This is a genomic window from Candidatus Paceibacterota bacterium, from assembly GCA_041666915.1.
Taxonomy (GTDB): Bacteria; Patescibacteriota; Minisyncoccia; order Phycocordibacterales; family PALSA-1337; genus C7867-002.
In genome coordinates this window covers 57,672-172,070 of sequence record JBAYFZ010000001.1, presented here as the reverse complement: position 1 = coordinate 172,070, position 114,399 = coordinate 57,672, and the positions used below count along the sequence as shown (strand labels likewise).

Annotated in this window: 125 protein-coding genes, 11 tRNA genes and 1 other RNA gene (2 of these 137 running past the window's edge); 50 read left to right on the top strand and 87 right to left on the bottom strand. The window is 38.9% G+C overall.

The genetic code is table 11. The features are described from left to right. The 11 genes from WCS89_00970 to WCS89_00920 form a co-directional block, all read left to right on the top strand. A protein-coding gene (locus WCS89_00970) for a nucleotidyl transferase AbiEii/AbiGii toxin family protein (protein MFA6554058.1) crosses the window boundary here: on the top strand, window positions 1–227 show its 3' portion. It extends 367 nt beyond the left edge of the window; the window shows 227 of its 594 coding nt (coding positions 368–594); its start codon lies beyond the left edge, outside the window; it ends in the stop codon at window positions 225–227. A gap of 25 nt (window positions 228–252) precedes the next feature. After that, window positions 253–729 (top strand): RpiB/LacA/LacB family sugar-phosphate isomerase, encoded by a 477-nt coding sequence (locus WCS89_00965; GenBank protein ID MFA6554057.1) that lies wholly within the window; start codon window positions 253–255, stop codon window positions 727–729. An 81-nt stretch (window positions 730–810) separates the two neighbouring features. Then, the gene (locus WCS89_00960) at window positions 811–1,089 is read left to right on the top strand and encodes a type II toxin-antitoxin system RelB/DinJ family antitoxin (GenBank protein MFA6554056.1); all 279 of its coding nucleotides are present in this window, start codon (window positions 811–813) and stop codon (window positions 1,087–1,089) included. Window positions 1,090–1,368: 279 nt separating this feature from the next. Then, window positions 1,369–2,049 (top strand): hypothetical protein, encoded by a 681-nt coding sequence (locus WCS89_00955; GenBank protein MFA6554055.1) that lies wholly within the window; start codon window positions 1,369–1,371, stop codon window positions 2,047–2,049. An 8-nt stretch (window positions 2,050–2,057) separates the two neighbouring features. Continuing rightward, window positions 2,058–2,921, top strand: a complete 864-nt coding sequence (locus tag WCS89_00950) for a transketolase (protein MFA6554054.1) — start codon at window positions 2,058–2,060, stop codon at window positions 2,919–2,921. A 73-nt stretch (window positions 2,922–2,994) separates the two neighbouring features. Next, window positions 2,995–3,969, top strand: a complete 975-nt coding sequence (locus WCS89_00945) for a transketolase C-terminal domain-containing protein (protein ID MFA6554053.1) — start codon at window positions 2,995–2,997, stop codon at window positions 3,967–3,969. Window positions 3,970–4,008: 39 nt separating this feature from the next. Further along, the gene (gene murG, locus WCS89_00940) at window positions 4,009–5,139 is read left to right on the top strand and encodes an undecaprenyldiphospho-muramoylpentapeptide beta-N-acetylglucosaminyltransferase (protein MFA6554052.1); all 1,131 of its coding nucleotides are present in this window, start codon (window positions 4,009–4,011) and stop codon (window positions 5,137–5,139) included. Window positions 5,140–5,204: 65 nt separating this feature from the next. Then, the gene (locus WCS89_00935; GenBank protein MFA6554051.1) at window positions 5,205–5,711 is read left to right on the top strand and encodes a hypothetical protein; all 507 of its coding nucleotides are present in this window, start codon (window positions 5,205–5,207) and stop codon (window positions 5,709–5,711) included. A gap of 237 nt (window positions 5,712–5,948) precedes the next feature. Continuing rightward, complete coding sequence (gene gltX / locus WCS89_00930) at window positions 5,949–7,298, top strand: glutamate--tRNA ligase (protein MFA6554050.1); 1,350 nt, start codon at window positions 5,949–5,951, stop codon at window positions 7,296–7,298. A gap of 58 nt (window positions 7,299–7,356) precedes the next feature. Then, a complete protein-coding gene (locus tag WCS89_00925; protein ID MFA6554049.1) occupies window positions 7,357–8,649 on the top strand; it encodes a peptidoglycan DD-metalloendopeptidase family protein in 1,293 nt (430 codons plus the stop codon). A gap of 58 nt (window positions 8,650–8,707) precedes the next feature. Continuing rightward, window positions 8,708–8,977 (top strand): hypothetical protein, encoded by a 270-nt coding sequence (locus tag WCS89_00920; GenBank protein ID MFA6554048.1) that lies wholly within the window; start codon window positions 8,708–8,710, stop codon window positions 8,975–8,977. A gap of 330 nt (window positions 8,978–9,307) precedes the next feature. Here the strand turns inward: WCS89_00920 and WCS89_00915 are convergent, their stop codons facing one another. Both WCS89_00915 and WCS89_00910 read right to left on the bottom strand, forming a co-directional pair. Continuing rightward, on the bottom strand, window positions 9,308–9,682 hold the full coding sequence (locus WCS89_00915; protein MFA6554047.1) for a nucleoside 2-deoxyribosyltransferase: 375 nt from the start codon (window positions 9,680–9,682) through the stop codon (window positions 9,308–9,310). 82 nt (window positions 9,683–9,764) lie between these two features. Beyond that, complete coding sequence (locus WCS89_00910; GenBank protein MFA6554046.1) at window positions 9,765–10,247, bottom strand: hypothetical protein; 483 nt, start codon at window positions 10,245–10,247, stop codon at window positions 9,765–9,767. 326 nt (window positions 10,248–10,573) lie between these two features. Here WCS89_00910 and rpmA point away from each other — a divergent pair, with 326 nt between their 5' ends. After that, window positions 10,574–10,846 carry a 50S ribosomal protein L27 gene (gene rpmA / locus WCS89_00905; protein ID MFA6554045.1) on the top strand — a complete coding sequence of 91 codons (273 nt, stop codon included), beginning with the start codon at window positions 10,574–10,576 and terminating at the stop codon, window positions 10,844–10,846. Between the two features lie 79 nt (window positions 10,847–10,925). Here the strand turns inward: rpmA and rplI are convergent, their stop codons facing one another. Beyond that, entirely contained in the window at window positions 10,926–11,363 is a 438-nt protein-coding gene (gene rplI / locus WCS89_00900; GenBank protein MFA6554044.1) for a 50S ribosomal protein L9, read from the bottom strand. 10 nt (window positions 11,364–11,373) lie between these two features. Further along, on the bottom strand, window positions 11,374–12,588 hold the full coding sequence (locus tag WCS89_00895) for a S41 family peptidase (protein MFA6554043.1): 1,215 nt from the start codon (window positions 12,586–12,588) through the stop codon (window positions 11,374–11,376). A gap of 103 nt (window positions 12,589–12,691) precedes the next feature. Between WCS89_00895 and WCS89_00890 the strand changes: the two genes are divergently transcribed. The 5 genes from WCS89_00890 to WCS89_00870 are packed head-to-tail and all read left to right on the top strand — an operon-like array spanning window position 12,692 to window position 17,559. Next, window positions 12,692–13,348 carry a phosphatase PAP2-related protein gene (locus tag WCS89_00890; GenBank protein MFA6554042.1) on the top strand — a complete coding sequence of 219 codons (657 nt, stop codon included), beginning with the start codon at window positions 12,692–12,694 and terminating at the stop codon, window positions 13,346–13,348. Window positions 13,349–13,403: 55 nt separating this feature from the next. Next, window positions 13,404–13,760, top strand: coding sequence for a phosphomannose isomerase type II C-terminal cupin domain (locus WCS89_00885; protein ID MFA6554041.1), 357 nt, complete (start codon window positions 13,404–13,406; stop codon window positions 13,758–13,760). Between the two features lie 23 nt (window positions 13,761–13,783). Next, window positions 13,784–14,896, top strand: coding sequence for a hypothetical protein (locus WCS89_00880; protein ID MFA6554040.1), 1,113 nt, complete (start codon window positions 13,784–13,786; stop codon window positions 14,894–14,896). A 26-nt stretch (window positions 14,897–14,922) separates the two neighbouring features. Continuing rightward, window positions 14,923–16,806 carry a hypothetical protein gene (locus WCS89_00875; GenBank protein ID MFA6554039.1) on the top strand — a complete coding sequence of 628 codons (1,884 nt, stop codon included), beginning with the start codon at window positions 14,923–14,925 and terminating at the stop codon, window positions 16,804–16,806. A 3-nt stretch (window positions 16,807–16,809) separates the two neighbouring features. Then, a complete protein-coding gene (locus WCS89_00870; protein MFA6554038.1) occupies window positions 16,810–17,559 on the top strand; it encodes an HAD-IIB family hydrolase in 750 nt (249 codons plus the stop codon). A 320-nt stretch (window positions 17,560–17,879) separates the two neighbouring features. Here the strand turns inward: WCS89_00870 and WCS89_00865 are convergent, their stop codons facing one another. After that, window positions 17,880–18,818, bottom strand: coding sequence for a serine hydrolase (locus tag WCS89_00865; protein ID MFA6554037.1), 939 nt, complete (start codon window positions 18,816–18,818; stop codon window positions 17,880–17,882). 25 nt (window positions 18,819–18,843) lie between these two features. After that, window positions 18,844–19,368: a type II secretion system protein gene (locus tag WCS89_00860; GenBank protein ID MFA6554036.1), complete on the bottom strand. Its 525-nt coding sequence runs from the start codon at window positions 19,366–19,368 to the stop codon at window positions 18,844–18,846. A 142-nt stretch (window positions 19,369–19,510) separates the two neighbouring features. Between WCS89_00860 and WCS89_00855 the strand changes: the two genes are divergently transcribed. From WCS89_00855 to WCS89_00840, 4 genes are all read left to right on the top strand, one after another. After that, window positions 19,511–19,957, top strand: coding sequence for an FMN-binding protein (locus WCS89_00855; protein MFA6554035.1), 447 nt, complete (start codon window positions 19,511–19,513; stop codon window positions 19,955–19,957). A gap of 1 nt (window position 19,958) precedes the next feature. Then, window positions 19,959–20,762, top strand: coding sequence for an FAD:protein FMN transferase (locus WCS89_00850; protein ID MFA6554034.1), 804 nt, complete (start codon window positions 19,959–19,961; stop codon window positions 20,760–20,762). Continuing rightward, entirely contained in the window at window positions 20,755–22,281 is a 1,527-nt protein-coding gene (locus WCS89_00845; GenBank protein ID MFA6554033.1) for an RnfABCDGE type electron transport complex subunit D, read from the top strand. The genes WCS89_00850 and WCS89_00845 overlap by 8 nt, the downstream gene beginning before the upstream one ends. A 68-nt stretch (window positions 22,282–22,349) precedes the next feature. Then, complete coding sequence (locus tag WCS89_00840; GenBank protein ID MFA6554032.1) at window positions 22,350–22,619, top strand: hypothetical protein; 270 nt, start codon at window positions 22,350–22,352, stop codon at window positions 22,617–22,619. A gap of 60 nt (window positions 22,620–22,679) precedes the next feature. On the opposite strand, the gene WCS89_00835 is transcribed toward WCS89_00840, so the two are convergent. The 4 genes from WCS89_00835 to WCS89_00820 form a co-directional block, all read right to left on the bottom strand. Further along, the gene (locus WCS89_00835; GenBank protein ID MFA6554031.1) at window positions 22,680–23,438 is read right to left on the bottom strand and encodes a hypothetical protein; all 759 of its coding nucleotides are present in this window, start codon (window positions 23,436–23,438) and stop codon (window positions 22,680–22,682) included. 147 nt (window positions 23,439–23,585) lie between these two features. Next, a tRNA-Ser gene (locus WCS89_00830) sits at window positions 23,586–23,672 on the bottom strand. A gap of 197 nt (window positions 23,673–23,869) precedes the next feature. Then, window positions 23,870–23,956, bottom strand: a tRNA-Ser gene (locus WCS89_00825). A 12-nt stretch (window positions 23,957–23,968) separates the two neighbouring features. Beyond that, complete coding sequence (locus WCS89_00820; protein ID MFA6554030.1) at window positions 23,969–24,382, bottom strand: NUDIX hydrolase; 414 nt, start codon at window positions 24,380–24,382, stop codon at window positions 23,969–23,971. A 56-nt stretch (window positions 24,383–24,438) separates the two neighbouring features. On the opposite strand from WCS89_00820, the gene WCS89_00815 reads away from it, so the two are divergent. Beyond that, a tRNA-Glu gene (locus WCS89_00815) sits at window positions 24,439–24,510 on the top strand. Window positions 24,511–24,919: 409 nt separating this feature from the next. On the opposite strand, the gene WCS89_00810 is transcribed toward WCS89_00815, so the two are convergent. Continuing rightward, window positions 24,920–25,261: a hypothetical protein gene (locus WCS89_00810; protein ID MFA6554029.1), complete on the bottom strand. Its 342-nt coding sequence runs from the start codon at window positions 25,259–25,261 to the stop codon at window positions 24,920–24,922. A gap of 123 nt (window positions 25,262–25,384) precedes the next feature. Between WCS89_00810 and WCS89_00805 the strand changes: the two genes are divergently transcribed. The 5 genes from WCS89_00805 to tsaD all read left to right on the top strand — a co-directional run bounded on the left by WCS89_00805 (window position 25,385) and on the right by tsaD (window position 28,680). Further along, complete coding sequence (locus WCS89_00805) at window positions 25,385–26,485, top strand: CapA family protein (GenBank protein ID MFA6554028.1); 1,101 nt, start codon at window positions 25,385–25,387, stop codon at window positions 26,483–26,485. A 35-nt stretch (window positions 26,486–26,520) separates the two neighbouring features. Next, window positions 26,521–26,593 (top strand) — tRNA-Val (locus WCS89_00800). Between the two features lie 230 nt (window positions 26,594–26,823). Beyond that, window positions 26,824–27,024, top strand: coding sequence for a DUF5678 domain-containing protein (locus tag WCS89_00795; GenBank protein MFA6554027.1), 201 nt, complete (start codon window positions 26,824–26,826; stop codon window positions 27,022–27,024). Further along, window positions 27,021–27,419: a retropepsin-like aspartic protease gene (locus tag WCS89_00790; GenBank protein MFA6554026.1), complete on the top strand. Its 399-nt coding sequence runs from the start codon at window positions 27,021–27,023 to the stop codon at window positions 27,417–27,419. The genes WCS89_00795 and WCS89_00790 overlap by 4 nt, the downstream gene beginning before the upstream one ends. A gap of 55 nt (window positions 27,420–27,474) precedes the next feature. Continuing rightward, a complete protein-coding gene (tsaD, locus tag WCS89_00785) occupies window positions 27,475–28,680 on the top strand; it encodes a tRNA (adenosine(37)-N6)-threonylcarbamoyltransferase complex transferase subunit TsaD (GenBank protein MFA6554025.1) in 1,206 nt (401 codons plus the stop codon). A 48-nt stretch (window positions 28,681–28,728) separates the two neighbouring features. Here tsaD and WCS89_00780 read toward each other — a convergent pair whose 3' ends face one another. Further along, window positions 28,729–29,571 (bottom strand): peptidoglycan-binding domain-containing protein, encoded by an 843-nt coding sequence (locus WCS89_00780; protein MFA6554024.1) that lies wholly within the window; start codon window positions 29,569–29,571, stop codon window positions 28,729–28,731. Between the two features lie 220 nt (window positions 29,572–29,791). After that, complete coding sequence (locus WCS89_00775) at window positions 29,792–30,826, bottom strand: hypothetical protein (GenBank protein ID MFA6554023.1); 1,035 nt, start codon at window positions 30,824–30,826, stop codon at window positions 29,792–29,794. 270 nt (window positions 30,827–31,096) lie between these two features. Here WCS89_00775 and WCS89_00770 point away from each other — a divergent pair, with 270 nt between their 5' ends. Continuing rightward, complete coding sequence (locus WCS89_00770; GenBank protein ID MFA6554022.1) at window positions 31,097–31,783, top strand: PrsW family glutamic-type intramembrane protease; 687 nt, start codon at window positions 31,097–31,099, stop codon at window positions 31,781–31,783. A gap of 40 nt (window positions 31,784–31,823) precedes the next feature. Beyond that, entirely contained in the window at window positions 31,824–32,297 is a 474-nt protein-coding gene (locus tag WCS89_00765; protein ID MFA6554021.1) for an Hsp20/alpha crystallin family protein, read from the top strand. Between the two features lie 51 nt (window positions 32,298–32,348). Here the strand turns inward: WCS89_00765 and WCS89_00760 are convergent, their stop codons facing one another. The 13 genes from WCS89_00760 to rpsB form a co-directional block, all read right to left on the bottom strand. Further along, window positions 32,349–32,741, bottom strand: a complete 393-nt coding sequence (locus WCS89_00760) for a hypothetical protein (protein MFA6554020.1) — start codon at window positions 32,739–32,741, stop codon at window positions 32,349–32,351. Window positions 32,742–32,825: 84 nt separating this feature from the next. Continuing rightward, window positions 32,826–35,000 carry a DNA topoisomerase subunit B gene (locus WCS89_00755; GenBank protein MFA6554019.1) on the bottom strand — a complete coding sequence of 725 codons (2,175 nt, stop codon included), beginning with the start codon at window positions 34,998–35,000 and terminating at the stop codon, window positions 32,826–32,828. A gap of 218 nt (window positions 35,001–35,218) precedes the next feature. After that, window positions 35,219–35,749 (bottom strand): ORF6N domain-containing protein, encoded by a 531-nt coding sequence (locus WCS89_00750; GenBank protein ID MFA6554018.1) that lies wholly within the window; start codon window positions 35,747–35,749, stop codon window positions 35,219–35,221. Window positions 35,750–36,273: 524 nt separating this feature from the next. Then, on the bottom strand, window positions 36,274–36,516 hold the full coding sequence (locus tag WCS89_00745) for a GIY-YIG nuclease family protein (GenBank protein MFA6554017.1): 243 nt from the start codon (window positions 36,514–36,516) through the stop codon (window positions 36,274–36,276). 92 nt (window positions 36,517–36,608) lie between these two features. Further along, entirely contained in the window at window positions 36,609–37,190 is a 582-nt protein-coding gene (locus tag WCS89_00740) for a hypothetical protein (protein MFA6554016.1), read from the bottom strand. Window positions 37,191–37,374: 184 nt separating this feature from the next. Continuing rightward, complete coding sequence (locus WCS89_00735; GenBank protein ID MFA6554015.1) at window positions 37,375–39,477, bottom strand: phenylalanine--tRNA ligase subunit beta; 2,103 nt, start codon at window positions 39,475–39,477, stop codon at window positions 37,375–37,377. 1 nt (window position 39,478) lies between these two features. Further along, entirely contained in the window at window positions 39,479–39,691 is a 213-nt protein-coding gene (locus tag WCS89_00730) for a DUF1653 domain-containing protein (GenBank protein ID MFA6554014.1), read from the bottom strand. A 4-nt stretch (window positions 39,692–39,695) separates the two neighbouring features. Then, the gene (gene pheS, locus WCS89_00725) at window positions 39,696–40,403 is read right to left on the bottom strand and encodes a phenylalanine--tRNA ligase subunit alpha (GenBank protein ID MFA6554013.1); all 708 of its coding nucleotides are present in this window, start codon (window positions 40,401–40,403) and stop codon (window positions 39,696–39,698) included. Window positions 40,404–40,418: 15 nt separating this feature from the next. Next, window positions 40,419–40,853 (bottom strand): HNH endonuclease signature motif containing protein, encoded by a 435-nt coding sequence (locus WCS89_00720; GenBank protein MFA6554012.1) that lies wholly within the window; start codon window positions 40,851–40,853, stop codon window positions 40,419–40,421. Window positions 40,854–40,902: 49 nt separating this feature from the next. After that, a tRNA-Thr gene (locus WCS89_00715) sits at window positions 40,903–40,975 on the bottom strand. 179 nt (window positions 40,976–41,154) lie between these two features. After that, window positions 41,155–41,529, bottom strand: a complete 375-nt coding sequence (locus tag WCS89_00710; GenBank protein ID MFA6554011.1) for a hypothetical protein — start codon at window positions 41,527–41,529, stop codon at window positions 41,155–41,157. Window positions 41,530–41,551: 22 nt separating this feature from the next. After that, on the bottom strand, window positions 41,552–42,283 hold the full coding sequence (gene tsf / locus WCS89_00705; protein MFA6554010.1) for an elongation factor Ts: 732 nt from the start codon (window positions 42,281–42,283) through the stop codon (window positions 41,552–41,554). 39 nt (window positions 42,284–42,322) lie between these two features. Next, window positions 42,323–43,015: a 30S ribosomal protein S2 gene (rpsB, locus tag WCS89_00700; protein ID MFA6554009.1), complete on the bottom strand. Its 693-nt coding sequence runs from the start codon at window positions 43,013–43,015 to the stop codon at window positions 42,323–42,325. Between the two features lie 118 nt (window positions 43,016–43,133). Here rpsB and WCS89_00695 point away from each other — a divergent pair, with 118 nt between their 5' ends. Next, window positions 43,134–43,898 carry a response regulator transcription factor gene (locus tag WCS89_00695; protein MFA6554008.1) on the top strand — a complete coding sequence of 255 codons (765 nt, stop codon included), beginning with the start codon at window positions 43,134–43,136 and terminating at the stop codon, window positions 43,896–43,898. Between the two features lie 257 nt (window positions 43,899–44,155). Next, entirely contained in the window at window positions 44,156–44,371 is a 216-nt protein-coding gene (locus WCS89_00690; GenBank protein ID MFA6554007.1) for a hypothetical protein, read from the top strand. An 81-nt stretch (window positions 44,372–44,452) separates the two neighbouring features. Here the strand turns inward: WCS89_00690 and WCS89_00685 are convergent, their stop codons facing one another. From WCS89_00685 to WCS89_00675, 3 genes are all read right to left on the bottom strand, one after another. Further along, window positions 44,453–44,641 carry a hypothetical protein gene (locus tag WCS89_00685; GenBank protein ID MFA6554006.1) on the bottom strand — a complete coding sequence of 63 codons (189 nt, stop codon included), beginning with the start codon at window positions 44,639–44,641 and terminating at the stop codon, window positions 44,453–44,455. Window positions 44,642–44,775: 134 nt separating this feature from the next. Continuing rightward, window positions 44,776–44,848, bottom strand: a tRNA-Phe gene (locus WCS89_00680). Window positions 44,849–44,882: 34 nt separating this feature from the next. Further along, window positions 44,883–45,176 (bottom strand): hypothetical protein, encoded by a 294-nt coding sequence (locus WCS89_00675; GenBank protein MFA6554005.1) that lies wholly within the window; start codon window positions 45,174–45,176, stop codon window positions 44,883–44,885. Between the two features lie 71 nt (window positions 45,177–45,247). Here WCS89_00675 and WCS89_00670 point away from each other — a divergent pair, with 71 nt between their 5' ends. The 3 genes from WCS89_00670 (at window position 45,248) to WCS89_00660 (ending at window position 46,638) form a co-directional block, all read left to right on the top strand. Further along, the gene (locus WCS89_00670; protein MFA6554004.1) at window positions 45,248–45,901 is read left to right on the top strand and encodes a hypothetical protein; all 654 of its coding nucleotides are present in this window, start codon (window positions 45,248–45,250) and stop codon (window positions 45,899–45,901) included. Beyond that, a tRNA-Arg gene (locus tag WCS89_00665) sits at window positions 45,875–45,949 on the top strand. The genes WCS89_00670 and WCS89_00665 overlap by 27 nt, the downstream gene beginning before the upstream one ends. 230 nt (window positions 45,950–46,179) lie before the next feature. Beyond that, window positions 46,180–46,638: a hypothetical protein gene (locus tag WCS89_00660; GenBank protein ID MFA6554003.1), complete on the top strand. Its 459-nt coding sequence runs from the start codon at window positions 46,180–46,182 to the stop codon at window positions 46,636–46,638. Window positions 46,639–46,740: 102 nt separating this feature from the next. Here WCS89_00660 and WCS89_00655 read toward each other — a convergent pair whose 3' ends face one another. Then, on the bottom strand, window positions 46,741–47,718 hold the full coding sequence (locus WCS89_00655; protein MFA6554002.1) for a PCRF domain-containing protein: 978 nt from the start codon (window positions 47,716–47,718) through the stop codon (window positions 46,741–46,743). Between the two features lie 42 nt (window positions 47,719–47,760). Beyond that, window positions 47,761–48,024 carry a type B 50S ribosomal protein L31 gene (locus WCS89_00650; protein ID MFA6554001.1) on the bottom strand — a complete coding sequence of 88 codons (264 nt, stop codon included), beginning with the start codon at window positions 48,022–48,024 and terminating at the stop codon, window positions 47,761–47,763. A gap of 83 nt (window positions 48,025–48,107) precedes the next feature. Here WCS89_00650 and WCS89_00645 point away from each other — a divergent pair, with 83 nt between their 5' ends. Then, window positions 48,108–49,277, top strand: coding sequence for an MFS transporter (locus tag WCS89_00645; protein MFA6554000.1), 1,170 nt, complete (start codon window positions 48,108–48,110; stop codon window positions 49,275–49,277). Between the two features lie 223 nt (window positions 49,278–49,500). Next, on the top strand, window positions 49,501–50,787 hold the full coding sequence (eno, locus tag WCS89_00640; GenBank protein ID MFA6553999.1) for a phosphopyruvate hydratase: 1,287 nt from the start codon (window positions 49,501–49,503) through the stop codon (window positions 50,785–50,787). 76 nt (window positions 50,788–50,863) lie between these two features. On the opposite strand, the gene WCS89_00635 is transcribed toward eno, so the two are convergent. The 3 genes from WCS89_00635 to WCS89_00625 form a co-directional block, all read right to left on the bottom strand. Further along, window positions 50,864–51,241, bottom strand: coding sequence for a hypothetical protein (locus WCS89_00635; protein ID MFA6553998.1), 378 nt, complete (start codon window positions 51,239–51,241; stop codon window positions 50,864–50,866). Window positions 51,242–52,258: 1,017 nt separating this feature from the next. Beyond that, a complete protein-coding gene (gene gpmA, locus WCS89_00630; GenBank protein MFA6553997.1) occupies window positions 52,259–53,011 on the bottom strand; it encodes a 2,3-diphosphoglycerate-dependent phosphoglycerate mutase in 753 nt (250 codons plus the stop codon). Window positions 53,012–53,184: 173 nt separating this feature from the next. Next, window positions 53,185–54,453, bottom strand: a complete 1,269-nt coding sequence (locus tag WCS89_00625; protein ID MFA6553996.1) for a bifunctional DedA family/phosphatase PAP2 family protein — start codon at window positions 54,451–54,453, stop codon at window positions 53,185–53,187. Window positions 54,454–54,562: 109 nt separating this feature from the next. Here WCS89_00625 and WCS89_00620 point away from each other — a divergent pair, with 109 nt between their 5' ends. Continuing rightward, on the top strand, window positions 54,563–54,799 hold the full coding sequence (locus WCS89_00620; GenBank protein MFA6553995.1) for a glutaredoxin family protein: 237 nt from the start codon (window positions 54,563–54,565) through the stop codon (window positions 54,797–54,799). 177 nt (window positions 54,800–54,976) lie between these two features. Here WCS89_00620 and WCS89_00615 read toward each other — a convergent pair whose 3' ends face one another. From WCS89_00615 to WCS89_00555, 13 genes are all read right to left on the bottom strand, one after another. Continuing rightward, the gene (locus WCS89_00615; GenBank protein ID MFA6553994.1) at window positions 54,977–55,195 is read right to left on the bottom strand and encodes a hypothetical protein; all 219 of its coding nucleotides are present in this window, start codon (window positions 55,193–55,195) and stop codon (window positions 54,977–54,979) included. Window positions 55,196–55,483: 288 nt separating this feature from the next. Beyond that, entirely contained in the window at window positions 55,484–55,879 is a 396-nt protein-coding gene (locus tag WCS89_00610; protein ID MFA6553993.1) for a type II toxin-antitoxin system PemK/MazF family toxin, read from the bottom strand. Between the two features lie 65 nt (window positions 55,880–55,944). Continuing rightward, window positions 55,945–56,015: transfer RNA gene (locus WCS89_00605), tRNA-Gly, on the bottom strand. 6 nt (window positions 56,016–56,021) lie between these two features. Continuing rightward, the gene (locus WCS89_00600; protein MFA6553992.1) at window positions 56,022–56,426 is read right to left on the bottom strand and encodes a hypothetical protein; all 405 of its coding nucleotides are present in this window, start codon (window positions 56,424–56,426) and stop codon (window positions 56,022–56,024) included. Window positions 56,427–57,103: 677 nt separating this feature from the next. Continuing rightward, window positions 57,104–58,933, bottom strand: coding sequence for a translation elongation factor 4 (gene lepA / locus WCS89_00595; GenBank protein MFA6553991.1), 1,830 nt, complete (start codon window positions 58,931–58,933; stop codon window positions 57,104–57,106). A gap of 41 nt (window positions 58,934–58,974) precedes the next feature. Beyond that, window positions 58,975–60,654 carry a lipid II flippase MurJ gene (locus tag WCS89_00590; GenBank protein ID MFA6553990.1) on the bottom strand — a complete coding sequence of 560 codons (1,680 nt, stop codon included), beginning with the start codon at window positions 60,652–60,654 and terminating at the stop codon, window positions 58,975–58,977. Between the two features lie 28 nt (window positions 60,655–60,682). Beyond that, on the bottom strand, window positions 60,683–63,064 hold the full coding sequence (locus WCS89_00585) for a tetratricopeptide repeat protein (protein MFA6553989.1): 2,382 nt from the start codon (window positions 63,062–63,064) through the stop codon (window positions 60,683–60,685). A 145-nt stretch (window positions 63,065–63,209) separates the two neighbouring features. Beyond that, window positions 63,210–63,585, bottom strand: an RNA gene (gene rnpB / locus WCS89_00580) — RNase P RNA component class A. Window positions 63,586–63,759: 174 nt separating this feature from the next. After that, complete coding sequence (locus tag WCS89_00575) at window positions 63,760–64,482, bottom strand: hypothetical protein (GenBank protein MFA6553988.1); 723 nt, start codon at window positions 64,480–64,482, stop codon at window positions 63,760–63,762. A gap of 153 nt (window positions 64,483–64,635) precedes the next feature. Beyond that, on the bottom strand, window positions 64,636–65,259 hold the full coding sequence (locus tag WCS89_00570) for a hypothetical protein (GenBank protein MFA6553987.1): 624 nt from the start codon (window positions 65,257–65,259) through the stop codon (window positions 64,636–64,638). Between the two features lie 82 nt (window positions 65,260–65,341). Next, a complete protein-coding gene (locus WCS89_00565; protein ID MFA6553986.1) occupies window positions 65,342–65,821 on the bottom strand; it encodes an adenylyltransferase/cytidyltransferase family protein in 480 nt (159 codons plus the stop codon). 171 nt (window positions 65,822–65,992) lie between these two features. Beyond that, entirely contained in the window at window positions 65,993–68,317 is a 2,325-nt protein-coding gene (locus WCS89_00560; GenBank protein MFA6553985.1) for an ATP cone domain-containing protein, read from the bottom strand. A gap of 221 nt (window positions 68,318–68,538) precedes the next feature. Further along, on the bottom strand, window positions 68,539–69,042 hold the full coding sequence (locus tag WCS89_00555) for a DUF192 domain-containing protein (protein ID MFA6553984.1): 504 nt from the start codon (window positions 69,040–69,042) through the stop codon (window positions 68,539–68,541). 59 nt (window positions 69,043–69,101) lie between these two features. On the opposite strand from WCS89_00555, the gene WCS89_00550 reads away from it, so the two are divergent. Then, window positions 69,102–69,506, top strand: a complete 405-nt coding sequence (locus tag WCS89_00550; GenBank protein ID MFA6553983.1) for a DUF1761 domain-containing protein — start codon at window positions 69,102–69,104, stop codon at window positions 69,504–69,506. Between the two features lie 470 nt (window positions 69,507–69,976). Here WCS89_00550 and WCS89_00545 read toward each other — a convergent pair whose 3' ends face one another. From WCS89_00545 to WCS89_00535, 3 genes are all read right to left on the bottom strand, one after another. Then, a complete protein-coding gene (locus tag WCS89_00545) occupies window positions 69,977–70,642 on the bottom strand; it encodes a DUF6498-containing protein (protein MFA6553982.1) in 666 nt (221 codons plus the stop codon). Between the two features lie 173 nt (window positions 70,643–70,815). After that, window positions 70,816–71,259, bottom strand: coding sequence for a 23S rRNA (pseudouridine(1915)-N(3))-methyltransferase RlmH (locus WCS89_00540; protein ID MFA6553981.1), 444 nt, complete (start codon window positions 71,257–71,259; stop codon window positions 70,816–70,818). Between the two features lie 9 nt (window positions 71,260–71,268). After that, a complete protein-coding gene (locus tag WCS89_00535; protein MFA6553980.1) occupies window positions 71,269–71,718 on the bottom strand; it encodes a pyridoxamine 5'-phosphate oxidase family protein in 450 nt (149 codons plus the stop codon). A 91-nt stretch (window positions 71,719–71,809) separates the two neighbouring features. Between WCS89_00535 and WCS89_00530 the strand changes: the two genes are divergently transcribed. Beyond that, window positions 71,810–72,058 (top strand): hypothetical protein, encoded by a 249-nt coding sequence (locus tag WCS89_00530; GenBank protein ID MFA6553979.1) that lies wholly within the window; start codon window positions 71,810–71,812, stop codon window positions 72,056–72,058. 136 nt (window positions 72,059–72,194) lie between these two features. Here the strand turns inward: WCS89_00530 and WCS89_00525 are convergent, their stop codons facing one another. From WCS89_00525 to WCS89_00505, 5 genes are all read right to left on the bottom strand, one after another. Next, the gene (locus WCS89_00525; GenBank protein ID MFA6553978.1) at window positions 72,195–72,572 is read right to left on the bottom strand and encodes a hypothetical protein; all 378 of its coding nucleotides are present in this window, start codon (window positions 72,570–72,572) and stop codon (window positions 72,195–72,197) included. A 45-nt stretch (window positions 72,573–72,617) separates the two neighbouring features. Continuing rightward, window positions 72,618–73,829, bottom strand: a complete 1,212-nt coding sequence (locus WCS89_00520) for a hypothetical protein (protein MFA6553977.1) — start codon at window positions 73,827–73,829, stop codon at window positions 72,618–72,620. A gap of 194 nt (window positions 73,830–74,023) precedes the next feature. Beyond that, window positions 74,024–74,293, bottom strand: a complete 270-nt coding sequence (locus WCS89_00515) for a hypothetical protein (GenBank protein MFA6553976.1) — start codon at window positions 74,291–74,293, stop codon at window positions 74,024–74,026. 70 nt (window positions 74,294–74,363) lie between these two features. After that, the gene (locus tag WCS89_00510; protein ID MFA6553975.1) at window positions 74,364–75,773 is read right to left on the bottom strand and encodes a M64 family metallopeptidase; all 1,410 of its coding nucleotides are present in this window, start codon (window positions 75,771–75,773) and stop codon (window positions 74,364–74,366) included. A 95-nt stretch (window positions 75,774–75,868) separates the two neighbouring features. Continuing rightward, a tRNA-Glu gene (locus WCS89_00505) sits at window positions 75,869–75,940 on the bottom strand. Window positions 75,941–76,685: 745 nt separating this feature from the next. Between WCS89_00505 and WCS89_00500 the strand changes: the two genes are divergently transcribed. Together WCS89_00500 and WCS89_00495 are read left to right on the top strand one after the other, a co-directional pair. Further along, window positions 76,686–77,030 carry a hypothetical protein gene (locus WCS89_00500; GenBank protein MFA6553974.1) on the top strand — a complete coding sequence of 115 codons (345 nt, stop codon included), beginning with the start codon at window positions 76,686–76,688 and terminating at the stop codon, window positions 77,028–77,030. 12 nt (window positions 77,031–77,042) lie between these two features. Further along, window positions 77,043–77,993 (top strand): hypothetical protein, encoded by a 951-nt coding sequence (locus WCS89_00495; GenBank protein ID MFA6553973.1) that lies wholly within the window; start codon window positions 77,043–77,045, stop codon window positions 77,991–77,993. Window positions 77,994–78,079: 86 nt separating this feature from the next. On the opposite strand, the gene WCS89_00490 is transcribed toward WCS89_00495, so the two are convergent. Both WCS89_00490 and WCS89_00485 read right to left on the bottom strand, forming a co-directional pair. Further along, the gene (locus tag WCS89_00490; GenBank protein ID MFA6553972.1) at window positions 78,080–78,262 is read right to left on the bottom strand and encodes a hypothetical protein; all 183 of its coding nucleotides are present in this window, start codon (window positions 78,260–78,262) and stop codon (window positions 78,080–78,082) included. Between the two features lie 89 nt (window positions 78,263–78,351). Further along, entirely contained in the window at window positions 78,352–81,105 is a 2,754-nt protein-coding gene (locus WCS89_00485) for a type IV secretory system conjugative DNA transfer family protein (protein MFA6553971.1), read from the bottom strand. Between the two features lie 130 nt (window positions 81,106–81,235). On the opposite strand from WCS89_00485, the gene WCS89_00480 reads away from it, so the two are divergent. Beyond that, window positions 81,236–82,129 (top strand): hypothetical protein, encoded by an 894-nt coding sequence (locus WCS89_00480; GenBank protein MFA6553970.1) that lies wholly within the window; start codon window positions 81,236–81,238, stop codon window positions 82,127–82,129. A 2-nt stretch (window positions 82,130–82,131) separates the two neighbouring features. On the opposite strand, the gene murF is transcribed toward WCS89_00480, so the two are convergent. From murF to WCS89_00450, 6 genes are all read right to left on the bottom strand, one after another. Continuing rightward, on the bottom strand, window positions 82,132–83,454 hold the full coding sequence (gene murF, locus WCS89_00475) for a UDP-N-acetylmuramoyl-tripeptide--D-alanyl-D-alanine ligase (GenBank protein ID MFA6553969.1): 1,323 nt from the start codon (window positions 83,452–83,454) through the stop codon (window positions 82,132–82,134). 130 nt (window positions 83,455–83,584) lie between these two features. Beyond that, the gene (locus WCS89_00470; protein ID MFA6553968.1) at window positions 83,585–85,300 is read right to left on the bottom strand and encodes a penicillin-binding protein 2; all 1,716 of its coding nucleotides are present in this window, start codon (window positions 85,298–85,300) and stop codon (window positions 83,585–83,587) included. Beyond that, window positions 85,290–85,646, bottom strand: coding sequence for a hypothetical protein (locus WCS89_00465; GenBank protein ID MFA6553967.1), 357 nt, complete (start codon window positions 85,644–85,646; stop codon window positions 85,290–85,292). The genes WCS89_00470 and WCS89_00465 overlap by 11 nt, the downstream gene beginning before the upstream one ends. Beyond that, window positions 85,643–86,617, bottom strand: coding sequence for a 16S rRNA (cytosine(1402)-N(4))-methyltransferase RsmH (gene rsmH, locus WCS89_00460; protein ID MFA6553966.1), 975 nt, complete (start codon window positions 86,615–86,617; stop codon window positions 85,643–85,645). Before rsmH ends, WCS89_00465 begins: the two co-directional genes overlap by 4 nt. A gap of 5 nt (window positions 86,618–86,622) precedes the next feature. After that, the gene (gene mraZ, locus WCS89_00455) at window positions 86,623–87,063 is read right to left on the bottom strand and encodes a division/cell wall cluster transcriptional repressor MraZ (GenBank protein ID MFA6553965.1); all 441 of its coding nucleotides are present in this window, start codon (window positions 87,061–87,063) and stop codon (window positions 86,623–86,625) included. 294 nt (window positions 87,064–87,357) lie between these two features. Continuing rightward, complete coding sequence (locus WCS89_00450; protein MFA6553964.1) at window positions 87,358–87,711, bottom strand: hypothetical protein; 354 nt, start codon at window positions 87,709–87,711, stop codon at window positions 87,358–87,360. Window positions 87,712–87,914: 203 nt separating this feature from the next. On the opposite strand from WCS89_00450, the gene WCS89_00445 reads away from it, so the two are divergent. Beyond that, window positions 87,915–88,511 (top strand): hypothetical protein, encoded by a 597-nt coding sequence (locus WCS89_00445; protein MFA6553963.1) that lies wholly within the window; start codon window positions 87,915–87,917, stop codon window positions 88,509–88,511. Window positions 88,512–88,619: 108 nt separating this feature from the next. Here WCS89_00445 and WCS89_00440 read toward each other — a convergent pair whose 3' ends face one another. The 13 genes from WCS89_00440 to rpmF all read right to left on the bottom strand — a co-directional run bounded on the left by WCS89_00440 (window position 88,620) and on the right by rpmF (window position 100,897). Continuing rightward, on the bottom strand, window positions 88,620–90,077 hold the full coding sequence (locus WCS89_00440) for a lysine--tRNA ligase (GenBank protein ID MFA6553962.1): 1,458 nt from the start codon (window positions 90,075–90,077) through the stop codon (window positions 88,620–88,622). Between the two features lie 3 nt (window positions 90,078–90,080). Next, window positions 90,081–90,548 (bottom strand): transcription elongation factor GreA, encoded by a 468-nt coding sequence (gene greA / locus WCS89_00435; protein ID MFA6553961.1) that lies wholly within the window; start codon window positions 90,546–90,548, stop codon window positions 90,081–90,083. 82 nt (window positions 90,549–90,630) lie between these two features. Then, complete coding sequence (locus tag WCS89_00430; GenBank protein ID MFA6553960.1) at window positions 90,631–92,352, bottom strand: penicillin-binding transpeptidase domain-containing protein; 1,722 nt, start codon at window positions 92,350–92,352, stop codon at window positions 90,631–90,633. A 7-nt stretch (window positions 92,353–92,359) separates the two neighbouring features. Continuing rightward, window positions 92,360–92,584 (bottom strand): hypothetical protein, encoded by a 225-nt coding sequence (locus WCS89_00425; GenBank protein MFA6553959.1) that lies wholly within the window; start codon window positions 92,582–92,584, stop codon window positions 92,360–92,362. 101 nt (window positions 92,585–92,685) lie between these two features. Further along, complete coding sequence (locus WCS89_00420; protein MFA6553958.1) at window positions 92,686–92,976, bottom strand: GIY-YIG nuclease family protein; 291 nt, start codon at window positions 92,974–92,976, stop codon at window positions 92,686–92,688. A gap of 59 nt (window positions 92,977–93,035) precedes the next feature. Further along, a complete protein-coding gene (gene mreC / locus WCS89_00415) occupies window positions 93,036–93,821 on the bottom strand; it encodes a rod shape-determining protein MreC (protein ID MFA6553957.1) in 786 nt (261 codons plus the stop codon). Further along, window positions 93,802–94,866 carry a rod shape-determining protein gene (locus WCS89_00410; protein ID MFA6553956.1) on the bottom strand — a complete coding sequence of 355 codons (1,065 nt, stop codon included), beginning with the start codon at window positions 94,864–94,866 and terminating at the stop codon, window positions 93,802–93,804. The genes mreC and WCS89_00410 overlap by 20 nt, the downstream gene beginning before the upstream one ends. A gap of 121 nt (window positions 94,867–94,987) precedes the next feature. Continuing rightward, window positions 94,988–96,046, bottom strand: coding sequence for a virulence RhuM family protein (locus WCS89_00405; protein MFA6553955.1), 1,059 nt, complete (start codon window positions 96,044–96,046; stop codon window positions 94,988–94,990). Between the two features lie 126 nt (window positions 96,047–96,172). Continuing rightward, window positions 96,173–98,446: an AAA family ATPase gene (locus WCS89_00400; protein ID MFA6553954.1), complete on the bottom strand. Its 2,274-nt coding sequence runs from the start codon at window positions 98,444–98,446 to the stop codon at window positions 96,173–96,175. Window positions 98,447–98,542: 96 nt separating this feature from the next. Next, on the bottom strand, window positions 98,543–98,785 hold the full coding sequence (locus WCS89_00395) for a hypothetical protein (GenBank protein MFA6553953.1): 243 nt from the start codon (window positions 98,783–98,785) through the stop codon (window positions 98,543–98,545). A gap of 48 nt (window positions 98,786–98,833) precedes the next feature. After that, a complete protein-coding gene (rnc, locus tag WCS89_00390; protein MFA6553952.1) occupies window positions 98,834–99,532 on the bottom strand; it encodes a ribonuclease III in 699 nt (232 codons plus the stop codon). A 42-nt stretch (window positions 99,533–99,574) separates the two neighbouring features. Beyond that, entirely contained in the window at window positions 99,575–100,498 is a 924-nt protein-coding gene (nusB, locus tag WCS89_00385; protein MFA6553951.1) for a transcription antitermination factor NusB, read from the bottom strand. A gap of 141 nt (window positions 100,499–100,639) precedes the next feature. Continuing rightward, a complete protein-coding gene (gene rpmF, locus WCS89_00380; GenBank protein ID MFA6553950.1) occupies window positions 100,640–100,897 on the bottom strand; it encodes a 50S ribosomal protein L32 in 258 nt (85 codons plus the stop codon). Window positions 100,898–101,046: 149 nt separating this feature from the next. Here rpmF and WCS89_00375 point away from each other — a divergent pair. From WCS89_00375 to WCS89_00355, 5 genes are all read left to right on the top strand, one after another. Further along, window positions 101,047–101,120: transfer RNA gene (locus WCS89_00375), tRNA-Lys, on the top strand. 131 nt (window positions 101,121–101,251) lie between these two features. Further along, window positions 101,252–101,333, top strand: a tRNA-Leu gene (locus WCS89_00370). Between the two features lie 253 nt (window positions 101,334–101,586). Beyond that, entirely contained in the window at window positions 101,587–102,774 is a 1,188-nt protein-coding gene (locus tag WCS89_00365; GenBank protein ID MFA6553949.1) for a hypothetical protein, read from the top strand. 205 nt (window positions 102,775–102,979) lie between these two features. Continuing rightward, window positions 102,980–103,936, top strand: coding sequence for an SPFH domain-containing protein (locus WCS89_00360; GenBank protein MFA6553948.1), 957 nt, complete (start codon window positions 102,980–102,982; stop codon window positions 103,934–103,936). Window positions 103,937–103,952: 16 nt separating this feature from the next. Beyond that, window positions 103,953–104,390 carry a hypothetical protein gene (locus WCS89_00355; protein ID MFA6553947.1) on the top strand — a complete coding sequence of 146 codons (438 nt, stop codon included), beginning with the start codon at window positions 103,953–103,955 and terminating at the stop codon, window positions 104,388–104,390. Window positions 104,391–104,444: 54 nt separating this feature from the next. Here WCS89_00355 and WCS89_00350 read toward each other — a convergent pair whose 3' ends face one another. The 8 genes from WCS89_00350 to WCS89_00315 form a co-directional block, all read right to left on the bottom strand. Continuing rightward, window positions 104,445–104,738, bottom strand: a complete 294-nt coding sequence (locus WCS89_00350; GenBank protein MFA6553946.1) for a hypothetical protein — start codon at window positions 104,736–104,738, stop codon at window positions 104,445–104,447. Between the two features lie 14 nt (window positions 104,739–104,752). After that, window positions 104,753–105,145, bottom strand: a complete 393-nt coding sequence (locus tag WCS89_00345; GenBank protein ID MFA6553945.1) for a hypothetical protein — start codon at window positions 105,143–105,145, stop codon at window positions 104,753–104,755. 85 nt (window positions 105,146–105,230) lie between these two features. Continuing rightward, a complete protein-coding gene (locus WCS89_00340; protein MFA6553944.1) occupies window positions 105,231–105,536 on the bottom strand; it encodes a pilin in 306 nt (101 codons plus the stop codon). A gap of 8 nt (window positions 105,537–105,544) precedes the next feature. Continuing rightward, a complete protein-coding gene (locus WCS89_00335; GenBank protein ID MFA6553943.1) occupies window positions 105,545–105,904 on the bottom strand; it encodes a hypothetical protein in 360 nt (119 codons plus the stop codon). A 15-nt stretch (window positions 105,905–105,919) separates the two neighbouring features. Next, window positions 105,920–106,396: a hypothetical protein gene (locus WCS89_00330; protein MFA6553942.1), complete on the bottom strand. Its 477-nt coding sequence runs from the start codon at window positions 106,394–106,396 to the stop codon at window positions 105,920–105,922. A 4-nt stretch (window positions 106,397–106,400) separates the two neighbouring features. Next, window positions 106,401–106,877 (bottom strand): hypothetical protein, encoded by a 477-nt coding sequence (locus tag WCS89_00325; GenBank protein ID MFA6553941.1) that lies wholly within the window; start codon window positions 106,875–106,877, stop codon window positions 106,401–106,403. Window positions 106,878–106,908: 31 nt separating this feature from the next. Then, entirely contained in the window at window positions 106,909–108,222 is a 1,314-nt protein-coding gene (locus tag WCS89_00320; GenBank protein ID MFA6553940.1) for an ABC transporter substrate-binding protein, read from the bottom strand. A 9-nt stretch (window positions 108,223–108,231) separates the two neighbouring features. Beyond that, window positions 108,232–108,750, bottom strand: coding sequence for a methyltransferase domain-containing protein (locus tag WCS89_00315; GenBank protein MFA6553939.1), 519 nt, complete (start codon window positions 108,748–108,750; stop codon window positions 108,232–108,234). Window positions 108,751–108,874: 124 nt separating this feature from the next. Here WCS89_00315 and WCS89_00310 point away from each other — a divergent pair, with 124 nt between their 5' ends. Beyond that, window positions 108,875–109,321, top strand: a complete 447-nt coding sequence (locus WCS89_00310; GenBank protein ID MFA6553938.1) for a hypothetical protein — start codon at window positions 108,875–108,877, stop codon at window positions 109,319–109,321. 124 nt (window positions 109,322–109,445) lie between these two features. On the opposite strand, the gene gyrA is transcribed toward WCS89_00310, so the two are convergent. From gyrA to WCS89_00295, 3 genes are all read right to left on the bottom strand, one after another. Further along, on the bottom strand, window positions 109,446–111,929 hold the full coding sequence (gene gyrA / locus WCS89_00305; GenBank protein MFA6553937.1) for a DNA gyrase subunit A: 2,484 nt from the start codon (window positions 111,927–111,929) through the stop codon (window positions 109,446–109,448). Between the two features lie 74 nt (window positions 111,930–112,003). Further along, the gene (locus tag WCS89_00300; protein MFA6553936.1) at window positions 112,004–112,297 is read right to left on the bottom strand and encodes a hypothetical protein; all 294 of its coding nucleotides are present in this window, start codon (window positions 112,295–112,297) and stop codon (window positions 112,004–112,006) included. A gap of 71 nt (window positions 112,298–112,368) precedes the next feature. Then, the gene (locus WCS89_00295; protein ID MFA6553935.1) at window positions 112,369–112,989 is read right to left on the bottom strand and encodes an MBL fold metallo-hydrolase; all 621 of its coding nucleotides are present in this window, start codon (window positions 112,987–112,989) and stop codon (window positions 112,369–112,371) included. A 182-nt stretch (window positions 112,990–113,171) separates the two neighbouring features. Between WCS89_00295 and WCS89_00290 the strand changes: the two genes are divergently transcribed. Next, window positions 113,172–114,399, top strand: the 5' portion of a protein-coding gene (locus tag WCS89_00290; GenBank protein MFA6553934.1) for a S1 RNA-binding domain-containing protein. The gene runs 62 nt beyond the window's last position; only the first 1,228 of its 1,290 coding nucleotides appear in the window; its start codon is at window positions 113,172–113,174; its stop codon lies beyond the right edge, outside the window.

Sequence of the window (114,399 nt, the reverse complement as noted above, 5' to 3'; positions counted from 1 at the left end):
GGTTAAGTCAGAATATTTTACCCATTGAGGAGAGTATAAGGCGAGTTGATCAACAATACACCGTAAAACAAAATGTCAGTCATATTTTGAAAAGTCTTGTCTATTTTGAAGATGCTGAAAATGATCCAGATCCAGAGACCAATTTCAAAGCCAGTTGGAAGGAAGTAAAAGCTTTTTTTACGAATCAGATCCCTAGAGTAACAAGGGATCTAGTTAATTTGAATTAAGATTACTATTAATTAACTAACCTCCATGCCCACCACCCCCCAAATAATCCTCGCATCAGATCACGCTGGTTTTGCGCTCAAAGAGTCGGTCAAATCATTCCTAGAAAGTAAGGGGTATTCAATATTGGATGTAGGGGCACACGAACTCATTCCTGAGGATGATTTTCCTATTTACATGACAGCCGCTGCGATGAAAGTAGCAGAGGACTTGAAAGGTAATACAAAAGCCATCATCTTTGGTGGTTCAGGACAAGGAGAGGCTATGGTCGCCAACAGATTCCCAGGAGTGCGAGCAGTCGTCTGGTATGGTGACACATCAAGACCTAGCTTTGATGTCATCAAACTTTCTCGCGAACATAACGATGCCAACGTCCTTTCTGTTGGCGCAAGATTCGTAACCGAAGAACAAACCAAAAATGCTGTTGAATTGTGGCTAAACACACCCTTTAGTGAAGAAGAAAAATACAAGCGAAGAAATGATCAGATTGATGCTATAGAATAATTTTTCAAAAGGTCAATACCTCTAGGACGGCTCAAAATAACCACTTGACGAGATACTATACCAAAGTATATACTTCAGTATATGACTACAAACACCAAAACACTCATAACGGTTAAGACCGATAAAGACCTCAAGTTGGCCGCACAAGAGACCGCCAAGGAGATTGGTATTTCTCTTGGGACACTCATAAACAGTTTTTTGAAACAGTTCGTGCGTAACAAGGAGGTTAATTTTTCTGTTTCTTATAAGCCCACTGCTTATTTGAAAGCTGCAATTGCTGAAGCAGAAAAAGAATATGCGGAAGGTAACTTTAAAACAGCACATTCTGTTGAAGAACTCATGGAAGAATTGCGTTCTTAATTTATGCTTGGTAAGCTTTACGAATGATTGATTTAGATTTTTCACCAAAATTCAAAAAACAATTTGGGGTTTTATCAGAAAAGATAAAATCCAAGGTACATGAGCGCCTAAAAATATTCACACTAAATGAATCCGATCCCATCCTCAATAATCACCAATTGCACGGTGAATATGCTGGATGCAGAAGTATAAATATAACTGGTGATATTCGAATAATATATAAAAAATCTAACGAAAATCATTACCGATTACTTGTAATAGGCACCCATTCCCAATTATATGAATAAAAAACTAGAAATCATCCCTGCAATATTACCTCGTGATTTCGCAGAACTTGAAGATAAAATCTCGCTCATACAAGGATTAGTCAAAACTGTACAGATAGATGTCTGTGACGGTCAATTTGTACCAAATGCCACTTGGCCATACAGGAAAGACGATGAGACTTTCAAAAAACTTTTGACTGAAGCAGAAGGTTTACCAGGTTGGAAAGAACTCAATTTTGAAATAGACCTCATGGCAAATAAAGCTGAAGAAATAGTAGATGAATGGGTCATCGCTGGCGCTTCTCGCATAATCCTCCACGTTGAAATGAAGGGGAATTTGGCAGAAGCGATAACAAAACTTCAAGATAGAGCCGAGATAGGTTTGGCTTTCAATGTTGAAACTCCTATAGATCTTATTGAAACTTTCAAGGATCAGATCCAATTTGTTCAATGTATGGGAATAGATCAGATAGGATTCCAAGGACAAAAGTTTGATCCAGAGGTTGTGACAAAGGTCAAAACTATTAGAGAAAAATATCTAGAGCTTCCAATATCAGTTGACGGAGGTGTCTCCATGGAAAGTGCTCCAATGCTCATAGAAGCTGGGGCAAATAGGCTTGTTGTAGGATCGGCTATATTTAATTCGGATAATGTTTTTGAGGCGATACAGAAATTTAAGAAAATTCTGGTATAATACTACCAATGTCCCTCACAGAAGCAAAAATTTCTCTGTTTGAAAAGAAAGCCAAGGAAATCCGCCGTTCAGTCATAGAAATGCTTATTGAAGCCAAGTCTGGTCATACCGCTGGCTCGCTAGATATGGCTGACATTTTCACTTATTTATATTTTTACGCTCTCAAGCACGATCCAAAAAAGCCCGATTGGCAATACCGAGACCGAGTCGTATTATCAAACGGTCACATCTGTCCTGTCTTATATGCAACTCTCGCGCATGCAAAATATTTTCCAATTTCTGAATTAAAAACTCTACGTAAACTCGGTTCAAAACTCCAAGGGCATCCTCATAGAGAATGGCTACCAATATTAGAAACATCTTCTGGCCCACTCGGTTCAGGGCTTGGTCAAACTATAGGCATGGCTTTGGCTGATAGGATAGACAATGGCAAAACTTCTGGAAAAAAATTCTATTGCCTCATGAGCGATGGGGAACTTGATGAAGGTAATTCTTGGGAAGCCATCATGCTCGCAAGCAAAGAAAAACTCCATAGTGTCATTGCTATAGTAGATCGTAATAACATTCAAATAAGCGGAACTACCGATGAAATCATGCCACTCAATCCTCTAGCAGAAAAATGGCGAAGTTTTGGTTGGCAAGTTATAGAGATAGATGGGCATGATTTTTTGCAGATTGATAGAGCTATAGAAACAGCCAAGATGAATTCTGGTAAACCGACCGTTATCATTGCAAAGACTATTCCATCAAAAGGAATTCCTGAATTTGAAGGGAAGTATGAATGGCATGGAAAAGTACCGACAACAAAAGAGGAAATTGAGATTGCACTGTGTCATTCCCGCGAAGGCGGGAATCCAGTGTCTAACCCGTGAATATATTGGTAATATCCTGGATTCCCGCCGAAGTTTATCCTCGGAGGGGACGGTAAATGACAAACAAAACATTATGCAAAATGACAATAAAAAACTAGCTTCTATGCGCGCAGGCTTCGGTGAAGGCCTAGTTATAGCTGGTGAAGCAAATGCCCAAGTAGTAGGTCTCTGTGCAGATCTAGCCGAATCAACCGGCATGTTACCTTTCAAACAAAAGTTTCCTGAAAGATACATAGAAGTTGGTGTAGCCGAACAAAATCTAGCAACTGTAGCTTCCGGCATGGCTAGCATGGGCAAGATCCCATTCATGGCATCATATGCAGTTTTTAGTCCCGGTAGAAATTGGGAACAGATCCGCACAACTATCTGTTACAACAATCTTCCAGTGAAGATCATCGGCACTCACGCTGGTTTGAATGTCGGTCCAGATGGTGGAAGTCATCAAGCTCTAGAAGACATAGCTCTCATGAGATCGCTTCCAAGAATGGTTGTTGTGAGCCCTTGCGATGCTATTGAAGCTAAGAAAACTATCATTGAAATTGCCAAAACTAATGATCCAACATATGTGAGATTGGTACGCGAAAAAAGTCCTGTCATTACAAATGAAGAAGCTATTTTCAAGATTGGTAAAGCACAGATTGTTTACGAAAAGAATGGTTCAAAATCCGGAAGCCTCGCTTCCGTCGGCATCATTGCCACTGGCCCGATCCTATACAAAGCCCTCATGACGGCAAAGAAACTAACCAATGAAGGTATAGACGTAACTGTCATGAATCTTTCTACTATCAAGCCGTTAGACGAACAAGCAATCATCAAACTGGCACACAAGACTGGGGCAATAGTTACCGTAGAGGAACATCAGATTCACGGAGGTATGGGTTCAGCTGTTGCGGAATGTCTTTCAACACATTTTCCAACTCCTATAGAATTCGTTGGCGTCAAAGATGTTTTTGGTCAATCAGGTCAATCAGAAGAACTTCTTGAACTTTACGGTTTAGGAGAAAAAGATATTTATAAAGCGATACACAAGGTAATACTGAAAAAATAGTACCTCGAGGGTAGACCTTGAATATGCTAGAATAATCCCATGAAAATCTTATTTACAGGAGGTGGCACTGGCGGACATTTTTATCCAATCATTGCCGTTGCCGAAGCTCTTCAGGAACAAGTACGATCAGGAAAGATACTGCAACCAGAATTCTATTACATGGCCCCAAATCCTTACAACGCTAGGACTCTTTTTGAGAATGGCATAGAATTTATTTCCGTACCAGCAGGGAAACTACGTCGTTATTTTTCTATATTAAATATAACCGACCTTTTTAAGACTGCTTACGGCTGTCTATGGGCATTTTTCAAAATTTACTCAATATATCCAGATGTAATATTTAGCAAAGGCGGTTATGGGGCTTTTCCAGCACTCTTGGCGGGAAAAATATTAAATATTCCTATAGTTATTCACGAATCAGACAGTAGGCCGGGTAGGGTCAATGCTTGGTCTGGAAAATTTGCCAAACGTATAGCTCTATCTTTCCCTGACGCTGAACAATACTTTATTCATAAAGATAGGGTCGCTCTTACAGGCAATCCGATCAGAAAAGAGATTATCCAACCCCTGAAAAATGGTGCTAGAGAATTCTTGGATCTTGAAGAGGGAACTCCTATGATTCTGATTCTTGGAGGTTCACAAGGTTCACAAAGTATCAACGAAGTAGTGTTAGACGCTCTGCCAGAACTCCTAAACAACTATCAGATTATTCATCAGACTGGTAGTGCCAATCTAGAAGAAACAAAATTAACCTCAACTGAAGTTTTGAGAGGTAATAAGTACGCATACCGTTATCATCCTTTTGATTATTTGAATGATTTGGCTATGCGCATGTCATCTGGTGTGGCCGACGTCGTTATCTCTAGAGCTGGGTCAACTATATTTGAAATCGCAGCATGGGGAGTACCTTCTATCATCATCCCTCTGCCTCATTCTATATCTCATGACCAGACCACCAACGCTTTTTCTTATGGAAAAACTGGTGCAGCCTCTATTATTGAAGAAAACAATCTGAGTTCTCATATACTCATAGAAGAGATAAACCGTATAATCACTTCACCTGAGATAAATCGTGCAATGCGTGAAAAAGCCCGTAACTTCGCCAGATTGGACAGTGCCAACGTGATAGCTGACGCTATACTAGATATAGCCTTGGAACACGAGAAATAGTATGCTAGGCTTATAGGGTAATAATAAAGTCGTAATTATAAGTTTTTAATTCTTAAACAAATAATATGGAACCTCAAAGTGGAATCAAGACATGGCAGTGGGTTGTAACCGTAATTGTCATTGTTTTACTTATTATCATAGGTATCAAAGTTTTCAGTGGTAAAGGAGGTGCAGAAGCTCCTGTAACAACAGATGAGACCCCTATCACTACAGATGACCAGATCGGTGCAATAAATCGCATCATCATGTCAGATCAGTTTCCTGGTAACATCGTCTACATCTCAACAGTTCAGGTTTCATCTCCTAGCTGGGTTGTGATCCAAGCCGATAATGCAGGTACTCCAGGCAAAGTCATTGGTTCAGCTCGTTTCGCTGCTGGTATCAATCCAGGCAAGATTACTTTGACCCAATCAATGGTTGACGGTAATACTTACTACGCTGTTATCTATACAGATAGTGGTGCCAAAGCTTTTGACGCTACAAAAGATCTACCTCTCAAAGATGCAAAGGGTAATGTTATCATGAGAGTATTCAAAGCTACATCTTCAGCAGATGCAGGACTTAAGGGATAATTAGATAGGGATTAGGGGTTAGTTATTAGAGACTAGTAAAAACCACTGGCGAAAGTCAGTGGTTTTTGTTTGTGCTGTCATTCCCGCGAAGGCGGGAATCCAGGATATTACCACAAAATCTATTTCCAAATAATTATAATAAACTATTATCTCGTAATAATCCTAGATTCCCGCCTTCGCGGGAATGACAACAAAAAAGCCTTCGCGGGAATGACAATGACATGTTAAAATCAACCTATGAAAATCATCACCCGTTTCGCCCCATCACCAACCGGATATTTACATGCCGGCAATTATAGAACTGCTCTTTTCTCTTACATTTACGCCCGCCAAAATGACGGCAAATTCATCCTACGCATAGAAGACACCGACAAGGAACGTTCAAAGAAAGAATATGAGGATAATATTATTGATAGTTTAAAGTGGCTAGGATTGGAATACGACGATTTTTGCAGACAATCTGATAGGACAGCCGTATATCAAAAATACATTCAAAAACTCATAGACTCCGGTAAAGCTTATATTTCCAAAGAAACCCCAAGAGAAGGTCTTTCTGCCGAAGAAGCCTCCAAAATGCGCAGTGAAGTTATCCGATTCCGAAATCCAAATAAGAAAGTTAAATTTGTGGATATGATACGTGGTCCAATAGAATTTGATACTACCGAGCTTGGCGATTTTATCATTGCAAGAAGTATGACCGAGCCAGTCTTTCATCTCGTGGTCGTCATAGATGATGCAGAATCTGGCATAACTCATATTGTCAGAGGTGAAGATCATATTTCCAATACACCTAGGCATATTCTTCTTTTTGAAGCTTTGGGTTTACCAATCCCTGAGTACGCTCATATTCCACTACTACTTTCACCAGACAGAACCAAACTTTCCAAACGCAAAGGTGCTTTACCTATTACCGAATATCGTTCCAGAGGATATCTACCAGAAGCAGTAGTCAATTATCTAGCCATGCTCGGTTGGCATCCAAATGATGACAAAGAGATTTTCAGTCGTGAAGAGATCCTCAAACAATTTTCTCTAGAAAGAGTCCAGAAGGCTGGAGCTATATTTGATATAGAAAAGCTCAACTGGTTCAACAAAGAATACATTACAAAATTATCCGATAAAGAATTCAATGAAATAGCCAAACCTTTCATACCAGAATGGCTTTCGGCTAAGTCGGATCTAGCCGGAAAGTTGCAACCAATCTTGCGTGAGAAAATCTCCGTTCTTGGCGAGATCAGTAAACTTTTTGAACTTGGAGGTGAATTAAATTTCATAAAAGAAATTTCTGATTACAAAACTGACATGCTTCTTTGGAAAAAGAATCCTAGCAGGGAAGAGGCGGGTAAACATTTGACCAAGGTTCGAGAATTAATTGACGAGGTCAAACCTAATAACTTCACGGTTGAAAACATCAAAAATGCCCTTTGGGGATATGCGGAAGAAAAAGGCAAAGGTGATGTTCTTTGGCCATTACGTGTAGCTTTGACAGGACAAGAAAAGTCACCAGATCCTTTTACCTCGGCATTTATTCTGGGTAAAGAGGAGACTTTGAAGAGGATTGATGGGGCGATAATGAAGTTGGGTTAGGGGGCAGAGAGGTAAGAGATAAGAGGTAAGAGTTAAGATTCACCCATCAGTAAAAAATATGATTAAATTCCATAAAACCTCTTTACTTCTTATTGTTATATTTCTTATCTCTTACCTCCTACCTCTTACCTCTACCATTTCTCTCCACGCCCAAACTGCCAGCGACATCCAAGCAAAGATTGACCAGAGAAATGCTGATATAGCTAACCTAGAAAAGGAGATTGCGAGCTATCAAAAACAGATTGATGCTCTTTCAACACAAACGGTTTCTCTTGTATCAACGATAAAGACCCTAGAATTAACCCGCAAAAAACTTGAAAAAAACATTTCTTTAACTCAAGATAAGATTGCTTCCAAAAATTATGAAATCCAAAGACTTGGTTCACAGATTACCGGCAAAGAAAGTAATATCAGTGACAATCAGCGCATCATAGCCAAAACTTTTTCTACTATAAATGAATCGGGGAGCCAGTCTTTACCAGAACTAATCTTGAGTAGTAGATCCGTCTCGCAGACTATAGATTCATTTGAGCAATTAAATATCTTGCAACAAGGCCTATATGATCGTATCAAAGAGCTCAGTCAAGACAAAGCCAATCTTGAGACAAATAAAAAGGCTAGCGAAAAAGCCAAGGCTGAATTAGTTAAACTTAACAATCAGCTCAGTGACCAGCGTGCTCTGGTCCTTTCTACATCCGCTGAACAGACGGCTCTATTGAAGGAAACCAGCCAATCAGAAGCCAATTACAAAAAGATTTTAGCTCAAAAAAAAGCACAAGAAGCAGCCTTTCAACAAGAGATAAATAGTTACGAATCGCAACTCAACCTCCTGATACACCCAAACCTTATCCCTCATACGGGTTCAGGTGTTCTTTCTTGGCCATTAGATAAAATCACTGTAACTCAATATTTTGGCAACACTCCTTTCGCAACAGCCAACCCCCAAGTTTACAATGGTCGCGGTCATACAGGAATAGATTTTCGTGCCTCAATAGGTACACCAGTCAAAGCCGCTCTTTCTGGAACAATAATCGGTGTAGGGGATACAGACATCGTCCGAAGTTGTTACTCTTACGGTAAATGGGTAATGATAAAACATGCCAACGGACTTTCCACTCTATACGCCCACCTTTCACTTCAAAATGTAATAAAAGGGCAGACAGTCAGTACCGGAGATATGCTAGGTTATAGTGGTAATACCGGTTACTCCACTGGACCACATTTACATTTCGGTGTCTATGCTACTGAAGGAGTCCAAATCAAACGTTTTGATAATAGTGTAAACTGCCGAGGAGTTGTCATTCCAACGGCTGATTATAAAGCCTACCTAAACCCACTTTCATATCTATAAAATTTTCCGGAAGCGAGGCTTCCGTAAGATAAAAATATGTTAAAATTATTTCAATATTATGACTTCCAAAAAAATTAAGACGAACGGGGGACTTATAAAAATGATTTTGCTCATCTTAGCTATACTCATCCTATTGGCTTACTTCGGCTTCAACATCCGCTCTATAGTCAGCTCTCCAACCTTCGTGGACAATTGGGCCTTCCTGAAGTCCTTTGTCATAGGTATCTGGGATCATTATCTAAGTGGACCAGTAATGTACGTCTGGAACACATTTTTTATTCCTTTTGTCTGGAATCCAATAATGAACAATTTGAGTAAGCAAGGTTAACAGGTGAGTGAAATTTATTTTCAAAAACTTTTACAGAAAAGATTACAATAAATATTTAAGCGACCAATCTATCGTCCGGTCGCTTTTTTTATTACCAGCAGGGGACTATTCAGCGCTTCAAGCCGTCTTTATTTTATATAGGTAGTGCGTAAAACATATATTGTGCGACATTGTTTCCTTAGGAGCGCGATTAGCGCGAGTTAGGAAACAACGAGTGCCCTCTCGTTTACAGAGAGGGCCGACATTCGTAACAACTCATAAGGTCTACCCTATTAACCAGATACAATAAAAAACTCCCAGACTTTTTAAGCTTGAGAGTTTTTTTATTAACTAAATTTTCAAGAAAAGTTCAAGACTTTCAACTGGAATAAATTTGATTACATAACAATCTAAACTTATATCATTAGTCGGCTCCGAAAAATAAATAGGCTTCCCTTTTGCTAGGGCATACCCGAGCTCAAGTTTACAGCTCGTCCCCATATAACCCTTAGGTGTAATAAAATAAACTACATCTGCATTATTTATAGCGTCATAATGTTCTGTGGCAAGCTTTTTATTTCCCTCAATAGTATTAGCATCATCTTTATTATCCGTACTGTAATCAATATTTGGAAAAATTGGTTCTAAACCAAGAGCTCCTAATTTTGAGATAGTATCTCGGACTAAATCTCGATATTTCATACTACACCCTAATACTATTTTCATATTCGTATTTTATCACATAATTTACCACCAAAAAATCCCCACCATAACGATGGGGATTTTTTGTATATAGAATTTCTAATTTTTACTTCAGAGCCACAGCATTCCCTACTGACCAACACTTCTTTGAAGCTGACCAAGGTTTCAAACCTTGTTCCTCATAAAGATGCTTGGCGTAAGCAATGTTACCTTGAATGGTATGAATATCCATTCCAAGTTTAACTGCAGTCTCGGCATGATATCTTTCGTTAATTTGCATAACTCCAATATCTGCCTTATCAACTATTCCACGAATGACATTACCGTCCTTATCAAACTGTCTGAAGTTAGACTCGCAACGGGCAATATCAACTAGGATAGGACTTAGAGCATATTCTTGGCGAAGATACTTTTCCATTTCCTTTGGATCTGTAGTTGTGAAGATCTGTCCTTCTGTTGAAGTAGTCATCACTGCTTCCTGTTCAGAATTAGCGTGGTCAGTAGCAATATTTGCTACGTGATTGTCTGCTTGTCCGGAACCATACAATGAAGACATAAGAAACAAAACACCCGTTGTAAGTTCAGTCATAAATTAAAAAGGGAGCTTTATAATCAATGATGACTACTAGGCTCTCTTGTACTACAAGTTTAGCACCTTCAGGTCTCAATGTCAAGACCTTTAATACCGTAATATGGCTCAACAGAGCCGTATTTTACATACAAAATACCCTTATTTAGAGCCGTTTAAGGGGAATAATCAATAATCAAGATCCAATAATCAAGTAAATACGGTCTTTTTGGTTATTGGTGTTTGGTTATTGATTATTTAAATCCCATCTTCCCTACTTTCCTTGCATTACAAGCCTTTTCTATGTTAGACTCACCGAGTTAAACAATTTCAAATAAAACACTAATATGGCACATAAGAAAGCAGCAGGTACAACCAAAAACGGTCGCGATTCAAATCCACAACATCTTGGGGTCAAGATTAACCATGGCCAACATATCACCACAGGACAGATCATTGTCCGCCAACGTGGTACTACAGTTCTTCCTGGTAGAAATGTAGGCATCGGCAAAGACGATACTCTCTTCGCTCTCAAAGAAGGTAAGGTTGAATTTGGTTCAAAGCGCAAGACTAGTTTCAACAACGATATCGATAGAAAAAAGATTGTCCACGTTATCTAATACATCAAAAATCTTATAAACAAAAAATGGAAGTCTATCTTCCATTTTTTGTTACTAAACTTATATTCACAATCCAAGACTAAGCGATGACGACTTTAAATGTAACGGACTTGCCTCCCCCATTAACTTTAATCATATGTTCACCAACAGTTTTCAACGGCTGATCTAATTCAATAAAAGAAGGGTCAATCTGAAGTTCTGTTTGCTTTTGTAATTCTGCAACAATAGCTTCTTTGTGAATACCTGCAAATAAGTGACCTTTTTCATTTGCCTTGCCAACAATAGTCAAGGTTACACCATCCAAATCTTTTATATTTTTAACCAATAAATCAGCATGTACTTTTCTCTCTCCTTCTGCCTTTGCCCGCTCTACATCATTCTTTTTGACCGCTTCAGGAGTAGCTACGATAGCTAAGCCCTGTGGAATGAGTAAATTCAAAGCGTGACCACTACTAACTTCTTTGGTATCAAACCTCCTTCCTAACTTGGCGACATCTTTCAGTAAAATGATTTTCATAATTTTATCTTTATGGTAATGCTTGTAATAATTGCACAGCTTTCTCCATCTGACTATCCTTCTTGGCGGCTGCGTCCTTTTCAGTGATTTCTACCTTATAATCTGGCTCCAAGCCATCATGTGATAGGTTGTGACCTTTTGGAGTGAGCCAACGGGCAATGGTGACCTTCAGCGATGTGTCTGAGGTAATATTTACCAATTCTTGTACTGAACCTTTACCGAAGGTTTTAACACCAACCAACTTGGCTACACCATGCTCCTTTAGGGCTCCAGCCAAGATCTCAGCGGCAGAAGCCGAGCCATTATCTACAAGTATCAACATTGAGAAATTCTTACCACCAAATACATTGTAACCCTTACTTCTAAAGACATTCGGCTGATTGTTACCTCCAAAATCTTCGGTTACTATAACCTTCCCTGCTGGAAGAAAATATGACGCCATATCCCAAGCTGCATCTAGATATCCACCTGGGTTACGTCTCAAATCCAAAATGAGTTTGTGATTGCCAGAAGCAATAAATTCCCTGAGCGCATTGCGGAATAAGTCTGGAGATTGAGCAGTAAAACTATAGAGCGAGATAACTGATATTCCACCCGGTTTTGTACTAGTATCTATAGTAGGAATTTTGATAGTATCGCGAACAATCTTTCTGGTAATTGGTTTTGAAGCACCAGTTGGTAAAAATGAAATGCTTACTTCTGTACCCTTTGGACCACGAATCAGTTTGACTGCTTGATCTGTACCCATACCAACCGTAGAAGTCCCGTTTATAGAAAGTATAAAATCACCAACCTTAACACCCGCTTTTTCTGCTGGACTATCTTTTATAGGAGAAACTACCAAAAGTTGTTTGTCTTTCAATCCAATCTCCATACCAACGCCACCAAAATCACCCTTTATATCATCTTTAAACATCTGTGACTCCACTGGTGGAAAAAAGACTGTATAAGGATCACCATAAGAGGATGCTAAACCTTGAATAGCTCCGTATATCTTTGTCTGAGGGGTAGTACTTCCGGCAGTGACATACTTTTCATCAAGAATTTTCCAGACTTTCCAAAACGAAGCGAATTCATTTGAACTAGCTATTTCGGCCATATCAGGATTTGAACCAGAAGGAAGAGAATTGCGACCTTCTCCGATATAGATACCTATAAAGAAAGCGAGGATAACTGCTGGCAAGCCAATAAGCACATAAATAAGTTTCTTATTTTCCATATTCATAGTGGTGCTATTATTGCACAAATGAGCAAAAGAGCAAAATTTTTACAGAAGCCTCGCTTCCGTAGTGACATTTTCTGACATCCGAGTTACAATAAACTTCAATATGGAAAAAAGAACTTTGGTTCAAGAATACCTGACACATTTCAGAGATAAGGAGTATGTCACTTCATTAATCATAGCTTTCTTATTACTATTTGGAAGTTTGATGATTAATATTTCTGCTGGGACTTTTGCAACAAATAAAGCTAGCAATTTCGTAAACGACATAATCCTATCAAACATTCCAGTAGTAAACGTAGACGAACTTTTTATCTACGCACCTATCATATTCTGGGTTATTCTTTGTATATACTGTGCTTTAAATCCCAAAAAACTACCTTTCTGGCTAAAAAGTATAGCTTTATTTACAGTAGTTAGATCTGTATTCATGTCACTGACACACATAGGGCCATTTCCAGATCGTATAGACATGGATTCTTTCAATCTTTTCAAAAACCTAGATTTTTACATATTTAGTTCTGGTGGAGACTTGTTTTTCTCTGGTCATACAGGTCTACCCTTCTTGAGCGCTCTCATTTTTTGGGATAATTTCCGTTTGAGGGTATTTTGCATAATCTCTTCCGTATTTTTTGGAATAATAGTTTTACTTGGTCATTTACATTACTCCATAGACGTACTTTCTGCCTTCTTCATCACCTACGCTATATATCATATTGCTTTACAACTTTTCCCAGCTGATAAAAAGAGATTTTCTTCATAGTTATACACAGTTTTTACATAAAATATGTTGATTTTATAGTATAATTCTCCTATCTATGCAAATAGGACCTCCTAAACCGTTCCAAGAAAAGAGACCATGGGGAGAAGAACTATGGATTACTAGGGATGGACCATCAATGGTTAAGATTATCACCGTCTTTCCTGGAGAATCTTTAAGTCTGCAGTATCATCACAACCGTGACGAATATTGGAGGATTGTGTCTGGAAATGGTAGTGCAGAGATAAACGGAGAAAAAATTGAACTCAAAGGCGGAATGGATTGTTTTGTTCCCAGAGAAATACAACACCGTTTACATGGTGGAACAGAAAATTTAGTGTTATTGGAATTAGCTTTTGGAGAATTTGACGAAAAAGATATTGTTCGTCTAGAGGATAAGTACGGCCGTAAATAATAAGTAAAATAGTACATTTAAGTATGATGCAACCTTCTTTAATTTTAGCCCTAATAGCCCTCCTCTTTGTTGCTTTAGCTTTGGCTATCGCACGTTTTGCAACTATTAGCTACAAGAAGTTAAAACCCCAATACAAACTAGACCGTCATCACGCAAACCCTATCCTTTCCCCTCAACTCGTACGTGAATGGGAACATGGTGGAACTTTCAACCCAGCTGCTATAAAAGATGATCGAGGTATCGTTCATCTTCTCTATCGAGCCATAGGTGCTGATGGTATATCACGTGTAGGTCACTCCTCAAGTGAAAACGGTAAAGATTTCAATGTCAGATCTTCATACCCTGTTTTTGAACCTCTTCCTGGATACGGAATGCCCGACGCCGAAAAAGTCACTGGACCAAAAAAATACTGCCCTGCTTTTTATACTTCTGGTGGTGGTTGGGGTGGTTCAGAAGATCCTCGTGCTGTCACCATAGACGGTCGTGTATACATGACTTATGTAGCTTTTGAAGGTTGGAGTTCAGTTAGAATAGGTCTAACCTCAATCTTATTGGAAGATCTCAAAAAAGGTAAGTGGAATTGGAGAAGACCATGTCTTATCTCTCCACCAAGACAGGTCAATAAAAACTGGCTTATTTTCCCTGAAAAAATCCATGGTAAGTTTGCAATACTACACGGTATCACTCCAAATATTTTAGTTGATTACGTAGACAGTCTAGATGCTCTCGGTGATACAAAATTCATCAAGAGTAGTGCTCCTCGAGGAGGTAGAAAAGGTTTTTGGGACAACTGGGTACGTGGCGCTGGTCCTCCACCTATCAAGACCGAGCTTGGTTGGTTACTCCTCTATCACGCCATGGACCGAGCTGACCCAAACAAATATAAAGTTGGTGCGATGATCTTAGATCTGAATGATCCGACAAAAGTACTGTATCGTTCACCTCATTCAATCCTTGAACCAGATGCTCACTATGAGAATGACGGCAAACCAGGAGTTGTATACGCATCAGGAGCAGTAGTTATAGGAGAAAATTTGATGATTTATTACGGTGGTGGCGATAAACATGTTTGTATTGCAGAGACACCGATGAAGAAATTATTAGAATGGTTGGTGAGTTATGGAAGAGTTAGTTAAGTCTTGGTTATTGATTATTTAAAAAAATGTTTACATTAACAAGGTCAGAACATAATCCTATCTTGTCACCAATAAAGGAACACCCATGGGAAGCTGCCGCCGCTTTCAACGGTTCTCCTATTGTAAAGGGTAAAAATACTATCTTGGTTTACAGAGCCATGTCTGAACCAGACTTGCTCCGCCAACCTCATGTACAAACTTCTGTTATTGGAAGAGGTATTTCCAAAGATGGACACCATTTTGAAGATCGCAAAATTCTCGTCTCACCAGATCGTGAATTTGATTTCTACGGTTGTGAAGATCCTCGCGTCACAAAACTTGGTGATACATACTACATATTCTATACCGCTTTAGGAGGTTACCCATTTTCAGCTGAAACTATCAAGGTTGCAGTTGCTCTTTCAAAAGATCTGGATACCATAACCGAAAAACATTTGGTCACACCATTCAATGCCAAAGCCATGGCATTATTCCCAGAAAAGATAAACGGCAAAATCGCAGCACTCCTAACCGTAAACACTGATCGTAAACCTTCCTTCATTTGCTACGCAGAATTTGATAAACCAGAAGATATGTGGTCACCAGAATACTGGAACGCTTGGTATGAAAATCTTGAGGCTCATAAACTCCACGTCTCCAGACTTCCAGATGACCATATAGAGCTAGGTGCCGCTCCTATAAAGACAGACAAAGGCTGGTTGGTTTTGTATTCACATATTCAGAGATACGGAAGATCCGATCAAGTCTTTGGTATTGAAGTCCTCCTTCTAGACAAAGACAATCCTCGTCATATTATCGGTAGGACAAAGGGCCCTTTCATGGCACCAGAGACATATTATGAAGAAGTTGGGCAAGTAGGACATGTCATATTCCCTTCTGGTTCACTTATCCGTGACAATCATTTTGAAATCTACTACGGTGGCGCCGATACACATTGTGCCATGGCAAAAATCCCTTTGGACAATCTCCTAAAGAGTATTACCGACAAAGACCGTGGTTCCAACATAACTCGTTTTCCAGGTAACCCTATCCTATCTCCACGACCAGAAATGCTTTGGGAAGCTAGAGGTACTCTCAACCCAGCGGCTATTGAATTAGACAATAAGACTCATATTCTTTATAGAGCTGTTTCAGCCAACAATATTTCTACAATTGGTTATGCTTGTTCATCCGATGGTTTTTCAATAGACGAAAGATCAGATAAACCCATATATTTCCCACGAGCCGGATTTGAAACATTGGGTTGTGAAGACCCTAGAATTGTAGAGATAGATAAACGCCTTTACATGACATATACCGGTTATGACGGCGTTACACCTAGAGTAGCTATCAGTTCAATATCTACTAATGATTTCCTGAAAAAGCGTTGGGCGGGATGGTCCAATCCAGAAGTTATCTCTCCACCTTCTATAGCCAACAAAGATTCCACTATTTTGCCAGAAAAAGTTAAAGGAGGTTACATGATATTTCATAGAGTCAACGAAAGTATATGCGCTGACTTCGTCTCTTCTTTAGATTTTACAAAAGAAAAAATAACCCAATGTATTGAGATTATTTCTCCACGTCGTGGCATGTGGGACGGTGGCAAAGTCGGTATTTCTACACCACCCATCAAAACAAAAGCTGGTTGGCTTCTCCTATACCATGGCGTATCTTGGAGTACGACATATCGCGTTGGTGCAGTCTTGCTGGATTTAGAAGACCCTACCATTGTCAAAGCCCGAACAGCTATTCCATTATTTGAGCCTGAAGCTGAATATGAACACAAAGGAATAGTCGCAAACGTAGTCTTCCCTTGCGGACTAACAGTCCGAGGAACAAATGCTTATATATATTACGGTGCAGCCGATTTGGTCACCGGTGTTGCCACAGTAAAAGTATCCGCTCTCTTACGAATGCTTGAAATCTAAAATATGTCAGACTTTTCCAAAAAACTAGTGATATTTGACCTTGATGGTACTTTAACAAAAAGTAAATCTCCTATTGAACCAGTTATGGCCGATCTTATAAGCAAACTTTTAGTCACGACAAAAGTTGCAATAATTTCCGGTGGTGGTTACCCTCAATTTCAAACACAGTTTATAAGCAAAATACCTAGTGCTTCAGAAAATTACGGTAATCTTTTGCTCTTACCGACTTCTGGTACAAAACTTTATGTCTGGAAAGGAGATTGGCAAGAACAATATGCGGAAAATTTAGAACAAAAAGAAAAAGCTAAGATTATGACTGCTTTGAACTTGATCTTAAATAGTTCTGCTTACGAAAAACCTGCCGTTGTCTACGGCGATCTCATAGAAGATCGTGGTTCACAAATCACTTTTTCTGCTCTTGGACAAAAAGCTCCCGTAGAACTGAAATATGCTTGGGATCCAACCAGAAAGAAGCGTGAATATATCGCTTCACTTTTGATGCCAAAGATTCCAGAATTTGATATTAGAGTCGGTGGTGCTACATCAGTAGATATAACTAGAAAAGGAGTGAATAAGGCTTACGGTATCCGCAAACTAGAGCAATATCTGAAACTATCCGTTGATGATATTTTATTTGTTGGTGATGCCCTATTCTATGGTGGTAACGATTATCCTGCCAAGACAACTGGTGTAGATTGTATTTCAGTAAAAGGTCCAGAAGAAACGGAGGCTTTGATAAGAAGTTGGATATGAAGAGAATTTCTAATTTTTAATTACTAATTTCTTGCGTTGTCATTCCCGCGAAGGCGGGAATCCATGGTTACCGCAAAATATGGACTATTGATTCGTAATAATCCTGGATTCCCGCCTTCGCGGGAATGACACAACAAAAATAATCAATAACCAAAATGCCACGATGGGCGGTTGGTTATTCCGGCTAGTGAGGATCGTGTGAATGTGTATTACATTCACAACGTCCGACGAATCAGTAGATTCGCCTACTGGGCCGACGACGGAACAAACTGGTTAGTTTATTGGTGTTTGTTTATTGGAGCTTTCTTAGAAATTAAAAATTAGTAATTAGAAATTCTCATTGCCTTAACCTGTCCTATGAGATACGCCGTATCCGCTTTTCTATTATCCGACGAAAGTACGATAACTGCTACAGGTTGATCTCCAATTTTAATAATGGTTAGCATCGTATCTTTAGCTTCATCTGTATGACCTGTTTTGCCACCAAGAAAGTTGGGATCTCTTACAAAAGGATGAATATTGAATAGACTATGATATCCATGGTCAGTTGTCGTGGCCAATATATAATCGGTTGTCTTGGTTATAGCGAGAATATCTGGACGCAACTTGTATAGATATCTTGCTAATGCAAAGAAATCGCTAGCTGATGACACATTATGCGGATCTATACCAGAAGGATCAGCGAAATAAGTTACAGGCATTCCAACTTCCCAAGCATAACTTGGCATGATGTCCAAAAATTTCTTTCTATCTGTAGAGGATGCTAGAGCTTCTGCAGCAACATTTGAAGAATTGAGCAATAATACATGGAGTAATTCCGAAACAGTGAATTTCTCTTCAGCTTTCAAATTGACTGAATCAGATAGTCCGAGCATACTTTCGGTAATAGTGATCTCTGTGGTTGAGGACATCGTATCCAAAGATTCTATAGATGTAATCAACTTTGACATGGAAGCTACTGGTAACACTAATTTGGAATTCTTCTCCATGTAAACCTTCCCAGTTTCAACATTTCCGACCAAATAAGCTCTAGCAGAAACTGGTGGTTTGACCGGAACAACCGCTTTCTTTTGTTTATCAATCTGTTCCTGAGAATAGAAAGAACTATCGGGGACAGCATCTATTTGCACTGGAATAGTATCTAAAACTTTTGATGTTTTATCTTGAAACAAAGAATCGGAAAATTTAACGAATAGAGCAAAAACTATAAGAATAAAACAAGATAACCAGAGAATTATAAATTTTCGATTAACTGTCATTACTCTATATAATAGTCTAATTTTTTCAACGTGTCACTGATATAGATGTGGTCAACTCACCTGTTGAACTAGCAGTAATGCGATTGTTTATATCCTTATAAATAACATATCCGGTATCATAATCTGTTGCGTCAGAAAAATGAGCGTTGGTCATTGAAGGATCAACTGGTAAAGAAGATAAATAGTCTGGCACCAAGCAAGAAGCTATGTCACCTTCATCTTCTGGTGAAGAAGAAGCTGTTTTGACTACCCTAGCAGTACTTGGTAAGACCCTTGTAACACCACCACAGACAAACATTCCACGATGTTCAGCCATATTTTGATGAATAGCATTCAATAAAGCATTTACATTACTAACTCTCTGAGAATCACGAGCCAACTTGAATTGTCTTGAAGGATTGACTGCTACCAAAACAACCGCCGCTAAGATAGCAATGATACCTATAACCACTAGAACTTCTATCAAAGTAAAACCTTTCTTTGGAACTTTGACCTTAGTTTTTTTGACCTTCTTGATCGTGCAACATATAAAATCTTTTTTTGCTTTCATAAAATTATTAAATGAATTATACTTATAATAACAAAGGATATCAGAGCTGGTTAAAATCCTGATTAAGAAAGATTAAAGAAATAATGAAGAAATTTTGCTTCACCTTTATTGGACATACCCTTAAATAAATATTAAATACATCATGAAAAAACTATACTTATCACTATCACTAATAATCGTCTTTGCATTTTATTCATTTTGGACCACTTCAAAAGTGAAAGAGGTTGCTTCTTCACCTACACCAGTAACATCAGAATTGAACGTGACCCCTACAAAACCAAAAATCTCAGCAAGTGCTTCAATTAAATACAAAAATGGTACATATACTGGACCAGTAGTAGATGTTTTCTATGGCAACGTAGAGGTACAAGCAACTATTGCTAATAGCAAATTGACTGACATCAAATTCTTACAATATCCCAATGATCAGGAGACTTCCCAAGAAAAAAGTGCCCACGCTATGCCGATTTTGAAGAGTGAAGCCATCAAAGTTCAGAGTGCAACCGTGGATATGGTCTCTGGAGCAACACAGACTAGTACTGGATTCATCAAATCTCTAACTCAAGCATTGGTTCAAGCCAAGATCTAATATGAAACAGACCCGTATTATTATGGGTATGCCTATCACAATAGAAGTAGTCTCACCAAAGACTAACGATTCTACTGTTTTTCCTCACGAATCTCTTGCTATCAACAAAGCTTTTGATTATTTCGTTTATGTTGATGAAAAATTTAGTACTTACAAAAAAGATAGTGAGATTATGAAGATAAATCGCGGTGAAATTTCAATTGAAAATTCAAGTAGAGATATGCGAGAGATCTTCCTTTTATCAGAACAAACAAAAAAAGAAACTGATGGTTATTTTGATATTGTAAATCGCAAAGGGATATACGACCCATCAGGCATAGTGAAAGGTTGGGCAATATATAACGCTTTAAAAATTATAGAAGAAAATGGTTTCAAAGATTACTATGTGGAAGCTGGCGGTGATATACAAGTCGGTGGCAACAATTCAAAAGGAGAGCTTTGGAAAGTCGGTATAGAAAACCCTTTCAAACAAGGTGAAATTATAAAAGTTGTTTATTTGCAAAATCAAGGAATCGCCACATCTGGTACTTATATTCGTGGTCAACATATTTACAATCCAAAAAACAAGGGTAAAGAAATTACTGACATCGTCAGTCTTTCTGTCATAGGACCGAATGTTTACGAAGCCGATCGCTTTGCTACAGCCGTTTTTGCTATGGGTAAAGCAGGTATTAACTTTATAGAGAAGCAGAAAGGTCTAGAAGGTTATATAATTGATAATGCAGGTATGGCGACCATGACTAGTGGTTTTGAAAGTTTCGCAATCCACCAACCAGCGGACAATCTCGTAAGAAAAGATGCTTAAATCCATAGATAACTTATTAAATAAAATAACGATGTACAGATTGGTACTGTACTGTCTCACTGCTTGGCTTCTTATCGCTTCCCTTTTGAGTGCATTTGGAAAGTTACCATTCACTCCGCAAGCTCTTCTTTACTCAACAGCAATATTGTTGATAGTTTCTTGGGTGACAAATAAAATCTTCACTCAAATATTCAATACTCCGGCCAATTCTGAATCAGTTTATATAACGGCACTTATTCTAGCTTTTCTGATCAGTCCTCCAACTACTGGACATTATCTTTCAGTAGTTCCATTCCTCATCTGGGCTGGTATCTGGGGTTCAGCGGGTAAATTTATTTTAGCTTTTGGTAAAAAACATATTTTCAATCCAGCAGGTTTCGCCGTAGCTTTGACAGCTCTTACTATTCATGAGTCCGCAACTTGGTGGATTGGTACAATCTGGATGTTACCATTCATTTTGATTGGTGGATTATTCATCACTCGCAAAATCAGAAGGTTTGATCTGGTAATAAGTTTCGTAGTAGTTGCATTTATCTCTATTACTATATCTACTTTTGGACATACAAGTCCTCTTGTACTACTTCGTCAAATATTCGTGGATTCCCCCATCATTTTCTTTGCTTTGGTAATGCTCACTGAACCTCTGACCACTCCTCCAACAAAGTCTGGTCGTGTCATTTATGGTGCCATAACGGGTGTCTTATTCATTCCTACTATACACATTGGTTGGCTCTATTCCACTCCAGAATTGGCTCTATGCGTAGGAAATATCTTCTCTTGGCTCATGAGTCCAAAATTAAAATATATCCTAACCTTCAAAGGTAGCACCAAAATAGCCAAAGATACTGGAGAATTCGCTTTCGTTCCTGATAGACGTATATCATTCAAACCCGGACAGTACATGGAATGGACTTTGGATCATAATAAGACGGATAGTCGTGGTAATAGACGTTACTTGACCATCGCTTCTTCTCCAACAGAAAAAGAGATTCTTCTCGGCATAAAATTTGACGCCAAAAAATCTAGTAGTTTCAAAAAAGCTTTAGCAGAATTGGAAGAAGGTAAGACTATATTAGCGGGACAACTTTCTGGAGAATTCACTTTACCAAAAAACAAAAATACCAAGCTTTGCTTCTTGGCTGGTGGTATCGGTATCACACCTTTCCGAAGTATGATTTCTTATATGATAGATAGAGATGAGAGACGTGATGTTACCTTGGTTTATTGTTGTAAAAGATTTGAGGAGATAGCCTACACCAACCTTGTTCATCGTGCACATGTTCAGATGGATCTAAAAACTGTCTGTACCCTATCGGATCTGGAACATTTACCAGAAGATTGGGCTGGCTACAAAGGTTTCGTGGATGTAAAAATGATTTTGAATGAAGTGCCCGACTATATGGAACGTCTCTTCTTTGTGTCCGGCCCACACGCCTTCGTGACTGCCTGTGAAAAAGTTCTTTTTGAAATAGGTGTACCCAAGAAAAACGTTAAGGTTGATTATTTTCCAGGGTTTTAGGTGAGGAAAAAGGGCTTGATTTTTGACTAGCCTAGTGCTAGCCTTTTTAATAAACAGCTCTATATATTATGAAAGATGAAATGCTAGTAAATTGTCTAGGTCTTAAGCCAGACGTTCTTAGGACGTTACTGTCCCCAGAAGCCTCAGGAGCGGATCTTGAGATTCACTTCGGTGGTGAAAGTGGAAGAATTGTTGGTTTTATTAAAGATTGGAAGAAAGACGTAACTGTATTGGCAACACCTCCAGTCTTCAAAACCGGCGAAGAAGCCGTCAATTATCTAAGGGCTCTACGAGACCTAATAAGACAGAATCCTAAAACTATCAAGTTCGATGATTGATCACGATTTAAAAAAACAAACCCTCACGTACACTTTGTACGCGAGGGTCTTTTGTTACCATTACACCGGCGGTTTCGCCCAGTCTGGTAAGTAAGGAACGTCGGGGCAATCCGAAGTTTTTTTAACTTTATCCTTCTCAAGTTCTTTTAAAGCTTGCTTGAAGATCTCTCCTTTATCAAAGATCAGACCGAAATCGTGCGTAGCTGTATCCCAAATCCGATTAAACATTCCTTCACAATGCTCAATCCAATTTCCAGCACGGATCACACTGTACCGATCTACGCTAGGTTTTACACGACACGATTCAAAGCTTGCTTGCGCATCCAAGACCCTATAAGCAGCCCGAACCAATCTCTCAGTGACTTGTGGCTCAGTAATGATATCCCAATGAGGATTACCAACACCGAGACAATTTAAGGAATCCACTGACTCCCCTAACCATGTGAAGACTTCTTCACATTCTGATACATCCCGCCGTGCAGTACTGCTCTTTTTATCAAGATACCATTGTCCATAAACACCGATAAAAAGAAACAAAATCGGAAAACCCTGTATCTCATTAACCCACGCCGGACAAACGATGTTACATACTGAAATGTACACCGTAGCCGCAACAGACGAGGCACAGAACAATAACATTAAACTTAGAATACGTTTAACCTTCTTGTCGTTAGACTCAATCAAGGCAAAAGCATCCTCCCTTTCTTTCTTTATTGTTAATAAGCTCTGACCATTGATCATTGCCTTCTCCCAACTTAGACGGAGACTTTCAGATACGACACGTAGTAGACGATCGATCTCTTCATTATTCATTTTCATTGTACTTATCTTTCGTGCCATTTTTCAGACCATGGGGTTGTAGCCCATTTTTATAGGCTTGTAACCTACAAAAATACTTCATGCAATCTAGAACAGTTGGCAACTATTCTATGTGGATTATAACATATATAATATAGAAGTCAAATGCGGAGAGAGTGGGATTCGAACCCACGGTTCCTGTAAGGGAACGGCGGTTTAGTAAACCGCTGCCTTAAACCACTCAGCCATCTCTCCATGGTTACCAAAACATCTTAGCATAAAGAGGGTATATTTTTCACTAGTTATGACAATCTCATCTTCTACGTAATCAAGCTTTTGAACTACTAAGGATTCCTTAGTAGTTGCAATATTCCTTTCTACCACCCCACCGCTCTCTTTTTGAATTATTCGGAATTTCCGAATAATTCAATCTCTCATCAGTTAGCTCGTTGCGGAGAGGGGGAGATTCGAACTCCCGAGGCTCTTGCGAGCCTGCCACTTTTCGAAAGTGGTGCATTCGACCACTCTGCCACCTCTCCATGGTAACGAATTTACGATAACACAGAACCAGCTCTCTTCCCAATATCTTCTATTATATCCCTATAGATCGGATGCAGATCTAAATTGAGAGCTTCCGGTAGACTGACCCATTTCATTTGTTCCCCTTCCCTTAAATAAAGTTTCTCTTTGCTATACTCATGAAAATAAACTGAGATATCCCCTCTTTCTCCCACATCATCCAAAATATATGGATACTCTTTGAAGAATTTGGGAGTAGTCAATTTCAAACCTAATTCCTCCATAATTTCCCTTTTCAAAGTAGCTTTTGGTGTCTCTTTTTTCTCTATACCTCCACCAAAAAGTCCCCAACGACAAGGAAATCTCTTGGCAGTCTTGGCACGTTTTTGTAATAGTATTTTACCTTTACTATAAAGTATGAGAACAGACACATTCCTCGTAGTCATCGTATCATCATAGCACTTTTGCCAAAATCATGAAAAAATAGTAGTATCTAGTCCATGGCCCTATCGTCTAACGGTTAGGACATCGCCTTTTCAAGGCGGTAATCGGGGTTCGATTCCCCGTAGGGCTACAAAAATTTACGAAGTAAAATTTTGTAGTGAAAAAGAGCAATGGGTATTGCTCTTTTTCAGAATCGAAAGACGGAGCTCGCGAAGGCGAGCGAGTCGGGGTCGCGCGATTTTTCAGCAGAAAAATACGCGTGACCGGTTCCCCTATAGTTGACACCTACACAAACTACGTGCTATGATAATAAAAGCAGTAGGTTCAAACAATCAACGAAAGACATGACTTGTGAAGAAAAATTTAAACATACTAGGTATAGTAGCGGGTGTATCTGCATACCTCTACATGATCATTGCAACAGCAAAAGGGACTGGCGAAGGTTTGTCATTAACAACTTTTGGACTCTGGTCCATGTTAGCTTGGATAACATGCTTTACGATGTTAAAACAAAAAGCGAATCCAGCGATTCCCATGGTCTACGGCACGGGTGCTTCAATTACGACAATCATTCTTCTCTTCAAAGGAAGATGTGCGTGGTCAGGGTTGGATAGCCTCATCGCCATCATGGTGATGTTATGCGTAATTCTTTGGCTCACAAATGGACCGAAACTGGCATTGATATTATCAATAACAGCATCGTCTATTGCCTTCATACCATTTATGGTAATGACTTGGAAATCACCAGAAAGTAGCCCCATCATTCCTAATTCAGGATTTCTTCTTTCCAACACTCTTGCATTTGTCTCCGCAAAAGCTTGGACACTTGAAGATAGACTATACTCTGGAGTAAATATTATCGGTTGTTCACTTCTAGTCATTCCGTGGCTACTAAAGTGAAATTGTATTCACAGACAGGTTTAGATGAAAATCTAGACCTGTTTTTTTATATTAAAAACCCTCCCCCACATGCTATAATTCACCTATCCGCATATTGAAAACTGATGGATAATGAAGAACCAAAATCAATAGATAAAGCCAAGATCTTCTACACAATACTAGTTGTTGTATTCGGTTGGGGTTCTTTGTGGGTGGGCTTGCAAGGTTTCAAAGCAAGCAATATGCCCGCTAGTGTCAGTGTCGCCATACAAAATATTACATCATCAAATCAGCAACCTATTTCCGTATCTTCCGAAATCCCAGATACTTCCAAACAATCAGAGTCAACTCCTATAACAACGAAAACTCCATCAACTTCTTCCCTTACAATAATGATCGGTGGCGACATCATGATGGACCGTGGTGTACGTAGGCTTGGTCAACAATACGGCTACGATTCCCTCTTTGCTTCTACTACTGTACAACTTTTCAAACAAGCTGATATTGTCGTAGCAAATCTAGAAGGACCTATCACTTCCAATCCATCAAAAACTCTTTTACCAAATGGAAAAATTTCCAAGGAACTTACTTTTACATTTGAACCAAAAGTCACTGAGACACTAACAAAAACAGGAATAACTCTACTCAGCTTAGCCAACAATCATACCGACAACTTCGGGCTTTCTGGACTAGAAGAAACAAAAAAATGGCTATCAAAATCCGGACTCCAATGGTTTGGCGATTCTCGTAATGCAAGCTCCACAGAAGCAGTTATAACTAAAAATGATATTACTGTTGCTTTCGTCGGTTACCACGCTTTTCAACCGGGTTTTGATAGGATACTAGATGATGTAAAAAGATTATCCGACCATGGTTACTTTGTCATCGTAATGCCACACTGGGGTACAGAATATTCAACCAGTTCTTCTCCTATGATGAGGTCGCAAGCCAGATCGTTGGTATCGGTCGGCGCAAGTGCAATAATCGGCGGTCACCCTCATGTAACTTTGGAACACTCTTTTATGGGTGACGTCCCTGTTTTCTATTCAATAGGCAACCTCCTTTTTGATCAATATTTTTCTCCAGAAGTTATGAAAGGTAATATTGTAGAATTACGCCTTACAAAAAAATTAGGAAAGTTTACTATTGAACAAATCAAGATTTACGAAACTTCCACCGCCTCACGTCGCAACGTAACCGTGAACTCGGGACCGATGGATTTTTAGGCAAAGTTTTGGTAGAGTTGAGCGGTAACAAAAATGCGCGGTTAGCTCAGTTGGTAGAGCATCCCCTTGACGTGGGGAGGGTCACAGGTTCGAATCCTGTATCGCGCACAAATAAGAAAATCGCATCGAGCGATTTTTTTATTTGTGCGCGATAACAAGTGCCCTACGGCACTTGTGGCAGGATTCGAAAAGTCTGAACATATTTTCGAGGACGAGCTTGTCGAGTCTGAGAAAATGTGAAGGCTATACCGTTCCCGTAGGGAAAGAATCCTGTATCGCGCACAAAATATTTTTATAGTCAATATTGACGAAGTTTTTGTGACTGATAAAATTGAATCATGTCAGCAATCAACTGGACTAAAATATACAAAAAATACAAGGGACTTTGGGTCGCTTTACTTGACGATGAAATAACTGTCGTCGGTCACGGCAAAACTTTGAAAGAAGCGAGTGATATGGCTCAAAAAAAGGGGTATGACCATCCCATCTTTACACGAATGCCACCTAGCCTATCAGCTTATGCTGGAGGCGCGTTATGAAGTTTAAGTATAAGGAATACGGAAACGCTTTGAGACCAGTCGTCCCTGTAACGTTAGAGCACTCTGGTAAGTGTGTCAGATACGAAGTGTTAATTGATTCTGGTTCTGATCATTGTTTCTTTGATACAGAGATTGGTGAAAAAATAGGTATTCGCACAGACAATAGTAAAACAAAAGAAGTTTTTGGTGTTGGTGGTAAAATTTCTCTATATTATGATCATGAGGTAACTTTGAAAATTGGTAACAAATCGTTTGAAACAGATGTCGGATTCATGCCAAATCTAGGTGGCAATATTGTTTCGTATGGTATTGTTGGACAAAAAGGATTTTTTGATAAATTCATCATCAAATTTGACTACGCCAAGGGAGAAGTTGAGATAAAAGAGAAAAAATAATTCCATTCCCACACCGTTCCCGTAAAGAAAGAATCCTGCTATAGTAATGTTCATTATGATCACCCTAGGTATAGAAACCAGTTGCGATGAGACAGCTTTGGCACTCATAGAAACACGCGCAAATGACGGCATATTTGAATGTCGCGTCATTTCTTCATTGGTACACTCACAGGCCGAATTACACCGTCCTTTTGGCGGGGTCTTTCCTTCCCTAGCAAAACGTGAACATGGTAAAAACTTGTTACCATTACTCAAAAAAATACTGGATGAATCCACGTCAGCAATTTACGATTCAAAAAATGAATTATTGAGCGATGAACAATTCTCTTTGAGAATGAATCAATTCCAATCAGATTTTTCTGCAAGAAATTCAGATCTGATGACAACATTTGCGAAGGTTGAATTCTTGAAAACAATTCCTCACATAGACCGTATAGCAGTTACCGAAGGACCCGGTCTTGAACCAGCATTATGGGTTGGTATCATTTTTGGGCAAATACTCTCTAGACTTTGGTCTATACCGATCGTCCCCGTAAACCACATGGAAGGTCATGTCGTAGGTTCATTATTAGAATCAGACAAACATCATGGTGAATGGCAGAAACTCAAACCTCTAGCATTCCCTGCGATAGCTTTACTCATAAGTGGTGGACACACTGAACTTGTAGAGATCAAAACCGACAAAAACTCACTTGGTTACAACATTCTTGGTCAAACCAAAGATGATGCAGTCGGCGAAGCTTTTGACAAAGTTGCAAGACTTTTGGGACTTCCATATCCTGGCGGTCCTCATGTAAGCAAGTTGGCCGGCGAAGCAGAAGAAGAAAAGATCGTCTCAATTGTAAAATTACCTAGACCAATGCTTCACAGTGGTGATCTGAATTTTTCATTCTCAGGATTGAAAACTGCCGTCATGTACGCTGTTAGAAATTATGAAAAAGAAAATGGCAAATTAGATGATAATTTCAAAAAAGGATTGGCTAAGGAATTTGAAGAATCAGTCAAAATAACTTTGGATACAAAACTTCGTTCTGCTATAGAAAACACCGGAGCAAAGACTATTATTGTCGGAGGTGGTGTAAGTGCAAACAAGACTTTACGTAAAGCATTTGAGAATACAGCCAAAGAATTTGATATTCCACTATATCTACCTTCAAATCATATTTCTGGAGACAATGCTCTTATGATTGCTTTGGCGGGGTCATTGGACGAAAAAGAGTATACAGCTAGTCTCCGCGCTCAGGGTACGAAAAGTTTATAACAAAAATCCCCATTGCGGGGAGTTTTTGTTTACAGTATGTTTAGATAATTAACGGAACAAGAAGAGGACGAAGTTCCAGAAACGTTTCAAGATAGAAGCGTCTCCAACACTGGCAGTATTAGAATTTTTATTTTCATCAACACTACCGACTTCAATAGTTTCGCTATCATCTTTCTTAAGATTATCCTCACCGTCAGTTGAGACAGGAGTTGCCTTTATCTCAATAGTAGGACCAGTTGAATTTACAGATCTATTACCCATTCTATAAGAATTGATTATAGCTAATTCAGAAGGATTGAGTGTAAGAGGTTGGTTGCAAGCGATCTGATTGATCTTCTTTACAGTTGTCATAAAGACATTACCATTACCTTCTTTAACACCCCAAGGACCCATAGTTTCAGCAGAATATTTATTCTGGAAAGATTTGACGGCTGTTTCGGTCTTTGTATCAAAGATACCGTTTACATCAACGTCAAGCTTTTCAGTATTCTTGAGAAAATTCTGAAGTTTTGTAACTTGAGCAGAATCATTGTTTGCACCAAGTTTCATGTAACTGGTAATAAGTGTGCAATAAGGATTGAAGGAACGACCTCCACCTGAAGAACTTCTTCCACTAGATGAGCCGGAAGAACCAGATGAGCCTGTAGAACCACCAGTGGAACCTCCACCTGTAGAACCAGCTGGAGCAGCTGTTGAGCCTGAACCACCTGTTGGTGGATTAGCAGTAGAAGCTGAACCTCCTGTAGAAGGATCAGCAGTAGAAGATGAAGATCCTGTACTAGGATCAGCTGTTGAGAATGAACCTCCAACAGAAGGGTCAGCCGCAAAAGTCACCATCGGAATGAAGGCGAGAGAAGCAACTGTTACATAGGTTATAATGTTTTTATTCATATAATATAAGGTTTTTTCTGTTAATACTAAACATACTGAAATTACAGTATTAATCAGTATACTATACTATATAGCCAACTTTGTCAAGGGTTGAACTCTGATGAGGTCAAATATCGGGGATTACGAGGTCCGACCTAGTCAAGCTGTTTTTATGTAAAAAAATCCCCCAGGACCTGAGGTCTTGAGGGGATTTCTGCATGAATGTACTATTTTCTGTGCCTTACTGGGCCACAGCGCGGAAAAACTTACGGTTTCCGGTAAAGGTCATTGGGATGTTTCCATTCCCATAGACTGAGCCAGCCGACTGCCACGACGACCCGTTAAGATCGGTGGTAGTCATGATGGAATAATAACGATTTTCGCCACCAGTTACAGAGATGACTCCGGACTGACGATTGATACTAACCAACGGCCTAACGTTGCTGTAACCAAGAATGCTCACTGGAGCAAACGCAGTGGAGCCAGCATCACCAATGATTTGGGCTGAATAGGTGATGGTAAAGTTACCCTTACCAGCTACCCAATTCTCTACTTGATCAAGGCCGGCTTGATTCGCACCTCCATTGAATAGCTTCATTGAAGTAATCAAGATAATTCGAGCGACTTTTTGATCGCTACGACCACTTGTAATCACTGTACCGTCAGACCGGATACCAATAGCTAATGAGCTGTAATCTGCCGGAATGAACAATATTTGGTCTCCCAAGATATTGCCACCATCAGACGACTCACAGCTTACACTGAGCATTGACATAGAGATCGTATTATCTCCACTGACTGATTCCGCTTGAACCAGCTGGGACACTATTTGCCCCTTTTCATTCTGGAACGGCGACGCTGGATTTAACTTGCCACCCCACATCGCGCTGGACGTAGAATAGATTAAGTTTGACCAGCTAACCTTACCATAACAAACTGTATAATCTGTCGGGTCAGTGATTACCGTTGGTGACAATTTCACCGACCGGTTACGTGCGTCCGCCACCAACTTGGTAGCAAACGAAGACCATGATACCGATGACATCGTAGGTCCCAAAACTGGGGTTACGGTCACATTCCCAATCGTGCCACCCAACGAAGAGATGGGTGTCTTAACCAAACTATTGAAACGTGGAGGCGCACCAATTGATTTAACGTTAGGCGCCGTACTTACAGAATCACCAACCGTAGGATTTCCCACAGAAGGCTGAGTCTCTGCCATCAGATTTACTGATAACAGACCAATAACCGACAACGCTAGCATTACTTTTTTCATTTTTTGTCTTTCTTTTTTGTTGAAATACCGCTAAACAGACGTATTCTTCCAAGAACACAGTCTTTTTGCGGTTCTATTTCAAAGTTTGAATCTTCCCTATTACTATCAAATAACTGGACATTTGTCAAGAGGGGTGTTATAATGGTGTCAAATCTTATTTTCGCGAAATTGTGTGCCGCGAAAATAAGATGGGGAGAAGCTGTGTGGCTTCTCCCTTTTTTATACCCATTTTTCCTTGGTCATTCCTTTCAATTCCTTTATAATATACGCATGTCTTTTACAACTCTCGTTTATGCCCTTTTGGCAGGACTTCTCCCTTCACTAATTTGGATTTGGTTTTGGATTCGTGAAGATGCAAACCCTGAACCGCGTGGACTTCTAACAGCAACTTTTCTAGGTGGCACATTAGCAGTTATTGCCGCAATTTTTGCCGAACAATATATTGCAAATCTCCATCTCAATTCATCACTTCAATACACTCTTTGGGCTGGAATTGAAGAAATATTCAAATTCATTGCAGTAGCAGTAATAGCACTGAACGCTGATTACAATGACGAACCGATAGACGCCATGGTTTATTGCATAGTTGTAGCCTTAGGGTTCGCAGCTTTAGAAAACACTTTCTTTTTACTCCAACCATTGACCGGAGGAGAAATCGCTCAAAGTATAATCACTGGCAATATGAGATTTATGGGTGCAACTCTTGTACACATAGTCAGTTCAGCAGTAGTAGGATTTGGTTTGGGTTATGTTTTTTACAAAGGATATGTTGCAAAAGCAATCGCTATTATCGTCGGCTTATCCGCAGCTATAACATTGCATGCCGCTTTCAATTTGTCTATAATTAACGGTACTGCCACTGAAACTTTGAAGGCTTTCACATGGGTTTGGGGAGCAGTTGTTATTCTCATGATCTTGTTTGAAGAGATAAAAGTAGTCAAACCCAAATTATCTTGATATAATCAACAGGTAACTTTAGAACTTTTTTATAATAACCATGTCAAAAGATAAACCCTCATTCTTTGAAAGGCTCACCGGATCAGTTCGCTTACAAAAAGACGATAGCGAATCTTCCCTATCTGCAAAACTACGCAAAGACGACGATGAAGATACTTCATGGACAGACAAAGAGACTGAACAAGAGGGCGAATTGACTGTTGATGTATACCAAACTCCAGAGATGATCGTCATCAAGTCTATGATTGCTGGCGTTAGACCAGAAGATCTGGATATTTCTATAACTCGTGACCTTGTAACTATCCGTGGCAAACGTGAAGAAGAACAAATCGCCAGTGATGATGATTTTTTCACTAGAGAATTATATTGGGGTTCTTTCTCCAGAACGGTCACTCTACCCGTTGAGATTGATGTGGACGAAGCTGAAGCTATAGAAAAGCATGGCCTTTTGATTTTGAAATTACCTAAGTTAGATAAAAAGAGAAAATCCAAATTGAAAGTTAAGACGGCGTAAAAAAAGTCCCGAGGATTAACATCGGGACTATGAGAGTTACTGCGAGCAATATCAGGGTTCGAAGATTTTGCTAGTAACTCGTAAACTGGAACACAAAATAGCGTAACCTTGACCAATGACCGGAGTAGGATGGTTATTAATGGTAATAGTAACATTAACCGATCCTCTCCCTTTTGATTGAAAAAATACAAAAAATTCAAGTTGGTTTGGATTGTGAACCGCATTGAAAACCAAGAAGTAACCCATTCTCATGTAATATTTTTCAATAGCCATGCGCAACAAATCAACCTGAGGAGCTTCTTGTCCAATACTAAATTTAACCAAAAGCTCAGGATCTTCATTGCAACGATACACTGGGCCACATTCACCATTGAAGGTGCTGGCCAACAATTTTCCTAATTCTCCTTTTTCAAAGAGCTCAACTAATTCACTGAATGATGCCATAAAGCACCTCCTTTCTTTTAACTAGAAGGTTACTCCGATTGATGAGTATGTCAACCATCTTATGGTGAGCCTGTCGAACCAATATTAAATATCCAGATTTGCCAACTTTGCGTTTGATTGGATAAAGGACTTTCTAGCAGGAACATCATCACCCATGAGCATGTCAAAGACTTTGTCTGCATCTTGAGCATCATCAATCCTAACCTGCTTCATAATACGACGACCTGGGTCCATAGTGGTTTCCCAAAGTTCATCTGAGTTCATCTCTCCGAGACCCTTATAACGTTGTATGGAGACCTTTGCATTGGAACCAGTAACTGCTTTGGCGCCCTTTCCTTTTGGCGAGTCTGCAGAACCATCTTGTGGTGAGCTTGTCGAACCATCAGCGGGAGCTTCGGCAGCTTCTAGTAATTCTTCACGAGATTCGGCATCATTGTTTGCACGTATTCCCTCTTCCAAAGATTCTAGTTCAATAGCTTGCTCGCTCTTGAGTCCACGTTCTGCCATGAACTTACCTAGAGCTGGTTGATCTTGAATATAAAAATTCTCTTTTCCTATTTTGACTTTGAACAAAGGTGGTTGAGCAATGTAGACATAGCCATTGTCTATGAGTGGTCGGAAATATCTGTATAACAAAGTAAGAATGAGTGTGCGAATGTGAGCACCGTCCACATCGGCATCAGTTGCAAGGATGATCTTGTGATAACGCAAACGTGATATATCAAAAGTATCACCGATAGCAGTACCAAAAGCTAAGACTAGATTTTTGATCTGCTCCGAACCCAACATACGATCCAGACGAGCACGTTCAATATTTAAAATCTTTCCTCTTAACGGCAAAATAGCCTGAGTACGACGATCACGACCTTGCTTGGCTGTGCCTCCAGCGGAATCTCCCTCCACAATGAAGAGTTCGGATTCTGCAGGACTATTGGACTGACAATCTGCAAGTTTTCCAGGAAGAGTCATACCTTCTAGGGCACCTTTACGTAATACGGAATCCTTTGCGGCCTTGGCAGCTTTTCTGGCTTTCATAGCCAGGATAACTTTGTTCACAATGGAACGGGCGTCTTCTGGATTCTCTTCCAAGAAAGCGGAGAAAGCTTCTCCGAAAACCGTAGCAACTGCACTTTGAGCTTCCATACTTCCTAGCTTAGCTTTTGTCTGACCTTCAAATTGAATCTCTCGTAATTTGACCGAGACAACAGCTGTGAGACCTTCTAGAGCATCATCACCAGTGAAAGTTTCTTCGCCATTTTTTGAAAGATTGTTGTTCTTGGCATAAGTATTGAGAGTACGAGTAAGAGCCGTCTTGAAACCTGTGATGTGCGTACCACCTTCTGGAGTATGAATATTATTTGCAAATCCCAAAACACGAGAAGAAACATCATCAGCATATTGGAGTGCAACTTCTACAGACTCTACACCTTCAGCTTTTTTCTCAACATAAAAGATGTTTTTGTGACCAGGTTTGAGTAATTGGTTGTTGAATTTAATAAGAGAAATAAGACCTCCTTCAAAAAAGAATGTGTACGAAGGGGCTTCTACGCCGGTATCACGAATATAGAAAAGCTCTTCGTCTTGACCAAAAGTAGCAATCTGATCGCGAGCATCTATAACACTAATACGAAGACTCTTTACGAGGTATGCTTGCTGGCGCATATGAGTAACAATACGATTCCATTCAAATTTGATACCTTCTTTGAAAATCTCTGGATCTGGTTCAAAGGTTACGATAGTTCCATGAAGCTTTGTTGAACCAACTTTCTTGACCGCAGCTTTACGTTTGCCTTTGGAATACTCTTGCATGTAAATACCACCGTCCTTACCATCCTTGTGAACAAGGACTCTCATGTATGTAGAAAGAGCGTTGACGACTGATGCGCCTACACCGTGCAGACCTCCAGAGACTTTGTAATCATCTCCACCGAACTTACCTCCAGCATGCAAAACGGTCATAATAGTCTCCAAAGCAGAGACTTTGGTTTGTTTGTGCATGTCCACAGGAATACCGCGACCATTGTCTACAACTCGAACACGATCGCCTGGTAATAGGGCAACTTCAATATCATTGGCAAAACCGTTCATGGCTTCGTCTCGGGAGTTATCAAAAATCTCTGTAACGAGGTGATGGAGACCATCTGGTCCAGTTGTACCAATGTACATGCCGGGACGCTTGCGGACTGGTTCTAGGCCTTCTAGTACGGTAATAGATGAGGCATCATATTCATGTTTCTTTCCCTTGGTATTTTCGGCCATTTATCGTCTAAGTAATAGATTATTAAAACAAAAAAGCTTCAAGCTTTTACCCCCAAAGTATAGCAGAAAAATAAGCAATATGCACGTGTAAAATAGTGGAAAATACGTGATAAGCAAAGGACGATTTGATGCTGGAACCGGTCGCAATTTGCGACCGGTTAAAAACACTTAAACTACTCACAAGGTAGTCGCAATTTGCGACCACCTATTTTATACAATTAAACAATCTTAAAACCTATAGGATCTTTAGGTTTAACAGGTTCTTCAATTAGAAGTCTCAAAATATCTTGTATTTCAACTATATATCCGCCTTGTTTATATTGCTCCCTCTCTAATTCCTCAACTTTATGAGCAAATTCCTTATTTATAGCTAACATCTCGCGAATCTTAATAAAAGCACGAGCAATAAATATACTCACTTCAACAGCACGTCCACTATTAAGTACTGCCGAAAGCATCACGACACCATGTTCAGTAAAAGCATAGGGAAGTTGATATGAAAATTTAAGCTTTGTGAGGTGGTCGCAATTTGCGACCACCTCATTTCTTTCTAATTCTGTAAGCTGAAACATAAAATCTTCTGGAAATCTACTACTGTTTCTTTTAACTTGTTCATTTAGGCGTTTAGTGCTTACTTGATACAATTCCGCAAGATCAGCATCTAGCATAACTTTAACGCCACGAATAATTAAAATTCGTTGACCTATAACTTCTAAAGGAATAATTTCTGATTGTTTTGAAGATATCATTTATAGAGATTTAAATCTAATAAGACTATAGTTCTCTGACTCATTCAGGAAGGCGAGATTCGGGTTCACTCGCACATTGAGGGGTTGCTTCAGCTTTTATTTTTGACGCTATCTGGTCCTATCCAGATAAATACGCGTGAGCTGGCGACCAACCAACGCCACTTGCTCTACATATCCTCGGAAAAAACTAGCCTCGAGAGTTAGCGCTCTCCGGTTTATAGATATGGGGTGTTTCAGTTTATTTACACCCGCTTGTGGACAATACCTCTGTAATTTTAAGCCTCAATACTACCCTATTATGCCCCATCGCTTTTCGGGTATGCTTTATTCCTTGTCCAAGGAATTATTCAGCCACTTCCTGAACGAATCAGCGAACATAACGACGACTAGATGACGTCGCGACTATTTAGTTGTAGAAAAAGTCTTGTAATCCGAGAAAAACTTACCGTCTGTTGCTACAATTTTATCAAAAATATTTAATCGCACAAGTTCTCATGAATAGATTTTTGTGTCAGAATATTTTTCTAACTCTTAATTAATTCCTCCTTCTCCTTTCTCGTCAGTCTTTTCAACACCACCTCTCTAGCTCGAGCTTCTGCCAAAGTCGGATGTTCCTCACTCCAAACAAGTCTTACTGGTCTACGAATCTTGGTGTAATGAGCGCCAGATTTTGCGTGGTTATGCTGATGTAAACGTTTTTCTAGATCGTTGGTACTTCCAATATAAAAAGTTGAATCGGAACAGAGAAGAATGTAGGTGGTGGGCATAAAATTAATATTGTTACTTATTTTATCATTTTCTTCCAACAAAAAAGCCCCGTGATACTCCATACCTACGGGGCTTGATTAGGGATTTTTTGTTAGTTCCCAGAACTATTGACCGTGCTCTCTGGAAATAGCTGACGGTCCAAGCTAGCAAAACTACTGAGTTTTGGTGGGCGTTCCTCCTTGTGCTTTTTAGGCATCACAAGCGGCCTTGGTTGTTGATTGCTTTGAGGATGTTTTCCGTTGCCATTACCGTTTGTTGGGTGACTGACAGCGGCATTATGACTCTCAATAGCCTTCCTCATAGATTGAGACTTGTTACGAATCTCGTTACTGACTCGATCCCAGTCTTTCTTGAAGCACCAAGCTATTATCTTCCAAGTACCTTCAACAAATTCGATACCGGCGACGACTTCGTCTGAGATAAGAGCTTTTTGATTAACAAGTTCCATGGCGAACGATGGGTATCCATCAATATCTTCGATTTTACACGGACCGCAGACCTCATTGAAACTGCTGACCTGCTTATCTGCCAAGTCCCCAGCTTCGGTATTGGCAACAGCTATTACAATATAACCATCTGCCAAATCGCCCTTGTAGCTTCCGAAATAATCGACATACCCTTCAACCACCCGTATCTGTTTCAATAAAACAGATACATTATTCGTGTTTTTCATTTTAAATGTCCTCCATTTGTGCTTTTCTACTCTTACAAGAAATCTTCATATCTGACCAAAGGTACAGCTGAATATCTTGTTACTTGTGTATTATATCACATCTATATTGTAAATGTCAAATACCCTAAAAACAACCCCAAATGGGCCTAAAATAGACCATTTTCATCACATACCAAAATAGAGCTTACCTAACCTCCCAACCTTCCCCTTTCAAGCCAGAATAAATAACCTCCATAGTCTTATTTACTTCTTCATCGGTAAGAGTCCTCTCTTTAGATTGGAAAATCATACGGAAAGCGTAAGAGACTTTTCCTTCTTTTTTGAATGTATCAAACAAAGAATGACGTGCGAGCAGATCATTGGCACCAGCTTCTGCAATACCCTTTTCTATAACATTCCAAACTTTTTCACTTTCAACCGATTCTGGTACGAAGACCGCAACATCGCGAACGATGAATGGATATAACGAGAATTTCTTGTAACGATTTGTAGAAGCTGGGGTGAAATTCAAAGCTTCAAATAAAATAGGTGATTGGAAAGATTTGACGATAGATTCTAGATCAATTTCAAAAACACTGTAGTTACCAGTTTTACCATTCACCGTCTTACCACTTATACTGACCATCAATTTTTCTTCAATCTTTTTGATCGCTTCCGTAATAATATTTTCTGCTTTCAAACCTTTTACCTTTTTTATTTGTGCAACACCAATAGATAAATGAACTTGTTCTGATTTGTCTGTGAAAACATGTCCAACCTCAAAGACTTTCACAACTTCAAGGCCGAGGAGGTCTGCATTGAGAGCATTTTTTTCTACACAAGCCATCATTCCACCTGAAAGATTGTTGCGAGCAAAACCTTTATCTTTGGCCAAAGGTTTAGCGATTTCTATATCACCTTTTTCAACCAAAGCGTAAAGGCTAACTTCAGAGAAACCTAGTTCAACCAAGGTACTCTTTATTTTCTCTGAAACATAGAATAACGGCAAAATTTCTGAGACCTTTTTATTTGATTCATCTTTTTGTAAAGGTGGAAGTATTCCTTTGACCTTATCATAACCGTAGACACGTCCTACCTCTTCTACAATATCTTCTTTAATGATAAGGTCTAGGCGTTCAAAAGGAATGGTAAGAATCCATTGTTCTGTGTCATTTACCGTCCTCTCCGAGGATAAACTTCGGCGGGAATCCAGTGTATTACCACTAGATACAGATTCCTTGGTCATATCCTGGATTCCCGCCTTCGCGGGAATGACAGAAACCACGATCCCCATTCTTTCCAAAATACTTTTTGCTTCATCCAATGGAACATCTACTCCTAGACGTTCTTTCAAATAAGCTGGATCAAAATCTATAACAGTCGGTGTTTGTTCTACTGGATATCCATCAACAACAGGACCGAATTTTGCATCAGGAATCATTTCTAAAATAAGAGCTGAAACATTATTCATACCATTCATAGCGAGCTCAGCAGTTATTTCATTTTCAAATCTCTTTGAAGAATCGCTACGAATATCATATTTCGTAGCAGTGCGACGAACCATAGTTGGATCAAAATTGGCAGATTCTATAATTATCTTTTTTGTTGACTCACCGATTTCTGCGCGTCTACCACCTTTTGCGCCAGCGATGACAAGAGGACCTTCTTCATCGGCGATAACATTATCAACAGAAGTCAAAATGATCTCTCTACCATCAAGCAAAGTTATTTTTTCACTATCTTTGGCTGGACGAATAGTAATACCACCTTTGACCTTATCGGCATCAAAAGCATGCAATGGTTGACCAATGTCATACATGACGTAATTTGTAATATCCACGATAGAGTTGATAGAGCGTTGTCCTATTGATTCTAGAGCATTTTTGAGCCATACAGGGGATGTTCCTACCGCTTTTGAACTACCCAATTCAATAGTTCTAGCCGTATAACGACGACAAAACTGCTTTCCGGAAGCGAGGCTTCCGAAGGCTTCACCTCCGGAAATGATTTTTACGGAAGGCTTCTCTTTGCTAGTAACTTTGAGCTCTTCAGCAAAGCGATTTTTCATAGGTAAACCGGTCAGGACTGAAATTTCTCTAGCGATACCATTGTGACAAAGATCATAATGAGCACGGTCTGGAAGAATCTTCACGTCAAGAATAGAATCGGGTTTAGCGATACCAGGCCCAGTCAAAGTCTCTACTCCTTCAACTTCAAAAGCATGGAAAGTAAAAAGCTCATCCAACTTCTCTGCTGTTGGAATTTCTTTATCAAAATATGTTTGTAACCAATTTCGTGAGACTTTCATATTATTTTATAAATTTAAATCTAGGAACTTTCTCGCCTTTTATTTCTACTTCGCCATTGAACGTCTCTATCGGTCTTACCCAAAACTTGGACTTATCATTTTCATAAAGTGCTTCGTAACAAACCATATCTTCCAAAGTTTCAGAATGTTTGGCTACAAAATGAACCTTGTAGAGATTGCCAGTTTTTGAATGTTGATATGTCCCGAGTTTCATAAAATTAAAATTGATTTACCAATCTTAGATCTCCATTATAAAGAAAACGGACATCATCAATACCAAACTTGAGCATAACAAGACGGTCCAAACCAAAACCAAAAGCAAATCCTTGCCATTCATTTGGATCTACACCAACAGCTTCAAAAACATTCTTTTGTACGAGACCTGCACCACCCATTTCCAACCATTTACCTTTCCATTTCATATCTACTTCAACACTAGGTTCGGTAAATGGAAAGAAACTTGGACGGAATCGTATCTCTACGTCATCGCCAAATAATTTCTTGAACATATTTTCCAAAGTTCCTTTCAAATGCGCCATGGAAACATTTTTGTCTACATAGAGAGCTTCTATCTGGAAAAATTGAGCTTCGTGCGTAGCATCGGTAGCTTCATTACGAAAAACTTTACCAGGGATAATAATACGTACTGGTGGTTTATGTTTCTCCATGTACCTAATCTGAACCGAAGAGGTGTGAGTACGTAGAACTCTCTTTTTGTCTGCATCTGGAGCATCCTTGATCCAAAACGTATCTTGCATATCTCGAGCCGGGTGATCTTTCGGAACATTCAAAGCATCAAAGTTATGGAATTCATCTTCCAATTCTGGTCCGTCTGCTATTTCAAAACCTAAATCTCTAAATATTGAAAAAATCTCACGAACTATTTGAGTTATGGGATGTAGGTGACCCTTTTTATCGTTTTCCATATAAGGATAACTTTATCAGAAAATGGGCTGGGTTGCTACTTGTTTTTTATACTTATCCATTCTCCACTTCCTCCCATTACCTCTATTAAGATTCCTAAAATAAGGTGTTAATGAATGACAATTTGGACACAACAAACGTAAATTACCTTCTTCATTGTTTTCAGCATTACCATCAATATGATCAATTTCTAAAGTGACCTTACCAGTTATTGGATGTTTTTCATTCCACCCACAATAAAAGCACCTCTCCCCGTTTTTATCTGCTAAATAACGACGCAGATGTCTTGATAATGATTTAACGTCCTTGCCAATAACACCATCTTCAAGACCATCCTTCCAATTATTAATGAAAAGTTTGTATTGAAAATCAGCTTGGCATTTATTCGAACAATATTTTATTTTATATCTCTGCGACAAAACAACACCACAACCTGTGCATTTTCTAATCATAAAAATTATACTTAACACTAATAATCACTATCTCTGAGTATTCCTAAGGAGCCATCTCTCGGATTCGAACCGAGGACCTTCACTTTACAAAAGTGTTGCTCTACCAACTGAGCTAAGATGGCGAATTTAATTTTCTTTGAACACTAACTTCTCATGATCCACCCGTTCATACCTACCAAAACAGCTAAGATGGCGAATTTAATTTTCTTTGGACACTTACTCCTTACGACCCACCCGCTCATACCTACCAAAACAGCTAAGATGGCGAATTTAAACGAAATTTAAAATATAAAACCGACTTTTACTTATCCGAAATCCTTCTCAAATAAAACGATGCACCATGATTCTTGACTTCCCCACGTCCTCTTACAGCATCTATCAATTTCTTGCCATGAGGATTCAAAAGAGTCTGATGTTTGATCTCAACATAGATCTTCCTAATCCTGAGTAGAATATGATAAGCCACAAGATGAAATATTGCAATCATCGTCTTCCTATTGAGGTACGAAACAAACTTTTTAATCTCAGCAAAAATAGAGGACAATATGTGATCTATTGAACGACCCAAGTTGGAGACAACCGTAGGTTTGCCGGTCTTCATTTCATAACGTTTGAGTAGAACCATCGTTATGATACCTATGAATGATATATAAAATATTATTATCAATGTATACATGAGTTTTTGGCTCTCTAGAACTTTAACCCTCTAGAACCTTGAACCTCTTGAACTTACCTACTGCCATCTTCTCACCGAACTTTTGGACAGCATTGTTGACCAATCCTTGAACAGTCAGCTCGGGATTCTTGATGAAAGGTTGATCCATAAGAACCATTTCTGAAAAATATGAATTCATCTTTCCTTCTAGAATCTTGGCTTTGACAGCTTCTGGCTTGCCAGCGACTTCCTTTTCAAATACGGACATAGCGGTTTGCTTGTCAGCTTCGGTAATATCATCCTTTGAGAGAAAACGAGGGTTTGTAGCAGTTACATGCATAGCAATATCGCGTGCTAGAGCTTTGAATTCATTTGTATTGGAAACGAAATCGGATTCACAAAGCAACTCTACAATAGTACCAACCATGCCATTGGAATGGATGTAAGCTTGGATTGTTCCTGAATGGAAAATACGATCACTTTTCTTTGCGGCCAATTCACCACTCTTATTACGCAAAATAACCAAAGCCTTGGCAGAATCGCCACCAGCCTCTTCTAGAGCTTTTTTACACTGCATGATAGAAATACCTGTCTGATCACGAAGCTCTTTGATAGTTTCAACTGTAATTGTCTTTGTAGCCATGGTCTTTTTTGTTTTAATCTCTTCTATTGGTAAACTCTGTTGCTTGATAACTTTTGGTTCAAAACTTTCCGATTTACCGCCGGAATCTGACTTTTCATCTTGTTTCCAGAATAGGAAAAATGGACTTATCATATAATCGTTTTATATTCGGACAGAAAATAGACGCCTAGCTTAAACTTTTGCTACTTTGCCAGCTTGGTATGCCTTTGAAATCTCGTCTACAAAATGTTGGATACTAACCTTTGAACCATCGTTTCCAATCATAGGATAGTTAATCTTGGAAATATCACAATCTGAACCACAAAGAGCGATAACTGGAATATTGAAATCGGCAGCTTCTTTGACGGCATTCTTTTCGTGACGTGGATCAATGACGAACAGAGCATCAGGGATCTTCTTCAAAGAGACAATGCCTAGGAACATCTTTTCCAAAGAAGCGATCTCTTTGTCTATGAGCATACGCTCACGCTTTGTGTATTTTGCAAGTTCACCTTTCTCACGGTCACTGATAAGTCTCTCATAACGATCTATACGCTTTCTGATCTGAGGAAAATTGCTGATAGTACCACCAATCCATCTTCCATCTACGTAAGGCATGTTTTGTAGACCGGCAGCAATCCTGATACTAGCAGAAGCTTCTTTCTTGCCTCCGACGTACAAGATAGTCTTGCCTTCTTTGGCCAATGTAGCCACGAAATCCTTAGCCTTTCCCACAAAAACCTGAGTCTTTTCTAAATCAAAGATATCTGTGCCATTTTTTGTACCGAAAATATATGACGAAAGAGTTGGGTGTCTCCTTGATTTACCTAGACCAAAATGCGCCCCAGAGGCAAACATTGATTCGATGCTTTTTTTGATATCCATATGTAGACATAAGGTAACAAAATCGCGGGGTTAAGTCAAATCCGTTGGTCCTCTTGTGTCATTCCCGCGAAGGCGGGAATCCAGGATATTACCAAGAAAAGTTTATTTGTGGTCTGACATGGATTCCCGCCTTCGCGGGAATGACATAACGGGACTTGCATATTTACCAAAGATTCCGCATACTTACGCCAACATGAAGCTACTCATTGTTGAAGATGATCAGCAGTTAGCCAAGACCGTCAAAAACGATTTAATGGCCCAAAATAATACTGTTGAATTAACAGATAACGGTGCCGACGGTTCATTCTTGGCTAGAAGTTTTGAATACGATGCTATAATTTTGGACAATTCTTTACCAAAGAAAGACGGACTCACTATATGTAGAGAGATCAGAAGTGCTGGAAAGACAACGCCTATCCTGTTTTTGACAATAGACGGAGGTATTGAAACAAAAATGATGGCTTTTGAAAGTGGTGCTGACGATTATTTACAAAAGCCTTTTTCACTACAAGAATTATCTGCACGACTAAAAGCCCTATCCCGCCGTCCTGTCATAGTAAAGAATCATATACTCCGTGTTCACGATTTAGAATTAGACTCTGAAAAAAATATTGTAAGGCGAGGAAATAGGAGAATACATCCAACTCGTAAAGAATTTGGTCTATTGGAATATTTCATGAAAAATATCGGTATTGTCTTATCTAGAGCCATGCTTATGGAACATGTCTGGACAGCCGATAATAACCCTTTTTCAAATACAGTAGAGGCTCATATAACCAATCTCCGTAAGAAAATAAATACAGGTAACAAGCCAAATCTCATAGCAAACATTGCTGGAAGAGGTTATATCATGGATACTCCAGAAAATCTGAAATTGCTATAAGTCACACTCTAAGGGTAAGCAAAATTTCTTAATCATTTCTTTAACCTTTCTTAATCAGGATTTTAACTCGGTTTGATAACCTAGTTGTAGTTATGTGTCGACATAACTTAACAACTTACAAAATCATGACCATATAATCCAGAAGTATCTTCCCTACAGCTTAAAATTAGCACCTTTAGGCAGGCACGCTAAATATTCGCCGTTTGGTCAGCATAACCGAACGGCGAAGCTGTATACGGATATGCTATAATTCTTGCATGAATAATGAAGAACTAACAAAAGAGCTTCGTGAGCAACGCAATCTTCTGGAACAAATCTATATTTCAGCAGAAAAAACTAGAAAATATTTTCTCTGGTCAATGATAGGAACTATTATAGTCTTTGTCTTACCGCTTATTGCTGTTGTCATGATCGCACCTTACTTCATGAGTACCTACTCAGGACTTTTGGATGGTTCAAGTTTGGGACTTTAATTTGGAGAGTAAAAAAACCGCGACCATATTTCAGATCGCGGGGAAATTTTGAGTGGTGTTTTTAGGTAACCACTTCTTTACCTATGCGTACCCAGACTGTTCCCAGTCCACCACGCCGTCTCTATAGATTAGCCATTTTATACCTCCAAGACTTCCAAGCATACGCTCCGCCACACCATCTTCAACTTTTCGATCGAGAGGACTTTCCACGTAACCAACGTGTTTGCGACGTGGAGCTTTCCGTTTCTTACCTTTCACAATTTTAGTCATAATCTGTCTTTCTGAATGGGTTATATTACGAAGAACTAACTCTATGAACCTACGACATAATTTTCGTAGACTCAATTGACTAGTAATAGTATAGCACATGGATGACTATCAGTCAAGCCAATGCTATGAAGTAGTGCCAAGGACCAGGATCGAACTGGTGACCCTTCCCTCTTCAGGGGAATGCTCTACCAACTGAGCTACCTTGGCGTTGGTATTTTTACTGTATCTCCTCTAAAAGATCCTATTTCTTCGTTGTTGAACCAGTTACAGAACCAAAAATATTCTGTGCCTGACTAACTGTACCATTTACACTTTGTACTGCCTTCTGTGCTTGTTCAATGAGATTAACCATTGAATTTAAATACGGTTGTAAATAATAGAATGCACCGAAAGTAATACCTATAATGACTACCCAATAGAAAATCTTTGCCGCTATACCATAGCGATTGGATCTACGAATACCGCGGAGAATGTGATTGTTCTCCTCGGCCATTTTGTATGTGCGCTCCAATAATGACTTCTCTTCTGGGGTCATGGGAACACTATAACAGATTTATTTTCCCGACGGAAGTGTACGTCATTAATATAATTTAATATCATAAACCAATGAATGGAATACCGATTACACAATCAGAAATAGATTCAATTATTTCGTTACGTAAAACGGGACACAGTCTTCCTGAAATAAGACGGATTACAAAGAGAGGCTCCAGTACTGTATTTAAATATATCAAAAATGTCCCTATTCCTTCAAAATACATATCAATATTAAAGACCAAACAAGGTGGAAGTAAAAAACGAGCTAAAAAAGCTTGGGATGAAGCTGATGCTAAAGCACAAGAATTAATTGGTAATCCGTTATCTCTTGAACAAAGACTTTGTCTTCTTATAGGTATTTACTGGGGTGAAGGAACGAAAAAAGAGTTAAATCTAATTAATTCTGATCCGCAACTTATCAAAGTCTTCGTCTCTTGTTTACAAGATATAGGTATTGCAAAAGAACAATTAAAGATCAACTTGAGACTCTATAATGGAATCAGTAAAAGAGAAGCAATCTTGTTTTGGTCAAACATTTTAGATATAAAACCAGAACGAATAGGAAAAATTGAAATTGTCCATGGACAAAAAATAGGTAAACTCAAATTTGGCATGTGCCGTATTAGAGTTGCAAAAGGTGCGCAATACTTTAAACTACTTATAAGTCTCATAAATGAGATAAAGAAAAAATTCAATGCCCTCGTAGTTCAACGGATAGAATAGACGCGTCCTAAGCGTTTGATGTAGGTTCAATTCCTGCCGGGGGCACCAATGATAAAATTTGACTTCGAAGTCAGATTTGGTAAACTTTTAGCATAATTTGGGATTTCCCACTAACCCCGCCTTAATGGCGGGGTTGACGTTTACTACAATTGGACAACATATTGACTTCTATTGTGTAATATGATAAATTACTTGTACCGGCATAAGTGCGTCGCCGGTATTGGTTCTAGGATGATTCCTAGAGCATCAGCACAAAACAAACAAAAAGAAAGGTTAGTATGATAAAACTCAGTGCACATGAAGTCGGCAAGAAAGCCCTCATTATCCTGAAGTTCAAAATCGGCCGTCAAGGTATCGACCTCCGACCGAGCGAGTTTGCTCAACGTATAACCAAGAATGCACAGCGTATCGGCTGTCCACGCGAGGAATTATTGGGATTCTTCAACAGGTTCCTTATCCCAGAAATCCTCCATAGCTGTGAACTCAGAGGTCATCATTACGATTCTGAACCAAACGAACGTGAAGCTAAGATTGCTTTTCGTATGCTCAAAATGGGATTCTTCTGGGATCTCCACGATCTTCGAAATGAAGTTTACAGCATCGTTGAAAAGACTCCGCTTGAATTCAACGAAGTCGCTTCTATCGTGACCCATATCGCTAACCGACATCTTTGGGACCAATTCGGCGAAGGTGAGGCGGTCACACTCGACATCTCCGGTGAATTCAAATTGGATTAATCGAGACCGTTAGAACAAGATCCAATACCCTGTTAAATCTACAACTCACAAAAAACCGTTGACTTCTGCCAACGGTTTTTCTTTTACATCATCCCAACCCAATTATTCCTCATCCTCATTCCCCACCTTCCCTGTCTTCTCAAATTCTTTCAAGGCTTCGGTGATGGGACCAAATTTACCTAACAAAATAAGTGGGAGATTGTGCCATGACTGTTTGATACGATGATCAGTCACACGATCTTGAGGATAATTGTAAGTACGAATCTTTTCGGAGCGATCACCTGTACCGATCTGACCCTTACGATGTGCCGAAAATTTCTTGGCCTCTTCTTCTTCTTTCAAAGCTTCAAGTTTTGACGTAAGTAATTGTAAAGCTTTTTCCCTATTTGCACCTTGACTACGCTCGACAGTAGAACGTACATCAATACCAGTCGGTCTGTGAATAACTCTCACAGCTGATTCAACCTTATTAACATTTTGACCACCTTTACCACCAGCACGAGAGAATTCCATTTCAACATCAGCCATATTTAGCTGATATTTGAATTTTTTACGAATAGGCATAATAGCAACTGATGCCGTAGATGTGTGAATACGTCCCATCTTTTCTGTTTCTGGAACACGCTGAACACGGTGAACACCGGTCTCCCAACGTAAATCTTCATAAACACCTTTGCCTTTTATCTCAAGACAAGCATCCTTGTAACCACCAACATCATTCTCTGATTTTTCAGTTAATTTTGCAGACCAACCTTTTGTCTCAGCATATCTTTTGTACATATTCAAAAGTTCAGCAGCAAAGAGAGCCGCTTCGTCACCACCAGCACCAGCACGGACTTCTAGAATGACTTCATTTGGCTTTTCATCTTCTTCTTTGTCACCTTCCAAAATAGCAGTCATCTGTTCTTCAAGATTTTTCTTTTGTTCACGAATAGAAGCGAGATCGCCTTCGGCCAATTCTTTCAGAGAAGGATCCTTTTCTGCCATAGTCTGCATCTCCTTTTCATCTTTCAATAATTTTTCATACTGACCTGCTAGAAAGGCCGTTTTAGGATTGGTTTTATATTGTTCAATATTCATAGTGGAATAACGCAAAACCGCACTTTGAAGTGCGGTGTGAGCCTAAGCTTTCTTTGAACTGGCTTTGGATTGGCGAGTCTTGAATTTCTCAACACGACCAGCGGTATCAATAATCTTCTCTTCTTTGGTATAGAAAGGATGTGAAGCACTAGAAATTTCAACGAAATGAACTGGGTAATCTTTACCATCTGTCCACTTTTGGGTTTCTTTTGTTTCAATAGTAGAAGATACGAGGAATTTAGCGCCACTTGAATTGTCGGCGAAAATAACTTGGCGGTAGTTCTTTGGATGTATATCTTTCTTCATAGTTCATGTAATCTAACATTATTATTAAATTGGTGCAATATCGTACCAAATTTAACTTACTCCTGTTATAATATTAGAAACACATGACAATCCATAGACCTCGTTCTCATATAATCTACACGGTCGCTGTCATCGGCTTCATCTTCACTCTGCACATGGTCATACCCATGTATTCAAACTCAAGTTTCTTGAGTGTATTTGCCGATGGACAACTAGTAAGCCTCATCTACATGATAGGTTCTGCGGTTTCTATTCTCGGTTTCCTATTGGCTCCGCATATCATCCGTCGTCTAGGAAATTATACGACAACTATGCTATTGGTTTGCATACAAATAGGATTGTTTTACGGACTCATCTCAACTACATCAACGCAGACTTTGATAATTCTATTCGTCATTCAAATGGCGATCTCTTCTCTAATTGGTCTTTGTCTGGATATATTCTTAGAAGTTTATACTGACGGTTCATCGGTCGGCACAGTCAGAGGATTATACTCTGCTACTCTCAACGCTTCTTGGGTTATAGGTCCACTCATAGGTAGTATGCTCATCAATGGTACAAATAACTATCGCAATACTTACGTAGCTGCTCTGGCAATGCTTTTCCCTCTTCTCTATCTCATATACCGCAATTTTCCACGTTTCCATGATCCAAATTACATGCATCTTTCGCCTTGGCAATTGGTTAAACACATATCTTCAAATAAGAACTGGATGAAATTGTTCTACGCCAACATTATCCTTCAGACATTCTATTCTTGGATGGTCGTTTACAGTACTATTTATCTAAACAAAAATATTGGTTTCAATTGGGAAGAGATAGGGATAATTTTAGTCATAATGCTCATACCATTCCCTCTTATCCAATATCCTCTAGGAAAATTGGCTGACAAAAAATATGGTGAAAAAGAGATAATGGCTATTGGTTTTGCAATAATGGGAATATCAACAATATGTCTATCGTTTTTTACAATCAAAAGTGTTTTGATTTGGTCTATATTACTATTGGTTACTCGTATAGGAGCTGCCGCTGCTGAAATTATGATGGAAACTTATTTCTTCAAAACAGTTTCTGTTAGAGATACTGCCGTCTTGGGCTCATTCCGTATCACTCGCCCACTCTCATATTTTCTTGCTCCACTCATCATGATAATAGGTCTTACATTCTTGGATACTCAATATATGTTCATTGTTATAGGAATAATATCACTTGTGGCACTATATCCGGTGCTGACTATTAAGGATACAAAATAATTTTTGTCATTCCTGTTGTTGTCATTCCCGCGAAGGCGGGAATCCAGGATTATTACGAACTAAAAGTCAGCATACTAAGTGGTAACACACTGGATTCCCGGTCCATTCGACACGATTTTGCTAAATCGCCTTCGTGGGAATGACAACGCGAGTGCAGATGACATAAAGCCTTTTTTTCTATATAATCACCCTTATTAATACAATAATCATTCAGAAACCATTCATGGCAAAGATCAAATCAGTTCAGGCACGAGAAATTTTGGATTCACGAGGCAATCCTACAATTGAAGTAGACTTAACACTCAGCGACGGTTCATTCGGACGAGCTGCTGTACCATCAGGTGCATCAACAGGCAGTCACGAAGCTGTAGAATTACGCGACAACGATCCAAAGAGATATGACGGCAAAGGAGTGACAAAAGCAGTAGATAACGTCAATACGATTATTTTAAAAGCTATCAAAGGCAAAGATCTAGATCAAAGAAAGTTGGATGACAAGCTCATAGCTCTAGATGGCACAGCCAACAAAGGCAAACTTGGTGCAAACGCTATTCTAGGTGTCTCCATGGCTTTTGCTCGCGCTTCAGCAGAAAGTATGGGAAAGCCTCTGTTCGTCTATTTCAATAAAATAGCCAAGATCAAAAATCCTGTTCAGTTACCTGTACCAATGATGAATATTGTAAATGGCGGCAAACACGCTGAGAATGCAGCCGATGTCCAAGAATTCATGGTTGTACCAGTCGGCTTCACTTCTTTCAAAGAAGCTTTGAGAGCTGGCGATGAGATCTTCCACGCTTTGAGAAAGATCTTACACAAGAACAATCTAGGAACAACAGTCGGCGACGAAGGAGGTTTTGCTCCATCTCTAGCATCCAATGAAGCTGCTCTAGTCATGATTATGGAAGCTATCAATACCGCTGGTTACAAACCCGGTAAAGAGATTGCTATCGCTATGGATGTGGCCGCTACTGAACTCTACAAGGATGGTAAATATGTACTAGCCCGCGACAACAAAACTCTTACCTCAGAAGAAATGGTTGCTTGGTATGAAGAACTTGTCAGCAAATACCCTATTATTTCTATTGAAGATGGTCTAGCAGAAGATGATTGGAATGGTTACAAACTCATGACGGAAAAACTTGGTTCAAAGATTCAGTTGGTTGGTGACGATCTATTCGTTACAAATATTGAAAGACTTGGTATGGGCATAGAAAAAAATATTGCCAATTCAATCTTGATCAAGTTAAATCAGATCGGAACAGTTTCTGAGACTATCGATGCAATAACTCTAGCCAAAAAAGCAAATTACACTTCTATCATCTCTCACCGTTCTGGCGAAACCGAAGATTCTACTATTGCTGATTTCGCTGTCGGTACAGGAGTTGGTCAGATCAAGACTGGTTCTCTCTCAAGATCAGATCGTAATGCCAAATACAATCAACTTCTTCGCATTGAAGAAACTCTCGGTAAAAAAGCTGTTTACCCTGGAAGAAAAGCTTTCTTGCAGTAAAGGGTGGCGGGATTATCAAATCAAAAAAAGGAAAACGCACATACCCAAAGGTTGTGCGTTTTTTGAATTAAACAGTCTAACGACGTCTTGTACTGGGAAGAAGCTGCTGGCTTGGACATTGTTTCTTCTTTGTCTTTTGTTTTAAATAAGCAGCTAATCCACCTGCTTTTTCTACTTCAACCAATTGATCGAGGATTTCTTGTTCGGCTTCGAATGAAAGCTGAACACCATCACAAGATTCCGCCATCAGTAGCCCAAACTGTTCTAAAGAGAATGTTCGGATTATATCAACTGGAATATCAAATTCGTCCGAAAAATTACGAAGCTGTTCAGGACCAAGGATGTCGCCTGTTAATATACCGTCTTCAATTTTCTTATCGAATTCTGGATCATAGACACCATGTTTTCTTTCTAACCTCTTAAAGAGCTCTGTGATTTCATTAGCGTTTAGCATATAGAATCTATCGTATTTAATTATTGATGCTGATGTTTCAATCAACGTGTACTCTTACTACAGAATAGCATGACTTATTATATCTGTCAAATACTCCGCGGTGAATTCTCGTTCTAAACGTAACAAAGTTTGCAGGCTAATTGCAACACCTTTTTAGAGGTTCGTACTCTGGTAGTAATCCTAATCTTCTTCTTGATACCCCGGGGTATCAGATCTACAAACGACGACACCACCCCCCTCCCCGGGGAGGGGGGTATTTTCAAATCAAGACAGATCATACGACGGCCCGCGTCTACATCAAAACATCAAAGCCCGTACCAAACCAAAAATTCACGACTCATAACAAAAAATTAACTTATCTTAAAAAGAAAAATGTCACCACTTACCCTTCCTACAATTAAAAATCCATCACCTGATTCACTATCCCCAGAAAAATACTCACTGTCCCCACGTTATCAACTTTTTTCTGCACCGATACCTCTTGATTTAATCTAAATTTAATAAGACAATGTATGCAGTTCACGTTATGAAGAAGATCCTTAACTAATCAACAAGGAATCCGCACAACACTGGCTCCCCGCCGGTCAGGATCCCACCTTTATACTTTCGGAATCTTTCTTCTAACCATGTGAACATTATGGCACAGGAGCCCGCTCAGGCGGGCTTTTGTGCGTATGGAAAGGTGTTTTACAGTGTTTTACATATGAGAATGCTCGCATGAATAACAAAGGAAATATCCATTATAGAAAAATCCCCGTTACGGGGATTTCACTACACATTATGCCTGAGGAGGCACCTGTGGTGGAACCTGAGGAGGAACTGGCTTTGCCATGTTATTAATGCAGGTTGGTTAACTCCCGCAGAAAGAATTTTAATACCACTTCAAGGGCAAACTACTTTCCCTCACCAAGTTGACTACTCGTCAAAACCTATATCGCAATAATGCCGTAAAACCGTACTTTTATGGTGTGATGTAATTTGGTTAAAAATTAGGACACAAAAAAGAATTTAATTCCACTATTTTGCCTTACCTTGATTTGCAACTGCTTCTATGGCAACTTTGAGCTTCTCCTCATCAGCCAAATACTTCTTGCTAATGACCTTCAAATTTTCATCCAATTCATAGACCAAAGGGATACCCGTTGGCACATCAATACCAGTAATCTCCTCATCAGAAATACCTTCTATATGCTTCATAAGCGCACGTAAACTATTACCAGAAGCGGCAATGATAATCTTGTGACCACCCTTTATCTCAGGAACTATGGATTCTTGCCAATATGGCACAACCCTCTCTACAACCATCTTCAAATTTTCTGACAAAGGGATCTCTGATTCTTTGAGATCTTTGTAAAGAGGGTCTCTACCTGGGTACATTTCACTATCCTTGGTCAAAGGTGGAATAACCGTATCATAACCTCTTCGCCAAAGTTTAACTTGGGCTTCACCATATTTTGTAGCCATCTCAGACTTATTCAAACCCTGAAGAGAACCGTAATGACGCTCATTCAATTTCCAAGATTTACGGATTTCAATATTACTCTCACCCATTTCCCCGAGAATAATATCCAAAGTCCTATTGGCTCTTTTCAAAAATGAAGTAAACGACAAATCAAAAGTGAAACCGGCTTCTTTCAGGGCTTTACCAGCAGAATGGGCTTCACCTACACCCTTCTCACTCAAATCCACATCAACCCAACCCGCAAACCTATTCTCTTTATTCCATTGGCTTTCGCCGTGTCTAACTAAAACTAATTTATATTTATTCATAGGCATTTATTTTACATGATTTCTATTATTCCTGCATTTTTGTCATTCCCGCGAAGGCGGGAATCCAGGATTATTACGAATCAACAGTCTATATCTTGTGGTAACCATGGATTCCCGGTCCATTCGACACGATTTTGCTAAATCGCCTTCGCGGGAATGACACACATGATTAATTATTTCTTTATAACAAGCGCTCCTACATATCTAACAAAAAGTATTGAGGCTGTTGCCATAAATATTCCCAAAGACCAACCAGCAACAACGTCAGAAAACCAGTGAACATTCAAGACTAGACGACTAACACCTATCAAAATAACTGCCAGAACACAAACAACTATCATAAATTCCCTTTTAATCCAAGATTCTATCTTTGGTGCCAAGAGATATGCCAAAATTACAAAGAAAGCCGCTGCCAGAGAAGAGTGACCACTAGGGAAACTCGGATCATTGACTATGGCATGGAGAGCATTCACAGGTCTTTCACTCAGGAAAAATTCTTTCATGAGACCGGTGACTATTCCCGTAGATCCTACAGCTAAAAGCATAATAGTTCCAGAACGCCATTTCTTTTTGAAGAGGAAGTACACCCCGATAATAATCCCCAAACCAGCCGTCACAGCCGTACTACCTATATTAGAAATCCAATCAGCCAAAGTTGTAAAGTAAGGATGAAGATGATTGAATTTATCCATAAAAACACTTATCCAAACATCAAAATTTAATTTAAATGTCTCATCAGACAACTTATCTATGATAATAGCCAGAGATCCCAACGACAAGACATTCAAAATAAGAGTAAACAATTCATAACGTCTAAAAATATGAAAACGAGAATTTACAAATCTATAACCCCAAATAGTTATGAGAGAAACTAATATAGCAACGACCAAAACTTTGCCCATATACCCTGCAACAGCATGATAAGCGGTACCGAATACATATCCAAGCATTACAGAGGTAGTAACCCATGTTATCCCACCGATAATATTGAAAAACCAAAAACGTCCAGCCGGAGTATGGGAAGCACCAACCAAAAATGGCATGAGTGAACGAGTAGCTGGTGTAAATCTACCCATAATCAAAGCTTTACCGGTATGTTTATTCAAAAGAGTTTGAGCTTTTTCTATATGCGCATCTGTAATAAAAAAATACGGACGAAATTTTTCTATAAAAGCCATACCATACTTCCTACCAAAATAAAATCCTATATAATCACCGATGATTGCTCCCGCTCCAGAAATAACTAGAACCCATAACAAATCCAAGGTGCCGATTTTTGCCAAGAAACCTGAAGCGATGATGGCAATATGACCAGGAATAACCATACCAAACAGTGGAATACCTTCCAATATAGTAAAAATGAAAAGGAAAAAATATCCACCTTGCGAAATAAAGGTCTCTATATGACCAACGAAAGCCGAAAATACATGTGCATATGGCATATATGTTGCTAGATTATAACACGTTATGCTATTATATTAATGACAAAATAACAAACGCCTATGCGTTCCAGCGAAACGCATAATTTATAAGCACCTATTAAAAAATAAAATGAAGAACATAACAATATATTCAACACCAACTTGCGTGTATTGCGGATTGGCCAAGAATTTTTTCTCAGCCAACTCTATGCCTTTTACCGAACATAACGTCGCAACAGATCTTGCCAAGCGCAAGGAAATGATCGACAAAACCGGACAAATGGGCGTACCAGTCATTGATATCGGAGGAGAAGTAGTCGTAGGGTTCGATGAGTCTAGGATCAAGGAAATCTTGAAGTCAAAATAGTAAGAAAATATAATGGACCTCACAGAGGCCCTTTTCTGTCAAAACAATCCCGAAAGGGGTTGTTTTGGTTTAGTTTGGTTAATAAAACAGAAACCCGCGATCATTGCTGACCGCGGGGAAAATCCATGAAAGTTTCGAGCCTATGCTCCGGTTGCTTTCGACCGAGTGGACAGACCACTATACCTTCCTGGGATTGGATAGACCTTTGATTTCCAGGAGATAGAACTTCCGTGTCTCATCATCCTGAGCGTCCTTAAAAGGGCCGCAACACCCATTCGAGCTAACGAGAAGGAATCCACCATCCGGGGACTCCACATAGAACTGAAGTGATGGATCTGCCTTGGTCGCTTGTGCCGCTACAACCATTGCTACATTAAACAGTTCAGTTTTATTCATACTCAACCTTTCGTTGTTTGTTGTTGGTTAAATCTAGCTCTTAAAAGGCAAATTTTTACCTTTTTGGAGCTAGACTTAGCCGTTCTCAATGTTCTTAACCTTCTGATACAAGTATAACATAGTGCAGTGTATTTGTCAACACTTTGACTATTTCGTCAAATATATGTCGTATTATGACTCTGTTGAGCAACTATCCTGTAAATTGACTCTAAGCTAAATACCTGTATACTGTATTGTACAAAGTGCCGAAAGGCTCCGAGAAACCCCGCTTAACGGCGGGGTTTCGATTTATACCAGAAAATCCCGCAATCCTGCTTTCACTTTTTGTAGACCTATAGGTGACATGTCATATAACTTTCTGTTTAATCTTTTCACGCTCACAAGCCTCATCTGAGCTAAGATTGCAGAAACCTTATTACTTTGTGGATCGACAAAATTGTAATAGAAATCTAAACTTTTCTGTTTCGTAGAGAGTGGTACTGACCAAAACATCTTATTGTTGAATTTCTTAACAACAAGTACCGGACGAGAGAAGTTCTCGCCGCTGCCATTTTGCTCATAGCCAATATTCCTACCAACTGTAGACATCCATACTTCGCCAACCTGCGGAAAATACTCTGATTTACACGTGTCAGTTTCTATCTGTTTTTTTATTTCATTCCATTTATTAAAATCATTTTTCATAGATGATATTTTCTCACCTACAAAAAATATTTCAATATGTCATGAAAATAAAAAACGTGTCGTTGTGCGGGTAGCGAGAATCGAACTCGCGTCTCAACCTTGGGAAGGTCGCATTCTACCACTAAACCATACCCGCTTATTCTCAAAGACCAAACATTCGCAATAATCTCCTACCCCAACCATTGGATTCGGTAGTAGTTGCAGTTGTTGTCGCTGTCACAGCAGAAATGTTTGCAACGTTTTGATTGTTATCAACGATAACAGCGACCAACTCACCTTCTTTGACTGCCCTATACTTTGTGCGCAACTCTGCTTCAATACCCTGCTCAGTAGAAAGATAACCAATCTGGTTTGATAAGTCTCTCTGATGTGCCTCTAGTTTATTTAATTCTATCTGAGCAGTTTTAAGTTTAAGTTCACTCAAGACGGCTTTCTCGTGGACACTCCAAGCAGCTCTGAATAAGAAGAAAAATAGGATAAGGAAACCGAGGAGGGTTATCGGGGACGATATGAGCTTCTTCCAGATTGATTGGTTGCCGTATTTCATATCTCACAGTATACTAGATTCATGCTTTTATTTCATGAAAAAACAAAAAAGGCCGTAAGTGTTGGCTTTATGGTAGTGGGAGCTCTCGTTATTGTGAGTATGATCCTACTCTATTTCCCAGTTTGGAGATAAGTATTTACTATATTTATTTAAGTGTAAAAATTCACTTTTAATGATGGGCCTTTTCTATTGTTGAATATTGAATTTCATTTTGATACCCCGGGGTATTGATTAGATAAGTACGAACACAGTCCCCCCTCCCCCCTAGGGGGGAGGGTCACAATCAAAACAAGAACACTTAAACATCCGATACCTTCACAAATCACAACTTCATCAAAAACGTCGAAAAGTTCGACGTTTTTCTGATGTAATAAAAATGACACTGCCACGCCTGCGCACAAATTTTAAACATCAGAAAAGTGACGAAAAATCCGTCACATTTTTAATGTAACAAAAAAGAGGTGTGTGAGCATGTCCTACGTCCACAACATCTGCAAAATCAATGAATTCGCCAATTAGACCGACAACAGAAACAAATGTCGCAACCTTCTCCGTCTCCGTAAAACGCCACAAGACGAAAAAACTCACCTAAACCATAATCAACCCTTAACTTATGAGAAATTATAAAATCTCCACCATCCACCAATCTTCAAAAACCTCATCCACCACCACCCCCATTACTCCCCACTCCTCATTATCTTCACAAAAACTTCTTGAGGAATGATGACGGAACCATGTTCCTTGAGGCGCTTACGTCCTTCTTTTTGTTTCTCACGAAGCTTCATCTTTCTCGTTATATCTCCACCAGAGAGCGTGCCCGCAGCATCTTTTTTCTTACCGGAGACAGAACATGAAGAAATGATGCGACCAAGTGCTTTGGCTTGGATCTTGTAAGTAAACAATTCTCTTGGCATAATCTCTTTCAACTTATCAACCATCGTTATAGCTTCCATCTCTGCACGACGACGTGAGACTACTCTAGTGAAAGCGATGACTGGCTCATCAGCAACCAAAACATCCAGACGTACAACATCAGCCGAACGTTCGGCAGTTATATCATAAGAAATAGAAGCGTAACCGGAAGAAATACTCTTGATCTCATCAAAGAAATTGCGCATGAGTTCTCGAAGTGGCATTTCCAAAATAACCATCGTCCTATTATCTCCAAAATTTTCCGTAGAGATAACTTCGGCTTCATGATCGTACAAAGATTTCATCAAACCATTCAAGTACAGAGGAGGTGTGATAATCTTCATTGTCACAATAGGTTCTGAAATCTCTTTAACTTCATGATCTTCTGGAAAAAGAGCTGGTGAATACACGGTTAACTTTTTACCATTTTTAAGTTCAATATTATAAGTAATACTTGGTTGAGTGACGACCAGTTCCAATTTAAATTCACGGCGCAAACGTTCGGTTACTATTTCCAAATGCAACATTCCTAGGAAACCACAACGATAGCCTTTGCCCAAAGTTCCAGAAACCTCTTCTTCATACGTAAAAGCCGAATCAGACAATTGTAGACGACCGAGAGCCTGACGTAGCAAAGAAAGATCGTCCTGACTTTCTGGATACAGAGAAGCCCAAACTACTGGATGAGGACTCTGATAACCAGACAAAGGTGGCAAGGTATCGCGGACAGAAGCGACAGTATCTCCAACAGAAGCGATACCGGGCTCTTTGATGCCAGTGACGATATAACCTATCTCTCCAGCCCCCAAAGTCTCCGTAGGAGTATTAGCTGGGGCAAAAATACCAACTTCTATAGCGTCAAATTCCCTTCCAGCGACTTTGAAAACCAAGCGTTCACGTCTACTAACTGAACCACTGATAACACGGACGAAAACTATAACACCCGTATGATTGGAATATTGAAAATCAAAAACTAGAGAACAAAAAACATTAGATTGAACAGATTCACTATGTTCACCTGAATTATGTCCAGTATTACCTCCTGGTGGAGAAACTCTCTTTACGACTTCATCCAAAAGATGTGGAACATTCTCACCGGTCCTACCAGAGACTTTTATGACTTCACTTACTTCACAACCAAGAAGCTGACAGACCTCTGTAACAACTTCGTCTGTCCTTGCCAATTGTGAATCAATCTTACTTACAACAGGGATAATCTTTAGCCCAGCTTCCCTAGCCATATTCAAAGTGGTTAATGTCTGTGCTTGAACACCTTGAGTAGCGTCAACGAGGAGAATAGAGCCTTCTACAGCCTTCAGAGAACGTGACACTTCATAAGAGAAATCTATATGTCCAGGAGTATCAATAAGGTTCATGATATATTCCTGACCATCAACTTTCCATTTCATACGAACTGGTTGCATCTTGATAGTGATCCCTCTTTCCCTTTCCAATTCCATAGAATCCAGAACCTGATCCTGCATTTTACGCTTTTCAATAGTACCAGTTACTTCCAGCATTCTATCAGCCAAGGTTGATTTACCGTGATCAATGTGCGCTATTATGGAGAAATTGCGTATAAAGGTCTGATTCATTCTTTGAATATAGCAAAAATATTATATAAAAGATATTAACACTATATATGCTCCACTTCTGCAGGAGGAACATTAGTCTTCCAAATCTTACGATGAAGAGTCGTTATAACGTCTTCCAACTCTTTATTCTTTAGGATTTTGAGTACAAGTACCAAGACAATAAGCCCCATTATGCCGGCACAGAATCCTTGTAAAAATAGTCCCCAAACTTTTGTCAACGGAAATACTAGAGCAAAGAGACGCAGACTAAGGAAAGCTACATAACCCATGATAACTGACGCGGCAAAACTATGGAACAAAGTGGCGAAGACTGGTCTAGTAAAACCAGGGTGAGTGCGTTCGTAAGTCCACCAATGGAGAATGGTATTCAAAACAGTACCAAGACTAAATGCTATAGCTAGGACTAGAACACTTGTACCTGTCTGACCACCGACTTTGAGCAAATCTTCAATGAAGAATCTAAAGATTGGGAAAATATCATAAAGACGATACAAGACAAAACCAGAAAAGACCATGAATGAAGCAGAGACGATATTTATGAGAAGTGGTTTGGCAGTCTTTCCTTCTGCATAAAAAGCACGAACAAAAAGAATTACGAGGCTTTGACCAATCGTAGAAAATGTAAATATTGCCAACATTGCTGCTGTCATCCTAGTATCGGCCCAATCAAACTTTCCTGCACCTAATATTGTTCTCACTATCTGCGCACGTAGAACTATGAACAAAACTGTTAACGGCATAGACCAGAAAATAATATGTTGCGCCGCAGCAATCATCTTTGATCTAAATTCAACAATATTACCCTTGAAAATCAAACGTGAAAGTGTAGGAAAAACTGCTGAAGAATAACTAGCACCAATCAAAGTCAGTGGAACTGATTGAAGATTGAAAGCAAAACTAAATATTGATATAGACCCAGTAGCCATCAGAGATGCCAGAGAAACTAAAATAAACGATGCCAACTGATTGGCTGATAAAGTAATAGTTCTTGGTAGAGATGTAGTAACTATTTTCTTTATATCCAACCAATTGATTTTAAAAGTAAATACTGGTAACAACCTCTCATGAATCATAAATGGAACCTGTATACCCATGTGTAAAAATGCTCCTATAGCTACACCTACTGCCAAACCGGAAATACCAAATACAGGATAACCAAACATAACGCCAACGATAATACCTGCATTGTAGACAACTGGACTCAAAGCATAAACCAGAAAACGATAACGCATTTGAGTAAGACTAGAAAACAGATTTGATAGACCAAGGAAGAAAGGCGACAAAAGCATTATTCTCATAGAAACTATCAGGTCTGGCAGAGATGGATCATTAGCAAAACCAGGTAGGACTTTCGGAATAATCCAAGGTGCTATAAAAAATATAACCGCACTAGTAATTATCATTCCACCAAAAAATACGGTGAAGATACCATCTGAAAATGATTTACCTTTTTCTTTTGATGATTCAAATCTATCTATAAAATACGGTAGGAGTATTGAAGCTGAGACCAGAGAACCGATGGTAGCAAAGATAAGATCTGGAATACGAAAAGCGGCATAGTATACATCTAGAGAATGTCCTGCACCAAAAGTGAAAGCCAAAAGTTTGTCACGAACAAGAGCGAGGACAAGTGAAAGCATTGCAAATATAGCCAAGAGATAAGCGGCCTCATGCAGGCCGCGTATTTCTTGTCCTATAAAAGAAAACCAACGCTTTACCATAGTAGAACCATTCTAACACACTTTATTACTATCTCTTCTCTTTGATAGGTAGGCTTGCTCTCTTTTCTGGAGCAGAAGCTTTTGCATCAGCAAAGATAGACTTGCCATTTTTCAGATTGGCCAATATAAGAGCAACTTCTTGATTTTCTGGATTTGTTCTTGCTAGATCTTCAAACTGTGAGACAGCGCCGACAATATTGTTTAAGCGTGCATAAGATAAACCTAGGAAATATTTGGCATTGGCATAATCTTTCTGAATTTTGACTGCCCCATCAAGTGCTTGTACCGCTCCAGCATAATCCTTGATATTGTAATCCAAAATTCCGAGCTGGAACAAAAGTTGAGGGCTTTGAGGATTGAGTTCAACAGCAACTTTGGCAGCTGTAACGGCGTTGACAATATCACCCTTGGCGGCATAGACCTGTGAAAGCAAGAATATTGCATCCAGATAATTATTTTTTACTTGAAGAGCTTTGCCCAAATCTCTAATAGAATCATCATACTTCTTTTGTCTTGCTTCAAAACTTGCCAAAGAAAGATAAATAGAAGGGTTGAACGGATTCATATTTATAGCAGAATTGTAGGCTTTGATAGCATTCTCATATCCACTTTTTATTTGAATATCTGCAGTGGCCTCAGAAATACGAGCCTCGGATAGATAGTTGTAATAATTTGTAGAATCAAAAGCTATAGCTTTTCTAGCATCAATCAAGCCTTGATTTAAAACATTGCCTATCTGTACTACCACTGCCTGAGTAGTTGAAGCTGGAGTCGTTGAATTTACCGTAGCGGCCAACTTTTGAGCAGAAGCTAAAGCTGTCTCAACTTTTGCTCTCCAATATATATCTGATTCATCAAACTTTATTGCTTTTGTAAAATAAGCATTGGCTTTTTCTGCGTTACCGCTCACAGTTAGTTCTTTTACTCCACTACCAAAATATGATAGTGCAATAGTTTTCTTCATATATACAATACCCCAGACTACCAAGACAAGTACGACGACAGCCATGATTGAAGGGAAAATCTTGTACATCTTTGAACCAACCACCGGTAAATAAGACTTAGATCCTGCAGTTGCCGACACAGCAAAGAATATACCTGTCAAAGCAAAAGCAAAGAAGAGAATAGTATGTGATGGTACCGATACAATAGCGATCAACCACAAGAAAACTGACATAGTGAACGAAGAAAGTACCATAAAACGCTCATCTGATTCTTCTGGTAATTTCTTCAATATACGTACCGATAAGATCCCAAAGAAGACAAACAAGAGTATCCATAGGATTGTTCCGACCAAACCCTGAGTAGCGACAAATGTAGGTATCAAACCAAAACCGTTTTGGAATTCGGCTCCCCAAAAATTGGTGGTATTGATCTGAGTCGGTTTGTAAGCCAAGAAAGCTTGATTGAAGTGATTTGGACCGACACCGAATAGAGGATAATTTTGGATAGCAGAAGCACTAACATCAAGAGTCATTTGCCATGGTAGGACTAATTCTGAATATCCTGCACTTAATTTTGCAACAGCTGGTTGTATTATCCCTGGGATCTGCCATGTGAATATTGCAGATATGATAAACAAAACGACAGGTATCCATGCTAGAGATTTGAAAAATGATTTGGTTTTACTCTCAACGGTTGATTTCCTAACCGATTTCCACTTCTCAAAAGAAAGAAATACTGAAAGCCCAAGTAAGATGATCGTGGCGATCATCTGCCATGTCTTGAAACCAGCACTGACCAAAGTTCCAAACGCTGAAAGTACCAACAATACCCAATAAACTACTTTCATCTTAAAAGAGAGTTTTAACAATGACAAAGCTAACAATGAGAGAATAACTACGAGCATAGAGAACGTACCCAAGTTATACCAAGTACCTACCATAGATGAGGTAGCTGAACTAAAAATTCCAAAAGTCATAAACTGTGGACCGAATATAGCTCGGAGTAATTGGAATATAAAGACAACAATATAAGAAGCGACTATTCCTACATAAAGAACTATGGCACGATCTTTTTGACGTGAGATTATGGTAAAAGCGGTTAGACCTGCCAAGAACATAAGTATAATGAAGCTAGCGTTACCAATTTCAAAACCTTGTCCAAATAAGGACTTTGCTACTTGAATACTAAGTAATGAAGATACTATCAATGACACCACAACGAGAACACTTGTTCGCGTAAGACTCTTTGGTGGTAAAACCAATTTTCTCTCTTTTATAGCTATAAAGATAAAAAGTATAGCAGAGATTATTGTCCCAAAAGCTATGACAAAAGTCTTTACCAAATCAAGCGAGATGTAAGGGCTAGGCCAAAAAGCAAGTGGTGCCAAGACTATAGTTGCTAAGAAAACCCAAAAACCGATTGATTCCAATCGATTGGAAGGTTGAGGAACTGCTTCATTATTCATAAGATGTGTAATGCATTATTTATAACCTTGTCATTATAACAGAAATATAAAAAATAAAACCAACTAATCCACAGATAATCCACTTTTCAATGTCTAGTTTCAATGTTCTGCAAAGAAAAACTCGCCCGGTAAGGGCGAGTTTTTCATTTTGGTCATACCATAAGCCGAATTCTGTTCTGATATGTAAACATATCAGTGACAACCATTTATCTAGTCTCGCACTTACGTGCGGGATCAAGCGGTTCTTTCCTCAACTTACTCGCTTTCGCAAGTTAGCCAAGAAACACGACCTTGCACTGAAGTAAGGATTTAGCCGTTGCATATTCATGTTGCCATGAACTTCATCCACCTTGCGATGGAGCTTTCACCTTTCGGATCCAGCGTTTCTGTTCGCACCTCTGGTTATTAACCCGACGGGTATTACCCGCTACTTGCTGTCTAGATTTCTCTAGACCAGTGTTCGGACTTTCCTCATCCTACCTAGCTTTCGCCAAGCAAAACGCGGTTGTCTGGTACAACTAAAGATAGTTTAGCATATCTCAAAAGGCTTGACAAGATGAGTATTTGATAGGTCTAATTAAAATACAATTCCGACAACGAGTAATCCCAACAACAAAAAATCCCTCTGATTTGCCAAAATAAATGACAAGAGTCAGAGGGACTGAGTCCGCCAGCTGGCGGACAAAGGTTCAAAACTAACTTACAAGTTTCTGTTGCGGGACTACGACGCGATGACGGTTCGCGGCATCCCAGCCGTAGTCGTGCGAGAAGCGGTGCACGCGGACCTTGAGACGCCCCGCGTCATCGAAGTACACGTTCGCGACGAAGAACTTTTTGCCGACTTTGAACAGGAAGAACGTTGCATAACCATCCGTACGGAGTTTATCGCGGTGATTCTTCACAAACTCCTTGATCTGGTGTTGTGATAAACACAACTGATCGAGGTTGACGTTAAAACCACCAAATATTCGTGCGAAGTCGCCATCCTCCACCATCTCAAACACTTCTACCGGTGTCTCAACGGTCGGTTTATCTTCCACGTCACAACCGTAGTTCACGAAGTTTGGATCAACCCAACCTGTGAAGACATCCTTGGCGTTAGCGAGATTTTCCTTCCCGCTCGTTTTGGCGATGACAATCTTTTTTCCTTCAAAGATGCGTTTGAGGCAACTTTGGATTGTGACGACGGTATCCTCAGCGATTTCGGCAAACCTTTCTTTCACGAGAACAGTGATCCTGGCGACCACCTCGTTACCACGCGCTCGGACATACTCAATGTTCTGTCGGTTAAGAACGCCTCTCTCAATAAGTCCACGAATCGCTACTCTGGTCGCTTTACGAGTAGCTTTAGTAACCAAAGTCACACATGCCTCAATAATCTGATTTTCACCAACTGATACAACCGATGGTTTTTTCATCGTTGCTACCTTTCTTTATTAGTATCCTTTCGGACACGAGTTTATTTTGTTTTATAGTTCATCTATCAATATCAAAGGGCTACCATAATAATATACAGTTAATGGTGCAATCTGTCAATACAACACAACTGGGTAAGTAATATTATATCCCCATCATGCAAAGACCTTTCTTTCAATCTTCTTCAGACGACCATCAAAATGTACATACTCTTGTCTCCTAGCGTAATGCGTCATTATATAATCTAACTGATTGACCGAATACGTATGGTTGCGATCAACTTTTTTATCCAATTCATCAATCCTATCAGAAAGCCTATGTTCTACTTTGAAAAGTTCGGTCTTTGTCATGATAGCGAGACCGTCAATCAAATCCTCTAAACGAGCAAAGGATGCTTCTGTTTTGACGGCAAGACTTTCAAGATCACTCTTTGTAGCAAATCTTTCAAGATCTTTCTTGGTAGCGAAATTTGCAAGAGAATCAGCCAAATCCTTCTTGGTGGGAAAATTCTCAAGATCTTTCTTTGTAGCGAAAGTTTCAAGATCTTTCTTGGTAGCAAACCTTTCGAGGTCTTTCTTTGTAGCAAAAGCCTCAAGATCCTTCTTGGTAGCGAAATTTACCTGAGAATCAGTCAGGTCTTTCTTTGTAATGAAATTCGCTTGAGAATCAGTAAGATCCTTTTTGGTAGCAAAATTACCTAGAGTCTTTGTGATCAACTCCAGTGAATTTGCTATTGCTTGAAGAGTAATCTCTTTTTTAACTGATTCAATATTATTCACCCCGTAATTTTACTCCAAAAAAATATTTTGGGAACTATTCAACAGAAAAATTTTATGTCGGAACTACTTTTTTTACAAAATTTTACTTTTTCTTCCCCTTCACCTTCCCTACCAACCAAGAACTTGATTGGACTTTGCCACCTTCACCGATGTTATAGATCATATCACAACCGATTTCTTCGCAGACAGGAATTTCTGGAACATTCTTATTTGTTCGGTCACCACCATTGGCAAAAATGTGTGGTTTGATGTTTATAAGTTCATCACAAACACTCATGTCAGCAGGATCTTCTGGGTGCGAAGTTATAACTACTTCATCAACAGATTCAAAAGCTTCAATTATCTCTTTTCTCTCATGTTGACTCATGAAGGCATAACCTTTCTTGGCCTTCAACCAATTGTCATTGTTGAGAATGACCACAAGTCTATGTCCCAACTTCTTGGCTTCATTGAACATACGAACATGTCCTATGTGTACAGGGTCAAAACCACCACTGACAGCGACGACAATCTCCTTGTTCTTCTTATTAGATTTTTTACTTTTTAATGTCTTCTTTTTCATAGAAGCAGTGAAGTTGACCAATTTCTAATTACTAATTTTTAATTTCTAAATAATGACCAAATTCCAATTACTAATTCCAAGACATTTAAACATTTCTTAGAAATTAGTAATTAAAAATTAGAAATTTTAAGACGAACGAAGCGACGACAAAATGTGCCAAATTTGGAAGTTTTAAACAATTTCGCAAACTCCCGACGCGCAAGCTAGTTCTTTTTTAAGATCCGTCTCATTCTGCTTCTCATAAGTAATGATCTTTGAATAATCCACATGTTCCATACGCTTTGCCAATTCCTTGTAAGTCTTCTCATCAATAGACTCATATGGTGCAAGCTTGTAAACAGCATCTTCGCGAGGCAAGAATGAAAGACCTCCGCAAATATCCCAATTTTCATAAACCCAGTTTGCAACTGCGATCCATTCATCATTACCAACAGAAATAGTAACTGAAGGATTGTGTTCGGTATAATTTTCCTTGACCATCTTCCAATATTCCAACTGCTCTATACCTGACTGATCGTCGCGGAATATAGAACCACTTGGAGCTTTGACTGGGAATTCTAATACGTAGGTCGTAGCTGTCTCTGGAGATTGTCCTACTTCTGGAAAATGTGGTACACCCTGATCCCTAAGCATTTTGAATAGAGCGTCAGTGGCAGAAATACGAATACGGCGAATGTAATACTTTGAATGTCTTGGGTGCATACCTGATGAACAATCTACGGTCTGAGACAAAGTACCTGAAGGTTTAACGCAAGTAATAGCGGTTGATTCGTTGATACCAAAACGCTTTGAATATTCTTTGTTAATCTTGATAGCCTCCGCCTTGAGTTTGCGCATAACTTCTGGTTTGCGAACAACGGGACAATCCCATTGACCAGTGATAGAGACTCCCAAAAGACGCTCTTTTTCACAATGTTCTTTCCATTCTTTTGAAAGATATTGGAAATTTGTGAGAGATGCTTGGTAAGTACCGAGAATCGTTGCAATACGCATTTTCTTTATGAGGGTTGCTTCGGTATCTTCGGCACGAGCGACAATCTCTGATAGATTACAAAATTGTTTTGATTGTAGAATGATCTCTCCGCAAGGGTTTGTACCGATAGGACCGATGATGTGATTACCTGTTTGATCAAAATACCCTTTGTATTCTTTGAGAACTTTGATACGACGTTCTGGTAAAGTCTTTGCCAATGAACCACGATTGAATATTCCACGCTCTCCAGAACGACTCTCAACAAGTGCCATCCATTCTTTGAGAAATTCTTCGTTGGTTGGCTTGATCATATAAACAGCAGAATTGTTTGCGAGCATACGATGAGGATGAGTCATGTAGAAAGCACCTTTCTTTGCATCGCGAATCTGCTCATCACCAAGATCTGACAAAGAGATCATGGCACTTCTTCGTACACCTCCAGAAACGACGCAATCTCCGATCATACAAATAATATCGTGAAGGTCTATGTTGCGTAGACGGCGTCCCTGACGAGCAAACATAATCTGACGTGAGAAAGCCAAAAGTCTCATGAGAGGAGCCGGACCAGATGATTTGCCACCCATAGTCTTGAGACGTGCACCTTCTGGTCGTAGTTGTGTAAAATCAAATTCTATATCTTTTCCAGACGCCCAAGTCTTCATACCCAAAGCAAGAGAATCTGCCCAACCTTCTTTACTATCTGGAATAACGTGTGTAGGTAATTTTTCTCCAGTCTGCATCATAATCTGAGGAAAACGTTCTACATTTGTACTCTCTACTGACCAACCTGCTCCTGTACCACACATAGAAATGTACATAATCTCCGCCAAATCTTGGAATGATTCTGGAGCAATAAAAGAACAGTTGTAAGCACAGACATTTGTGGTTGCAGCAGGTTTACCAGCGAACTGAAGTAAACGCATTGATGGCATAGCTTGCTGATTGAGGATGGACTCGCGAACTTCTTTGTATTCACTTTCCTTGAGCTTGTCACCTAGATTGACTTTCATAAATTCAACGTAACGATTGACTGTTTCTATCCAAGTCTCACGGCGATTTTCAGCTTCAATCCATCTTGAATACGAACGATAGTATACAAATTCGCCCAAAGCATTACGGAAATATTTTTGAGAATCGGTAGCAAGCTTGCGAACATGTTCTGGAACTTCAAAACCTACAGCACGAAGTCTTGCACGTTCTTCACGATACAAAACGTAATGTTTTGCAGCCTTCACATAGTCAGCACGCATGAGTTCTTGCTCAACTATATCCTGACAACCTTCAACTGTTGGAATGAAATTATTAAATTTCCTCTTGATGCGGATAAGTTCAGCATAAACTTGGTTTGCGACAACTCTGGCTTCTTCCAAAGAACCTTCATTGACTGCATTCATACCTTTCCAAGTAGCAGTAACTATCTTTTCTAGATCAAAAGGCACTATTCGACCATCTCTTTTAATAATTGTGGGGACAGAAGGAGCCTTGACCGCTCCTTTGGCGGTTGTTTTTTTCTTTTTGGGCATAATTGGTGCGCAGGCGGCTGCGTACTTATTCCGGCGACCTAGAATTTTGTTATTTACACAATCTTCCGGGGACGACGAAAGAAAAGGATTAACCTTTTCCTCTGCTAATAATTTTTTTGACAACTAACAATAATTTTTTCGTATCGACCGAAGAAATTATTTTTTGATTCTTGAGATCATTGTACATCCAAGTCTCACTTAAAAAAACTGTGGATAGTGAGTTAGATCACAAATTGAAGAGGAGTTCCAGTAGCGATACCAAAATCTTTTGCAGAACCAGCATTAAGTTCTAGTACGTACATAACTGGTTCAGTAGGAAAGAAAATATCTGGGTAAGTACTAGTTGCGATACCGGAAGTTACACTAGCGACAGTTTTGTCTTCACGAATCCAGACTATATCAATCGGAAATAGCATATCTTGCATCCAAAATCCCCTACTTGCAGAATCAGGAAATGCAAAAATCATACCTTCTTGTTTTGATATTGAATCGCGTCCACCTAAGCCCAGTTCTTGATCATCTGAACTTGTAGCGACAAAGGTATTGATGGTTCCATTTGGAGCTCCCACTGAAATAGTACTGAGCTTACTAGAATTTTGCTGTACATAATCATCAAAACTTGGTACTGATTTTGTTGATACTAGGTAATATGTCAAAATGACTAGGCCAATAATACCTACAATGATAAATATAAAAGCTGATGATGAACCCTTATTTGTTTTCATTTTTATAAAAAGTTATGCTACCATTCTAACATACTAAATAATATAGCAAATTAGCCAACATGAACCCTATAAATTATCTGCCAATATTAGTCGCTTCTCTAGCAAGTTTCGCCATAAGCTCACTCTGGTACTCCCCTATACTATTCGGTAAAGAATGGGTTGCCCTATCCGGTACCGATATGAAAACTATAAATCCAAAAACTGTTTGGAAATCATACATCGCTCAATTCTTCATTACCCTCATCACTTTCTCGGTCTTGGCTTTTCTTATCAGTATGGCCAGTGTTAGAAGTTCCACCGATGGTGCCTTCTTGGGATTATTGGTCTGGCTAGGTTTTGTCATTCCATCTTTACTTTCTGGACTTCTTTGGAAAAGAGAATCATTCACTCTAGTTCTCATAGATGCCATCAACAACTTGGTGGTTCTCACTATTGGCGGGGCTATTATTGGAGCTTGGAGGTAATATTGACAAAAAATAAGTCGTAGATATACTAACCATTGGCAGGATGGTTCTTTGAACAAAGATTATTCGATTCTCCTTTAAAAAGAGAACAGGCTAAACCCCTTACCTGTGCGAATGCAAAACGTGCAAAAGAGGTGTCGTGGGAAATCTCCAACATCAGGTGAAATGACCGCTTAATTCTATTCTACAGTTATTCCGATTTCGCTAAAGCGAGGCGGGACTATTGTTTTGCGAAGAATAGGATGATGTCAGGATAGAAATATTCTGATATAAATCAAACAGTTGACCAGAAGGCTGGTCAATTCCGAGTTAAGTGGCCCGATTATCCCAAGTGTATTATGTCTTCCGGCCGGAGTCATACTGCACAAATCCGTCTCAAATATTCCCAGAAACAGGACGTTTGTGATAAGCCTAAACTAGATCCCCCTGCTCCGAATTGACCGATCCTTACAGGTCGGTCTTTTTTTGTATTAAATTGTTCCTTGTCGTATTACTTTTTGATGTTCTTTTCTATGCGCTCTCAAATCCGTAAAAATCTTTGTAAAAATTATTAATAACGATGAAAGTGGTAACCATACTTCACCTGCGTTCATTAAAAACGCGATCAAAAATACCGATATGTGCATTATTATGATTCTGCCATACGGAGGAATCGATTTAATTTTATCTTGTCTTTCTATCCACACCTTATATTCTTGACTCAAGATAAAATTTTGCACAAAGGATACTCCATGACTTATAAAAAGAAGTGCAAGCGGTATTAAGAGTGTTATTATAGTGTCTTTAAAATAAATAAACATCACACTAAGTTCAACTCCTTTGCCTTTAAATATCAAACCGGAAAGTATAGCAATCAAATGGCCGAACATAAAACCGCCAAAATGTATTAAGAGAAATAAGAAAAACAAAAATAACTTAGGAAACCGTTTAAACTTAGTCTTATCTAAAATAAATGCACAAATTAATTTAAAAAACCAAAAGAAACCTATAATAGCACTCTCAGCCCAATACAAAATAAATACATCTGGTAAATTCCAACCCAAAAACCATACACCAAACAAAGGTAACAGGTTAACAACAATCAAGAAAATCTCTGAGAAATCACGAGGAATTGGACTAAAATCATTTGTCTTCATTTAAATAGAAATTTAAAACTTTATTAAATAATATCATGTTTCAAAAAGAAAAACCCGAGCCTAAACCAGAGCACTTTTCTACTTAAACAACTTATGAAAATGTGACGGAAAATCCGTCACATTTTATGAAGTTTGAATTTACAGAAAAGGGTTAGTTCAATATTGCTACTCGCCTACTTATGGTGATATTTCTCACCTTTGAGTATCGTAAAACCTCTATATATCTGCTCCGATAAAATACTCCTTGCAAGTTCATGTGGAAAAACGAGTGCCGAAAGTGATATGGAAAAATTGGCTTTTTCTTTGACCTTATCATCAATGCCGTAGGCACCACCAATTATAAAAACTAAGTTTTTTACACTTTCATTCAGACGCTTACCTATAAATTCAGAGAAACCTATAGAATCAAGTGACTTCCCTTTTTCATCAAGTAAAACTACGTAGGAATTGTCAGGAATAATTTTCATCATTTTCTCACCTTCTTCCTTCATATCCGATGGCGATATAAATTTCCATTCAATTGGAGAATAATGAGCAATGCGTGACGTATACTCCAAAACAACATCTTCACCTAGATAATTTTTTGGTTTTCCCGGGGAGATTATTGTTATGTTCATGGTTATTTTTTAGACTATTTTCAACTCTTGTCTATCAAAACCAAAATTTTTTTCATCAATAAGCCCAATCATTGTTGGCGTCAATTTGTACCAACAATCACCATCTAAAACTTCTAAAGCTTTGCAAATGTCAGGAATTCTATGACTTCTCTTTGTCCAATGCTTAGCAATCAGATCAATTCTAACACCTTCCAATCTTTCTGCCTTTCCTTCAAATTGAATACCGAGATTTGGCTCTTTTTTATTAGTGCTGAGAGTAATAGTTCCAGAAACTTTATCATTTTCCATTATAGCTTTTGAATGTCTGCAATCTGGACTTGATAACCAATAAATATTCAAATCGTCATCGTATACAAAGATGACATCCGCAACCCAAACACCATTTTTATCTGATGTGCCTAAACTCATAAGATGAGTGTTGCTCAGGACTTCAATGACTCTTTTACGGATGTCTATCATAATCAAAGTATAGCAGAGAAGATATCAAAAAACTCTTACCATTGACTTAGTCGTAGTGAATGTACATAATGCAATCAGACTTAAGAAATGTATGAAAACTAAAAAACGTAGAATACCGGTGGCCAAACCGATGACCAAGCGCATCTTTAGGTTTACAGACAGATCGCTTATTGGAAAAAGAGTCTCGTTCCATGTAGAAAATGAGGGCGACTGGACCGGAGACCTTACAGGTACCCTGATTCTCGATCATGGGGAGCTCAAGATCGAAACAAGAAATAGTGGGGTTCTGACAATAGGCAAAGGCTTTGATGTCTACGGAAGTACCATTGAAGCAATCTAAAAAAACTAGATCAATTCACACGAAAGCAAAGATGAAATACTCTTTGCTTTTTATTTTGAGAGTGTGAACCATTAGGTTGGCTTTCAAAATTGATGACTGATAGAAATTACATAAAAAAATAAAGATATCGCTTGAATCATTTACCTAAGAAGAAAAGAAAAATTATACCGATAACATACAAAGCAATCATAAAAAGCCAGGTTTTTATTGTGCCCCAAAATACTTCAAAATCCTTATTCTCATCTATTGTCCACGAACAAGAGTACCCACTATAACCTCCTTCAATAAAAATTTCAGAAATTTTGCCATTTCTCTTAGCAAGGATTACGTGCCCAACCATGATAAATATGAAAAGTGCAGAGATAATATACAAAGAAATATTATCAAAAGTTTCAGCTATTGGGCCTGTAATAAAATTAAAAGCTTTTCCATACAAAAGCACACCAAATCCAATTACGACCATAATCCAAATGTTCGCTATTAGATAATATGATTTTTCTTTTAAACTTGACATGGACTAAATTTTACCACATCTTTAAAAATTTATGTGGATTATATTTTAATCAACGATTTTCATACTAGCTACAACCTTTTTAAAATCATCCATGTAATTCCTTATCGGCTTAGCACTATCACTCTTAAGTACATAATTAATGATTGAAGAATACATATCCTTCGTAGTTTCCTTCTGTACTATCTCATTTTCCTCATTCGAATTCGCAACCGGCATAAACCTGATATCTGGCTGAATAACTACCATAGAATTACGCTTTATAAAATATAAAGTATAAAACTGATTAGCAGACGTCCCAATGGTAGTACCTATAGTCGAAACATAAGCATCCGTGGCATACAATTGTGGAAATGCTGATGATTGATACTGAGGATTCGAAGCTAAATTCTTACGAAGCTCAACCAAATCAATTCCGCATACCATCGTACTGTTTTCGGTTTTTATGAGAGGAATATAGTATTCCACATAAGACGTACTTGTACCGATATGCTGAAGGTTTGAAAACCAGATAAGATAATCCTCTGCTTCCAATTGCCCATTCCGAGCGTACGTCTTCATCTCTGGACAACTCATTGAATTTGCTTTTTCGACGATAACATGTCCCAAATAAGCAGGATATTCAAACTCCAACCCCAAAGTCCTATCGAAGAATTTCTTCCATGAATTTTCAGCTACCGGATTGAATTTTATAGTCGAAAGTATCTGCTCGGCTATATTTTTTGCTTGAGCCGAAACAGCCGTCATTCTTATATAAAATTGTTTATCTGGGAAACAAAGTGTCCTACCTATAGATGTTTTGTTGTAACTCCACTTACCATCGCTTACTTTTAAGCCCAAAATTTCAGGTTGATCATACCCATTTCCGCTGCAATTCTGATGACTCGTAAATGATATCTTAACCTGATTTTTAAAATCACTACCCCACGAAGAATCAGTAACAGTTAAGGAGTAGATACCTCTTTTATCACTAGTCGTTGATATAACCCAGTTCGTAGGATATTTAAATGAAATATCAAAATTGGAATCAGAGCCACTAGTCCAATCTGTTGTATCAACAACAGTTGTCGTCATGTTCACCAAAGATACCATCAATGAATCCGATGTAGTTGCCACAACAACCGTATCAGTTGAAACAAATTCTGAGACAGGTGAGCTTACATTTCTTGAGAAAAGATACGCCACAACACCAAGTACTATAACAACAAAACAAGATGTTAAAATGATTTTATGTGGTTTGGTGATGTTAATTTTACTCATGTCTTATCTCTTACCATTACATAAATTAAATCATACCATAAATATAGAAGGTATTATTGACCTTTATTTTGTTAAAAAAATATAAAGATAGAAAAGTATAAAAAATGACACAAAATATATCAGCGCATATAAACCATAAATATTATGAGGAGTATACGCTACTTTAACTAACTATTGCGATAACAATAAGTTTTTTACGCACGGCTTAAAGCAACTGCAATTATATTGACCACATTCAAGACCGTAGAAATTATCCCCAATGTCAGACCTGCTGTTCCCCATATTCTAGAACCTCCCTTTCTGGCCTGAGATCCAAACATAACGGCGATAATTGCCGCAACCAATCCAATCATCAATGCCACAAGAGCAGGCAACTTAATATGGAAAATACCCATCCACACCCAAGGGAAAAAGAAAATAGCAGAAATAATAACACTTATAATACCCTTAAAAGATGAACTCATGATTTTTTATGTTTTTCTAATAAGACCAATTATAACATAATTCTGTGACCCTATTGCGTAGCTTTCAGGACTACAAATTCTCACTATTTATTATTTTTGATTTAATTAGGAAATGATCAAATGTCTTAATAATAAGAGAAGAGTTGTATGCCCCAAAAGTAAACGGATCAAGAAATTGATCACGCATCAGGGAATTCTCTGTCGGTCTAAAAGCATTAAAACCAATTTTCCCAGCCCCTTCAAAGCATCCTGTGCCGGCAATGTTACGCCAAGGGGCTTCTTTTTGACATTCATTTAAAGTACCATAAAAAATATTTTTCTGGGCTTGAAAAATCGACTTCAGTTTCTGAATATTTATCTGGACAGGAGTCGATTTTTGTTCAGGAAAAAGCACATATTCATCACCAAGATCCGAAAAAGTATGCCCAAATTCATGAACAAATGTTCTTTGGAGAGAGTCAATATCTGCGAATTGTGTAGGATCTGAAAACTTGAAGTACGGCATTGCAACCACAATACTTCTGGCTGAAGCCCCAACCTCTTGATCGTATGCATTTCTATCATGAACCTCCACAACATAAGAATTTGGGTATTGACAATTCTCAGCTAATTTTAAAATGTCTTCTCTTGGACAAGAATTATTTATAAGCGTACATTGTTCAAGAGGATATGATTTATCTATATACCAAAAATTAAAAAGATCTTTATTACCTCTGAAAGGATCAATGGAAAAAAGTCCATGGCCAATAGCATTGAGATCTATTAATTTAGATGAAACTTTTGTGAAAACTTCTGAAAATGATTCTCCAATTACATTAGAGTATCCACTTCCAACAAAAACTAAATTAAATTTGTTTTCATTAACATTATCAATATTGTTTTGAGAGTACACTGCTTTACATAAATTTTTTGATACATCCTTAAATGTAAATTCGCGGACAATAGAACCTAGGACTTTCTTCTTAAGTGAATCTGTGCCACTTACACTAAATTTATACTGCTTCTGCCCGCTTTGTAAATTACTCGTATTCCACACATTATTTGCACAATAGAAAATATTTTGAGTTTTCTCACATTCAAGTTCAATAACAGCTACGACACGACCGTCAGGTACCGATACTTCAATATTAATATTTTTTAGATCAATTTCTGACAAACTATTGCTCATATTAAAAATCGTAGATATCTCAAAAACTTGTCCTAAAGAAAACTCAGTTATATTTGCTCCCCTATGAGGAGTTGGGAGCAATTCGACGTTTACTAAATTTAGTGTAGATGTTGATATAGGTAATTGTCTAATAAGGATATCTCCCTTCTCTTGTACTAAACTATCCATATTACTATCTTCAACGAAATCTTTATCAATTATAGAAGTCAATTTTTTTAACGTCCCTGCATAATATGCCCCACCAGCAATAAGGAGTAGAGTTAATAATCCAATTATACTTTGAACAACAAAACCTTTCTGTAAATTTTTCATATTACCGTAACTTTACAATACAAAAATAGACCTGAACAGTGTATAAGTTCTTTAGTATAAAAAATATTTGGCTCTACTTAGCTCTAAAAAATTTGTGACCTTACCGGGAGTCGAACCCGGATTACAGCCTTGAGAAGGCCGTGTCCTAACCATTAGACGATAAGGCCCTGTTTACCCTTCGTAGTTTTAACGAAGGAGGGCTTCGCTCTTCTTTACAGTCAGAGCTTCGCAGGGCAGGCCCCTACAAAACCCTACTTTCTACTACCCAAGCAGTGTATAGGTTTTCCACAGTTCTTTCAAGTAGGGTCAAAAATGAGCTTGACTTTTGGGTATTAAACATGCTATAATGGTAACAGAAATCTCAAGATAACCTTGGGATAAAAGAGAAAGATTGTACAATGAAAACTTTGATTAAATCTGCTTGCTTTGCGGTTGTTCTATTGGCTATGGCCAATACTACCCAAGCCCAATTGAGCTTCGGGGTTAGTGTCCGGATTGGTAGCGGGAACGGATCTTCGTTCTGTCGGACTCCTCCGCCAGTCGTATATGTCCCAGCGCGACCTGTTGTAGTTCATCAACCAGTCTATAGTTACGCTCCAGTGCAACGAGTCTATGTGGCACCGGCGCCATGTCAACCGTCTCCTCGATTTGTACCCACTCACTCCGGGTACCCGATCATAACGGTACCAATGAATTCTCAACGGTACTTTATGGAGAGGACGGCGCACACGTACGGTCTCAAGACCGAACGACAGGCGCCGGCACCACGACAACAACATTCTGGCGTGTACGGTTACCACAGGTAATCTCCCGCCTCACTAGGTCGTCATTCTTAACTGAATGGCGGCCTAATTTTTTTACTTTCATACACATACATTTAACAACAACTCCAATCAGGTGTATTATTGAGCCATGAACTACACAGAATCATCACCAGCAGAAACACCTAAAGCAAAAGATGTTGGTGCTGAAATTAATAAACTTCTAGACGGTCCCCCATCGAGCAATTATAACCTTCGTCAGATGCAACTGGCGGTAGAAAAATTCGTAACAGAACATCCAGAAGAAACACTAGATCATGACCGATTGGAAAGTATTACATTTGAATGGGCAAACAATTCAAAATGGTCAAAAGCTTTTAGTGATATCGTCCATAACCCCGCATTTCAAACACACCCAAGATTTCAAGGTAATATAAAGAACATTACACTTGAAGACGTACATCACCAAATAGAAACTGGAGAAATGCCTTTATAATAATATAATAATATGGAATCATTCAAATCTACAGAAGAGGCTGGTGTCAAGGAATTGTTGGACATTGAGAAAGTAAACGAAGAAATAGACGAGAAACGTATCAAACTAGAAAGTTTCCGAGGTCATAAACATTTTAGTGAACAAGAGATTGATAAAGATATCAAAACTTGTGACGTTCTTAAACATAAATTTGAAAATAGGAGGAATTCTCAAAACGAAGAACGACGTGAGCAATCTGAAAGAGGTTTAGCGGCAGAATTCGCATTTCGTAATGTAATGGAAAATTATGGTTGGCTTGCTGAAAAAGTCAAAATGATCGTAACTTCACAATACGATGACTTTGTTAGAGGTATAGATTCTGTCGCTCAGATTGAGATTGATCCCAAGCATTCAGAGCATCTCGGTTTCGCCATAGATTTTGCCACGGGCACAAATGATATCGGAGAAAAGTTACGCCGAACATTTGATGACATTGACCTTGGCTATACACCAGCAGTCAAATATTTTGAATCAGAAAAGACAGGTCAAGTTAAGAATTTTAAATTACCAAGAATTGTAGTAGGAGCTGGACACGAGTCTCTAGAGCGTCTAGTATCATACAGTTTTGAAATCATGAACGGTTCTGCCATAACAGAATCGGTTAGAAATGAGATAAAAGAAGACCCTTTTCGTTTCGTCCTTTTCGGAGAAATACAAGCTCAATTGTCAGTATTTATAAATAGATTGGAAAAGGTCATAGTTGAAGCCAATAAACAAAACAAGCAAGAGATCATGGAACGCGCGACAACTTCTCTTGAAGTGCACAAAAACACTCTGGCAGTCATTCAAAAATTAGCAGAAGAAGCTGGAGCGGATATAAAGACAATACAACAACATATCCGAGGTGACGCTTTCGCTATGCAAATGAGTAAAGACCTTTCCCTTCTATCTTTTACTCCTATTGATCTGGATCGTAAACCATAATAATTGCTGTAAATAATCCAAGAAAAAAGGTCCCGAGCTTGTGAGGGACCTTTTAATTTGATTTATGTTATTTTTTTATTTACATATTAATCACTTTTCTCCTTTTGCCGACCTGTCACATCATCAAACTGAGCTTGCGTAATGTCGCCTTTTTCTTTGAGCCTAATAAGATGAGCATCGGTGTTGATCTGTTCTATCCGTCCCCGCGCCCTTTGTTTTTTCAAGCGAGCGAGAATGGCATCTGTTTTATTTGTACTACTTGTTTTCATGCCGTTTAACATACTAACATGAATGGTTAATTTTGTCTAGTGGTCGCAAATTATCATGTTCCTTCTAGGAAGGACTGTGTAAATCCGCCCTATTTCTGATATTTCCTCATCACTTCTTCCTCCACCTCTGCCCCAGGTCTACCAAATGATAATGACGACAACTCTTTGAGTTTATCTACTTGTTCAGCATTACCTTTTTCTGGACGTGCAATGACGACATTAAACGGTTTGACAGGACGACCTCCGGCTAACAACTTCACATAAGCATTGAAGTTATCCAGATTTGTAATATCGGTATGAGTGAAGGTTGGCACGAATTGTTTTTCCAAAAATTCAGCATCTTCGGTACCAACACGGAATACTACCATTGAACCAACGTTACCAAAAACAGCATTCTTGATCTTATCATCAAGCTGAGCTATGAACTGATGAGCAACGGTGAGTCCAAGACGATATTTGCGTGCTTCAGAAAGAATAGTAGCGATAGAATCCGTGGTTACATTTTGGAATTCATCCAAATAAAGGAAGAAATCATTCATAGGTTTACCAAATGAATCCACACGAGAGAGTGCTGCCATAAGTATTTTTCCTACGAGAATAAGTCCGATTAGATGAGAGTTGATGTCGCCCAACCTTCCCTTGGAAAGATTTACTAACAAAATCTTTTTATTATCCATGACTTCACGCATATTGAATGAAGATTTTTCTTGAGCAATGATCGGTCGCATTATTTCATTTGCCAAAAATACATCAAACTTGGAAGTGATATACGGTACAACGTTTGCAAGTGACGCTTCCCCACCAGCTTTCTCGGCGATCTCTTTCCAAAACTGGACGATGATGGGATTTTTACATTTTGATATTTTCAAATCACGAAAAGCTTTGTTGGACATTACTCGCGAAACATCCAAAAGAGTACAACCTGAATCTGGATCTTCTACGACTAGTCCCGTAGCATTACGGAAATATTGTTCAAAGATTGGACCCATAGACTCTGGGGTACCACCATATAACTTTTGGAAAATATTGAACATTTCGTTTATTACGAATGTTTTTTGTTCAGGAAAACGTCGGTCGTATTCAAGCATATTCAAAGCCATCGGTCTGTCGGTAGAAGCTGGATCAAAATAGACAACATCTTGATAACGATTGGCTGGAATATTGGCCAAAATATCTACAACATCAGAACCGTGTGGATCTACGAAACAGACACCGTGTCCATCATTGATGTCTTGAATGATCATATTCTTCAAAAGAGTGGTCTTACCAGTACCAGTTTGACCGATAACATAAAAATGTCGCATGCGGTCTTCTGGGGCTATAAAGACTTTGTTTTCTTCTCCACGATGTAAATTTGTACCAATGAGAGTTCCTTCTTTAGGAACATCCAATGGAGCTGGTGAAGTACCAGCTTTGGATTGTTTGAGCTGTGGCGCAACATGTCCGACATGAGTAGCTGGGAAATGTAAACAAGTCGTTATTTCTTCAAGATTCAAAACAATCTGTTCTTTTTCATTGAAAGTACGAAGAGAAAATCTTTCCAACAAATCTTCCAACTTACTTTTTTCAACCTTATTCCACGCAATACGATTGCCATGACCATTTTCAAATTGGTTGAAACTAGACTCCAGATCATGGAGAATACCTTCGGCTTCAGATTCTGTACCAGCTGAGGCTACAATTCGGATGTTGACCGAAACAAAAGGACTCTTTAATTTGCGAGTAAACTGATCCAAAGAAGTCTGGTCTATAGCATCAGCTCTTTTGATTTTTTCTTCTTTCTCTTTATCTATCTTTTCTTTACTTTTGAACATACTGAAGACATCTTTGACTATAGCGCCACTTACAGACTGATCTATCTCTTTCAAAGCGTCCCCTATTTTTTCTCCCTTTTTTATCTTTTCTAATGACTTTTCTGAACTTCTCATAAGTTCATCATTTCTTGATCCAATAACAAACTGTATAGCAGCACCCTCTCCTTCACGATTTATTTTAGAGAAACTGTTCAAGATAGAACCAAGAGGATCTACATCAAAACTTTCGTAAGACTTCAATGGGTACAAAAAGTGCTTGTACAGACTGGCATATGAAGCAACTGAAATGCCTTTCTCATTGAAAATATTGTAATCATCTCTATGTTCATGAACATGAGCGCCAGCAAAGATGGCCTGAATCTGCTTTTCAAATAATTCCTTGCGAGAAGTCGGTACAGAAACGTAGAAAATAAATTCTTCACTACCATTGGCGTTGGCTACTTCAACAGTAAACCAAGCAGGATTCTTTTTGTCATCGGAAATAGAAAGCATGGCGGAATAAAACTGTTCCATTCCAGAGATAAGTTCTTTTAACTGCTTGTTCTTATTTTCTTCTAAAACTTCTGGCAAACTAACTTCAAAAAGAGTCATATGCAAAGGTTTCCAGAGTTCATCTTTTTCCTTAAGGTCAAGGATCGGATATCCAGAAGCAATAAATTGAATGAGGAAACGATGAAAATCATCCATTAAGTGTGGATTATTCATTCTTTCCAAAACTGACATAGCGTTACGAATACCCTTTTCTTGAAGAACACCTATGAGTTGTTCAATCTGCTGATCATGAAGCTCTGGTCGGAGTTGGAGAGTTATAGCTTCTGTCTCATGAGACTTTAGAGCAAACTCTGGATGTAAAACCTCTTTTGGTTTGGTCTCTGCATACTGCTTGATGGTCTCGTTGACAGCTTGATGTGGAGCTAATTCTATACCACTTTCTTTTGCCCGCTCTGCATGTTGAACGGCTACTTCACGAAGACGCGCCAATTCTTCTTGTGGATTAGTAATCTTTGTTCCTTCAAATGTAGGATTCATGAGGAAATTATAACACTACTTGTGTATTGTGCGAATTCACTAACAAGTGGTTTACATTGCCTCAATTTGTTACAATTATCGTATTATAGGGTTATAAGTTCAAAATCCTTTCAATTAACCAAACAAAAACATGAGTTTCGAAAATCCATTTGCAGAACCAGTAGAACCAACACCAGCAGAGGTACCGGCAGAAGTTCCTGAAAACAAAACTGAAACTGAAGGAAAAACAAAGTCTATTGATCGTTTGGCAGAATACGATAAATTGAGGGCTGATGACAAAAATACAGAAGGTTGGAAAACAGAAATTATTGATGTAGTCAATTCTTATAATGTTAAGACTGGGGCAGCAGAAGTCCTGATGAGCCCAAATACATTCTGTCCCAGTGGTAATCCAGATAATAAGGTGCGCAATTATAGATTATTGAAATGGTTTGATAAAAAAGGACAAGAAAGAAACATTACTAACACAGCTTTTAGGAGTCCTAAAATTGATATTACCAATGAACAAGCATCAATCTCTATGATGGAAAATGGAGAGACTTCCGATAATCTTACAGAAGTTGATCCATCAGAAGCAGAGACGGTAATAATAAATAAAGCCGATGTCCCAAAAGATATTTCTGAGGATGAGACTGTGATATTAGAAAAACCCGACACTGAAAGCCCTCCTGTTGAGGCAGTAGCAGAGCAACCTTCTGAACAATCACCAATTGAAAATTCTAATATTGAAAAGGAGACGGAAGAACAATCATGGGAAAGACTAGAGGCCGATAACAAAGAAACAAATGAGAATTGGAAAAGGGCTGAGGTCATAGTAATTGATCCTGGCGGTCAAGAAAGAGGAAGGGCCAGAGTCTTAATAAGTCCAAACACGTTCAAGATTCCAGGATACCCTGGTCAACGTAATTACAGACTAGAAGAATTAGTTGATTTTGAAGGAAATAAACAAAGAACAGATGTTGAAAAGTCACTAACCGCTATTCAAAGAGATGACGGACGTTTTGTTATAACAGTAGGAGAATAAAATTACTTCTTCTCCAACCACTCTTTTTCTTGCCTAACGAGCAAACTGTCAGCTTTTGATGGTTCTTTCAGGAGCGCTTTTACTACCCTCTCCATACGCATTGATTGAGAACCTTTAACTAGGATAATATCTCCAGTCTTAATTTCTTTAGCTAAATACTCAGACGCTTCAATTGAAGTCTCAAAACTATGGATCATTTCTTTTGAAAAACCGTCCTTCACAGCTTCTTCAGCAGTCTGGCGCGATCGTAGACCGACTGTAACCAACATTGAGGCTGAACCAATAACTTCTTTACCAACATGGCGATGTTCTTCTGCAGAATAATTTCCCAATTCCATCATATCTCCTAGGACAACGATTTTTGCACCGGTTGTTTCCAGACCTTTCAAAGTCTGTAGAGCTGAAAAAACTGCGTCAGGCGATGAATTGTAAGTGTCATCTATGATCGTTGAACCATTAATTCCAGAGATGAGATTCATTCTACCTTTTGGAGCTTCATAATCAGCTAATGAATTTGCAATTACCTCCGATCTCATACCACGAGCTTTACCGACAGAAGCAGCTGCAAGTAGTGGATACATATACACGTTACCAATTACATTTCTAAGAGTAATCGGTAAAGTGCTGCCATCAAGATTCAAATTGAAAGTTAATCCGACTGGAGAATTATTATCATACAAAACCTTATCATCTAACCCTCTAACTGTTGAATTAGAGCCTGTTCCATAAGTAATAACTTTTACACTTTTTCCTTGAGGTGAGCTTGTCGAACCTTTAACCATATCAGTCATAGTCATAACTTTTTCATCATCTCCAAATAAAATCAAAGTACCGTCAGCCTTGACCGCTTTTGCAAGAGAAGCTTTTTCTTCAAAGACTTCTTCTGGTGATTTGAAAAATTCTACATGCACAGGCGTCTTGCTGACCTTGGTGATCACTGCAATATCTGGATGTAACCATTTTGTAACCTTCTTTATATCTCCTGGGTGATCTGCGCCAATCTCTAGGATGAGACAATCCGGATATGAATTTTTCCAAAAAATAATACCCAACCCTTTCCAAATATTCTTTACCCAACCCCCTATACTATGCCAAGCATTTGGTGCACCGATGATAGTCAGTGGTAAACCTATTTCACTATTCATACTTTTCTCACTTTTACGTACAAAACTACTTTGATCTTTGAGAACCGCATATATAGCATCTTTTGTAGAAGTCTTGCCTACACTACCAGTTACAGCCACGATAAAAGGCTTGTATTTTGCAAGAATGAGACGCGATTCAAGGGTTAGTATTTCTATTAGTAATTTCTTTAAGAGCTGCATAAAATTATACTTCTTATTGTGTCATCCCCGCGAAGGCGGGGATCCAGGATTATTACGAACAAACAACTATTATAATATCTTCAATGGTAATATCCTGGATTCCCGCCTTCGCGGGAATGACACAGTAGTTTTACCTATCTGGAGCAATATTGTAGTAGTCTATCAGAAACTTAGCCATTTGGTCGAATGGATTGGTCAAAGTAGCTGAAGCGTATTCTGCACCCTTTGGATAGACTTGATACAAGAATATTAGATATTTCGGATTGGAAGCTGGTAAATATCCGAAGAATGAATGCAAATAACGATCAGTATAATAACCACCATTCACATGATCTGGTATTTGAGCTGTTCCAGTCTTGGCAGCAATACTATAACGATCAATCTTTATTGCTCCTTTGAGCAAAGATTTATCTACTACTTCAACCAACATCTTTGTTACATCATTAGTTGTCTCCGTTTTCAAGAAAGGCCCTTTTCTGACGTCATCAATCTTTTTCACCGTACCATCAGCGTGACTTATCTCTTTTACCAAATGAGGTTTGACGACATAACCGCCATTGGCTAGTACCGAAAGAGCCGTTACCATATTTATAGGAGAAATAGCCAAACCTTGTCCATAAGCCGCTGTGGCAATCTCAACATCGCGACCAGTTTTCAGGTTACCAACTATACCAGTCGCTTCATTTGGCAAATCTATACCTGTCTTATTACCCAGACCAAAATTTAGAAAATATTTTGAAAAATCTTCTTTACCAACTTTAAGAGCAATCGTAGCTACACCCACATTCAAAGATTGACTGAGTATCTCTTGCATAGAGACCACTCCGCGAGCCTTTCCATCAAAGTTAGATATCTTTTTACCACTCAAAGTCATAGTTCCAGTATCGTCATATGTTGAATTGACGGTCTCTGCTCCAGTATCCAGAGCCACAGCCATAGTCAAAGGCTTCATAATAGAACCCATTTCATAAACATTCTCTACTAGAGGGTTGGAAAAGACCCTGACATTTTTGACACTACTTGTATCATTTGGATCAAAAGTTGGCAAAGAAGACATGGCCACCACTTCTCCTGTTTTTGGATCAATAACAATACCCCCGATAGAATCTGGACGCCAAGCTAAAGAAGTTTCCCCCAAAATTTTCTCCAAATATTTTTGAGTAGTTGGTTCTATAGTTGTCACAATATCCCCTTCCTCTTCATTTCCATTAGAAAGAGCGTCACGGATAGATATGAACAGTTGTGCAAAAGCGTTCGCATTGGAAGATGTGCCGGATCTCTTCAAAACATTTTCGTAACTTCTCTCCAAACCATAACGACCAGTGACAGAAGTTGAGCTAGCACTTTCTCCTAATAAACCAAGTTCATGAGCAACCATAGAACCGCCTGGATATACACGCCAAGTCTCTTTTGAAACCCCCAAACCAGCCACACCAAGATTACGGATAGATGTCGCCGTAGATTCTGCTACCCTATCTGCCAATTCTTCATAATGATCGTTTGACTTTATAACCTTACGCATAAAATCCTCTTTATCCAAAGTTAAATATTCCGAAAGGGCTTCATAAGCAGGCTTAGGGTCTAATACCAGAGAAGGATTCATGAAAATTTTAAAACCACTTTTCAAAGTAGCGGCCTGAATTTTTGTTCCATCTTTAGCAGTAAAAAAGATAGATCCTCTATCCAAGAGAGCTGTAGCCGGTTTTATATATTGCTGATTGGCCTTTTTTGCATAAGAATCACCACGAACTATTTGAATAGAGTAAAGCCATACACAAAGTACTATTGCTACCAATAGTATTCCAATCAAAATAATTCTCGCTCTAAGCTTGACCCTAGAGTTCATGAACAGTAGCTACATGGTTAAAGTTTTCAGCAACACCCAAGTTTGAATTATTCAATCTAGTGATATATTCAATGACTTTCCCCTGACTCATACCGTAAGCAGTCAAATTATCTGGAGTTATTTTGCCAGATAGATGTAAGTATTCAGAATCAAAATTGTTAACACTACTCCCAAGTGTAGATATTTGGGCCTCAACTTTTTGTAAAGCTACGGTTCTAGAAATAACTGAAAAAATATTGAAAGCGTACAAAATAATCAAAAACAAACAAGCGCCAAAGAATATGCGGTTTATCCTCTTTAGGTTTTCACCGATTAAATCATATGTATTTGCGATTGCTTTTGTCATATTTTTTCAATAATCCTTAATTTTGCACTTCTTGACCTTGGATTCTCTGCAATTTCTTGCAAAGAAGCGGTAATCGGTTTTTTTGTAATAATTTTGGAACCTTCTTTTGCTTTTTCTTTATAAAAATCTTTGACGATACGATCTTCTAAACTATGGAATGAAATAATTGCCATTCGTCCACCTTTATCCAACTTTTCGTAACCTTTTCTCAATCCTTCTTTCAATGAATTAAGCTCATCATTGACTGCAATACGTAAAGCTTGAAATGTTCTTGTAGCCGGATGAATCTTTCCTCTCTTATAAAAGCCCGGTACTGACATTTTCACTATTTCTGCCAACTCTCCCGATGTTTCTATACTTTTCTTCTCTCTATAATTGACTATTGCTTTAGCGATCTTTCTTGCAAACCTCTCTTCGGCATAACCGTAGATAATATCGGCGATCACTTCTTCATCCCAATCGTTCACAATATCTTTTGCTGTGAATGGATAAGATTTTGGATCTCCCATAGTCATGAGCAAAGGTTCGTCTTTCTGAAAAGTGAACCCTCTACCAGAATTATCTAGTTCGTCAGATGAAATACCCAAATCCATTAGAATCAAAGCGACTGAATCAATACCATTTTTCTCCAAAACTTTATCTAAATTACGAAAATTCTCACATTCCAGTATCACCTTCTCTGCTTTGCCTGCCAAAGTCCCTTTTGCTCTCTCTAGAGCCGTAGCATCTCTGTCCAAGCCGATAATATTCAACTTGCCAGCGAATGCTTTTGCTATAGCCAAAGCGTGACCTGCTCCACCGAGAGTACCGTCGAGGTACCAAGGGGTCTTCTTGTCATTCCCACGAAGGTGGGAATCCAGTGTATTACCACTAGATACATTCTCGGTGACATCCTGGATTTCCGCCTTCGCGGAAATGACACAGTTTGCCACTATCTCATGTAAAAGAACCGGTTCATGTACACTTTGCATGATTTTTAAATCATGCCCGCTTGACCAAGCTTCTCGGCCAAGGCACCAGCTTTGTTCTCGACCTCTTTTCTATATGAATTCCAAGTCGTCTCATCCCACAACTCTGCACGATCTTTGACACCAATGAAAACAACTTTGCTTTTCAAATTGGCTCGCTCGCGCAAATGTTCCGGAAGAAGCATACGACCTACTCCATCAATCTCGACTTCAACCGCACCTCCCAAGAGGTAGCGATTGAAGCCTCGATTATCCGCCTGGAGTATCGAGCTTTCTTTCACTGACAGACGATCGGCTATCTTTTCCCATTCCTTCATCGTGAAGATGAATAAACAAGAATCGAGGCCGGGCGTAATAACCACTTTCTTTCCCATTTCCTGTCTGAATTTGGCAGGAAGAGAAAGGCGGTTTTTGTCATCGATAGTGTGATTGAATTGCCCGATGATCATATTGTTGTAGGATTAGTGGTTTTATATGATCCTTCAAAATTAAAATTATGAGATTCATTGTTTACCACTTCTTCCCACTTGATGGATATTTTATACCACTTTGCTCCTTTTTCCTAACACTTTGCAATACAAAAACGGTGGATAAGTTGTGGATAACGAAATTTACGGAGGTGAAGCCTCCGTACGGAAGCCTCGCTTCCGGAAAAAAAGGAGCCGCCCGGTAAATGAATACCGAACGGCTCTTGAGCAACAGTGCAGGATTAAATTTTTGAAGTGCTTTTGGTGGAACAGACTTTACTCTGCGCCACTAAAGATTTTGACTGGACATTTTGCCATAATACCCAGACCCAACTCACGAGCAGCTTCCTTGAATCCCCGTTTAATCTTCTGAACGATTTCGTGGTGAACCCTGCCAGCACGATTAAGTTTCATCAGTTTCTTAACCTCTATGATGACAGATTTTGAACTATGTTCACGAAGATTATCTGGGAACATACAAACCACCCTGTCGTGGTCTTTTATGCCCAATTCTGGAATTCCAGTAACCGCCCGAACAATCGCCCAATGAATTTTCTGTAGATCCTCCTCCGTTTGACCGGCAGGAACTGACCACACTCGCGCTTCTATTTTCTTTGCTTTTATCTCCATTACTAACAAACTCCTTTCCATAAGTTATTTTGCTTTTTTGAAACGAGCCCTTCAAACATAAAAAAGAGCAGTACTACGGCAATATAGCACGTATATAGATTTTGGTCAATCATTGACACGTATATATTATTACGATATTGTACATTATAGTTTTAAGTACAAGCTGGTTGAAATATCAGCAAAACAATAGAATAGGAGAAGGTATGAGTAATATAAATAGAGAGATAGCTGATCTTTTAGGAGAAGACATCCGCGTTGTCAATGAAGCTCTGGATTCTGAAATTATTATAGGTGACATTACGACCATTGACAAAGCTGCAGAAGCATACACACTTGCTCCCAGTAGAAGCAAGGCCGAAAAACTTGCTATAGAAAGATGGATTAGTTTATGTACCACCATCGATGAAATCAAAGAAGTATATTATGCTACTCCTGCTTCAAGTGAATTCGAAAGGCTTGCTATAGAAAAATGGATCAATCTTTGTGCTACCATTACTGAAGTTCAGGAGGTGTATGATGTTGCTTCTGATAGAGGTGAAGTCGAAAGGCTTGCTATAGAAAAATGGGTTAGTTTCTGTACGACCATCGATGAAATCAAAGAAGTATACGACGCTACTCATGATAGGAGCCCATTCGAATATCTTGTTTTAGAAAAGTTGAATGAATTGTCACTTGTAGCAATTAACAATATCACCACTATTGCTGAAGCTACGGGGGCATACTCTCTTGTCCCCAATGAAAGTGAAGTAAGGAAACTTATCATCCGCAAGATTGCAGAATTGCTGAAGCAAAAAGCATAAAATCAATATCAAACCCCAGAAAGTTGCATAGACAACTTTCTGGGGTGTTTTTTATCAGGATTGCCTTTGGTTCGCCGTAGCTTATCAAAGCGAAGGCAACCTTGATATTTACCTAGGTTTCATCAAAGGAAACATCTGAGTCTCACGCAAAGGTCTATTGGAGAGAACAGCGAAAAGTCTTTCACCGAATCCGAAACCACAAGTTGGTGGCATGCCATGTTCTAGCATTTCTACGAATTCATCGTCTGCCATCATAGCCTCAGTATCACCACCTTCCAAAAGCTTCTTTTGTTCTACAAAACGGTCTGCTTGATCAATAGGATCATTGAGCTCAGAGTATCCACGACCTATTTCACTACCGCCAATAATAGGCTGGAACATCTGGACTGTACCTGAATCTTTCCCTTCTACACTTTTGGCCAAAGGAGCAATCAATTTTGGATGATTGATCAAAAAGGCTGGACCAGCAATATTCTTGCGACAATATTTCCAAAGAGTATCTATGAGACGTTCCCTATTGGCTCCTTCATAAGAAACTTTGAGTTCACCAAGTTTCTTTTTTATATCACCATCACTAGCGGTACCGATATCAACACCAGTTTGTTTTTTGATCTCTAGAGAATAATCAATCTTCACCCATTCATCTGCCAAATCAAAAGAATGATCTTTGTATGTAAATTTTGTAGTACCAAAAACTTCTAGAGCAATCTTACGATACATTTTTGTAACCAAAGCCATGCCATCATTGTAATCAGCGTATGACCAGTAAAATTCCATATTGGTAAATTCTTGCATATGTTCTGGACTAGAACCCTCGTTGCGATAAACTCTGCCGATCTCAAAAGTTTTTGGGAAACCACCAGCCATGAGCCTCTTTTGCCAAAGTTCACCAACTGAAATACGCAAAAAGACAGCTAGATCAAAATCATTATGATGTGTTTTGAAAGGAGTTGCTTCGGCACCACCGGTAGTTGTCTCCAAAGTAGGAGTTTCTACTTCTAGAAATCCTTCTTCTTCCAAAAATGTCCTAGTAACTTTCCAAAACTTGGATTTTTTATAGAAAATATCTCTAACCTCAGGATCCATGATGAAATCCAAATACCTCTTGCGGAATTTTTCATCTGGATCTGCTAGACCATGCCATTTTTCTGGAAGAGGAAGTAAAGATTTCGTGGCCATTGTCCAAGAAGTGACAAGTAGACTCTGCTCCCCTCTTTGAGTTACAAAAAATGTTCCAGTAACACTGATAATGTCACCAATATCAACTGCTTGAGTTATGAGGTCAAAAAGTTCAGGCTTCAAGACATCTTTTTTCACAACCGCTTGAAAAGTAGCCTTACCATCATCCAAGACGAAAAATAAAATAGCCCCTTGACCACGAATAGCCATGACACGACCGCAAAGAGAAACCTCTTTTTTACTAGCTTCGTATTCTGCAAAATTATTCTTGGCATCAAACAGACAAAATGTTCTTGGAACTTTGGCTGGATACACAGCCATACCTGCTTGCTTCAAAAGTTCAAGCTTATGTAGACGTGCGGACCTTAATTCTGCAAGAGAAGCCATTTTTTATTTAATGATATCTATAGTATAGACAATTTTACCTTTTGGAGTATTGACTGCAACTTTGTCACCTTTCTTGTGACCAAGCAATGCTGAACCGAGTGGGGATAAATTGGAAATTTTACCCAAAGCCATATCAGCTTCTTCTGAACCGACTATAGTATAAAGATATGACTTGTTGTCTCCTTCTTTCAAGAGTCTAAAAGTTGAACCGATAGTGATAACTTCTGTACCTCCAACACCGATCATAACAGCATTCTTCAATATGCTTTCAATCTTGCCGATACGACCTTCTACCTCAGCTTGGTCTTCACGAGCTTGATGATATTCTGCATTTTCAGATAAGTCACCGAGCTTCTTGGCATACTCCAAATGCTCAGCAATCTCCTTGCGTCTCTCAACTTTGAGAAAATCTAGCTCCTTTTGTAACTCACTAAACTTCTCACTTGTAAGATACTGAACATCAGTTGACATAAATAGTATTGAAAATTAAGGTTAATCATTCATATACTAGCAAGAAATGTTGTGGAATTCAATACATATATCCACTTTACGATTATTTGTTGAAATATTCCGGAGTATTTACACTCATCCAATCTAGCGTCTGACGCATTGCGGCGGCGGCACCGATGAGATTGTGGACCGAACCTTGTTCCAACATCAAGACAAAAGCATATTTTGGATTCTCATAAGGCCAAAAACCAGTAATCCAAGAGTTGACCTTGCTCTTTGAAACTCCAAGTTCAGCTGTACCAGATTTACCAGCAATATCAACATAAGACACGTTCAAAGCAACACTAGTACCAATCTTGGTTGAAAGTCGCATACCTTCGTGAACAATATCAAAATACTCTTTTGGAATGGGAATCTTTGATTCTGTATGAACATTGTCATCTTTTAGAATAGTTGGACTCAAAATAGTTCCTTCATTGGCAACAGCACCGAGAGCACGGATAATCTGCATTGGAGTTACCTGAAAACCATATTGGCCGATAGCGGTGTGATAAGTATCTCCGACAAACCAACTTTCATTAAATGTTTTCAATTTCCATTCTGGTGTTGGTATCGTACCAGCCTTATCCAAAAGAAAAGATGAACTGCCATCTAAAGTCGTAGTACCGAAGCCAAACATTTTCAAATATTTATCTATTTTTATAATACCCAAACCTTTTTGATCTTTGAAACCACCACCAACTGTATAGAAATAGGCATCAGATGACATAGCGATAGCGTGTCGCATATCTACAGGACCTAGATTTTTCCAATCACGAAAGATAGTAGATTTCGTATCATCATAAGGATTTGGAATAGAAATAGAACCAGTGGTTACTATTATCTTATCTGGATCAATAACTTTCTCATTAAGTACTCCCAAAGCTACGAAAGGTTTGACGATAGAACCCGGAGTGTACAAACCGTCTACTGCCCTATCAAGAAAAGGTAAACTCTTATCATTTAACATTGCGCGAACCGCTGATGAATTGGTCTTATCTGACATAATTTGGGAATTGTATTCTGGATAACTGGTAAGGGTCAGAATTTCTCCTGTTTTAACGTCCATGATAACTCCAGCACCACCACTGAAACCTACTCGCGTAGCTATGTCGCGAAGATTATTGAAAACAGCCGATTGAACACGACTATCTATAGACAAAACAAGATTTTGCCCTTGGACGGGCGGACGAACCACATCTTCGGAGACAACTTTCCCATGAGCATCTACTTCTACCAACCTAGAACCGGGGGTTCCTAATAATTTTTCATCATAATATTTTTCTACACCAGCTTCCCCTCTAAAATCTTCTTGATAGTAAAATCCCTTGGAATCTTTTGACGGATACTGAACATACCCGAGTACGTGTGCCAAACCAGTAGTCGTAGCGTAATTACGGACTGACACAGCATCTTTATCATCTTTATCTGTAACCGGAGAATTCCACGCGAGCATTATTCCATTACGATCTAAGATGAGTCCCCTTCCTGCAAATATAGGAACTGGTCGTAAAGTATTGTTCTCACTTCTGGCTTGATATTCGGATCCATGGATAATCTGTAATTTGAAAGCTTGAATAGTAAAAATAAATGCGATTATTACAAAAATGACGATGACATAATAAAGCATCGCTCTTGAAATTGGTTTTTCCAGACGTCCTTCAAATTGAGAAGTATCATAATTTGGAAGGTTGCTAGAATCAAGCATGACTTCATCAGGATCTATTTCTAGTCCTCTTTTTGAAGTACGTCTCCAAGATATTATTTTTCTAAAATTCATAACCATGATTGCATTATGACATATTATTTCCTCTTCCTAACACTTTCTTCAATCCGGAAATTATGATGAAAATGACTACAGTTATTATTGTTCCATAATATCCGACTACTCCAAGATATTGGTTGTAACCAAAAAGTGAATCAAATATTACTCCAGCGATTATTATTTCTATAAAATACAAGAAGAACCAATTACCGAATAAGCCAACAACTATAGCAATTGGCCACCAACCATTCATAACTGATATTAAGATCAGTAAGTCACATATTAATCTTTTAATTGTATTTTTGTTCATTTTTTGTGTCATTCCCGCGAAGGCGGGAATCCAGGATATTACCACTACAGATCGTCATTAGATAAATCTTTCCAAATAGGATTGGTTTCTTCAATTAGTCTAATCTTCCACTTACGGTTCCATTTCTTAAGCTGTTTCTCTCTTTGTATTGCAGAATCAATACTATTAGTATATTCGTACCAAACTAGTTTATGGACATTATATTTCTTTGTAAATCCTTTTACTAGGTTATTCTTATGTTCATATAACCTTCTTCTAAGATCATTAGTAACACCTATATACAAAGTACCATTCTTATCATTCGCTAATATATAAACATAATATACCTTATTCATACTATTCGTTATGTCTTGGTAATATCCTGGATTCCCGCCTTCGCGGGAATGACAACAAATTATCTTTTCTTGCCACCAACATCAACCGAGACCCATCTTAATTCATAAATATTGATTGGTGGAGAAAAAAGTATTTTTTGGAAAGGTTCGGCTGAATCAGAACTGATTGAAACAACTTTACCTATTGGCCTAGTATCAGAAGAAGCTAGAATGACGAAATCACCTTCATTAACTTGTAAACCCCTTGGCAATTCTACCTCATATTGACCTCCGCCACGACCTATAGCTGTAGCTGGAATATGAGTCGGACCAATGAGCACTTCTTGTTTTTGATTGGGTGAAGAAAAAAGAATAACTTTTGAAGTCTGCCCCGAAACTTCAAAGACTCTACCAATAGGGATATTTCCGTTAGCATAGACGGTACTGGTAGTTGAAATATTACGATCTAATCCGGCATCAATGATAAGTTCATCATAAGATGAAAAAGGTGGTCGCTTCAAAACAACAACTGAAACATGCGGAGTAGTAGACGAACCTCTACTCATTTGAGAACGGAGTTCAGAATTCTCAAAATCAATATACTCAATAACATTCATCCTAGCCAATACCGAAGATAGTTCTTGTTTCAAAGCTTCATTCTCGCGAAGCAAAGCTGAAGGTGAAGAGAGACTTCCACTTTCTATAGAAAATTCTGCTCGCCAAAATGGCGCGACCATACTGGTGAATATAGCCGAGAAAATATGTGGTATAAATATTTGAATTAAAATAAATACAATAAAGACAACGACCGTGATAAGCGTGATTATTTTTGTATTACTACGTCTTTTAGGTTCTAAGTAAGTCATCTTCACTGTGTAATAAAATAGGACTATAGGTTTCCAAATCTTCTAGAATAATACCAGCACCACGAGCGATAGCAGTGAGAGGATCGTCAGCTATAGTGACTGGTAATTGGAGAGTCTCCGAAAGCAATCTGTCCAAACCTTTTATAAGTGCTCCGCCACCGACCAAGAATACTCCCCTTCGCATAATGTCAGAAAGGATCTCTGGTGGAGTTGTTTCAAGGACTTCTCTAGTAGAGGAAACGATGACTTCAATAGATTGACCGATAGCTTCACGAATATCTGAATCAGTGATGACGACTTCGCGTGGCAAACCTGTGATGAGATCGCGTCCACGAATAGTTGTTTCCAAAGGTTCTCCTGGTACAACGGCTCCTACAGATATTTTGACTTGTTCAGCTGTAGTCTCACCAATGAGAATTTTGAATTCGTTACGAATATAAGAAATGATATCACTATTCAATTTATCACCAGCAACTTTGAGACTCTTTGACTGGACAATACCCCCGAGTGAAATAACGGCAATATCAGCGGTGCCTCCACCAATATCTATGATCATACTTCCGATAGGTTCAAAGATCGGTAAGCGAATACCAATAGCTCCAGCGATGGGTTGTTCTACGACGTAGACTTCTCTAGCTCCAGCATTTTTCGTAGCATCACGTACAGCTCGAACTTCCACATTGGTAACTCCAGAAGGAACTCCGACCACTACTCGTGGACCAAGGAATCGTTTTGGCATAAATTCTCCAGCACGCTTCAATAGATAAGCAATCATTTCTTCTGTAACTTCAAAGTCAGAGATGACACCGTCTACGAGTGGTCGTACAGCAGTGATGTGCACAGGGGTTCTACCGAGCATTTCTTTTGCAGCCTTCCCAACAGCCACCACCTGCCCGGTCTTTTCGTTGACAGCGACCACAGAAGGTTCAGAGACCACTATACCTTTGCCTTGTACGTAAACTAGAGTGTTGGCGGTACCGAGATCTATACCGACATCATTGGAGAAACGAGTTAGGAATTTATTCTTTAAATCTTTGACTTTCATAGGTCAACATTATCATATCAGCAAAAAAAGCGATATTGACAGAATAAGGCGTTATCATTGTTACGAATAAAGAACCAATCGAGCCTGACGACAAGCACAAAATTTGCTAAGTTATAGTCATCTATATGCGATATTTTTTGTATTCATTTTCTGCTTTTTCTAACTGCATAAAATGATCGAAGTCGCTTTCAAATACCTTGTCTTGCACAATGCGATATTTTTCAAATTGAGTTTGAGCATGAATTATGGCTTCTTCATGACTGATTTTTCCAGCACTAACCAATAATTCCGCTCCATTAAACTCAATAAATTTATCCAAGCGTTTCGCCCAGTCTTCCATTGTCATTGGTATATTACGATCTGCTTGGAGCTCGGCGTAATCTAAATACATAGAGACAAGTCTTTCAAGAAATTCCATCTCTTTTGGAGTGAGGTAATTTTTGGCTACGGAAACATCATATTTTTGGATTTTACCTCTTGGTGCACTTTCCCAAGTTTCAAGCCCCATATGATCCTTAGTAGCATTTGCCCGCTCCACAATCAGTTCTGGGGCAGTATGTCTGTGTACTGCATAATGAAGTTTGTTTTGCACTTTCTTGAAGAAGTTAAGTGTTATCGAGGAAGATGGGTCGTAATCAACGCTAGTAGCATAAATGTCCGTAACTTTTTGATAAAACATGCGTTCACTGAGACGAATTTCACGGATTTTTTGCAATTGACGTTTGAAGAATTCTTTATCAAATTGATATGCTTGTTTGAGTCTATCTACATTCATCGTCCAGCCCTGAATAGTGTAGTCTTTTACGATCTGACGCGCCCATTTACGAAACTGCACAGCTCGCTCATTTTCAATTTTGAAACCAACGGAAATAATTGCTTGGAGATTATAGTGATCCACCTTTCTTTGCACTACTCGCTTCCCCTCATTTTGAACTATCAAGTACTGCTTGATAGTTGCCTCATCAAGCTCGCCAACTTCAATAAGTGTTTTGACGTGCTGGTCTATCGCCTGGACAGAAACACCATAAAGCTCAGCTATCAGTTTTTGCGTAAGCCAAATGTTTTCGTCCTCATAACGCATTTCAATCGCGTTTTCTTGATTTCCTGTTGCAGACACAAAGGTTAGATACTCTGCAGCAGATGAACGAATGTTGATGTTGTTTATTATTTTTTTATTCATATACAAAATATTTATATGCCATTTCGTTTATGTAGAGCTATTTTACCATGAATTGAGGTTGCGATTGACTGCAATATTCATATCGAATGTCTTTTCCAATTTCTCCATAATGGCGGATAAATTATCCTACTTCGCCACCACGACCGCCTCCTCAAAAGCAATAGAGAGGAGTCTGGAAGCACCATCGGCTCCCATGGTGACACCATATATGACGCCAGCACGTGACATAGTCTCGCGATTGTGAGTGATAAGTATCAACTGTGAATGTTTGGAAAGATTCTCTATCATGTCACTATATTTTTTGGAATTGGCTTCATCCAAAGCCGCGTCAGTTTCATCTAGGATGATGAATGGCGGTGGATTGACTTGAGAGATGGCAAAGAGCAAAGCAATAGAAGTCAGGGCCCTTTCGCCACCAGAAAGCATCATGAGGCCCTTTACCTTCTTCCTAGGCAGAGAAACATTCACATCTAATCCTTCTAGGGCGTTTTGATTTTCGTCGGCTACAGCAGAACCATCTCCCGAATTTTCTTCAGGAATAGAACCTGAAAGTATTTCTCCCAAATCTTCTATATCAGAATTTCTCCTTCTCTTTGTTTCTTTGACGATCTCCAAAGAAGCACGACCTCCACCGAACATCAAATTGAAATATTTCTGGAATTCGTCATTAATCTTCAAAATACCACTCTTGAATTCATAATCAATGCGAATATCTAGATCCTTTATGAGCTTCAAAAGTTCTTCTTTAGCTTTTTCAAGGTCTGCAAGTTCCCTTTGTAAGAAAGTATCCCTTTCTTCGGTCTCTCTATATTCCTTCAAAACTTCTGTGCCTCCACCACCAGCATCTTCTAGACGAATTTTGCTTCTTTCTATCTTCTTTCTTCTCTCTTCTTGAATTGTCCTGTCATTCCCAGTAGCAACAAAGCCTTTGTAATCCACTGCCTCCCTTCCAACCACAATACCCGCTTGCCCCAACTCTTGTTTGAAAGCATCTTCTTCCCTATTCAAAACTTCAAGTCTAGAACTCAAAATGGAAATAACATTTCGTATCTCATTTTGACGAGCAATAATCCTGAAAATGTTCTTCTCAGCTTCACGGTCGGTATCTTTTTCCTTTTCAATAGTATTCCTGAGATTATTGTACTCACTAGTCAATCTTGATTCTTCGTTCAAAATGGACTGAATCTTCACTTCAAGAACTTTTTTCTCTTCAGAAAGTCTAGATATATCCTGCTCAGCTTCACCTATAAAAGCAGAGTCAGTTGCAGTTCTATGTCCAGTCACAAAACCTTTTAGAAGTCCTATAACTTCTGTAAATAATTGCTTGGCATCGGATATTGAATTCAAAAGTTCAACTCTTGAAATAACTTCCTCAACATCTTTGAGATAAACAGTTTGGAATTCTTCCTTCTTTCTCCTACTCTCTTCTTTTTCTATAGCCCTCTTATTAGCATTTATTTCTCCATCTAGACGACCAAGCTCACGGACCGAAGCGTCTTTATCAGCACGAACAGTTTTCAATTTTTCTTCATAAGCGATAATCTCACCACTCTTTTTATCAGCCACTTTGGAGTCGGTCAAAATCTTCTTTGCTGTCAACAGAGATTGTTCCAATTCTACAAGCTCTTTTTTTGGCGGAGCCAATTCTTGCAAAACTTTTTCCTTTTCTGTTTTTATATAATAATCTTCTACAGCAAAATATTCCTTGTACAAAATAACAAGCTCACGACGAAGTTCTTCGGCTTTTTCAACCTTTTCAACCTGTTTCTTCAAAAATTTGATATGCGGAGCGATCTCTCTTCTCAAAGATTCCACTTGCTTCATGTTTTCCTCGGTTCTTTCTAACTTGCGAATACTCTCTTGTTTTTTCCATTGATAAATCTTGAGACCGAGAGCATCTTCTATCATTTCCCTTCTTTCGCGTATAGATGCACCAAGGATCCTGTCTGCTTCACCTTGAGAAATGATATGGTGTCCGGTAGCACCGATATGTGCCCCAGCCAAAAGTTCTACGATATCCTTCAACCTAACCTGACTACCATTCAAAAGATATTCGTTGACCCCATCACGATTGACCACTCTTTCTAAACTTACTTCATCGAAATCAATAGTAGGAAAAAGTCTGCGGGAATTATCAAAGACGAGTTTGACACTAGCTCGATTGGCTCTATTTGTATTTGTTCCCACTTCTCCACCACCATTCCAGATCATATCTTCACCTTTCTTACCTCTCAAAGATTTGATGGATTGTTCACCGAGAACGAAACGAAATGCCTCAGCCATGTTGGATTTACCCGAACCATTCGGCCCAACAATACCTGTTATCGGAGACGTGAAGCTAAGCGTCGCTTTTTTGGCGAATGACTTGAATCCGGAAAGTTCCAGTGATTTTAGATACATCGGAGTATTAGCTTATATTCTACCTTATTTTTCTTTATATGAAAAAATCCCCACAGCTATTACAGCTACGGGGATTGCGAGTGTTACTCCGAAGAGTTACACCAAATCCATACTCTCCAAAATCCTCAATCTCGTACGAATATTCCTATGACGTTTTGAACCAAAAGGTGCAATTGGATTAGCGTTCCTCTTGGGACAACTTTTAATGTGCTCAGGCCAACTTATTATGGGCATTTTCTCTCCACAATGCCCACAAGCCTGCATTAACTTTGTCACGTCAATCTTGAGCTTCTTCCTAGAACGACTAAAAAAGCTAATCTTTTTACGATTACTTTTCATAATGTAAATGTCCTCCTTCACAGAGACAATACAACAAATATAAGAGTATTACCAGCCTTTGATAGCTAGGGCCTTCTCAGCAGCTTTTTGTTCGGCTTCTTGTTTGGAAGGTCCGGAACCACTAGCAACTTGAACATCACCGAGGAAAACACCGAGAGTGAATTTTTTATCATGATCTGGTCCAACTTCTTTCAAAGTCTTGTAGGCAGGAGTGACACCAACTTTCTCTTGAGCTTTTTCTTGGAAACGACTTTTGGCATCTATCCAAGATTTATTAGCAACAATATCTTCAATATCTATAACATTCAAAATCTGTTCGGAAATAAAATTTGCAGACGAATTGTATCCTTGATCCAAATAAACAGCTCCGATGACGGCCTCAACTGTATTGGCTAAGATAATAGAACGAGCTCTACCTGTATCTTTGGTCTCACCTTTTGAAAGTAAAATATAATCATTCAGACCAATATGTTCAGCAACCTTGGTCAAACTGACCGTATTCACTATTGCGGAACGAAAAGAAGTCAAAGCCCCCTCTGCTTTTGAAGGATACTTTCTATATAGGAAACTGGTTACAACCAATTCCAAAACTGCATCTCCGAGGAATTCCAATCTCTCATTATGCTCCATACCTTCACTGCGATTTTCATTCAAATAAGAACGGTGCGTGCAAGCAGTTTTGAGTAAGTTTATATCAGCAAACTCAACATTGATATGTTTAGCTAATTTTTCGAAATTTATTTTCATGATAATTCAAGAGTTAAGAGGTAAGAGATAGGAGGTAAGATCTTAACTCTTACCTCTTACCTCTAAACTCTCTTCACTAAGCGTCGTCACAGCCTTGGTTACAATAGGTAAAATATCGTTGTAAAAATTTAATTCTAGAATGTCAGCCAACTTGAACCATTTTGCATCATCAAGCCCAGGCTTCTTTGCGAGGACTAAATCTGTAAATCTTGATTCTGCCAAATAATAATGAACCTGTTTTCGAATCTTACCAATCTCAGGATCATTGGCAATATATTCATTACTACCGAGATCTGAAACTACAGAGACATCTAGACCGATCTCTTCTTTAACCTTCATGATCGTACCTTCTTTTGGATCTATACCCTCCGCAATCTTTCCTTTTGAAAGAGTCCAGTGACCGAAAATATCATGGACGAATGCCATGTAAATATCCTGCCCTTCCCTAGCATAGACAACTGCACCACCCAAATGTTGGATGGGCATTTTTTCATAAGGAACTTCTACTATCTTTGTTTTCTTTACAGAAACAGCATCTTTACCAGGTTCACCCAATTCTTTGTAAACAGCACCCATAACTCCGTTTACAAAACGTCCGGAAGTCTCTCCGCCAAAAGTCTTGGCGAGTTCAATAGCTTCGTTAATAGCAACCTTGGCTGGCACATCTTTGCGATCAGAAAATAGAAGCTCATAGAGACCTAGGCGAAGGACATTGCGATCAACTGGAGAGATCTTATCTATTGGCCAATCTGGCGCAGCTTTCTCAATGATTTCATTTAAGTCCTCTTTCTTTGCCAAAATTCCTTTTACCAAAGCTTCCATGAAAGAAACATCGGACATACCTGGAGCAAACTCTTTGGCATTCCTATTTATAATCGTAGAAATGTCTTTATCAGGACAATTGTGACAATCCCACTCAAAGAGTGACTGGAGAACTACTGAACGTGATAAGTGTCTATTTGCCATGTATTATAATTATAAAAAACTCACGAGTTCGGAGCCGTTCTTCATAGAACCGCATCCAAACTCGTAAGTTTTATTAAGGAACAATTTTGTTAACATAGGTACTTCTTTTTAAGCAACATCACCGAACCCTAAAAATAACGTTTAAGCTTTTGCCTTGGCCTTGATCTTTTTTGGAGCCAAATCCAATACTTTGCGACCGTTGTACGAACCACAGTTCATACAAATGCGGTGGCTCTGATGCAAAGCGTTACAATTTTGACACTTGGAAAGACGGACTATTGTAAGGCCATGATGTGAACGTCTATTATCGCGATGACTTCGCGTTGCGCGCATTCGGTTTACCATGACACTAATATTACATATTATAAGATTTTCTGCAATACCCGTTCTCTGTGTCATTCCCGCGAAGGCGGGAATCCAGGATTATTACGAACAAACAATTAATTCACCTCGTGGTAACCATGGATTCCCGCCTTCGCGGGAATGACAAATAATTTCGTTGTCAAAACGCCAAAAGTCTGTTAGATTAATATACGTTGTAGCTAGACCCGCCCATAGCTCAGTCTGGTAGAGCACTCGCCTCTTAAGCGATTGGTCGTTGGTTCGAATCCAACTGGGCGGACAAGGGAGTGCAAAGTGAAAAATGCAAAATGTAAAGTTTTAATGAAAAATTATTAGATTTCTTTAACTATTAACTAGTAACCAAAACTTTGCATTTTTCACTTTGCACTGTAAACTAGTCCGTATACGCCCGCCGGGGTGGTGAAATTGGTAGACACGCATGCCTTAGGAGCATGTCAGGCAACTGGTGGAGGTTCGAGTCCTCTCCCCGGCACTACTACGCGATTTAATCAATCGCTTCGAAGTGCAAGCACAGGATGAGCGAAGCGAATTTTGTGGCGGGAACAAGGTGTCTGCACGGCTTATTTCACCTATATTTTAAGCACACAACACTCCTTGACATTTGTACAGTAGTGCGCTATAATTGTGCCAGTATAAAGAAGGGTTATATATAGTTATATGACCATAGCTTCTTGAAAACCACATAACAAAAATGACCCATAAAAAGGTCAGGAAAGAGAAATATTATGGCAACTCCAGTAAATCAGCCCAGTGGCAGTTCATCTGCAACCGGAGCTACAGGAGCATCTTCTGCTCCAGCGTCGGCAAATTCACCAGTATCCGGTTCAGGAGCATCTCCTGTAGCTGGATCAGCATCACCAGCACCAGTAGCGGGAACGTCTTCTGCTTCGGTGCCAGTGGCGCCAGTAACAATGGAAGATCTTCAAAAGAGAATCGAGACGTTGGAAGAGACGGTTAAAAACACGGCAAATAAGACTGAGCTTCGAGCTGTCAAAACAGATCTAGAAGCAAAGCTTAATGTTGTGAATACAACCATTGGAAACATGGATACGGCGTTCAAAAACACGGCAATGGATCTACGGAAAGATATTGCCATTGCCAGTAAAGCCTCTGCCAAGGAACTTCAGGACACGTCTGACAAGATCACCAAGATTCTCGAGCACCTCAACAAGAAACTTGATACTCTTCAGAATCCTCAGGCACATGGTAGTACGTCAGTCAATCAACCGCCTCAGGTGCCAGTGACACCAACGCCCGGCACTCCGTCCAACCCAGCGCCGACAAATCCCAAAGCTCCAAAAGAGAAACAAGAATTGTCGGTCATCGGAATCATTCTTAGCGTTATCGGCCTTGTCGGTTTGATTCTGGTCATCTTTGTTCTCGCACTGTACGCAATGCGCGACCAAAGCATAAGCTCGGCGGCCATGATGAAAGCAACGGCTTCTCAAGAAATTGAGAATGCCAGGAAGAGTCAGGTTGAAATGAACGACAAGTTCAACGACCTGAAACAGCAAATGGAGGGCCTGGAACGAAAAAATCTAGTTGTTCCACCATCTCCAGATCAACCGCAAACGAATGGTTACCACTGCGGTAGTCTCATAAACATGAACAACAGTAGTATCAATGTGGCGATCAACAGATCATCGTCCCCTGTTCATTATTCCGAGGACGTGAGACCAGCAAGAGTGGTCTACACGGATCGCACAGATAACCAATTCAGTGGCTTCAGCAGTTTCAATAGGGCTAACACCCAAATAACTGAACTGTGTAATACACGACAAGTGTGTGAAGAGCCACAACGACAAAGTGTTCGGCTAACACGTTTACCGCAAAACTGGTCACCAGTACCAATGCTAGGCCGAGAAATGATTGAAATCCCCGGCAGTAAAGGTTATTACTACAATGGTAATTGACCCATTATCACACATCCCCCCACAGACTTTTATGGTCTAGTGGGGGTTGTTTTTATACCTTTTTACACCTTGACAAATAGGCTCTAAAGTGCTATCATATATAGGGCTGTTAGTAACGCCGTCCTTTGGACAAGCGCTACGTTGACAATTTAAACAAAAACAAAGAACTTCCCTTCGTAAGGGTGGTTCAGAAATAGGAGGAAATATGAGTAACGAAAACAACGGAACAAACAATAAACCAAATACCGAGGCTCAAAAGTTAGAGCCGTTCGGTAACTGGATAACTCGAGGTATCCTCAAAACGATAGTAGCCCTAATACTATTAGGAATGTTCGTCGTTATAATCGGGTCGTCCCTAGGAATAGTGTTAGGGATAACGATGATTGTTACAGGTATAGCCATGTTCGTCTTTGGTTACACCGACATACCATCAAAACCTCGTACTGCTGGAGTCTTAACCTTATGGGGTTCATTCTCCACCATTGGCGACAAACCGATAATAGTTGGTGGAAAAACAATCTTAGCGAATTATTTTCCATTCAACTTATCGTGTGAACAAATTGACATCACGAATGTGGACAAAAAGATACCCATGGCAATAACTTCAAAAGATGAAGTTGTTTTGGAAGGAAATGTGTCTATAACATTATTTCCAGATCTAGAAGATGCCATCGACTACATTCAAGCTGGCGGCGATATAAAGAAAATCATTGAGCAACTTGATGACATAGTCAAAAAAGGTGCTCGAGAGATAGCTAGGAATATCGATGCTCTAGAAATAACTCAGGACAGTGAAAAGTTGTCAGGTCCATTAAAGGCTGGTGTCGAGAAATATGTTGATTCAAAATCGTTCGGAGTTACAGTATATAAAATTCAAGCAATCTTTAATCAGCCAGATGATGTCATCAAGGCTATGAAAGGTGTTCGCCTTGAATTATATGAACGTAAAAACGAGATGACAGAATATACGACATTCACACAGGCTGCCAGACAATTGCAAGAATTCTACCAAAGCGATCCTCTAATGGAAGGTAAAGTACCAACATTGAAGGAATGCGTGGAAGAAATCAAATCCTTAAGATTGATCCGCGACAGTCGTTCCCAAGAGGTTCGAAACAAGGATGGTAAAAGCATCTTAGTTAACCAAACAGGAAAAACTTAAAAGATAGGAGGTAGAAATGAAAAATCGTTGGAAAATACTTATAGCCACATCAATCGTTATAGCAATATTGGCACTTGGATTGAAGATGTACTTCGATTCATCGTTCAATAAATGGGTCAGGGGTCCTAATAAAAAGACCGTGACCACGGATAGCAACCAAGCAATCGAGCAACCTAGTGAAAAAATAATTACCCTCAATGATTATGAGTGGCAAGGAATGTCTTGTTTTGATCCTCAAAAAAAGATTAAGGGTAACATGGTAACAAGGGGTGTGTGGTGGCAAGTACGTTTCGATCAGAGAGATGATCAGATTTATGATCTGTATCCCACTGATTGGAATAAAAACAGCTACATGAGATTCCCAGACTCAAACATCAATGAATGGAGAGTTAAACCTGGACAATCGATAAAAAAAGCAACTTTGGTTGCCCAGATACTCCCTAGGGATAACTAAGTGAATCAAAAACCGCCCCCGAGTTTACTCGGAAGGCGGTTTTCTTTTTTATCTCTAAAGTCCCTTAATCGTATTTGACACTAGATATATGATCCCCCAAGCTGAAACCATGATGAACATTCCTATCGTGCCATACATTATGGTTGATTGCCCTTTTTCACGAGCAGAAGGGTCTGCTCCATGCAATACCAATTGTAAAACACCATAGACAAACATGACTATCGCAATTCCAAACAAAAGCCCAATTATCGGGTAGACAATATTGACTATTATTGGGTTTATGACATTTCCAAAAGCAGTCATATCAACCGCTGCCTCAACAAAGGGTATTTTCAGAAATGATTGCATATTCTAACCGGATATTATTGAACCAACGGAACTGTATTGGAAGGTATACCACCATTACTAGCATTAGTTCCAAAATTTGGTATTGCCTGATTTGTAGGTGCAGTCTTGAATGTGTTTGTAAGAATACCGACAAGACCCCAAATAGAAACTATAACGAACAAACCTACAATTCCCCATACGATATTCATCTGAGCACCCTTTCTTTCTTCACCGGCTGGCTTGATGAGAAAATTGACTACATTCCAAATGATATAAATAACTGCCAATGCTACTAACAAATATGTCACCGTGTTACCAATACCTAAAAGTCTAGAAGACAAATCATTTACATTGGTAATAGGTGCCAAAGATTGTGCCGAAGCTACTGATGGAGCAACGAAAGCGATAAGTGCGATAATTTTTTTCATGTTTATAATAAATTAATAAATCTTAATATCATCCCAATTATACCCCGTAAACACAAACAAGCAAATTAACCTTGTGGATTACTAACTATTTTGAACCTGATAAGAAATTCGCATTTGGAAAACGATCCGTAGGGGCATTATTATTCGTAGAAAAAGTATTTGTAAGGATATTGACCAAACCCCAAAGAGAGACGATGATAAATAAGCCCAGTATACCCCACCCCATATTTTTGAGGGCTTCGGTCTTGCTATCAGCTGATGGTTTGACCACGTACTGAACAACATTCCAGACAATATAAACTACTGCCAAAGCTATGAGTAGATAGACTATCACATTACCAATACCAGCCAACTTTGTAGTAAGACTATTTATATCTGTTATATTATTCATATTTTATATTAATTAGGAAATAAATTTCTAAGACTAGCCCAAGAACCAGGACTACTGGTACCAAGATCAAAAGTTGAAATGAGGATGTTAACTAAGCCCCAAAGAGATAGGATGACAAAGAAACCTATAAGACTCCACATTAGATATTGAGCTGCTTCTACCCTCTTTGTATCACCGGGTTGGATAAAATATTTTATTACATAAAAGACGAATACAACAACAGCAAATCCCATGAGTAATGCTAAAGCTTGATTCAAATATCCAGCAAGTTTAGCCATGAGGTCACTCAATTTCATCTGTGTCTGAGCAGAAGCTATAAAAGGTAATGATATCGCCAAACCTGTAACAAAATATTGAATCTTTTTCATGTTTATTATTATATTTTAATTACCTCTTAATGCATTTTGGGCACTGTTTATAACTCCAGGACTGATGGTTCCAGTTGCTGACAATGTATTTATAGTCAATTGAATGATAACTCTAGCGCTAATGATAACAGCGACACCTACAACGAGCCATAACAATTGACCATGTAATTCTTCTATCTTTGAAGTTTTACCTTGCGCCGCACTCGTAACATATTGAAAACCAACCCAAATAAAAGCTACGACTGCAAACAATATTGCAATATAACTAATGATCTCCACAAAAGTCTGTATCAAACCACCAATGGAGTTTATTTTCGGATTCAAAGGATTTTGGAGAGTGAAAGTTTGACTAGAAGCATTAGAGTTCGTTGACCCTCCAGTACTAGGAACATTACTACCTGTACTAGACTGAGCAAAAACAGGAGCCGATACAGAAATAACAAAAACCACCACTAATAATACTGAAACAATTTTTTTAGATATATTTTTCATAATTTTATGGATTACCAAGAAGAACACTCAAAGTATTACCACCAGTCAACCAATTTATAACCTGATAGACGATAAACCATGCTGATAACATTACTATAAATCCTATCAGAATACTTGGAAATATATCGTGAGCTTCTTTTATCTTAGCAGGGTTACCAGAGATATACAGAATACCAGCATAAGTCATACCTAAGATAGCAATGATAACACCTCCAACCATAGCAATATTTATAAAATGTTGAATCTGCATCATCAACCCTTTGAAGTCACAAGGAACATAGTTTGCTTTTGGAGGAGTTACACCAGCTGGAAGAACTGGGCCATCACAAATGAGTAATCTAAAAGAAGAACTGTTCACATCTACAGGTTCTGGTTTAATAGTTTGTGCTTGAACAAAAGGTGTAAACAAAATTACAGAAAAAACAAACAACATAATTATTGTCTTAAACTTTGCACTTTGCACTTTGCACTTTGAATTCATATTTTTATAAAGATAAGACAAAAGTTAGCCCCTACTGCCCCGCTTGTTTCAACACAACATTATATTGATCCCCAGCATCACGAACAGCCTGATCTATATTCTTTTGTCCGCTCGTCACAGCTTGAACCAAATTACTAAAAATCTGACCGGACTTACTTGCATCAACATCAATCCATGTCTTTGAAACGAGAACCGCTTGATTGAATATCGTTATATATGGATCCGTAGAACCTATAGCTATGACATCCCTTCTTACTGATGGTAAATACATGGTTTGCGACAAATCTTTCAAGTTGTTGGCCGTTGTCAAAGTAGAAATAACTTGGAAGACAGCATCTAGTTTTGTGGAAGCTCTAACAAGAGAAAATCCATACATCTTTGCATATCCAGATTTCTGACCACCAGTCCTCAACTGTGGTATTGGAGCTACATCAAAATTAAGATTGGGATTTTTGGCTTTAATACTACTTAACTCTGAAGCAAAACTAAAATATGTAGAAAGCACTCCTGACAGAAATGCCGACTTATCATTTACCATACCTTTATTCCATGAATAGTTTGCATTGGAAGGATCTGCAAATTGGCTGAAAAATCTAAAAGCTGGGATAGGACTAGCAGAATAAGATGTACTGATAGTAGATACGACACCCCCATTTCCAATCATAGTTACAGGGTTACCACTCTGTAATAACAAAGACCCCATCACCTCGCGAGCGTTGGTAATATTGGAAAAATCTCCCATTGCTATCGCTGACTTTCTAATATTTCCGTTCTGATCTTTACTGGTCAATTTTTGAGCCAAACCTGGCTTCAAACTAGAACCGGTAAATTCATCCCAATATTTTGGATACGTAGCAATGCCTGCAGAATTAAAATTGTCGCGGTTCCAATACATAACAATAGGATCTACACTAAAAGGTATAGCTTGGACTCCATTATCAGATAAATATATCCTAGCTTCATCAATATATGAATTGAAAAATGTATCTTTTGGCAAAACCGTATAAGGTACATGGATCAATTTATTGAATTCTGACAATAACATTTCTGACGGAATAAGTACGGCATCTGGACCTTGACCCAAAGCCAAAGCATTGACAAAATTCTTGGAAAAATCTTCTAGCTTATACTGAATATAATTGACCTTGAGAGGTGAAGCTAAAGTGTTGTTTATATTGGAGACATACTTATTGAAAATATCTGCTGGAAAAGTCCCCCATATTGAGACATCTGGTAAAGTTGCACTTCCAGAGCTACCTTTGTACAAAGCGAAGGAAGCTGCGCCGGCTATGATTGCTACAACGAAGATTGCTAGTGTTATTATTTGAAATTTGCTCGTTTTCATACTTTTTGTTTATTGACGAATAAGAACTAAACCGTAATGGTGGTCACCCGCATCAAATGACTGATCTATTTTGAAACCGGCTTTTTCAAAAAGCATTTGAGCTTTCATTGCTGGTACAAGCGTTTTTGGACTAAGAGCAGAGAGTTCACTCCAATCTACTACAAGAACCTTCCCTCCTGGCTTCAAAATACGTTTTACTTCAAGAACAAATTCATCAAGTTTTTCTACTTGAAAAAGAATATTGGAAACAATCACCCTGTCAGCCGTAGCTTCGCGAAGTTTGGTACCACCGATCTTCTCGGCATTACCCCAAACTACCTCTATATTACGGAGTCCCTGAGAAGCGCCGTGTGAACGAATCCTTTCTAGAAGTTCCTTGATAACGTCTACGGCATAGACTCTGCCACTGCCACCAACTCTCTTTGCGGCTTCTATAGTGTAAAAACCAGAGCCTGCGCCCAAGTCAACTACTTTCATACCATCGTTTAATCCCAATTTAGAAAGATTTGATGCTGGATCGGAAAACATGGGTTAATTATAGGATATAAACCCGTAAAAGCATACTAAAGGCAGTGGGGACAAATTTGGCTGAGGATTTGATGGGTTTAACTCGCACTACTCCCTTAAATTTTTCATGGTATAATTTATATATATGAAAACCCGTAAGACACGCTCATTTGTTATTTCAATAGTGATTATTATATTAGTAATAATCAGTGCTAAATATTATTTTTTGGGGCCAAATTTAAGCTGTGCCCTCGATAGTCAAGGTATAAAATTCTACATCCTCAAATCAAATCTGATTTCTTATGGAGATACAAGAAAACATAGTGATGGAAGTCAATCTTTCGATGATTGGAATATTATTGACCGAATTAGAAATAATGCTTCTATTTATGCACAAGATGCAAATAATTGTTACGGTAAACATACATATCAAGTAAAAAATGAAAACGTATTAGATGTTGTAAGTCAGAAGGAATTCAATACTTATCTAATAGGTGACAAATTTAATAATAATTTCTGTGAAAACGCAGCTCTACTTACTCAAAGTGGAAATAGTCCAGTATTCGTCAAAGAAAGATTTTGCACAATGTAATCAATAGCTATATACTTCCATTACTGATGAGGTAGGGTTCAGAGAATTAGAACCCGCAAAATCCTAGCCAAAACCCGCTTACAAGGCGGGTTTTGTGTTTACACTAAAAATTCTACCCGAAAATTTACAGACAAATCAAACTTGCCAATGAATCCCCTTCCCTGAGCTTCATAACCCTGACACCTTGAGTGGAACGACCGAGTGTAGGAATCTCTTTCAGATCAACGCGTATAACCTGACTCTTCTTGGACATAGCTACAATCTCTTCAACATCATCAGTGACAACCTTAGCGGCCATGAGTGGACCAGTCTTGGAAGTGACATTCATAGTCAATATTCCAGAACCACCACGATTTTGAGTTTTGTATTCAGAAAGTTTGGTCTTTTTACCATAACCATTTGCGCCCATTACGAACAGGGCTGGATTTTTGGCATCTTTGGAAACAACGTCGGCAGAGATGACTGCATCAACTTTTTCATCAAGTTTGATGACGCGTACACCAGTAGCGTTTCTACCCATTTCCCTAACATCGCTTTCTTTGAAACGGATAGACTGACCATCTTTTGTAGCAAGGACAATCTCATCATTCTTGGAAACAAAGGATACAGAAATAAGTTCATCACCAGCTTCCAGCGTAATAGCAATAAGGCCAGAACGACGAACATCGTGGAAATGTTTAGCGGAAGATTTTTTGCCTGTACCACTCTTTGTAACCATCATCAAAGCCAAGCCTTCTGCAGTCTTCTTGTCCTTTGGCATTGGCAATATGGAAGTAACTTTTTCACCATCGGAAAGTGAAAGGAAGTTCATGACAGACTTGCCTTTGGTAGCACGCTTTCCTTCTGGAATATCGTACATCTTGATCTGATAAGCTTTGCCTTTGTCAGTAAAGAATAGTAGATCGTTATGAGTTGAAGCGAAAATAAGGTGAGAAATAAAGTCCTCTTCTTTTGTATCTAGATCTACAACACCGATACCACCACGCTTCTGTTTGCGATACTCATCTGGATTGGTACGTTTGATGTAGCCACCCTTTGTAAGAACAAGTACGGACTCTTCATCAGCTATGAGATCTTCGGGATTGAAATCTTTCACACCATGTTTGACTATTTTAGTACGACGATCGTCGCCATACTTTTCTTTGATCTCCATAAGTTCAGCTTTGATGAGAGCTCGGACTTTCTTTTCACTACCCAGAATCTCTTTGAGTCTAGCTATCAAATCTTGAACTTCAGCCAATTCATCTAGGACTTTCTTACGCTCTAGTCCAGCCAACTTTTGCAATCTCATTTCTAGAATAGCTGTAGCCTGTAACGGACTAAACTTGAACTTCTTCATGAGGCCGGCATGAGCTTCTGCTACATCCTTTGAAGCACGGATAAGAGTAATGATCTCATCAATATGATCTAGAGCTTTCTTCAAACCTAGCAAGATATGTTCACGTTCTTCGGCTTTGGTAAGGTCAAACTGAGTGCGACGACGAATAACTATAATGCGATGTTTGACGAATTCTTCTAGAATAGACTTCAAGGAAAGTGTATGTGGTACACCATCTACTAGAGCAACGGTATTTACATGGAAAGCGTCTTCAAGTTGAGTATGTTTGTAAAGTTGATTGAGAATCTTTTCTGGATAAGAACCTTGCTTGAGATCAATAACAATACGAACATCTTCGGTCGACTCATCGCGTAGAGCACGAACGCCCTCTACTATTTTTTCACGAACTAAATCGGCAATCCTAGTTATCAAATCTGCTTTATTGACACGATAAGGTATAGAAGTGATAACAATCTGGAATTGGCCTTTTTTATCTTCAATGATCTCAGCTTCACCACGCACAGTAATACCACCACGACCAGTAGTGTAAGTATGAAGAATATCTTTTTGACCATACATGATAGCTCCAGTTGGAAAATCTGGACCTTTTATGAATTGTGTAAGGTCTTCTGTAGTAGCATCTTTGTTTTCTAGCAAATAAGCTGTTGCGTCAACGACTTCACGCAAATTGTGAGGAGGAATGTTGGTGGCCATACCGACAGCAATACCGAGTGTTCCATTCAAAAGAAGGTTTGGAACAGAAGAAGGAAGAACGATAGGCTCTGTACGTGTACCTTCATAGTTTGGACGAAAATCAACAGTATCCTTGTCTATATCCTTGAGAAGTTCTGATGAGATACGGGACATCTTTGCCTCGGTATAACGTGGAGCAGCAGCTGGATCACCATCTAGAGAACCGAAGTTACCTTGACCAATACCTAGTGGATAGCGCATACGAAAAGGTTGGATGAGGTTGACGAGAGATTCGTAAACAGCAACGTCGCCGTGAGGGTGATAGTTACCTGTTACGTCTCCAACGATCTTTGCAGACTTTCTGGTCTTACCTCCTGGAGAGAGGTTGAGCTCATGCATTGTATACAAAATACGACGATGTACAGGTTTCAAACCATCACGTACATCAGGAAGAGCACGAGCAGTGATGACTGACATCGCGTAGTCTAGATAAGACTCGCGCATTTCGGTTGTAATGCTACGTTCTACTATACCGGCACCGTTTCGAGCATCAACTTCAGCTTGATTAGATTTTGATTCACCTGGTTTTCTGGACATGTTTTATGAGTTCTGAATCTTCAGTTTAGCAGAAAAAAGTATTTTTTCCAAGTGATTATAGAGTTTGACGGGTATTACTTCCTCCCCGGTTTGACCTCTACGGTAGAAGTATAATTGACTTTCTTTGGACCAAATACAATATCTCTAATATCAACAAAGAATGAGCCTACACTGGCAATCATAGATCGTCCTGGTGTCTCAATCTTATTTACAGCTGTAGCGACGACATCATTGGAATGACCACCAAATGAACTTATCCAAAATGCAAAAATGATAGCTGTAACACCTAGAGAGATAGAAAAAGAATATCGCTTACGAATATGTTCAGGTTTAGCTCTTAGATTTTCTATATGATCTTGTAAAGACATTTTATAATGAAAAATCCCTAACGAAGCCACTCTAACAATAGAGTTATTATACCAAATAGAACAACAATCAACTATTCCTTTTCAAGGACAACAACTTCGGCCTCCTTCTCTTCTAGATCTTTTTTCTTCAAAGTGATCTTTGTTTCTGGCTTTGGATTTTCACCTGCCTCCTTGAGAAAAGATTTCAAAGAAACGGCATCATGTAATATTGGAATAATGATCTTTGGTTCCAGAGATACCGCTAGCTTATAAGCATCTGACGGACCAAGTACCCCATTACCACCTATTGGAACAAATAATATATCAACACCATCTATAGCTTCGTCAGCTTCCTTTGGTAATTCTGGAGTATTGACTGCTCCCAAAAAACAGATGTTCATACCTTCCAAGGAAACGCTGTAAACAGTGTTTATGCGCTTTTCTCCACCATAACCAGATTCTGAACTAAGACCTTTTATAAAAACATCTTTGACTTCGTATTCCCCTGGACCAGTAATAGAAAAAGCTTTCTTGTCGCCAAATGATACTTGATCCAAACCATTCATATCTGGATGATTGAGACTAGAAAGGACGATGTCTGCACCAAACTTGGCAGTTTTCATCTCTGAATCTTTTGAAACTGGATTGAAAGCAAGGACCGTATCTCCGAATTGGACTTTTACAAATGCTCCTCCTAAATAAGTGATAATCATGTTTACAATTTATCACAATGCGACTTCAAGGTCTACTCTCATTCGCCAGCTGGCGATAGACCTTGTAAAAACCCCTATTAAATGCTAGATTCTAGCGACACGGCATTGGCCGTATTTTAATAGTCTCGCGTTATCCCGCAATAATATTAATAGTTTAAAAAGCGGAGCGGAGACATACAAAAATGTTCAAAAAATTAAAAGAGACTTTGACTGGTCATAAAGACAAGTCAGAGACCGTAGTGGATCCAGAAACAAAGACAGTAGTAACAGCAAAAACCGAAGAGGCAACAAAAGAGACCAAGGTTGCATCTCCAAAAAAGTCAGCCAAAAACTCTACATCAACAGACAAAAAAGAAGTTGGTGAGGTAAAAAAGAATAAGGGTGATATGGAATTGACCGAGGAACAGAAGTCCAGTGTCATGGGCAAATTGTCCGAGACAATGAAAAACCCTCCAATCATCGGTGATTTGGTGGAAGGTTCTGTTATCGCAGTTGAAAAATCTTCAGTCTACGTAGATCTAGCACCATTCGGAACCGGTATCATATACGGTCGTGAATTTATCATTGCTCGTGACGTTATCAAAAAAATAAACGTTGGTGATGTTATCGCCGCAAAGATCGTTGATACAGCTCACAAAGAAGGCTATTACGAACTTTCTCTCAAGGAAGCTCGCCAAGCTCTCATTTGGAATGAAGCAGAGATTGCTATCAGAGAAAAGAAAGTTCTTGACCTTCCAGTCAAAGAAGCCAACAAAGGTGGACTTCTCATTGAATGGCAAGGCATCCTCGGTTTCCTACCAGCTTCACAGCTCAAGACCGATCATTACCCTCGCATTTCTGATGGTGACAAGGACAAGATTCTAGATGAGCTCAAGAAACTCATTGGCACACGCTTGCAAGTCGCTATCATCACTGCTGATCCAAAAGAAGGTAAGCTCATCTTCTCAGAGAAAGGTTCTGAATCAAAAGAAAAAGAGAAAATCGTCAGTAAGTATGAGATCGGTGACGATGTTGAAGGTACTATCACAGGTATCGTTGATTTCGGAGTATTCGTCAAACTTGAAGAAGGTTTGGAAGGACTCATTCATATTTCCGAGATTGATTGGGGACTTGTTGATGATCCACGCAACTTTGTAAAGGTTGGCCAGAAAGTCAAAGCCAAGATTATTGAGATCAAGGATGGCAAGATTTCCCTATCACTCAAACAATTGAAGACCAACCCTTGGACCGAAGCTGCAAAGAAATACAAGAAAGATATGTCTGTCTCTGGAGTTATTATCAAATTCAACAAACATGGTGCATTAGCTTCTATAGAAGAAGGTGTCGCCGGTCTAGTCCATGTCTCAGAATTTGGTTCTGAAGAAAAACTCAAGAAATCTCTAGAATTGGGTAAGACTTATGACTTCAAGA

Excerpts from the sequence above, each read along its gene's own strand:
- WCS89_00965 (MFA6554057.1), top strand. The coding sequence starts at position 253 with ATGCCCACCACCCCCCAAATAATCCTCGCATCAGATCACGCTGGTTTT.
- WCS89_00960 (MFA6554056.1), top strand. The coding sequence starts at position 811 with ATGACTACAAACACCAAAACACTCATAACGGTTAAGACCGATAAAGAC.
- WCS89_00955 (MFA6554055.1), top strand. The coding sequence starts at position 1,369 with ATGAATAAAAAACTAGAAATCATCCCTGCAATATTACCTCGTGATTTC.
- WCS89_00950 (MFA6554054.1), top strand. The coding sequence starts at position 2,058 with ATGTCCCTCACAGAAGCAAAAATTTCTCTGTTTGAAAAGAAAGCCAAG.
- WCS89_00945 (MFA6554053.1), top strand. The coding sequence starts at position 2,995 with ATGCAAAATGACAATAAAAAACTAGCTTCTATGCGCGCAGGCTTCGGT.
- murG (MFA6554052.1), top strand. The coding sequence starts at position 4,009 with ATGAAAATCTTATTTACAGGAGGTGGCACTGGCGGACATTTTTATCCA.
- WCS89_00935 (MFA6554051.1), top strand. The coding sequence starts at position 5,205 with ATGGAACCTCAAAGTGGAATCAAGACATGGCAGTGGGTTGTAACCGTA.
- gltX (MFA6554050.1), top strand. The coding sequence starts at position 5,949 with ATGAAAATCATCACCCGTTTCGCCCCATCACCAACCGGATATTTACAT.
- WCS89_00925 (MFA6554049.1), top strand. The coding sequence starts at position 7,357 with ATGATTAAATTCCATAAAACCTCTTTACTTCTTATTGTTATATTTCTT.
- WCS89_00920 (MFA6554048.1), top strand. The coding sequence starts at position 8,708 with ATGACTTCCAAAAAAATTAAGACGAACGGGGGACTTATAAAAATGATT.
- WCS89_00915 (MFA6554047.1), bottom strand. The coding sequence starts at position 9,682 with ATGAAAATAGTATTAGGGTGTAGTATGAAATATCGAGATTTAGTCCGA.
- WCS89_00910 (MFA6554046.1), bottom strand. The coding sequence starts at position 10,247 with ATGACTGAACTTACAACGGGTGTTTTGTTTCTTATGTCTTCATTGTAT.
- rpmA (MFA6554045.1), top strand. The coding sequence starts at position 10,574 with ATGGCACATAAGAAAGCAGCAGGTACAACCAAAAACGGTCGCGATTCA.
- rplI (MFA6554044.1), bottom strand. The coding sequence starts at position 11,363 with ATGAAAATCATTTTACTGAAAGATGTCGCCAAGTTAGGAAGGAGGTTT.
- WCS89_00895 (MFA6554043.1), bottom strand. The coding sequence starts at position 12,588 with ATGAATATGGAAAATAAGAAACTTATTTATGTGCTTATTGGCTTGCCA.
- WCS89_00890 (MFA6554042.1), top strand. The coding sequence starts at position 12,692 with ATGGAAAAAAGAACTTTGGTTCAAGAATACCTGACACATTTCAGAGAT.
- WCS89_00885 (MFA6554041.1), top strand. The coding sequence starts at position 13,404 with ATGCAAATAGGACCTCCTAAACCGTTCCAAGAAAAGAGACCATGGGGA.
- WCS89_00880 (MFA6554040.1), top strand. The coding sequence starts at position 13,784 with ATGATGCAACCTTCTTTAATTTTAGCCCTAATAGCCCTCCTCTTTGTT.
- WCS89_00875 (MFA6554039.1), top strand. The coding sequence starts at position 14,923 with ATGTTTACATTAACAAGGTCAGAACATAATCCTATCTTGTCACCAATA.
- WCS89_00870 (MFA6554038.1), top strand. The coding sequence starts at position 16,810 with ATGTCAGACTTTTCCAAAAAACTAGTGATATTTGACCTTGATGGTACT.
- WCS89_00865 (MFA6554037.1), bottom strand. The coding sequence starts at position 18,818 with ATGACAGTTAATCGAAAATTTATAATTCTCTGGTTATCTTGTTTTATT.
- WCS89_00860 (MFA6554036.1), bottom strand. The coding sequence starts at position 19,368 with ATGAAAGCAAAAAAAGATTTTATATGTTGCACGATCAAGAAGGTCAAA.
- WCS89_00855 (MFA6554035.1), top strand. The coding sequence starts at position 19,511 with ATGAAAAAACTATACTTATCACTATCACTAATAATCGTCTTTGCATTT.
- WCS89_00850 (MFA6554034.1), top strand. The coding sequence starts at position 19,959 with ATGAAACAGACCCGTATTATTATGGGTATGCCTATCACAATAGAAGTA.
- WCS89_00845 (MFA6554033.1), top strand. The coding sequence starts at position 20,755 with ATGCTTAAATCCATAGATAACTTATTAAATAAAATAACGATGTACAGA.
- WCS89_00840 (MFA6554032.1), top strand. The coding sequence starts at position 22,350 with ATGAAAGATGAAATGCTAGTAAATTGTCTAGGTCTTAAGCCAGACGTT.
- WCS89_00835 (MFA6554031.1), bottom strand. The coding sequence starts at position 23,438 with ATGAAAATGAATAATGAAGAGATCGATCGTCTACTACGTGTCGTATCT.
- WCS89_00820 (MFA6554030.1), bottom strand. The coding sequence starts at position 24,382 with ATGACTACGAGGAATGTGTCTGTTCTCATACTTTATAGTAAAGGTAAA.
- WCS89_00810 (MFA6554029.1), bottom strand. The coding sequence starts at position 25,261 with ATGACTAGAAGTGAACAACCGATAATATTTACTCCAGAGTATAGTCTA.
- WCS89_00805 (MFA6554028.1), top strand. The coding sequence starts at position 25,385 with ATGGATAATGAAGAACCAAAATCAATAGATAAAGCCAAGATCTTCTAC.
- WCS89_00795 (MFA6554027.1), top strand. The coding sequence starts at position 26,824 with ATGTCAGCAATCAACTGGACTAAAATATACAAAAAATACAAGGGACTT.
- WCS89_00790 (MFA6554026.1), top strand. The coding sequence starts at position 27,021 with ATGAAGTTTAAGTATAAGGAATACGGAAACGCTTTGAGACCAGTCGTC.
- tsaD (MFA6554025.1), top strand. The coding sequence starts at position 27,475 with ATGATCACCCTAGGTATAGAAACCAGTTGCGATGAGACAGCTTTGGCA.
- WCS89_00780 (MFA6554024.1), bottom strand. The coding sequence starts at position 29,571 with ATGAATAAAAACATTATAACCTATGTAACAGTTGCTTCTCTCGCCTTC.
- WCS89_00775 (MFA6554023.1), bottom strand. The coding sequence starts at position 30,826 with ATGAAAAAAGTAATGCTAGCGTTGTCGGTTATTGGTCTGTTATCAGTA.
- WCS89_00770 (MFA6554022.1), top strand. The coding sequence starts at position 31,097 with ATGTCTTTTACAACTCTCGTTTATGCCCTTTTGGCAGGACTTCTCCCT.
- WCS89_00765 (MFA6554021.1), top strand. The coding sequence starts at position 31,824 with ATGTCAAAAGATAAACCCTCATTCTTTGAAAGGCTCACCGGATCAGTT.
- WCS89_00760 (MFA6554020.1), bottom strand. The coding sequence starts at position 32,741 with ATGGCATCATTCAGTGAATTAGTTGAGCTCTTTGAAAAAGGAGAATTA.
- WCS89_00755 (MFA6554019.1), bottom strand. The coding sequence starts at position 35,000 with ATGGCCGAAAATACCAAGGGAAAGAAACATGAATATGATGCCTCATCT.
- WCS89_00750 (MFA6554018.1), bottom strand. The coding sequence starts at position 35,749 with ATGATATCTTCAAAACAATCAGAAATTATTCCTTTAGAAGTTATAGGT.
- WCS89_00745 (MFA6554017.1), bottom strand. The coding sequence starts at position 36,516 with ATGCCCACCACCTACATTCTTCTCTGTTCCGATTCAACTTTTTATATT.
- WCS89_00740 (MFA6554016.1), bottom strand. The coding sequence starts at position 37,190 with ATGAAAAACACGAATAATGTATCTGTTTTATTGAAACAGATACGGGTG.
- WCS89_00735 (MFA6554015.1), bottom strand. The coding sequence starts at position 39,477 with ATGAAAGTCTCACGAAATTGGTTACAAACATATTTTGATAAAGAAATT.
- WCS89_00730 (MFA6554014.1), bottom strand. The coding sequence starts at position 39,691 with ATGAAACTCGGGACATATCAACATTCAAAAACTGGCAATCTCTACAAG.
- pheS (MFA6554013.1), bottom strand. The coding sequence starts at position 40,403 with ATGGAAAACGATAAAAAGGGTCACCTACATCCCATAACTCAAATAGTT.
- WCS89_00720 (MFA6554012.1), bottom strand. The coding sequence starts at position 40,853 with ATGATTAGAAAATGCACAGGTTGTGGTGTTGTTTTGTCGCAGAGATAT.
- WCS89_00710 (MFA6554011.1), bottom strand. The coding sequence starts at position 41,529 with ATGTATACATTGATAATAATATTTTATATATCATTCATAGGTATCATA.
- tsf (MFA6554010.1), bottom strand. The coding sequence starts at position 42,283 with ATGATAAGTCCATTTTTCCTATTCTGGAAACAAGATGAAAAGTCAGAT.
- rpsB (MFA6554009.1), bottom strand. The coding sequence starts at position 43,015 with ATGGATATCAAAAAAAGCATCGAATCAATGTTTGCCTCTGGGGCGCAT.
- WCS89_00695 (MFA6554008.1), top strand. The coding sequence starts at position 43,134 with ATGGATTCCCGCCTTCGCGGGAATGACATAACGGGACTTGCATATTTA.
- WCS89_00690 (MFA6554007.1), top strand. The coding sequence starts at position 44,156 with ATGAATAATGAAGAACTAACAAAAGAGCTTCGTGAGCAACGCAATCTT.
- WCS89_00685 (MFA6554006.1), bottom strand. The coding sequence starts at position 44,641 with ATGACTAAAATTGTGAAAGGTAAGAAACGGAAAGCTCCACGTCGCAAA.
- WCS89_00675 (MFA6554005.1), bottom strand. The coding sequence starts at position 45,176 with ATGACCCCAGAAGAGAAGTCATTATTGGAGCGCACATACAAAATGGCC.
- WCS89_00670 (MFA6554004.1), top strand. The coding sequence starts at position 45,248 with ATGAATGGAATACCGATTACACAATCAGAAATAGATTCAATTATTTCG.
- WCS89_00660 (MFA6554003.1), top strand. The coding sequence starts at position 46,180 with ATGATAAAACTCAGTGCACATGAAGTCGGCAAGAAAGCCCTCATTATC.
- WCS89_00655 (MFA6554002.1), bottom strand. The coding sequence starts at position 47,718 with ATGAATATTGAACAATATAAAACCAATCCTAAAACGGCCTTTCTAGCA.
- WCS89_00650 (MFA6554001.1), bottom strand. The coding sequence starts at position 48,024 with ATGAAGAAAGATATACATCCAAAGAACTACCGCCAAGTTATTTTCGCC.
- WCS89_00645 (MFA6554000.1), top strand. The coding sequence starts at position 48,108 with ATGACAATCCATAGACCTCGTTCTCATATAATCTACACGGTCGCTGTC.
- eno (MFA6553999.1), top strand. The coding sequence starts at position 49,501 with ATGGCAAAGATCAAATCAGTTCAGGCACGAGAAATTTTGGATTCACGA.
- WCS89_00635 (MFA6553998.1), bottom strand. The coding sequence starts at position 51,241 with ATGCTAAACGCTAATGAAATCACAGAGCTCTTTAAGAGGTTAGAAAGA.
- gpmA (MFA6553997.1), bottom strand. The coding sequence starts at position 53,011 with ATGAATAAATATAAATTAGTTTTAGTTAGACACGGCGAAAGCCAATGG.
- WCS89_00625 (MFA6553996.1), bottom strand. The coding sequence starts at position 54,453 with ATGCCATATGCACATGTATTTTCGGCTTTCGTTGGTCATATAGAGACC.
- WCS89_00620 (MFA6553995.1), top strand. The coding sequence starts at position 54,563 with ATGAAGAACATAACAATATATTCAACACCAACTTGCGTGTATTGCGGA.
- WCS89_00615 (MFA6553994.1), bottom strand. The coding sequence starts at position 55,195 with ATGAATAAAACTGAACTGTTTAATGTAGCAATGGTTGTAGCGGCACAA.
- WCS89_00610 (MFA6553993.1), bottom strand. The coding sequence starts at position 55,879 with ATGAAAAATGATTTTAATAAATGGAATGAAATAAAAAAACAGATAGAA.
- WCS89_00600 (MFA6553992.1), bottom strand. The coding sequence starts at position 56,426 with ATGAAATACGGCAACCAATCAATCTGGAAGAAGCTCATATCGTCCCCG.
- lepA (MFA6553991.1), bottom strand. The coding sequence starts at position 58,933 with ATGAATCAGACCTTTATACGCAATTTCTCCATAATAGCGCACATTGAT.
- WCS89_00590 (MFA6553990.1), bottom strand. The coding sequence starts at position 60,654 with ATGGTAAAGCGTTGGTTTTCTTTTATAGGACAAGAAATACGCGGCCTG.
- WCS89_00585 (MFA6553989.1), bottom strand. The coding sequence starts at position 63,064 with ATGAATAATGAAGCAGTTCCTCAACCTTCCAATCGATTGGAATCAATC.
- WCS89_00575 (MFA6553988.1), bottom strand. The coding sequence starts at position 64,482 with ATGAAAAAACCATCGGTTGTATCAGTTGGTGAAAATCAGATTATTGAG.
- WCS89_00565 (MFA6553986.1), bottom strand. The coding sequence starts at position 65,821 with ATGAAAAAGAAGACATTAAAAAGTAAAAAATCTAATAAGAAGAACAAG.
- WCS89_00560 (MFA6553985.1), bottom strand. The coding sequence starts at position 68,317 with ATGCCCAAAAAGAAAAAAACAACCGCCAAAGGAGCGGTCAAGGCTCCT.
- WCS89_00555 (MFA6553984.1), bottom strand. The coding sequence starts at position 69,042 with ATGAAAACAAATAAGGGTTCATCATCAGCTTTTATATTTATCATTGTA.
- WCS89_00550 (MFA6553983.1), top strand. The coding sequence starts at position 69,102 with ATGAACCCTATAAATTATCTGCCAATATTAGTCGCTTCTCTAGCAAGT.
- WCS89_00545 (MFA6553982.1), bottom strand. The coding sequence starts at position 70,642 with ATGAAGACAAATGATTTTAGTCCAATTCCTCGTGATTTCTCAGAGATT.
- WCS89_00540 (MFA6553981.1), bottom strand. The coding sequence starts at position 71,259 with ATGAACATAACAATAATCTCCCCGGGAAAACCAAAAAATTATCTAGGT.
- WCS89_00535 (MFA6553980.1), bottom strand. The coding sequence starts at position 71,718 with ATGATAGACATCCGTAAAAGAGTCATTGAAGTCCTGAGCAACACTCAT.
- WCS89_00530 (MFA6553979.1), top strand. The coding sequence starts at position 71,810 with ATGAAAACTAAAAAACGTAGAATACCGGTGGCCAAACCGATGACCAAG.
- WCS89_00525 (MFA6553978.1), bottom strand. The coding sequence starts at position 72,572 with ATGTCAAGTTTAAAAGAAAAATCATATTATCTAATAGCGAACATTTGG.
- WCS89_00520 (MFA6553977.1), bottom strand. The coding sequence starts at position 73,829 with ATGAGTAAAATTAACATCACCAAACCACATAAAATCATTTTAACATCT.
- WCS89_00515 (MFA6553976.1), bottom strand. The coding sequence starts at position 74,293 with ATGAGTTCATCTTTTAAGGGTATTATAAGTGTTATTATTTCTGCTATT.
- WCS89_00510 (MFA6553975.1), bottom strand. The coding sequence starts at position 75,773 with ATGAAAAATTTACAGAAAGGTTTTGTTGTTCAAAGTATAATTGGATTA.
- WCS89_00500 (MFA6553974.1), top strand. The coding sequence starts at position 76,686 with ATGAACTACACAGAATCATCACCAGCAGAAACACCTAAAGCAAAAGAT.
- WCS89_00495 (MFA6553973.1), top strand. The coding sequence starts at position 77,043 with ATGGAATCATTCAAATCTACAGAAGAGGCTGGTGTCAAGGAATTGTTG.
- WCS89_00490 (MFA6553972.1), bottom strand. The coding sequence starts at position 78,262 with ATGAAAACAAGTAGTACAAATAAAACAGATGCCATTCTCGCTCGCTTG.
- WCS89_00485 (MFA6553971.1), bottom strand. The coding sequence starts at position 81,105 with ATGAATCCTACATTTGAAGGAACAAAGATTACTAATCCACAAGAAGAA.
- WCS89_00480 (MFA6553970.1), top strand. The coding sequence starts at position 81,236 with ATGAGTTTCGAAAATCCATTTGCAGAACCAGTAGAACCAACACCAGCA.
- murF (MFA6553969.1), bottom strand. The coding sequence starts at position 83,454 with ATGCAGCTCTTAAAGAAATTACTAATAGAAATACTAACCCTTGAATCG.
- WCS89_00470 (MFA6553968.1), bottom strand. The coding sequence starts at position 85,300 with ATGAACTCTAGGGTCAAGCTTAGAGCGAGAATTATTTTGATTGGAATA.
- WCS89_00465 (MFA6553967.1), bottom strand. The coding sequence starts at position 85,646 with ATGACAAAAGCAATCGCAAATACATATGATTTAATCGGTGAAAACCTA.
- rsmH (MFA6553966.1), bottom strand. The coding sequence starts at position 86,617 with ATGCAAAGTGTACATGAACCGGTTCTTTTACATGAGATAGTGGCAAAC.
- mraZ (MFA6553965.1), bottom strand. The coding sequence starts at position 87,063 with ATGATCATCGGGCAATTCAATCACACTATCGATGACAAAAACCGCCTT.
- WCS89_00450 (MFA6553964.1), bottom strand. The coding sequence starts at position 87,711 with ATGGAGATAAAAGCAAAGAAAATAGAAGCGCGAGTGTGGTCAGTTCCT.
- WCS89_00445 (MFA6553963.1), top strand. The coding sequence starts at position 87,915 with ATGAGTAATATAAATAGAGAGATAGCTGATCTTTTAGGAGAAGACATC.
- WCS89_00440 (MFA6553962.1), bottom strand. The coding sequence starts at position 90,077 with ATGGCTTCTCTTGCAGAATTAAGGTCCGCACGTCTACATAAGCTTGAA.
- greA (MFA6553961.1), bottom strand. The coding sequence starts at position 90,548 with ATGTCAACTGATGTTCAGTATCTTACAAGTGAGAAGTTTAGTGAGTTA.
- WCS89_00430 (MFA6553960.1), bottom strand. The coding sequence starts at position 92,352 with ATGGTTATGAATTTTAGAAAAATAATATCTTGGAGACGTACTTCAAAA.
- WCS89_00425 (MFA6553959.1), bottom strand. The coding sequence starts at position 92,584 with ATGAATGGTTGGTGGCCAATTGCTATAGTTGTTGGCTTATTCGGTAAT.
- WCS89_00420 (MFA6553958.1), bottom strand. The coding sequence starts at position 92,976 with ATGAATAAGGTATATTATGTTTATATATTAGCGAATGATAAGAATGGT.
- mreC (MFA6553957.1), bottom strand. The coding sequence starts at position 93,821 with ATGACTTACTTAGAACCTAAAAGACGTAGTAATACAAAAATAATCACG.
- WCS89_00410 (MFA6553956.1), bottom strand. The coding sequence starts at position 94,866 with ATGAAAGTCAAAGATTTAAAGAATAAATTCCTAACTCGTTTCTCCAAT.
- WCS89_00405 (MFA6553955.1), bottom strand. The coding sequence starts at position 96,046 with ATGAATAAAAAAATAATAAACAACATCAACATTCGTTCATCTGCTGCA.
- WCS89_00400 (MFA6553954.1), bottom strand. The coding sequence starts at position 98,446 with ATGTATCTAAAATCACTGGAACTTTCCGGATTCAAGTCATTCGCCAAA.
- WCS89_00395 (MFA6553953.1), bottom strand. The coding sequence starts at position 98,785 with ATGAAAAGTAATCGTAAAAAGATTAGCTTTTTTAGTCGTTCTAGGAAG.
- rnc (MFA6553952.1), bottom strand. The coding sequence starts at position 99,532 with ATGAAAATAAATTTCGAAAAATTAGCTAAACATATCAATGTTGAGTTT.
- nusB (MFA6553951.1), bottom strand. The coding sequence starts at position 100,498 with ATGGCAAATAGACACTTATCACGTTCAGTAGTTCTCCAGTCACTCTTT.
- rpmF (MFA6553950.1), bottom strand. The coding sequence starts at position 100,897 with ATGACACAGAGAACGGGTATTGCAGAAAATCTTATAATATGTAATATT.
- WCS89_00365 (MFA6553949.1), top strand. The coding sequence starts at position 101,587 with ATGGCAACTCCAGTAAATCAGCCCAGTGGCAGTTCATCTGCAACCGGA.
- WCS89_00360 (MFA6553948.1), top strand. The coding sequence starts at position 102,980 with ATGAGTAACGAAAACAACGGAACAAACAATAAACCAAATACCGAGGCT.
- WCS89_00355 (MFA6553947.1), top strand. The coding sequence starts at position 103,953 with ATGAAAAATCGTTGGAAAATACTTATAGCCACATCAATCGTTATAGCA.
- WCS89_00350 (MFA6553946.1), bottom strand. The coding sequence starts at position 104,738 with ATGCAATCATTTCTGAAAATACCCTTTGTTGAGGCAGCGGTTGATATG.
- WCS89_00345 (MFA6553945.1), bottom strand. The coding sequence starts at position 105,145 with ATGAAAAAAATTATCGCACTTATCGCTTTCGTTGCTCCATCAGTAGCT.
- WCS89_00340 (MFA6553944.1), bottom strand. The coding sequence starts at position 105,536 with ATGAATAATATAACAGATATAAATAGTCTTACTACAAAGTTGGCTGGT.
- WCS89_00335 (MFA6553943.1), bottom strand. The coding sequence starts at position 105,904 with ATGAAAAAGATTCAATATTTTGTTACAGGTTTGGCGATATCATTACCT.
- WCS89_00330 (MFA6553942.1), bottom strand. The coding sequence starts at position 106,396 with ATGAAAAATATATCTAAAAAAATTGTTTCAGTATTATTAGTGGTGGTT.
- WCS89_00325 (MFA6553941.1), bottom strand. The coding sequence starts at position 106,877 with ATGAATTCAAAGTGCAAAGTGCAAAGTGCAAAGTTTAAGACAATAATT.
- WCS89_00320 (MFA6553940.1), bottom strand. The coding sequence starts at position 108,222 with ATGAAAACGAGCAAATTTCAAATAATAACACTAGCAATCTTCGTTGTA.
- WCS89_00315 (MFA6553939.1), bottom strand. The coding sequence starts at position 108,750 with ATGTTTTCCGATCCAGCATCAAATCTTTCTAAATTGGGATTAAACGAT.
- WCS89_00310 (MFA6553938.1), top strand. The coding sequence starts at position 108,875 with ATGAAAACCCGTAAGACACGCTCATTTGTTATTTCAATAGTGATTATT.
- gyrA (MFA6553937.1), bottom strand. The coding sequence starts at position 111,929 with ATGTCCAGAAAACCAGGTGAATCAAAATCTAATCAAGCTGAAGTTGAT.
- WCS89_00300 (MFA6553936.1), bottom strand. The coding sequence starts at position 112,297 with ATGTCTTTACAAGATCATATAGAAAATCTAAGAGCTAAACCTGAACAT.
- WCS89_00295 (MFA6553935.1), bottom strand. The coding sequence starts at position 112,989 with ATGATTATCACTTATTTAGGAGGAGCATTTGTAAAAGTCCAATTCGGA.